Annotated in this window: 102 protein-coding genes (2 of these 102 running past the window's edge); 43 read left to right on the top strand and 59 right to left on the bottom strand. The window is 63.0% G+C overall.

Going from position 1 to position 113,288, the window contains the following annotated elements; genetic code table 11:
- Together AB7245_RS17515 and AB7245_RS17510 are read right to left on the bottom strand one after the other, a co-directional pair.
- Nucleotides 1–922: the 5' portion of an acyl-CoA dehydrogenase family protein gene (locus tag AB7245_RS17515; RefSeq protein WP_439034469.1), read on the bottom strand. It extends 257 nt beyond the left edge of the window; the window shows 922 of its 1,179 coding nt (coding positions 1–922); its start codon is at nucleotides 920–922; its stop codon lies off the left edge, out of view.
- A gap of 16 nt (nucleotides 923–938) precedes the next feature.
- Entirely contained in the window at nucleotides 939–3,257 is a 2,319-nt protein-coding gene (locus AB7245_RS17510; RefSeq protein WP_439034468.1) for a bifunctional salicylyl-CoA 5-hydroxylase/oxidoreductase, read from the bottom strand.
- A 290-nt stretch (nucleotides 3,258–3,547) separates the two neighbouring features.
- Between AB7245_RS17510 and AB7245_RS17505 the strand changes: the two genes are divergently transcribed.
- Nucleotides 3,548–4,051 (top strand): MarR family winged helix-turn-helix transcriptional regulator, encoded by a 504-nt coding sequence (locus AB7245_RS17505; protein WP_028149405.1) that lies wholly within the window; start codon nucleotides 3,548–3,550, stop codon nucleotides 4,049–4,051.
- A 12-nt stretch (nucleotides 4,052–4,063) separates the two neighbouring features.
- Here the strand turns inward: AB7245_RS17505 and AB7245_RS17500 are convergent, their stop codons facing one another.
- Genes AB7245_RS17500 through AB7245_RS17470 form a run of 7 tightly spaced genes read right to left on the bottom strand, consistent with a single transcriptional unit; the run spans nucleotide 4,064 to nucleotide 11,435 of the window.
- Nucleotides 4,064–5,725, bottom strand: coding sequence for an ATP-dependent acyl-CoA ligase (locus tag AB7245_RS17500; protein ID WP_439034467.1), 1,662 nt, complete (start codon nucleotides 5,723–5,725; stop codon nucleotides 4,064–4,066).
- A gap of 9 nt (nucleotides 5,726–5,734) precedes the next feature.
- A complete protein-coding gene (locus AB7245_RS17495; RefSeq protein WP_439034466.1) occupies nucleotides 5,735–6,892 on the bottom strand; it encodes an ABC transporter substrate-binding protein in 1,158 nt (385 codons plus the stop codon).
- 57 nt (nucleotides 6,893–6,949) lie between these two features.
- Nucleotides 6,950–7,732 (bottom strand): cyclase family protein, encoded by a 783-nt coding sequence (locus AB7245_RS17490; protein ID WP_085404198.1) that lies wholly within the window; start codon nucleotides 7,730–7,732, stop codon nucleotides 6,950–6,952.
- Nucleotides 7,733–7,766: 34 nt separating this feature from the next.
- Nucleotides 7,767–9,008 carry an SDR family NAD(P)-dependent oxidoreductase gene (locus tag AB7245_RS17485; protein ID WP_439034465.1) on the bottom strand — a complete coding sequence of 414 codons (1,242 nt, stop codon included), beginning with the start codon at nucleotides 9,006–9,008 and terminating at the stop codon, nucleotides 7,767–7,769.
- A complete protein-coding gene (locus tag AB7245_RS17480) occupies nucleotides 9,005–10,183 on the bottom strand; it encodes a thiolase family protein (protein WP_208086050.1) in 1,179 nt (392 codons plus the stop codon). The genes AB7245_RS17485 and AB7245_RS17480 overlap by 4 nt, the downstream gene beginning before the upstream one ends.
- Nucleotides 10,184–10,207: 24 nt before the next feature.
- Nucleotides 10,208–10,636, bottom strand: a complete 429-nt coding sequence (locus tag AB7245_RS17475) for an organic hydroperoxide resistance protein (protein ID WP_439035733.1) — start codon at nucleotides 10,634–10,636, stop codon at nucleotides 10,208–10,210.
- Between the two features lie 16 nt (nucleotides 10,637–10,652).
- Nucleotides 10,653–11,435 carry an aspartate/glutamate racemase family protein gene (locus AB7245_RS17470; RefSeq protein WP_439034464.1) on the bottom strand — a complete coding sequence of 261 codons (783 nt, stop codon included), beginning with the start codon at nucleotides 11,433–11,435 and terminating at the stop codon, nucleotides 10,653–10,655.
- A gap of 619 nt (nucleotides 11,436–12,054) precedes the next feature.
- Here AB7245_RS17470 and AB7245_RS17465 point away from each other — a divergent pair.
- The 5 genes from AB7245_RS17465 (at nucleotide 12,055) to AB7245_RS17445 (ending at nucleotide 20,769) form a co-directional block, all read left to right on the top strand.
- Nucleotides 12,055–13,203: an ABC transporter substrate-binding protein gene (locus tag AB7245_RS17465; protein ID WP_063984213.1), complete on the top strand. Its 1,149-nt coding sequence runs from the start codon at nucleotides 12,055–12,057 to the stop codon at nucleotides 13,201–13,203.
- A gap of 43 nt (nucleotides 13,204–13,246) precedes the next feature.
- Nucleotides 13,247–14,290: a branched-chain amino acid ABC transporter permease gene (locus AB7245_RS17460; RefSeq protein WP_439034463.1), complete on the top strand. Its 1,044-nt coding sequence runs from the start codon at nucleotides 13,247–13,249 to the stop codon at nucleotides 14,288–14,290.
- The gene (locus AB7245_RS17455) at nucleotides 14,287–16,056 is read left to right on the top strand and encodes a branched-chain amino acid ABC transporter ATP-binding protein/permease (RefSeq protein ID WP_439034462.1); all 1,770 of its coding nucleotides are present in this window, start codon (nucleotides 14,287–14,289) and stop codon (nucleotides 16,054–16,056) included. The genes AB7245_RS17460 and AB7245_RS17455 overlap by 4 nt, the downstream gene beginning before the upstream one ends.
- Complete coding sequence (locus AB7245_RS17450; RefSeq protein ID WP_014496276.1) at nucleotides 16,053–16,766, top strand: ABC transporter ATP-binding protein; 714 nt, start codon at nucleotides 16,053–16,055, stop codon at nucleotides 16,764–16,766. The genes AB7245_RS17455 and AB7245_RS17450 overlap by 4 nt, the downstream gene beginning before the upstream one ends.
- 643 nt (nucleotides 16,767–17,409) lie before the next feature.
- Nucleotides 17,410–20,769, top strand: a complete 3,360-nt coding sequence (locus tag AB7245_RS17445; RefSeq protein ID WP_439034461.1) for an adenylate/guanylate cyclase domain-containing protein — start codon at nucleotides 17,410–17,412, stop codon at nucleotides 20,767–20,769.
- Between the two features lie 63 nt (nucleotides 20,770–20,832).
- Here the strand turns inward: AB7245_RS17445 and AB7245_RS17440 are convergent, their stop codons facing one another.
- From AB7245_RS17440 to AB7245_RS17415, 6 genes are all read right to left on the bottom strand, one after another.
- On the bottom strand, nucleotides 20,833–22,110 hold the full coding sequence (locus AB7245_RS17440) for a patatin-like phospholipase family protein (RefSeq protein ID WP_439034460.1): 1,278 nt from the start codon (nucleotides 22,108–22,110) through the stop codon (nucleotides 20,833–20,835).
- Between the two features lie 431 nt (nucleotides 22,111–22,541).
- A complete protein-coding gene (locus AB7245_RS17435; RefSeq protein WP_071915261.1) occupies nucleotides 22,542–23,618 on the bottom strand; it encodes a hypothetical protein in 1,077 nt (358 codons plus the stop codon).
- A 994-nt stretch (nucleotides 23,619–24,612) separates the two neighbouring features.
- Nucleotides 24,613–24,831: a DUF1127 domain-containing protein gene (locus AB7245_RS17430; RefSeq protein WP_414643248.1), complete on the bottom strand. Its 219-nt coding sequence runs from the start codon at nucleotides 24,829–24,831 to the stop codon at nucleotides 24,613–24,615.
- A gap of 1,244 nt (nucleotides 24,832–26,075) precedes the next feature.
- Complete coding sequence (locus AB7245_RS17425; protein WP_283018593.1) at nucleotides 26,076–26,480, bottom strand: nuclear transport factor 2 family protein; 405 nt, start codon at nucleotides 26,478–26,480, stop codon at nucleotides 26,076–26,078.
- 554 nt (nucleotides 26,481–27,034) lie between these two features.
- Nucleotides 27,035–28,165 (bottom strand): L,D-transpeptidase family protein, encoded by a 1,131-nt coding sequence (locus AB7245_RS17420; RefSeq protein ID WP_439034459.1) that lies wholly within the window; start codon nucleotides 28,163–28,165, stop codon nucleotides 27,035–27,037.
- Nucleotides 28,166–28,210: 45 nt separating this feature from the next.
- On the bottom strand, nucleotides 28,211–28,516 hold the full coding sequence (locus tag AB7245_RS17415) for a hypothetical protein (protein WP_439034458.1): 306 nt from the start codon (nucleotides 28,514–28,516) through the stop codon (nucleotides 28,211–28,213).
- A gap of 337 nt (nucleotides 28,517–28,853) precedes the next feature.
- Here AB7245_RS17415 and AB7245_RS17410 point away from each other — a divergent pair, with 337 nt between their 5' ends.
- Nucleotides 28,854–30,083: a cupin domain-containing protein gene (locus tag AB7245_RS17410; protein ID WP_439034457.1), complete on the top strand. Its 1,230-nt coding sequence runs from the start codon at nucleotides 28,854–28,856 to the stop codon at nucleotides 30,081–30,083.
- Between the two features lie 187 nt (nucleotides 30,084–30,270).
- On the opposite strand, the gene AB7245_RS17405 is transcribed toward AB7245_RS17410, so the two are convergent.
- The 3 genes from AB7245_RS17405 to AB7245_RS17395 form a co-directional block, all read right to left on the bottom strand.
- Nucleotides 30,271–30,591: a DMT family transporter gene (locus tag AB7245_RS17405; RefSeq protein ID WP_085401694.1), complete on the bottom strand. Its 321-nt coding sequence runs from the start codon at nucleotides 30,589–30,591 to the stop codon at nucleotides 30,271–30,273.
- Between the two features lie 106 nt (nucleotides 30,592–30,697).
- Nucleotides 30,698–31,153 carry a carboxymuconolactone decarboxylase family protein gene (locus AB7245_RS17400; protein WP_439034456.1) on the bottom strand — a complete coding sequence of 152 codons (456 nt, stop codon included), beginning with the start codon at nucleotides 31,151–31,153 and terminating at the stop codon, nucleotides 30,698–30,700.
- Between the two features lie 127 nt (nucleotides 31,154–31,280).
- The gene (locus AB7245_RS17395; protein WP_063986506.1) at nucleotides 31,281–32,702 is read right to left on the bottom strand and encodes a PLP-dependent aminotransferase family protein; all 1,422 of its coding nucleotides are present in this window, start codon (nucleotides 32,700–32,702) and stop codon (nucleotides 31,281–31,283) included.
- Between the two features lie 203 nt (nucleotides 32,703–32,905).
- On the opposite strand from AB7245_RS17395, the gene AB7245_RS17390 reads away from it, so the two are divergent.
- Entirely contained in the window at nucleotides 32,906–33,556 is a 651-nt protein-coding gene (locus AB7245_RS17390) for an FMN-dependent NADH-azoreductase (RefSeq protein WP_439034455.1), read from the top strand.
- Between the two features lie 224 nt (nucleotides 33,557–33,780).
- Here the strand turns inward: AB7245_RS17390 and AB7245_RS17385 are convergent, their stop codons facing one another.
- Nucleotides 33,781–36,648 (bottom strand): ATP-binding protein, encoded by a 2,868-nt coding sequence (locus tag AB7245_RS17385; protein WP_439034454.1) that lies wholly within the window; start codon nucleotides 36,646–36,648, stop codon nucleotides 33,781–33,783.
- Between the two features lie 316 nt (nucleotides 36,649–36,964).
- On the opposite strand from AB7245_RS17385, the gene AB7245_RS17380 reads away from it, so the two are divergent.
- Nucleotides 36,965–37,852 (top strand): haloalkane dehalogenase, encoded by an 888-nt coding sequence (locus AB7245_RS17380; protein ID WP_439034453.1) that lies wholly within the window; start codon nucleotides 36,965–36,967, stop codon nucleotides 37,850–37,852.
- A gap of 25 nt (nucleotides 37,853–37,877) precedes the next feature.
- Here the strand turns inward: AB7245_RS17380 and AB7245_RS17375 are convergent, their stop codons facing one another.
- The gene (locus AB7245_RS17375) at nucleotides 37,878–38,636 is read right to left on the bottom strand and encodes a ThuA domain-containing protein (protein ID WP_439034452.1); all 759 of its coding nucleotides are present in this window, start codon (nucleotides 38,634–38,636) and stop codon (nucleotides 37,878–37,880) included.
- 245 nt (nucleotides 38,637–38,881) lie between these two features.
- Between AB7245_RS17375 and AB7245_RS17370 the strand changes: the two genes are divergently transcribed.
- Complete coding sequence (locus tag AB7245_RS17370) at nucleotides 38,882–39,304, top strand: DUF805 domain-containing protein (RefSeq protein ID WP_439034451.1); 423 nt, start codon at nucleotides 38,882–38,884, stop codon at nucleotides 39,302–39,304.
- Nucleotides 39,305–39,504: 200 nt separating this feature from the next.
- On the opposite strand, the gene AB7245_RS17365 is transcribed toward AB7245_RS17370, so the two are convergent.
- The 4 genes from AB7245_RS17365 to AB7245_RS17350 form a co-directional block, all read right to left on the bottom strand.
- Nucleotides 39,505–40,584 carry an NAD(P)H-dependent flavin oxidoreductase gene (locus tag AB7245_RS17365; protein WP_439035732.1) on the bottom strand — a complete coding sequence of 360 codons (1,080 nt, stop codon included), beginning with the start codon at nucleotides 40,582–40,584 and terminating at the stop codon, nucleotides 39,505–39,507.
- 10 nt (nucleotides 40,585–40,594) lie between these two features.
- On the bottom strand, nucleotides 40,595–41,308 hold the full coding sequence (locus AB7245_RS17360) for an SDR family NAD(P)-dependent oxidoreductase (protein WP_439034450.1): 714 nt from the start codon (nucleotides 41,306–41,308) through the stop codon (nucleotides 40,595–40,597).
- Nucleotides 41,309–41,445: 137 nt separating this feature from the next.
- On the bottom strand, nucleotides 41,446–42,405 hold the full coding sequence (locus AB7245_RS17355; protein ID WP_439034449.1) for a helix-turn-helix domain-containing protein: 960 nt from the start codon (nucleotides 42,403–42,405) through the stop codon (nucleotides 41,446–41,448).
- 181 nt (nucleotides 42,406–42,586) lie between these two features.
- Entirely contained in the window at nucleotides 42,587–43,396 is an 810-nt protein-coding gene (locus tag AB7245_RS17350; protein ID WP_161495844.1) for a LytTR family DNA-binding domain-containing protein, read from the bottom strand.
- Between the two features lie 120 nt (nucleotides 43,397–43,516).
- Here AB7245_RS17350 and AB7245_RS17345 point away from each other — a divergent pair, with 120 nt between their 5' ends.
- The 3 genes from AB7245_RS17345 (at nucleotide 43,517) to AB7245_RS17335 (ending at nucleotide 45,616) form a co-directional block, all read left to right on the top strand.
- The gene (locus AB7245_RS17345; RefSeq protein ID WP_439034448.1) at nucleotides 43,517–44,488 is read left to right on the top strand and encodes an alpha/beta hydrolase family protein; all 972 of its coding nucleotides are present in this window, start codon (nucleotides 43,517–43,519) and stop codon (nucleotides 44,486–44,488) included.
- Nucleotides 44,489–44,653: 165 nt separating this feature from the next.
- Nucleotides 44,654–45,022, top strand: a complete 369-nt coding sequence (locus AB7245_RS17340; protein ID WP_201266186.1) for a hypothetical protein — start codon at nucleotides 44,654–44,656, stop codon at nucleotides 45,020–45,022.
- 27 nt (nucleotides 45,023–45,049) lie between these two features.
- Nucleotides 45,050–45,616, top strand: coding sequence for a hypothetical protein (locus AB7245_RS17335; RefSeq protein WP_085401701.1), 567 nt, complete (start codon nucleotides 45,050–45,052; stop codon nucleotides 45,614–45,616).
- A gap of 415 nt (nucleotides 45,617–46,031) precedes the next feature.
- Here AB7245_RS17335 and AB7245_RS17330 read toward each other — a convergent pair whose 3' ends face one another.
- Nucleotides 46,032–46,445, bottom strand: a complete 414-nt coding sequence (locus tag AB7245_RS17330) for a hypothetical protein (protein WP_245328455.1) — start codon at nucleotides 46,443–46,445, stop codon at nucleotides 46,032–46,034.
- 579 nt (nucleotides 46,446–47,024) lie between these two features.
- On the opposite strand from AB7245_RS17330, the gene AB7245_RS17325 reads away from it, so the two are divergent.
- The gene (locus AB7245_RS17325) at nucleotides 47,025–48,167 is read left to right on the top strand and encodes a hypothetical protein (protein WP_144030759.1); all 1,143 of its coding nucleotides are present in this window, start codon (nucleotides 47,025–47,027) and stop codon (nucleotides 48,165–48,167) included.
- 116 nt (nucleotides 48,168–48,283) lie between these two features.
- Here AB7245_RS17325 and AB7245_RS17320 read toward each other — a convergent pair whose 3' ends face one another.
- From AB7245_RS17320 to AB7245_RS17285, 8 genes are all read right to left on the bottom strand, one after another.
- A complete protein-coding gene (locus tag AB7245_RS17320; protein ID WP_144030760.1) occupies nucleotides 48,284–48,616 on the bottom strand; it encodes a hypothetical protein in 333 nt (110 codons plus the stop codon).
- A gap of 34 nt (nucleotides 48,617–48,650) precedes the next feature.
- Nucleotides 48,651–50,120 carry a DUF692 domain-containing protein gene (locus AB7245_RS17315; RefSeq protein WP_085401704.1) on the bottom strand — a complete coding sequence of 490 codons (1,470 nt, stop codon included), beginning with the start codon at nucleotides 50,118–50,120 and terminating at the stop codon, nucleotides 48,651–48,653.
- A 17-nt stretch (nucleotides 50,121–50,137) separates the two neighbouring features.
- Nucleotides 50,138–50,335: a hypothetical protein gene (locus tag AB7245_RS17310; protein ID WP_135217343.1), complete on the bottom strand. Its 198-nt coding sequence runs from the start codon at nucleotides 50,333–50,335 to the stop codon at nucleotides 50,138–50,140.
- Nucleotides 50,336–50,990: 655 nt separating this feature from the next.
- Nucleotides 50,991–51,320, bottom strand: coding sequence for a GcrA family cell cycle regulator (locus AB7245_RS17305; RefSeq protein WP_085401706.1), 330 nt, complete (start codon nucleotides 51,318–51,320; stop codon nucleotides 50,991–50,993).
- A gap of 83 nt (nucleotides 51,321–51,403) precedes the next feature.
- Nucleotides 51,404–52,045 (bottom strand): glutathione S-transferase family protein, encoded by a 642-nt coding sequence (locus AB7245_RS17300; protein ID WP_085401707.1) that lies wholly within the window; start codon nucleotides 52,043–52,045, stop codon nucleotides 51,404–51,406.
- A 151-nt stretch (nucleotides 52,046–52,196) separates the two neighbouring features.
- Nucleotides 52,197–52,376, bottom strand: a complete 180-nt coding sequence (locus AB7245_RS17295; RefSeq protein ID WP_085401708.1) for a hypothetical protein — start codon at nucleotides 52,374–52,376, stop codon at nucleotides 52,197–52,199.
- A 147-nt stretch (nucleotides 52,377–52,523) separates the two neighbouring features.
- Nucleotides 52,524–52,829 (bottom strand): hypothetical protein, encoded by a 306-nt coding sequence (locus AB7245_RS17290; protein WP_085401772.1) that lies wholly within the window; start codon nucleotides 52,827–52,829, stop codon nucleotides 52,524–52,526.
- 144 nt (nucleotides 52,830–52,973) lie between these two features.
- On the bottom strand, nucleotides 52,974–53,189 hold the full coding sequence (locus AB7245_RS17285) for a dodecin family protein (protein ID WP_063986511.1): 216 nt from the start codon (nucleotides 53,187–53,189) through the stop codon (nucleotides 52,974–52,976).
- Nucleotides 53,190–53,460: 271 nt separating this feature from the next.
- Here AB7245_RS17285 and AB7245_RS17280 point away from each other — a divergent pair, with 271 nt between their 5' ends.
- Nucleotides 53,461–53,853, top strand: a complete 393-nt coding sequence (locus AB7245_RS17280) for a hypothetical protein (protein ID WP_063984238.1) — start codon at nucleotides 53,461–53,463, stop codon at nucleotides 53,851–53,853.
- Between the two features lie 887 nt (nucleotides 53,854–54,740).
- Here the strand turns inward: AB7245_RS17280 and AB7245_RS17275 are convergent.
- Genes AB7245_RS17275 through AB7245_RS17255 form a run of 5 tightly spaced genes read right to left on the bottom strand, consistent with a single transcriptional unit; the run spans nucleotide 54,741 to nucleotide 59,009 of the window.
- Nucleotides 54,741–55,448, bottom strand: a complete 708-nt coding sequence (locus tag AB7245_RS17275; protein WP_135215361.1) for a hypothetical protein — start codon at nucleotides 55,446–55,448, stop codon at nucleotides 54,741–54,743.
- Complete coding sequence (locus AB7245_RS17270) at nucleotides 55,445–55,882, bottom strand: acyl-CoA thioesterase (RefSeq protein ID WP_085401710.1); 438 nt, start codon at nucleotides 55,880–55,882, stop codon at nucleotides 55,445–55,447. Before AB7245_RS17270 ends, AB7245_RS17275 begins: the two co-directional genes overlap by 4 nt.
- Nucleotides 55,882–56,790, bottom strand: coding sequence for a fumarylacetoacetate hydrolase family protein (locus AB7245_RS17265; protein WP_085401711.1), 909 nt, complete (start codon nucleotides 56,788–56,790; stop codon nucleotides 55,882–55,884). The genes AB7245_RS17270 and AB7245_RS17265 overlap by 1 nt, the downstream gene beginning before the upstream one ends.
- Nucleotides 56,791–56,833: 43 nt before the next feature.
- On the bottom strand, nucleotides 56,834–57,940 hold the full coding sequence (locus AB7245_RS17260) for a cupin domain-containing protein (protein WP_085401712.1): 1,107 nt from the start codon (nucleotides 57,938–57,940) through the stop codon (nucleotides 56,834–56,836).
- Nucleotides 57,941–57,992: 52 nt separating this feature from the next.
- Entirely contained in the window at nucleotides 57,993–59,009 is a 1,017-nt protein-coding gene (locus AB7245_RS17255; RefSeq protein WP_085401713.1) for a carbon-nitrogen hydrolase family protein, read from the bottom strand.
- A 127-nt stretch (nucleotides 59,010–59,136) separates the two neighbouring features.
- Between AB7245_RS17255 and AB7245_RS17250 the strand changes: the two genes are divergently transcribed.
- From AB7245_RS17250 to AB7245_RS17235, 4 genes are all read left to right on the top strand, one after another.
- Complete coding sequence (locus tag AB7245_RS17250) at nucleotides 59,137–61,296, top strand: indolepyruvate ferredoxin oxidoreductase subunit alpha (protein WP_135215362.1); 2,160 nt, start codon at nucleotides 59,137–59,139, stop codon at nucleotides 61,294–61,296.
- Nucleotides 61,293–62,858 (top strand): indolepyruvate oxidoreductase subunit beta family protein, encoded by a 1,566-nt coding sequence (locus tag AB7245_RS17245; protein ID WP_085401715.1) that lies wholly within the window; start codon nucleotides 61,293–61,295, stop codon nucleotides 62,856–62,858. Before AB7245_RS17250 ends, AB7245_RS17245 begins: the two co-directional genes overlap by 4 nt.
- A gap of 155 nt (nucleotides 62,859–63,013) precedes the next feature.
- Nucleotides 63,014–63,508 (top strand): MarR family winged helix-turn-helix transcriptional regulator, encoded by a 495-nt coding sequence (locus AB7245_RS17240; RefSeq protein WP_085401716.1) that lies wholly within the window; start codon nucleotides 63,014–63,016, stop codon nucleotides 63,506–63,508.
- Nucleotides 63,508–63,990 (top strand): MarR family winged helix-turn-helix transcriptional regulator, encoded by a 483-nt coding sequence (locus tag AB7245_RS17235; protein WP_063984247.1) that lies wholly within the window; start codon nucleotides 63,508–63,510, stop codon nucleotides 63,988–63,990. The genes AB7245_RS17240 and AB7245_RS17235 overlap by 1 nt, the downstream gene beginning before the upstream one ends.
- Before the next feature lie 79 nt (nucleotides 63,991–64,069).
- Here AB7245_RS17235 and AB7245_RS17230 read toward each other — a convergent pair whose 3' ends face one another.
- The 5 genes from AB7245_RS17230 to AB7245_RS17210 are packed head-to-tail and all read right to left on the bottom strand — an operon-like array spanning nucleotide 64,070 to nucleotide 69,206.
- The gene (locus AB7245_RS17230; RefSeq protein ID WP_085401717.1) at nucleotides 64,070–64,798 is read right to left on the bottom strand and encodes an SDR family NAD(P)-dependent oxidoreductase; all 729 of its coding nucleotides are present in this window, start codon (nucleotides 64,796–64,798) and stop codon (nucleotides 64,070–64,072) included.
- Nucleotides 64,799–64,800: 2 nt separating this feature from the next.
- Nucleotides 64,801–66,417 (bottom strand): ATP-dependent acyl-CoA ligase, encoded by a 1,617-nt coding sequence (locus tag AB7245_RS17225; protein ID WP_167768111.1) that lies wholly within the window; start codon nucleotides 66,415–66,417, stop codon nucleotides 64,801–64,803.
- Between the two features lie 7 nt (nucleotides 66,418–66,424).
- Nucleotides 66,425–66,901: an aromatic-ring-hydroxylating dioxygenase subunit beta gene (locus AB7245_RS17220; RefSeq protein WP_085401719.1), complete on the bottom strand. Its 477-nt coding sequence runs from the start codon at nucleotides 66,899–66,901 to the stop codon at nucleotides 66,425–66,427.
- Nucleotides 66,898–68,238, bottom strand: coding sequence for a Rieske 2Fe-2S domain-containing protein (locus tag AB7245_RS17215; RefSeq protein ID WP_135215363.1), 1,341 nt, complete (start codon nucleotides 68,236–68,238; stop codon nucleotides 66,898–66,900). The genes AB7245_RS17220 and AB7245_RS17215 overlap by 4 nt, the downstream gene beginning before the upstream one ends.
- A gap of 17 nt (nucleotides 68,239–68,255) precedes the next feature.
- Nucleotides 68,256–69,206 carry a PDR/VanB family oxidoreductase gene (locus AB7245_RS17210; protein ID WP_085401721.1) on the bottom strand — a complete coding sequence of 317 codons (951 nt, stop codon included), beginning with the start codon at nucleotides 69,204–69,206 and terminating at the stop codon, nucleotides 68,256–68,258.
- Nucleotides 69,207–69,651: 445 nt separating this feature from the next.
- Here AB7245_RS17210 and AB7245_RS17205 point away from each other — a divergent pair, with 445 nt between their 5' ends.
- The gene (locus AB7245_RS17205) at nucleotides 69,652–70,575 is read left to right on the top strand and encodes a catalase (RefSeq protein WP_085401722.1); all 924 of its coding nucleotides are present in this window, start codon (nucleotides 69,652–69,654) and stop codon (nucleotides 70,573–70,575) included.
- 8 nt (nucleotides 70,576–70,583) lie between these two features.
- Here the strand turns inward: AB7245_RS17205 and AB7245_RS17200 are convergent, their stop codons facing one another.
- Entirely contained in the window at nucleotides 70,584–71,513 is a 930-nt protein-coding gene (locus tag AB7245_RS17200; RefSeq protein ID WP_085401723.1) for a helix-turn-helix domain-containing protein, read from the bottom strand.
- 449 nt (nucleotides 71,514–71,962) lie between these two features.
- Between AB7245_RS17200 and AB7245_RS17195 the strand changes: the two genes are divergently transcribed.
- From AB7245_RS17195 to AB7245_RS17150, 10 genes are all read left to right on the top strand, one after another.
- Complete coding sequence (locus AB7245_RS17195) at nucleotides 71,963–72,916, top strand: helix-turn-helix domain-containing protein (protein ID WP_439034447.1); 954 nt, start codon at nucleotides 71,963–71,965, stop codon at nucleotides 72,914–72,916.
- A 52-nt stretch (nucleotides 72,917–72,968) separates the two neighbouring features.
- Nucleotides 72,969–73,919 carry a helix-turn-helix transcriptional regulator gene (locus AB7245_RS17190; protein WP_244623229.1) on the top strand — a complete coding sequence of 317 codons (951 nt, stop codon included), beginning with the start codon at nucleotides 72,969–72,971 and terminating at the stop codon, nucleotides 73,917–73,919.
- Between the two features lie 101 nt (nucleotides 73,920–74,020).
- Nucleotides 74,021–74,314 carry a hypothetical protein gene (locus tag AB7245_RS17185; RefSeq protein WP_085401726.1) on the top strand — a complete coding sequence of 98 codons (294 nt, stop codon included), beginning with the start codon at nucleotides 74,021–74,023 and terminating at the stop codon, nucleotides 74,312–74,314.
- Nucleotides 74,315–74,430: 116 nt separating this feature from the next.
- Nucleotides 74,431–75,636: an NAD(P)/FAD-dependent oxidoreductase gene (locus AB7245_RS17180; protein ID WP_085401727.1), complete on the top strand. Its 1,206-nt coding sequence runs from the start codon at nucleotides 74,431–74,433 to the stop codon at nucleotides 75,634–75,636.
- A gap of 79 nt (nucleotides 75,637–75,715) precedes the next feature.
- Nucleotides 75,716–76,513, top strand: coding sequence for an acetoacetate decarboxylase (locus AB7245_RS17175; protein WP_085401773.1), 798 nt, complete (start codon nucleotides 75,716–75,718; stop codon nucleotides 76,511–76,513).
- Nucleotides 76,514–76,546: 33 nt separating this feature from the next.
- Entirely contained in the window at nucleotides 76,547–77,722 is a 1,176-nt protein-coding gene (locus AB7245_RS17170; protein WP_085401728.1) for a DUF3734 domain-containing protein, read from the top strand.
- Nucleotides 77,723–77,754: 32 nt separating this feature from the next.
- Nucleotides 77,755–78,903, top strand: coding sequence for an HlyD family secretion protein (locus AB7245_RS17165; protein ID WP_085401729.1), 1,149 nt, complete (start codon nucleotides 77,755–77,757; stop codon nucleotides 78,901–78,903).
- 83 nt (nucleotides 78,904–78,986) lie between these two features.
- Nucleotides 78,987–80,603, top strand: a complete 1,617-nt coding sequence (locus AB7245_RS17160) for an MDR family MFS transporter (protein WP_135215364.1) — start codon at nucleotides 78,987–78,989, stop codon at nucleotides 80,601–80,603.
- A 34-nt stretch (nucleotides 80,604–80,637) separates the two neighbouring features.
- Nucleotides 80,638–81,420 carry a 3-hydroxybutyrate dehydrogenase gene (locus AB7245_RS17155; protein WP_439034446.1) on the top strand — a complete coding sequence of 261 codons (783 nt, stop codon included), beginning with the start codon at nucleotides 80,638–80,640 and terminating at the stop codon, nucleotides 81,418–81,420.
- A gap of 52 nt (nucleotides 81,421–81,472) precedes the next feature.
- Nucleotides 81,473–82,204: a YoaK family protein gene (locus AB7245_RS17150; RefSeq protein WP_085401732.1), complete on the top strand. Its 732-nt coding sequence runs from the start codon at nucleotides 81,473–81,475 to the stop codon at nucleotides 82,202–82,204.
- A 63-nt stretch (nucleotides 82,205–82,267) separates the two neighbouring features.
- Here AB7245_RS17150 and AB7245_RS17145 read toward each other — a convergent pair whose 3' ends face one another.
- The 3 genes from AB7245_RS17145 to AB7245_RS17135 all read right to left on the bottom strand — a co-directional run bounded on the left by AB7245_RS17145 (nucleotide 82,268) and on the right by AB7245_RS17135 (nucleotide 84,249).
- Nucleotides 82,268–83,134 (bottom strand): PhzF family phenazine biosynthesis protein, encoded by an 867-nt coding sequence (locus AB7245_RS17145; RefSeq protein ID WP_085401733.1) that lies wholly within the window; start codon nucleotides 83,132–83,134, stop codon nucleotides 82,268–82,270.
- A gap of 69 nt (nucleotides 83,135–83,203) precedes the next feature.
- On the bottom strand, nucleotides 83,204–83,413 hold the full coding sequence (locus AB7245_RS17140) for a hypothetical protein (RefSeq protein ID WP_085401734.1): 210 nt from the start codon (nucleotides 83,411–83,413) through the stop codon (nucleotides 83,204–83,206).
- Complete coding sequence (locus AB7245_RS17135) at nucleotides 83,410–84,249, bottom strand: AraC family transcriptional regulator (RefSeq protein ID WP_085401735.1); 840 nt, start codon at nucleotides 84,247–84,249, stop codon at nucleotides 83,410–83,412. The genes AB7245_RS17140 and AB7245_RS17135 overlap by 4 nt, the downstream gene beginning before the upstream one ends.
- 452 nt (nucleotides 84,250–84,701) lie before the next feature.
- On the opposite strand from AB7245_RS17135, the gene AB7245_RS17130 reads away from it, so the two are divergent.
- The 7 genes from AB7245_RS17130 to AB7245_RS17100 all read left to right on the top strand — a co-directional run bounded on the left by AB7245_RS17130 (nucleotide 84,702) and on the right by AB7245_RS17100 (nucleotide 92,595).
- Nucleotides 84,702–86,579 (top strand): PAS domain-containing sensor histidine kinase, encoded by a 1,878-nt coding sequence (locus tag AB7245_RS17130; protein ID WP_354074959.1) that lies wholly within the window; start codon nucleotides 84,702–84,704, stop codon nucleotides 86,577–86,579.
- Nucleotides 86,576–87,247 carry a response regulator transcription factor gene (locus tag AB7245_RS17125; RefSeq protein ID WP_038944749.1) on the top strand — a complete coding sequence of 224 codons (672 nt, stop codon included), beginning with the start codon at nucleotides 86,576–86,578 and terminating at the stop codon, nucleotides 87,245–87,247. Before AB7245_RS17130 ends, AB7245_RS17125 begins: the two co-directional genes overlap by 4 nt.
- Nucleotides 87,248–87,347: 100 nt before the next feature.
- Complete coding sequence (locus tag AB7245_RS17120; RefSeq protein WP_038955794.1) at nucleotides 87,348–87,728, top strand: response regulator transcription factor; 381 nt, start codon at nucleotides 87,348–87,350, stop codon at nucleotides 87,726–87,728.
- 153 nt (nucleotides 87,729–87,881) lie between these two features.
- Nucleotides 87,882–89,783, top strand: a complete 1,902-nt coding sequence (locus AB7245_RS17115; RefSeq protein WP_135215366.1) for an FUSC family protein — start codon at nucleotides 87,882–87,884, stop codon at nucleotides 89,781–89,783.
- Nucleotides 89,780–89,983 carry a DUF1656 domain-containing protein gene (locus AB7245_RS17110; protein ID WP_028155834.1) on the top strand — a complete coding sequence of 68 codons (204 nt, stop codon included), beginning with the start codon at nucleotides 89,780–89,782 and terminating at the stop codon, nucleotides 89,981–89,983. Before AB7245_RS17115 ends, AB7245_RS17110 begins: the two co-directional genes overlap by 4 nt.
- A 10-nt stretch (nucleotides 89,984–89,993) precedes the next feature.
- Nucleotides 89,994–91,292, top strand: a complete 1,299-nt coding sequence (locus AB7245_RS17105; protein WP_085401738.1) for a biotin/lipoyl-binding protein — start codon at nucleotides 89,994–89,996, stop codon at nucleotides 91,290–91,292.
- A gap of 256 nt (nucleotides 91,293–91,548) precedes the next feature.
- Nucleotides 91,549–92,595: a helix-turn-helix domain-containing protein gene (locus AB7245_RS17100; RefSeq protein WP_063986513.1), complete on the top strand. Its 1,047-nt coding sequence runs from the start codon at nucleotides 91,549–91,551 to the stop codon at nucleotides 92,593–92,595.
- A gap of 195 nt (nucleotides 92,596–92,790) precedes the next feature.
- Here the strand turns inward: AB7245_RS17100 and AB7245_RS17095 are convergent, their stop codons facing one another.
- The 10 genes from AB7245_RS17095 to AB7245_RS17050 all read right to left on the bottom strand — a co-directional run bounded on the left by AB7245_RS17095 (nucleotide 92,791) and on the right by AB7245_RS17050 (nucleotide 101,579).
- Entirely contained in the window at nucleotides 92,791–93,729 is a 939-nt protein-coding gene (locus tag AB7245_RS17095; RefSeq protein WP_085401739.1) for a malonate decarboxylase subunit epsilon, read from the bottom strand.
- Between the two features lie 9 nt (nucleotides 93,730–93,738).
- A complete protein-coding gene (locus tag AB7245_RS17090) occupies nucleotides 93,739–94,689 on the bottom strand; it encodes an AEC family transporter (RefSeq protein WP_071915304.1) in 951 nt (316 codons plus the stop codon).
- Nucleotides 94,686–95,567 carry a triphosphoribosyl-dephospho-CoA synthase MdcB gene (gene mdcB / locus AB7245_RS17085; protein ID WP_085401740.1) on the bottom strand — a complete coding sequence of 294 codons (882 nt, stop codon included), beginning with the start codon at nucleotides 95,565–95,567 and terminating at the stop codon, nucleotides 94,686–94,688. Before mdcB ends, AB7245_RS17090 begins: the two co-directional genes overlap by 4 nt.
- Nucleotides 95,564–96,244: a malonate decarboxylase holo-[acyl-carrier-protein] synthase gene (gene mdcG / locus AB7245_RS17080; RefSeq protein ID WP_085401741.1), complete on the bottom strand. Its 681-nt coding sequence runs from the start codon at nucleotides 96,242–96,244 to the stop codon at nucleotides 95,564–95,566. The genes mdcB and mdcG overlap by 4 nt, the downstream gene beginning before the upstream one ends.
- On the bottom strand, nucleotides 96,219–96,941 hold the full coding sequence (gene mdcE, locus AB7245_RS17075; RefSeq protein ID WP_085401742.1) for a biotin-independent malonate decarboxylase subunit gamma: 723 nt from the start codon (nucleotides 96,939–96,941) through the stop codon (nucleotides 96,219–96,221). The genes mdcG and mdcE overlap by 26 nt, the downstream gene beginning before the upstream one ends.
- Nucleotides 96,928–97,866 carry a biotin-independent malonate decarboxylase subunit beta gene (locus tag AB7245_RS17070; protein WP_085401743.1) on the bottom strand — a complete coding sequence of 313 codons (939 nt, stop codon included), beginning with the start codon at nucleotides 97,864–97,866 and terminating at the stop codon, nucleotides 96,928–96,930. Before AB7245_RS17070 ends, mdcE begins: the two co-directional genes overlap by 14 nt.
- The gene (gene mdcC / locus AB7245_RS17065; protein WP_085401744.1) at nucleotides 97,863–98,180 is read right to left on the bottom strand and encodes a malonate decarboxylase acyl carrier protein; all 318 of its coding nucleotides are present in this window, start codon (nucleotides 98,178–98,180) and stop codon (nucleotides 97,863–97,865) included. Before mdcC ends, AB7245_RS17070 begins: the two co-directional genes overlap by 4 nt.
- A gap of 9 nt (nucleotides 98,181–98,189) precedes the next feature.
- A complete protein-coding gene (gene mdcA, locus AB7245_RS17060; protein ID WP_085401745.1) occupies nucleotides 98,190–99,836 on the bottom strand; it encodes a malonate decarboxylase subunit alpha in 1,647 nt (548 codons plus the stop codon).
- Entirely contained in the window at nucleotides 99,833–100,699 is an 867-nt protein-coding gene (locus AB7245_RS17055) for an MBL fold metallo-hydrolase (protein ID WP_135215368.1), read from the bottom strand. The genes mdcA and AB7245_RS17055 overlap by 4 nt, the downstream gene beginning before the upstream one ends.
- 94 nt (nucleotides 100,700–100,793) lie before the next feature.
- Complete coding sequence (locus tag AB7245_RS17050) at nucleotides 100,794–101,579, bottom strand: alpha/beta hydrolase (RefSeq protein ID WP_071915311.1); 786 nt, start codon at nucleotides 101,577–101,579, stop codon at nucleotides 100,794–100,796.
- 305 nt (nucleotides 101,580–101,884) lie between these two features.
- On the opposite strand from AB7245_RS17050, the gene AB7245_RS17045 reads away from it, so the two are divergent.
- The gene (locus tag AB7245_RS17045) at nucleotides 101,885–102,226 is read left to right on the top strand and encodes a hypothetical protein (RefSeq protein ID WP_085401747.1); all 342 of its coding nucleotides are present in this window, start codon (nucleotides 101,885–101,887) and stop codon (nucleotides 102,224–102,226) included.
- 336 nt (nucleotides 102,227–102,562) lie between these two features.
- Here the strand turns inward: AB7245_RS17045 and AB7245_RS17040 are convergent, their stop codons facing one another.
- Entirely contained in the window at nucleotides 102,563–102,967 is a 405-nt protein-coding gene (locus tag AB7245_RS17040; protein ID WP_085401748.1) for a hypothetical protein, read from the bottom strand.
- 23 nt (nucleotides 102,968–102,990) lie between these two features.
- Here AB7245_RS17040 and AB7245_RS17035 point away from each other — a divergent pair, with 23 nt between their 5' ends.
- From AB7245_RS17035 to AB7245_RS17020, 4 genes are all read left to right on the top strand, one after another.
- Nucleotides 102,991–104,163: an efflux RND transporter periplasmic adaptor subunit gene (locus tag AB7245_RS17035; protein ID WP_085401749.1), complete on the top strand. Its 1,173-nt coding sequence runs from the start codon at nucleotides 102,991–102,993 to the stop codon at nucleotides 104,161–104,163.
- Nucleotides 104,160–107,303, top strand: coding sequence for an efflux RND transporter permease subunit (locus AB7245_RS17030; protein ID WP_085401750.1), 3,144 nt, complete (start codon nucleotides 104,160–104,162; stop codon nucleotides 107,301–107,303). Before AB7245_RS17035 ends, AB7245_RS17030 begins: the two co-directional genes overlap by 4 nt.
- Nucleotides 107,290–107,706 carry a thioesterase family protein gene (locus AB7245_RS17025; RefSeq protein ID WP_085401751.1) on the top strand — a complete coding sequence of 139 codons (417 nt, stop codon included), beginning with the start codon at nucleotides 107,290–107,292 and terminating at the stop codon, nucleotides 107,704–107,706. The genes AB7245_RS17030 and AB7245_RS17025 overlap by 14 nt, the downstream gene beginning before the upstream one ends.
- 168 nt (nucleotides 107,707–107,874) lie before the next feature.
- The gene (locus tag AB7245_RS17020; protein ID WP_245344106.1) at nucleotides 107,875–109,830 is read left to right on the top strand and encodes a PAS domain-containing sensor histidine kinase; all 1,956 of its coding nucleotides are present in this window, start codon (nucleotides 107,875–107,877) and stop codon (nucleotides 109,828–109,830) included.
- 11 nt (nucleotides 109,831–109,841) lie between these two features.
- Here the strand turns inward: AB7245_RS17020 and AB7245_RS17015 are convergent, their stop codons facing one another.
- Nucleotides 109,842–112,133, bottom strand: coding sequence for an FdhF/YdeP family oxidoreductase (locus AB7245_RS17015; protein ID WP_085401752.1), 2,292 nt, complete (start codon nucleotides 112,131–112,133; stop codon nucleotides 109,842–109,844).
- A gap of 240 nt (nucleotides 112,134–112,373) precedes the next feature.
- On the opposite strand from AB7245_RS17015, the gene AB7245_RS17010 reads away from it, so the two are divergent.
- Nucleotides 112,374–113,288: the 5' portion of an oxalate decarboxylase family bicupin gene (locus tag AB7245_RS17010; RefSeq protein ID WP_085401753.1), read on the top strand. Its footprint extends 333 nt past the window's final position; the window shows 915 of its 1,248 coding nt (coding positions 1–915); the start codon lies at nucleotides 112,374–112,376; its stop codon lies beyond the right edge, outside the window.

Here is a 113,288-nt window from a genome sequence, read left to right as displayed (position 1 = left end):
GGAGCGCGGCGGCGTCAGTCTCCGTCGCCATGTCGCCGAGCGCGGCCTGGGTCAGCTGGAGATCGCCCAGCGTCGCACCGAACATGTGCCGGCTGCGCGCGTGCGACAGCGCTTCGTCCAGCGCACGCCGGGCAAAGCCGAGGGCCGCGGCTGCGACAGACGCCCGGAAGATATCGAGCGTCTGCATCGCGAGCTTGAACCCACCGCCCGGCGCGCCGAGGCGACGGCTCGCGGGGATCCGGCAATTAGTAAAGCGCAACGTCGCCAGCGGATGCGGCGCGATGACGTCGATGCGGTCGGCGATGCCGAAGCCGGGATCATCCGGGAAGACGACGAAGGCCGAGATGCCGCGGGCGCCCGGCGCCTCGCCCGTTCGCGCAAACAGCGTGTAGACATCGGCAATACCGCCGTTGGAGATCCAGGTCTTCTCTCCATCGATAACGTAGTCATTGCCGTCGGCCCGCGCCGTGCAGGACATCGCCGCGACGTCCGATCCCGCCTCCTTCTCGGACAGCGCGAAGGCCGCCAGCCATTCGCCGGCGCGAACCTTCGGCAGCACGGCCTTGCGCAGGTCAGCCGAGCCGCCGAGCGCGATCGCGCCGGAACCGAGCCCCTGCATGGCGAAGGCGAAATCGGCGAGGCCATCGGCATAGGCCAGCGACTCCCGCGACAGGCAGATCGAGCGTGAATCGATCGTCGTCGCATCGCCGTCGGGCGCCGCGACGGCGCAATCGAGCACCCCCGCCTCGCCCATCGCGCGCACGAGCTTGCGGCAGGCGCCATCGACATCATTGTGATCGATTGTGTCGAGAGCCCCCGACTGCACGAAGCGGTCGAGCGCCTCGCCGACCGCATGATGGCGCGGCTCGAAAAACGGCCAGTCGAGCCATTCGCGCCGGATCACTTTCGCCGTGGAGCTCATCTGATCCCCCCTCCGCTCATTGCCCGGCAGCAGCCGCCGCGCGCGCCAGATTGGTTTCGTATTGTCCCTTGGCGGACAGATACTGCTTCGGCCACTCGACCTTGGTGATGCCGATGCGCGCGGCTTCGTGCAGCGTCCAGGCCGGGTCGGCAAGATGCGGCCGCGCGATGGCGCAGAGATCGGCGCGGCCGGCCGCGAGAATCGAATTGGCGTGATCGGCCTCGGAGATCGCACCGACTGCGATGGTCTCAATGCCGACCTCGTTGCGGATCAGGTCGGCGAACGGCGTCTGGAACAGGCGTCCATAGATCGGCCGCTCGTCCTTCCAGACCTGCCCCGACGAACAATCGATCAGGTCCGCCCCGGCCTCCTTGAACATCGCAGCGAAGACCGCCGCATCGGCCGGAATGTTGCCGCCGTCGGTCCAATCATGGCAGGACAGGCGCACCGACATCGGCCGATCGGATGGCCACACCGCGCGCATCGCCTCGAACACCTCCAGTGGAAAGCGCGCGCGGTTTTCATGGCTGCCGCCGTATTCGTCCGTACGCCGGTTGGTCAATGGCGAGAGGAAGCTCGACAGCAAATAACCGTGCGCGCAATGGAGCTCGAGCCATTCGACGCCGGCGGCAGCGGCACGATGTGTTGCCGCGACAAAATCGTCGCGCACGCGGTCCATGTCACTGCGGTCCATCGCCCGCGGCATCTGGCTGTGCGGCAGATACGGCAAGGCCGACGCGGAGATCAGAGGCCACTCTCCGGATTCAAGGGGTTGATCGATCCCTTCCCAGGGCACCCTGGTCGCGCCCTTGCGGCCGGCGTGGCCGAGCTGAATCCCCACCTTGGCATGCCCGACGCCATGGACGAGCTCGACCAAGCGGCGCCACTGCGCCTGCTGTGCATCGTTCCAGAGCCCGAGGCAGCCCGGTGTGATCCGCGCATCGGGCGAGACGCAGGTCATCTCGGCGAAGACCAGCGCGGCGCCGCCCATGGCGCGCGCGCCGAGATGAGCGACGTGGAAGTCGTCGATGAGCCCGTCCTGCGCCGAATACATCGCCATCGGCGAGACCATGATCCGGTTCGCAAGCGTCAGTCCCCGCACACGGTGCGGCGTCAGCATCGGTGGCGGCACCCGCTCGCCGTCCTTGACTGCGATCCCTGAGCGTTCGGCGAACCAGCGCTCAAAGCCTTCCAGCCAGGTGCGATCACGCAGGCGAAGGTTTTCGTGGCTGATGCGCTGTGAGCGCGTCAGCATCGAATAGAAGAATTGCGGCGGCTCGAGCGTATCGGCATAGCGGTGGCCGACCACCTCGAACCATTCCATGGCGTTGCGCGCCGCATTCTGGATGCGCGCCACGTCGACGCGGCGCACCTCCTCGTACGCGTCCAGCACGGTTTCGATGCCGGCGCGACCGTGACCATGGCGATCGAACTGGTTGGCGAGCTCGATAGCGTCATCGAGCGCGAGCTTGGTGCCCGAGCCGATGGCGAAATGCGCGGTATGCGCGGCGTCCCCCATCAGCACGACATGAGACTTGCCGTTGAACACGCTCCATTTGCCGCAGATCAGGCGGCTGAAATTGAGCCAGGCCGAGCCGCGCAGATGGCGCGCATTGGTCAGGAGCTTCGCGCCATCGAGCGTCTCGGCGAAGATTTTTCCGCAGAACTCGATCGAGGCCTGCTGATCGAGCTCGCCAAGCCCGTGGGCGTTGTAGGCTTCTTCCGTGGTCTCGACGATGAAGGTCGAGGTCTCCGCATCAAACTTGTAGATGTGCGCCTGGAACCAGCCGTGCTCGGTCTTCTGAAAATCAAATGTAAAGGCGTCGAACGCCTTCTTGGTGCCGAGCCAGATGAAGCGGTTGGGCCGGATCACCATGTCGGGCTGGAATTGCTCGGCATAGCGAGCGCGGATCCTGGAATTGACGCCGTCACAGGCGACGATCAGATCGGCGTCGGGGTATTCGAGATCGGATTCGACCTCGCGCTCGAAGACGAGCTCGACACCCAGCGCTTCACAGCGCCGCTGAAGAATATTGAGCAGATGCTTGCGCCCGATACCGATGAAGCCATGGCCCGTCGTGCGCTGGCGCGTCCCCTTGAAGACGAGCTCGATGTCGTCCCAGTGATTGAAGGCGTCCTCGATCTCGGCCGCGCTCTCGGGGTCGGCAAGGCGCATCGCGGACATCATGGCATCCGAGAACACGACGCCCCAGCCGAACGTATCGTAGGGCTTGTTGCGCTCGACGACCGTGATGACATGCTCCGGGTACCGGCGCTTCATCAGCAGGCCCAGATAGAGACCGGCCGGGCCGCCGCCGATACAGACTATGCGCATGATCCCTCGCTTTCGCGCGTCGCGCCGTGTGCCGAGCTTTCACCCAAATTATTTTAAGCATAAAATATTTCCTCGGCGCGCGTCTTGTCAAGGCGGTTCTGCAAAGACCCGGCCCACGGGCTGGTCTCCGCGGCGTCGATCTGGGGATTCAGTGTAAATTGGACACACGGCAGCGCCGATTCCGAGCCGCTCGGGCGCAGCCTTGAATTTACTTTTGGCACGAACTATCTTGCCAATGACCACGACAGCTGCGCCGGCTTTCGTCAGGCCACCAAGCCCGGGAGATTCGATTGGCACTCGCGAAGGAGTCCACGCCTGTTTCAAAGAATGGGGCGGATCAAGACGCCGAGTACAGGGCTCAAACGCGGGTCTGGCTCCGGCTGCTCGCCTGCACGACCCTGATCGAAGGCGAGTTGCGGCGCCGGTTTCGCGAAGAGTTCGATTTCACGATGCCCCGCTTCGACGTTCTGGCCCAGCTAGACCGCGAACCGAGCGGGCTTGTGCTGGGAGAGTTGCCGAAGCGCCTGATGGTCTCGGCCGGGAACCTCACGCCGATCGTGGACCGTCTGGTCGAGGACGGATACATCACGCGCACGCCGTCGAACCTCGACCGCCGCGTGCAGATTGTCTGCATGACGGTCGAAGGCCGCAAGACCTTCAGACGGATGGCAAAGAGCCACGGCGCGTGGCTTGCCGAGCTGCTGGCGGATTTCCCGGCGGACCGGTTCGACGGATTGATCGGCGAGCTCGACGACCTCAAGGGTGCCGTCAGGGACGCCCTGCAAAAACCCTGAGCGGACCAACAGTCAGCGCTGCACCTTCACTCCGGCCGCGTCGCGATCCCAGGTATCCGTGGTGATGCCCGCCTCGCGCAGCACGCCCTTCTTGATCTTGCCGTTCTCAGTCAACGGCATCTGGCTCAGAATGCGCACATAGCGCGGGATGGCGAAATATGCGATCTGGCCTTCGCAATGCCTGACGATGTCGACGGGCTCCAGCGATTGGCCCGGTTCGAGCAGGATCGCAGCCGCGACCTCGTCCTCGCCCAGCTCCGACGGCAGTGGGTAGATCGCGCAGGCGGCGACCGCGGGATGGGACTGGATGGTCTGCTCGACCTCCCATGAGGATACGTTCTCGCCCCGCCTGCGGATGGAATCCTTCATGCGGTCGATGAAGCGATAATGTCCGTCAGCATCCCGAACGACCCGATCGCCCGAATGGAACCACAGATTCCGCCAGGCCTCGACCGTCTTCTCCGGCATGCCGAAATAGCCGGTGGCGAAAGCAAACGGTTCTCCGGCGCGAAGCACGAGTTCGCCGGCCTGCCCGTCAGGAAGCGCTGAATCGTTTTCATCGACGATCCGCGCCTCGATTCCGTCGGCCAGATAGCCCATCGTTCCCGGACGATCCGACGGGATCGGGCCTGCGAACACGAAGTTGGTCTCGGTCGACCCGTAGCCGTCGACCAGTGGCACGCCAAACCGCTGAAGGAACGGACCGTGGATTTGCGGCGGCACGCCGCCTCCAAGCGCAACGCGAAGACGATGCGCCTTGTCGTTCGCATTCTTCGGCTGCGCCAGCAGCATCGACGCCATCGCGCCCAGCAGATAGCCGACCGTCGCATTGTGCCGTTGCGCGGCGGCCCAGAATCCGGACGCGGAGAATTTCGGCTCCAGCATGTAGGTGCATCCGTTCAGGAGCGCCTGATAGAACGCATTGAGCGCGTTGGTGTGAAACAGCGGCAGTGTCGTGAACAGCACATCGCCCTCGCGGATGCCAAGCGCCCGCGCCGAATAAATGCCCCACCAGAACAGCTGCGCCTGCGGACAGCACACGCCCTTCGCTGGCCCCGTCGTGCCCGACGTGTAGAGGATCGCAACGGTGTCGCCGGGACGCACGGCACCCGCCGGGGCCGCGGCTCCCAGTGCCGGCAACGGTACCGCGGAAAGCCTGGCGTCGACTGCACCGGCGGCAGCTCCGACGATCCAGGTGCGAGGTGGCAGGTCGACACCCGCCTCGACACTCTCGATCGCGTCGACGAACTGAGCCTCGACGACGAGGAGCGCGGGACGCGAGTTGCGGAAGATGTGGGAGAGCTGGAAGCCGCGTAGCGCGGTATTGATCGGGACTGCGATGGCGCCAAGCCATGCGCAGCCGAGATAGACCTGCAGGAACTCCGGACGGTTCGAACACATCAGCGCGACCCGATCGCCCGGCCTGATCCCGGCGTCGACGAGCGCCTGGGCCGACGCGGCCGCGATCGCCGCGGTCTGCCCAAAGCTCCAGCGCGTCTCACCGGCGACAAGCAGCACGCGCTCGCCATAGCGCTCGGCCTGCCGGGTGAGGATCGTTGAGAGGATGCGGTCCGACGGCGGAAACGACGTCACTGCACACGCCCAGGCCGGCGTCACGTTCTCCTGGCCGACCGCGTCGCTGACGTTCACCGGCGCGTTCTCCGTCACGATCATGCTCCCGTCTCAGGGCAACAGCTTGTACTTGCCGTTCTCGATCTGGACCATGACGCGCGAGCGATCGTCGACGCCGTGCCGATCCGCCGGCGTATAGGTGTAGACGCCCTGCGTCCCGACGACCTCCTTGGTCGTGAACAGCGCCTGACGAAGCGCGGTGCGGAATTCCGGCGTGCCGGGCTTGGCACCGGTTGCCATCGCGCGCTTGGCGGCATCGGCGAACACGAGCCAGCCGTCGAAGGAATAGGACGAGAATGAATCCGTCGGCGCCTCGCCGTTCGCCTTCTCGAAGGCAGAGCGGAAATCCAGGGCCACCTTCTGGATCGGATTGCCGGACGGGAGCTGCTCCGCCGCGGTCACGGGTCCAGTCGGGCAGATGATGCCGTTGGCGGCCTTGCCGGCGAGACGCAGGAAATCGGCGCTGATCAGCCCATGATTGCCGTATAGCGGCCCTTTATATCCGCGCTCGGACAAGGCGATGACCGGCAGCGCGCCGGGCGTTCCAGTGCCGCCGAGCATGATGGCGTCGGGACGTGCGGCGAGTGCGCGCAGCACCTGAGCCGTCACCGAAGAATCCGATCTGGCGTAGCGTTCGTTGGCAATGATCTTGATGTCGGTCGTCTTCACACTCTGCTCGAGCGAGTTGTACATGAGGTCGCCGAACGCATCGGAGAAGCCGATGAAGGCAACGGTCTTCAGGCCCTTCGCCTTCATGTGATCGACGATGCCTTGCACCAGAAGCGGCGTCGGCTGGGGCGTCTGGACGACCCAGGGGCCGCCGTCGCCCGGCGGCACCGGCGCGATCGGAGACACCGCGATCATCGGCACTTTCATCTCGATCGCGGCGGTCGCCATCGCCAGGGTCTGCGGCGCGCCCGACGTTCCGATCAGGATATCGACCTTCTCCTGCTCGACGAGCTTGCGCGCGTTGCGCGCCGAGGCGGTGGCATCGGAAGCGTCGTCGAGTTGGATGACGCGGACCTTCTCGCCGCCGATCTCACCGACATAGGCCTCTCCCGCGGCGATGCCCTTCGCATTCGGGATGCCGATCGAGGATACCGGCCCGCTGAGACCGGTGACGAAGCCGACGAGGATCTCGGCCTGCGCAAGTTGCGGGACGGCGAGAAGCAATGCGGTGGAAGCCAGCAGGCTCTTGATCAAGTTCATGGCACCTGTCTTTCGTGAGGATGTCTTGTTCCGATTGGCGAGCGCCATGGATTGGATTCAGGTTGACGCAACCAGCGCGATAACGCGAAGCGGACTGCCTGAGCCGTTCTGGATCTTCAGCGGCGAGGCCACGATGACCGCACCGGTGGGTGGAAGCTGATCCAGGTTGCACAGGCATTGCAGGCCGTAGCGGCCCGCGCCGTGCAGGAAGTGATGCGCCGGATAAGGCGGCTCGAAATGACCGGCCTGCCCCGCATCCGTACCGATGGTCTCGGTGCCGAACCCGATGACGCCGCGCTCCTCCACCAGCCACTTCATGACGGCCGCGTTGGGGCCGGGCGTATGTGCGCCGTCATCCCTGAGATTGGAGTAGTCGCGCCAGCCCTTCTTCGACCAGTCGGTCCTGAGCAGCACCCAGTTCCGCTCGGGGATCCGGCCGTGCTTTGCTTCCCAGGCCTCGACGAGCGGGACCGTCAGCAGGAAATCGGGATCCTGCGCCGCCTGGGCGGAGCAGTCGATCACGCAGGCCGGTGCGATCATGTCCTTGGTCGGCATCGTGTCGACGGCATTGTTCGGCAGGTTCTTGCCGGTGAACCAGTGAATCGGCGCGTCGAAATGCGTGCCGGTGTGCTCACCGAACGTGACGTTGTTCCAGTACCAGGCCGGGCCGCGACCATCGTATCGCGAGATTTCCTGGATACGGACCGGCGCGGCCTGGCCGAACTCGGGCGGCAGCACGATGACCGGAAAATCCGGACTAAGCGTAAATGTCAGATCGACGACGCGCACCGCGCCGGAAGAAACCGCACCCGCCAGCTCCAGGAGATTGTTGCTCTGCATCGTCACGTCCTCCGGCTTGGTTGAAATCCCAATCTCACCTGTCGAGCTCGCGCTCGAGCGCTTTCGGATTGGCCGCGAGACGTTGCCTGATCTCTTCGGCGACATCCCCGACATACATCTCCTCGAGCCCGCCTCTCAGCCCCGACACGATCGCCTGCGCGATGGCGCGCGGCGCGACCTTCGGCGGCGGCACGGTCTGGAACCACTCGGTGTCGACGGGCCCGGTGAACAGATTCATCACCCTGACGCCGCCGGGCCTGAGCTCGGCGCGGAGGCAGTGCGAGAGCGACAGGCACGCCGCTTGCGAGGCCGAGTAGGCGCCAAAGGCAGGCCAGTTCGCCAGCGCATGGACCGAGAGAATGTTGACCCACGCGGCGCTGTTGTTGGTGCCATCGGCACCCCGCATTCGCATGGCGGGACCGAAGGCCTGTGCGAGGTTGATGAAGCCGAGATAGGCCTGGTCGATCTCGTCGCGCGCGATGCTCGTGCCCCTGCGGTCGAGCAGGCCGCCCGGCCGCACATACTCCGTCGTGTTGACGAGGATATCGACCTTGCCGCCGATGTCGGCCGCGAGATCGGCCGCAGATTTCTCGTCGGCGGCGTCAAGGGTCACGATCTCGATTCCGTCCTGGCCGCGCAGCAGCTGCTCGCCGGCGAAAGGCCGCCACGGTTCGGCAACCCCGACGAACACCGTCTTGGCGCCTGCGGCCTTCAAGGCGGCGACGGCCTCCTGACCGATCACGCTCCGACCGTTGGTCACCAGCACGCGCCGGAATTTCGGATCGGCCGTCATTTCCCGCCATTGCTTGTCGTCTGCCATGTTGGGAGTCTCCCCCTCGGGATGGGCAAAGGCCACTGCCTGGCCGCTCTTGTCGAGTTGAAACGACATGCGGACCGGTGCCCTCTCCACGCAGTCGGCATGGAGGTGCGTCACAATCGTCGGACCGCATTCCATCTTCACGAGGCCGATGCGCCAGGGCGCCCGTTCGCGGAAATAGACATCGCTCGGCACGCGCGCAGTCGTTTCGGCAAGAAGAATACCTCGTCGTGGCGCATCGACGAAGGCAAGGCCGGCCGACAGGCAAGACGGACAGGCCTCCCGCGCCGGATAAGCAAAAGAACCGCAGGCGTCACAGCATTGCAGCATGAAGCGGCCCTCGGCGGCTGCCCGCGTAAACCCATGCGACGTCCTGCTGCGCGGTCGCGGCGGCGAAGCAGGCAGCCGCGTCCGCAGCAGCGGGTTCTTGCGCCGGGGCGGCTTGATCGGCTCTATCATCGCGACGGCCCTGCAAAGATCGCGGCGCCCGAGGCGAGACCACGGTCATAGTTGATCATACCGAACCCCGAGGCCAAGGCGAGGCTCGCGTTCCCGACCTGCGTGGGGCCTGCAGTCCCCAGAACCTGTCGAAGTCCCTCGACGAGACCGAGATAGGCGCCGGCGGCGCCGGCCTGTCCGGCCGAGAGCTGTCCGCCCGACGTGTTGTGCGGAAAGTCGCCGTCGATGGTGAGATCGTGCTGACGCACGAACTCGGCCCCCTCCCCCTTGTTGCAGAAGCCGAGATCCTCGAACTGCATCATCGTGATGACGGGGTAGTCGTCATAGGTCTGCACGACATCGAGATCGTCGGGCCTCACGCCGGCCATCGCGTAGAGCTCACCGACGTCCATGGCCCAGCCGCCGCGGACCTGCATCGGATCGTCGGCAAAGGCGTTGTGCCGCTCGATCGTCGAAAGCAGCCGTGCTGCTGTCAGCCCGAGCGAAGCCGCGGTCTCGTCCCGCATCACCAGGAAGGCTTCGGCGCCGGCGCATGGCATCACGCAGTCGAAGAGATGGATGGGATCTGAGATCGGCCGGGCCGCCAGATATTGCTCCATCGTCAGCGGCGTCTTCATCAGCGCATGCGGGTTGCGCAGGGCATTGGCGCGCTGGGCGACGGCGATCCTGCCGACATCCTCACGCGTGACGCCGAAGGTCCGCATGTAGTTGCGGGCGATCAGCGCGAAGCTCGCATTGGCGCCACCGGCGCCATAGGGATAGACGGCATCCTGGTTGAAGCGCGAGAAGTTCTCCAGCGTCAGCCGGAAGGAATCGACGTGGTTGGTATCGCCGGCGATGCACGCCACGATGTCGGCGTCGCGCGCCTGAACCGCGCGCGCCGCTTTTCGCAAGCCTGCGATGGCGCTGGCGCCACCGAGCGGAATCGTATCCAGCCATCGCACGCAGAGCCCGAAATGCTGCGTCAGCCCGATCCCGCTGTCGGTGCCCATGGTGAAGCTGGAGACGCACAGACCGTCGATGTCGGAAGCCTTGATGCCGGCCTGCGCAACGAGCGTGCTCAGTGCCCGCCCGATCCACCACTGCGCACTCTCGATGGAGTAGCGCACATAGGGAATCGTGACGGGCGCCGCAATCACGACGCCGTCGTACGGTGTGCGCAAGGTATTGGTCACCAACCGCCCGCCTCGTTCATTGTCTCAGATGACCGTCAGCTTCACGGCAATATTGCCGCGAGTTGCATTCGAATAGGGACAGCGCTCGTGCGCGCCCGCGACGACCTCCTCGGCCATCGACCTCTCGACACCGGGCAGATCGACCTTCAGTTCGACGGCGAGCGCATATCCGACGGGAACCGGACCCATCGCAACCTTCGCGGTCACTGACGGCTCAGCGGATGGGACGACCTTCCGGGTACGCGCGACGAGCTTGACCGCACCGAGAAAGCACGCGGCGTAGCCGGCCGCAAAGAGCTGTTCGGGGTTGGTGCCTTCGCCCCCGGGACCGCCCAGCGATTTCGGCACGGACAGCGATACCGACAACAGGCCGTCGGCGCTGGCGGCCTTGCCGTCCCGGCCGCCGATCGCCGTCACCTCGGTCTCGTACAGGATCTTTTCGGGAGTCATCATCATTCACTCTCCAGTCCTAGCGGCTGTTGCGAGCAAGCAGTGCGCGGAAATCGTCGCGCGCCTGGGCGCTGGCCCGCTTGAAGCTCGGCCCGCGGCTGGGCTCGGTGCCATTGAGCTGCCGGAGCTGGACCCACATCTCGGCACTTTTCAGCGCCACCGCCGCGCAATTGACCACCGGCGCGTGCCCGACTTTCAGGCCATGCTCCCTTCCGATCAGAAGGCCCGGCAGTACACCGGCGGGGATCACGACGTCGGCGCCGTGCTCGACCAGCGGGCGTGCGCAGGCGACGAAGTCCTTGATCATGCGGGCTTGCGCGGCCTGATCTCCGTCAAAGGCATCGGCGAAATCCGCCGGCTTGCAGCCAAGGCCGGTCACGTGGACCACGCGATCGCCGAGGCCATAACGCTCGGCCTGCTCGTAGTGCCAGACCTCGAAGACGGGATCGAGCGTCACAAGGCCGAGCCTCCGGCCGAGCTGAGAGGCCGCCAGCAACGTCGCCTCGCCGGTCCCGATCACCGGAATGTCGAGCGTCGAACGCAATTCGTAGAGTCCGGGATCCTGGAAATGTCCCATCACGAAGGCGTCGAACCCGCCCTCCTCGGCCGTGATGCCGTTGTCGATCGCCTGGACGGCACAGCGCAATTCCGCGAGCCGTCCGAACTCCCGGTCGGGCGGCGAAATGCCCTCGACGTGAACTGTCGTGCCTGATGCAGCGATGTTGTTGAGGTATTCCGACAGCCGCGCCATGTAGGGCGCGTTCACGCTCGCATCAACGAAGCTCTGCCAGAAGATGCGCATCGTCCTTCTCCTCAGGCGGTGATCGGAGGATCGGTCGTCGACGGCCGATAAATATATTTCAATCATAAACTAATTCACGCGTCAAATGCGCTCGGCGTCGCCGCCGACGGCCACCGCCACCGCAAGGGAAGCCCGGCCATTTTGTACGCTCGATCGGCACTGAGGCGCCGCACTCTGGCGAAATTGTATGCAACAACATTTTTTCTGACGGAGCCGTGACACGTGTTGACGGCCCCACCAACAATACTTTAGGCTTTAAGTAATTCCTCACCGGCCAGGGACCGGTGGATGTTGCAGGGCACCGATTTTGAGAGACTCGATCGTGTGGACAGTCGCCGTGCTCGAACAGCCGGCAGCAACAGCATCGCCGGCCGCGCATCGCGGCCGGGCCAACAGCCTTTCGTTGCTTCAGGAAATTCCCGCCCGCATCTGCCGATGGGCCTGTCGTTCGAGCGGCAACCAGCGCCATGGCCGCTGAGATCCGGCCGAGCAAACCCTCTTCGGTCGCGCCCGGATTTCGGCGCTGCAGCAATGTTTTCAATCGGTTCATTCGTCGTTCGGGCTCCCCGCACGGCAGCTTCGAGGCATTCCTATCCAGCACCAACGGAGGAGAACGCGTATGCGCAAGACTCTGAGCCTACTCGCACTTGTCGCCGGACTCTTCGCAGCGCCGGCTGCGCAGGCCGACATCACCATCGGCTTCGTCACCTCGCTGAGCGGCAACGGCTCGTCGATCGGAATCCCCTATGGGCGCGGCATCAATGCCGCCTATGAATACAGGAAGACCATCAACGGCGAGACCATTCGCCTGATCCAGCTCGACGACGGCTCCGACCCGTCGGCCGCGACCCGCAATGCGCGCAAGCTGGTGGAAGAAGAGAAGGTGGACCTCCTGATCGGCACGGCCACGGCGCCCTCGACCATCGCCATGGCGGCGGTGGCGAGCGAGCTGAAAGTGCCGATGATCGCGGTCTCGCCGATCGGCAAGCTGCCGGATACGCCGGAGCAGTGGGTGGTGTCGGTGCCGCAGCCGGCCTCTCTCCTCGTCAAGATCGTCGCCGACCGCATGAAGCGCGACGGCATGAAGAACATCGGCTATGTCGGCTTCTCCGATGCCTGGGGCGACCTCGTCTACAACGGCGCCAAGGCCGCCGAGGCCGCCGGCGACATCAAGATTCAGACCAACGAGCGCTATGCCCGCACCGACACCTCGGTCACCGCGCAGATTCTCAAGGTGATGGCCGCACGTCCCGACGCCGTGCTGGACGGCGGCTCGGGTACGCAAGGCGCGCTGCCGCTCCTCACGCTCGCCGAGCGGGGCTTCAAGGGAAACACCTACGGCACGGTGGCACTCGTCAATCCGGACTTCGTCAACGTCGGCGGCAAGGCGGCCGACGGCATTCAGGTCTCCGCGGGTCCCGTGATCGTCGCCGAGCAGCTTCCCGACGAGCACTTTGCCAAGAAGATCGCGCTGGATTTCCGCAGCGTATACCAGAAGACGCATAACATCCCGACCACCGACGGCTTCTCCGCCTATTCCTTCGACGCCTGGCTGATCTTCGCCAACGCCGCCGAGCGCGCGTTGAAGACCGCCAAGCCCGGAACGGCGGAATTCCGCACGGCGCTGCGGGACGCGATCCTCAGCACCAAGGAGCTGCCGGGCGTGCATGCCGTCTACAATTTCAAGCCCGGTGCGGTCACCGGTGTCGACGAGCGCTCGCTCGTCGTGGTGCGCCTGACCGGCGGCGCCTGGAAGTACGCGCCATAACCGGATCAATGGCCCCGGCATCACAGGGAGCAACGACGTCTCAATGACGAGCGACATTGCAGCCATTCTCGCGATCGACGGGATCGCCACCGGGGCCGTCTATGCCCTGGTGGCGATCGGGACCGTCCTGATCTTCACGGTGACGCGAGTCATCTTCATTCCCTTCGGCGACATCGCGGCCTTCACCGCGCTGACGCTTGCCGCCCTCGACGCGAAGCGCTTTCCCGGCACGGGAGCGCTGGTTGTGATCCTGGCCTGTCTTGCGACCCTGATCGAGATCATCTCGCTGGTGCGCTCCGGCGAACTCCGGCTGCTGCCCCGCGCGCTGTCCTTCTATCTCCTGCTTCCGCTCGCCGTGGTCGGTGCAGCCTGGCTTGTCATGCGCCTGGACCCGCCGCTTGCCGTCAGGCTCGTGCTGGCGCTGATGCTGATCACGCCGATCTCCCCGCTTCTGGATCGGATCGTCTTCCGTCCCATCGCTGACGGCACCGTGCTGTTGTTGCTGACGGTGTCCGTGGCGCTGCATTTCGCGCTGGTCGGCCTTGGCCTGTTGTTCTTCGGGCCCGAAGGGGTCCGAACCGAGCCGCTGACCTCGCTCTCGACCGAGTTCGCGGGCGTGCCGATCTCGGGGCAAACCATGCTGATCGTGATCGCGGCCCTCGTTTTCAGCGGCCTCCTCTACCTCTTCTTCGACTTCACGCTGGTCGGAAAATCGCTACGCGCCACGGCCGTGAACCGGACCGGCTCCCGGCTGATGGGAATACGCCCCGCCCGCGCCGGCACGATCGCTTACCTGCTGGGATCGCTGATGGCCGGCGTATCCGGCATCCTGATCGCGCCGGTGAACACCGTCTTCTACGATTCCGGCTTCCTGATCGGCCTCAAGGCCTTCGTCGGCGCCATCGTCGGTGGCATGACCAGCTATCCCGGTGCGGCGATCGGCGCCGTCGGCGTCGGCATCCTCGAAAGCTTCGCCTCCTTCGAGAGCAGCGCACTCAAGGACGTCATCGTCTTTTCGCTGCTGATCCCGATCCTGATCTGGCGATCCCTCGCCTCGCTGCATTCCGAGGAGGAGATCGAGGAATGACGCGCCTCCACATCCAGCTTGCCGCGGTCCTCGCCGTGCTGTGTCTCGCGGTGGCTCCCTTCGTGCTCAGTCCGTTCAGCATCACGCTGATGAACTATATCGGCATCTATTCGCTGGTCGCCATTGGTCTTGCACTCCTCACCGGCGTCGGCGGTATCGTGTCGTTCGGACAGGCGGCGTTCGTCGGCGTCGCGGCCTATGCAACCGCGTGGGTCTCTGCGTTGAACGGGTACTCCCCGTGGCTCGGCCTCGTGTTCGGCGTGGCGCTGACCTGCGGCGTCGCAACCGTTCTCGGCGTCGTCACCCTGCGACTTCAGGGCCATTTCCTGTCGCTCTCGACCGTCGCCTGGGGCCTCGCTATCGGCTTCCTGTTCGGCAATGTCGAGGGGCTCGGCCGCTTCAACGGCATCTCGTCGATCCCGCCGATCAGCTTCGGTTCGATTGCGCTGGTCACGAGCGCCCAGATCTATTTCCTGATCTGGGGCATCGTCGCCGCGGTGCTTTTCCTCGGCTACAACCTGCTGGACTCCCGGCTCGGCCGCGCCATGCGCGCGCTCCGCGGCGGCAATACGCTGGTCGAGAGCCTCGGCATCAACGCTTTCCGCATCAAGCTCGTGACCTTCGTGATCGCGGCCTTCCTCGCCTCGCTCTCCGGCTGGCTCTACGCACATATGAGCCGCTTCATCAGCCCGGGTCCGTTCGACGCCGGCATGGGCATCGAATATCTGATGATGTCGATGGTCGGCGGCGCCGGCAGCCTGCTCGGCGGCGTCGTGGGGGCCGCGGTCGTCACGCTGCTCAAGAACAGCGTGCAGGATTATCTGCCGCTGATCGCCAAGGGTGCCTCCGGCCAGCTCGAGATCGTCGCCTTCTCCGCATTGTTCATCCTGTTCTTGCAATGGGCACGGCAAGGCATCGTTCCCTTCGTCGCCCGCTATCTGCCCAAGGCCAAACGCGAGCGACCTCAACCGGCGCCGCCCCTGCCCCGTCGCGCGCAACCGACGCCCGGGGAGCTGCTTCTGAAAGTGGATGGTGCCGAGCGCCGGTTCGGCGGCCTCGTCGCGGTCAACAATGTCAGCTTCGAGGTCCGCGCTGGCGAAATCCTTGCCGTCATCGGCCCCAACGGCGCCGGCAAGAGCACGATGTTCAACTGCCTGACCGGCGCGCTCCGGGTCAACAAGGGTGAGATCGTCTTTGCGGGGCGACCGATCATGCATGATGCGCAGTCCCGCATCGCCAAGGCCGGCGTCGCGCGAACCTTCCAGCATGTGAAGCTGAGGCCGCGCATGAGCCTCTTGGAAAACGTGATGCTCGGCACCTATGCCCGCACGCGCACCGGCCTGTTCGCCGGCGCCTTCCGCCTCAACGGGCCTGAGGAAGCCAGTACCCGGCACGAGGCGCTGATGCAGCTCGAACGCGTCGGGCTTGGTGACAAGCCGTTCGAGCTCGCGGGCAATCTGCCGCTAGGCAACCAGCGCATCCTTGAGATCGCGCGCGCGCTCGCCGCCGACCCTGCGCTGCTGGTGCTGGACGAGCCCGCCGCCGGCCTTCGCCGCCAGGAGAAGCTGCGGCTTGCGGAACTGCTCCGCTCGCTGCGGGCAGACCATCTGACGATCCTGATCGTCGAGCATGACATGGAGTTCGTGATGTCGCTGGTCGACCGCATCGTGGTGCTCGATTTCGGCTCAAAACTCTGCGAAGGCGCGCCAGCCGCGATCCGCAGCGACGAGCGGGTGCAAGAGGCCTATCTCGGAGGCGTCGCGTGAGCGAGATGCTGTCCATGACTGATGTGACGGTCTGCTACGACAATGTCGAAGCGGTCCGCAACGTGTCGCTGTCGGTCGAGGAAGGTCAGATCGTCACCGTCATCGGCCCGAACGGTGCCGGCAAGACCACGCTGCTGATGGCGGCCATCGGCCTGCTGGCCTCGCGCGGGCGCATGGTCTTCCAGGGTCACGACATCGGCAGGATGTCGGTCGAAGATCGCGTCGAGCGCCGGCTGTGCCTGGTGCCGGAGAAGCGCGAGCTGTTCTCCGACATGACGGTCGCGGACAACCTTCTGCTCGGCTCCTACAGCCTGCGCGACCGCTCGGGCGTCCAGAAGACATTGGACGAGGTCTATGATCGCTTCCCCCGGCTGAAGGAACGGCAGCGCCAGGCGGCAGGCACGCTCTCCGGCGGCGAGCGCCAGATGCTCGCGCTCGGCCGCGCGCTGATGGCCAAGCCGAAACTGCTCATGCTGGACGAGCCGAGCCTCGGCCTCGCGCCGCTGATCGTGCGCGAGATCTTTCGCACCATCGCGTCCCTGCGCGATCTCGGCGTGTCGATCCTGCTGGTCGAGCAGAACGCCCGCGCCGCGCTTGAGACAGCCGACTACGGCTATGTGCTCGAGACCGGCGAGGTCGTGCAGTCAGGTCCGGCCAAGGATCTCATCCACGACCCCCGGCTGATCACGGCCTATCTAGGTGGACACTAGAGCGAGCCGGGATCAGGCCCGGCGAGCCACACAACAAAAATATCGAAAAACAACCCCATGCACAGTAGCTGGCGACAGCGATATCAATGGTTTGATACCCAGTAACTGCGGATTTAACGAAATCAACTTGATCCGTCGGGCAAAACAGTGGCACAATGCCATCATCGCTGCCCATGGATAGCCGATGGCTTTCATCGCCAACTCGGACATCCCAGTTACAAGGGGATCAGCAAGCTAAAGCCCGCCCGCGACAATTGGGAACGGTGGAGCACACCATCACCCGATGAAATGGCGTCGCCTGCGCGCCCACATCTTGGGCGACAGCAAAGGCTAATCAATGATGCTCTAGTCGGCGCGATAAATCGAACATCAGTTGCGCTCCATTTTGAATCCGCATTTTGGCACAAAGTGCATATTACGTCCGGCCTCGCCGACGACCGCTATTGGCTCATGGCAGACCTATCGTGGCCGTCTGCTTGATGTCGGCTTTTGACCCAACTGCGACATCGCTTGGCAGCATCCAGTTTTCGCCGGAGCCCTTTCAATTGGGCGAGAGGTCCGGCGATCTGCGCTTCCGGCGATAGATGCGCCTTCGCTGGCTATTCCAATGTGCTATTCTTATCGCATAGGCCATAGGTATCCCATGACAGGTACTGCAGAGTGGCTCGCATCGATCGGTTTGGGGGAGTACGCCCAGCGTTTCGCCGAGAACGCCATCGATTTCTCGGTCGTTAGCGATCTCACGGAGCAGGACCTCAAGGACCTTGGCGTCCTGCTTGGGCACCGGCGCAAAATTCTGCGCGCAATTGCAGAACTCAAGAGTGAAGTCCTCGTATCAGTCCGAACGGCCGCCAAACCGGCGCCGCGGGACAGCGCCGAGCGGCGCCAACTGACGGTCATGTTTTGCGATCTGGTGGACTCGTCGGCACTTGCGGCCCGACTGGATCCAGAGGACTTGCGCTCGGTAATCGGTGCCTATCACGACTGCATCGCGGGTGTTATCGCCCGGAATGAGGGCGTCATCGCGCGGTACATGGGGGATGGCGTGCTTGCCTATTTCGGCTATCCCCAGGCCCACGAGGACGATGCCGAGCAGGCGACACGCGCGGGGCTGACACTGGTCGATGCCGTGGCCAACCTCCAGACAGATATCGGTACGAGGCTACAGGTCCGCGTTGGCATCGCCACCGGAATGGTCGTCGTGGGTGATCTGACCGGCGAAGGCGCCGCCAAGGAGCACGCGGTCATTGGTGAGACACCGAACCTGGCCGCTCGCCTGCAGCAGTTCGCCGAGCCCGGCATGGTGCTGATTTCCGAGAGCACACACCAGCTCACCGATGGACATTTCGAGTACCGCGATCTCGGCCCTGTCGCGCTCAAAGGATGGGCGGAACCAATACCTGCCTGGCAGGTGCTCGGGATCAGTGGAGCGGAAAGCCGCTTCGAGGCGCAGCACAAGACGCGGTTGACATCGCTAATCGGGCGTGACGAGGAGATCGAACTGCTGTTGCGGCGCTGGCGGCATGCCGCGTCAGGCGAAGGCTGCGTCGTGGTTCTAACTGGAGAGCCGGGTATCGGTAAGTCGCATATCGCGCTGGCGCTTCAAGAGCGGCTCCAGGCCGAACCACACATTACGGTACGGCACTTCTGCTCGGCGCACCACGCCAACAGTGCGCTGTATCCATTCATCGTCAACCTCGAACGTGCCGCCCGGTTCGAGCGAGGCGAGACGCCGACGGAGAAGTTTGCCAAGCTTGAAGCTCTGCTCTTGCGGTTTGGCGCCGATGCAGACCGCGTGGTGCCGGCCCTGGCCAATCTTCTGTCGCTTCCGCTCTGCGACCGCTATCGCCTTCCCGAAATGACTCCGCAGACCCGCAAGGACATGACGCTGGCGGCGTTCCTGGCCCAGCTCGAAGCATTGGCGGCGCGTCAGCCGGTGTTCGTGATATTCGAGGATGCCCATTGGGCGGATCCGACGTCGCTGGAACTGCTCGCGGTTACACTGGAAAAGCTGCCGCGGCTTCGCGTACTGCTGCTGATCACGGCGAGACCGGAGTTCGCCCCGCCCTGGCCTGGTCATGCCCATGTGACGACGATCTCGCTCACGCGGCTCAGCCGGCGCAACGGGGCGGCATTGGTCGAGCGCGTCACCGCCGGCAAGACGCTCCCCGAGGAGGTCATGCACCAAATCCTCGCCCGTACCGATGGCGTACCCTTGTTCGTCGAGGAACTGACGAAGGCCGTGCTCGAAACCGGGCTGTTGCAGGAGCGGGACGACCATTACACGCTCAGCCGTCCGCTACCATCGATGGCGATTCCGACGACGTTGAGCGCATCGCTGATGGCCAGGCTCGACCGATTGGCTCCGGTGAAATACGTGGCTCAGATCGGCGCCGTCGTGGGGCGCGAGTTCTCCTACGAACTGCTGAGCGCCGTTGCCGAGTTGCCAAGGCAGACGCTGGAGGAGGCGCTTGCCCAGCTTGTCAGGGCGGAGCTGATATTCTGCCGGGGCGAGATACCCCGGGCGGTCTATACTTTCAAGCATGCGCTGGTACGCGACGCTGCCGAATCCGGGCTTCTGAAGAGCCGACGCGCTACGCTGCACGCCACCATCGCGGACGTGTTCGAGCAACAGTTCCCGGAAATCGTGGAGGCTCAACCCGAGACTCTCGCGCTCCACCTCACGGAGGCGGGACTGTTCGAAAAGGCAGGAGAATATTGGCTTCAGGCGGGAAGGAAGGCGGCCATGCGCTCCGCCAACCTCGAAGCTATCGCACACCTGCGGAAGGGCATCGAGGTGTTGGCCCATTTGGCCGACGGTGCTCGGAAGGACAGACGAGAGCTTGATTTCCAGTTCGCGCTGGGACCATGCCTGATCGCTACCCAGGGACCGGCATCGCCACATGCGGTGGCGATCTTCGCTCGCGCGCGCGAGCTGTGCCAGCGCCTCGAAGACCCCCCCGAGCAACTACAAATCATGTTCTGGTTGACCACCGCGAGCGTCATTCGTGGTGAGTTGCCGGTCGCCGAGGAAATGATCTCGGCGCTACTCGAACTCGCGGAGGCGCGCGGCGATCGACCAACGTTGCTCAACGCGATGCGTGGACAAGGCATGATTCGACTTTTCATGGGACATCTCGAAGGAGCCCACGAAGTGATCGTACGGGCCTTCGAAGCGTTCGAGGCAAGCAACGAGCAGGACAGATTGGCGGCGCGTGCCGCCGGCCAGGATGCGGGCGTGGCCGACCTTGCCCTGATGTCATGGGTGCTCTGGCTGCTGGGCCGCCCCGATACCGCGCTCGCACGACTGGATACCGCCATTCGGCGTGCCGACGCCATTGGTCATCCGCATTCGCAGGCCTATGGATGTTACTATGCGTCCATTCTCCACGCTCTTCGGGGCGAGTTCCTGACTGCGCACGGCTATGCGGAACGCTGTCTTGCCTTGTCGGAGGAGCACGGATTCCGGCAATGGAGAGGATTGGCGCGCGCCGTTCGGGGGATAAGTGCCACCTTTCTTGATCCTTCGTCCGCCGCGCTCGCGGAAATCCAGGGTGCGATGAACGAATATCGCAACGCGGGCTATCAGCTCGGCATCACGGCCCTATACGTGCTCCTGAGCCCGGCCCTATTGTCGAGCCGTCAGCGCGAAGCCACGCTCGAGCTGATCGAACAGGGTCTTGCCACAACCAGCCGCAATAGCGAGCGGATATTTGAGGCCGAACTGTACCGACTGAAGGCGCGCGCGCTGCTCTTCGATGAAGTACCGGGAGCCGGCACCGAGGCGCAATCACTGTTCGAGCGCGCACTGACAACGGCGAGAAGCCAATACGCCAAGGCCCTTGAACTTCGAGTTGCAGTGGACCTCGGCGCCTTGTGGGTCGATCAGGGCAGACGCAAGGAAGCGCTCGACCTGCTTGCTCCCGTCTACGCCGGGTTCGCCGAGGGTTTTGAAACGCAGGATCTAAAGCAAGCGAAGGCACTGCTCGATCGACTGCAGTAATTCTGCCCGGATCACAGATATTGGAGTCTGGTTCAGCGGTCGCGGAGCTACTTGCCTTTGGCACTAGGCATCCGCTCGCTCTTGGCATTTACGATACGTATCTTTCACCTCTTGCCATCCCTCCTTGTCGTTCTTCTCTGGATGCTCATTTATGAAGTGTGGCCCATCATGCGGGTCGAGGTCTGCATGTGCGTGATACCTCTTGATTGCTTGTTCCGCAGCGGCTCTTCCCAACACTCGCCCGTTATAGAGGTTGCTGTGATTCCATTTGAAATTGATGTGCCCCGGCACCTGGATCTCGACGATTATGCCTTCCCATTTGGGTTCGTCGTACTGCACGTGATATTTGAAGATCCTGACGTCATCTTCGCCAACGGTCGCTGCGAATAACTGGCAAAGATTCGCCAGGGCATCATGAAGGTCTTTCGGTTTGCGGACCTGCTTTGAATCAACGATCCTGCTGACCCATACTTCGTCCAGCGTATCGTCCGGTGGGTTATGGTGCTCCTGGAGCAAGCTCTCGAAGTTGACCGTGTCGACCAGCGCTCCTTCGCAGTATGTAACCTCGTCGATCTCTACCGTTTCTTCGATAAAGGGAAGAGCTGAGCACGCACATAGGCTGGACGCGCTGATTGGCCCTTTGTACTCTTTCTTGTCGGCTTGCTGGATCATTGGTCGGTTGGAAAACAACGCGAGCTTATGGTCATCAAGATTCCAGGCGTTGTGAAATATGACGGGCTTTCCAGGCTCTTTGAGCGCTTCGAACTTTATGCTCTTCATGAACTGGCTATTCGGATAGTTGATCTTGGAGAGGCCAGTGACATGGGACAAGTACATCATTGACGTGAGATAGCGAACGAAGGGATTGGGTGCCAGGACCTGATTAAGGATCCATCTGTTGATGTCTCCGTCGTCCGGGATAGTGAACTTCTGTTGAGGGAACCAGAGCGACATAGAATCCCTGAAGGCATTCACCATGGTCGATGGGTCCCATAAATGCAGATAGTTCTTGGGATCCATGACGAAGCTGGTCAGAGCCCTGCTCATGCTTCCTGCCCAATCTGGACCAAACACGGTGTTTATGGGGAAGCGCTTATAGCCTTCGTCGTCTCGAAACACGCCATTCTTGAAGAATTGATAGGTCTTTTCCGCCCTGGCTTTGTTTTCAACTCCATCAAACTGATTGTAGACGATCCCAACCCAGGCGCCGATGCAGGACAAAGCCCACACCTCAAACTCTATATCTGCGTTGGCAAGGGCTTCCAGAACCCCGATGTGCAATCCTGCTGCCGGACCGCCTCCGCCGAGCGCAATCGCTCTCTTTACCATCGGATCCTCCATCTGATTTATCGTGTGGCTTATTCTCCAATCAACTTTCTGAATTGCGTAACGCGATTGCTCGTTCTTGGGCTCTCGGCCGCACAGAATGCCATCGAACCAAATTTGACAGTTCATAGAGCCAGCATTGCGAAATACGATACGTGCGACGGAGCGGTCGACGTCGATGTTCGATCTCGAATCTGCTGATGCCACTGGCGCACGACGGCCAAGAGCCCGCTCAGCTTATCGCGGTCTGGCCCGTCCATTTGTGAACCACTTCACGTACGATATTTATTGCCGACCATGGCAGCGGACCTGTTATCCAATCGCGACTTCCGTTATTGGCCCAAAGCGGACGCTTTGTAGTCTTTGCTCAGATGTCGGCTTGTGACCCGGAACGGACATATCGAAATCAAAATAGACCGAAACGGACGAGAAGCACCGCGACTCAACTACGGGAGTCCTTTTGTCACCGTAAAGGGATTGAACCCACGTTCCGCGAGGGCAGCCCACGAAGCTGCGCCAAGATGTGACAATCGGAAATAGAGCCGCGGTTTGGTCGGATCGGTGTCCAACACGAACCCGGTCGGCAACTCGCGGGCAGTTGTGGCATAGAACCCACCATCCGGCGACCTCTGGGATTCGACTACAGCGATCAACGAGTCTGCTCTCCCAGTCCTGCCGAGCAATTTCATCAAGAGAGCCATTTGGCCCGTTCCTTCGGTCCACACACCGTCTCGGTCTTCACCGTAAGAAAAGCCCTCATCGACACTCATTCGCTGTTCGGCGGTCGTAATTGCCGATGCAAATTTCTCGACCGCTCCGTGGAGCGCTATTAAAGGCCAGACCTGAGCATCGAGAGCCAAAATCGGATTGTGCGTGACACCGTCTTCAGCGGTACCTGCGGCGAAACAGGCGCATGCCGGATCCCACATCGTATTTACGAAGTACTCAGCGACCGTTGCCTTATCGCGCCAGCGCGAATCCCCTGTACGGATCGCAAGAAGGCCAAACGCGGCGGCGAGGTCAGTATTATGTTCAGTCGATTTCCACGTCCGCACTTCCGGCGTCGGTTCGTGCCCAAACGTACCACCCGTGAAACCGCCAGTACCGCGCGTATCGGCCCATTGCGCGACCCAGGCGCCAAGCCGTGCTGCACCATCGCGGAACCGAGAGCCGGCGTTCACATCATCAAGCGACAGCAACGCCAACATGGCCCATGCCATGTTACCAACATCGCTGCCCACCTGATATCGATCCTCTAACCATTTGTTCTGAGTATTGTCCCACCACCCCGGAAGTTTGACGGGGCCATTCCCCACCACGCCCGCGGCGTAAGCGTTCCGGAGCCGTCCATCATGCCAGGTGCGGTCGTTGTCGATGGCCCAGAGAAGCGCCGAGCCAATCCGATACGCTTTGTCTTGCTCACCGCAACCGACCAACGCGATGGCGGCTACCGCATTGTCATAGAGGTAGGCGGCGCCATGCAGAGGCCCCGATTCGACGGTCGGATAGCTGGGCAGGAACAACGGCCCTGATGGCGGTGCCTTATCAATTAGACCAGCGAGGTATCCGCACGCTGACGTTTTTGGTGCTGTTGAGGCTTGCAGTGGAGCGGAGGCCATCATGATTGCGAAAGTCGCGACGATCCAGGTCTGAAGGCAGAGTCCGCGACAACGGTAGAAGCAACAAGTGATTGGTGCCGGTAGCATTTCGCTGCCTCTCGTGTCTTTTCAACCAAGATAGACTTTAGGACATCGGGAAGAATCCGGTCAGGATCGAGAAAAAAAAGTGCCTTCGTCTTCAATGGCAGCTTATGGCACTTTTCGGACCTGCGGCGGCAGTGTTCCGATGTCCGCTGTTGAGGGTTGAACGGACCTAAATCAGCCGCGCCCGAAGGTCGCCTTTTGACCCAGACCGGACCACCCGTTCGCCGCGCAGGCATTGGGCTTAGGCTCGACCGGTCCTCGCGCTAGTTTGAAGGACCTCCTGTTGCCAGACAGAGCGGTCGTCCCCATCGTATAGTGATCAGAAATCGCCAGCCACGAAAAGACCAGACTACTGGCGATTGCCGCGCTTGCGCCGCCTGCTTGGGCGGAAGGGCGCGGGTACGGGTGCCAGGGCGAGCCCCTGGTACGGTATGGCAATCATCCCTCGACCATGGCCGACGAGTGCCGGTCATGCCAGTCCCGTGGATTATCGAAGAGCTGATCTATGGCCAAAAGCATTCTTGTCATCGTTGCTATTCTCGCAATTTCTACTTCTGGCGCTTTGGCCGCACAGAGGACCCATCATGGCCGCGCGTCGCCTGCGCCGTCGCCGAGCGAGGGGTCGAGGGGGCTGAGCCCATATGCTGTGGGCCCAGGTAATTCCAACGACCGCGAGATGTACATCAAGAACCTGCGCGACTCCGGGTATAATCCGGAGAACAACTTCAACAGGTTCGGGAACGTGCAGGCAGCACCTTATGGGGGCGGCTAAACCTCGAATCCCGTTAACCCGGTACCGGCGCGGCTGCCGTCGCTAGGCCCGCCAAAACGGCTTTTCGAGTTCGTGCGCGATGTCGCTCCGGGAGACGCCGATATCGTGCAGGTCGGGCTCGGTCCAGCGCGCGAGCTCCCGGCGATCGCGATAACGCTGCCGCCAGAGATGAAGGGTCGCGCCAACGCTGGCCCAAACCTCGTAGAGGTTGACGAGAGCCTTGATATCAGCGGAGATCAGGCGTGTTGAAGACAACTTCACAGCTTTATCTCCCCCTATAAGTTCGGGAGGACTGTATCGCTGTGCTACTGACAGCATACTGTCAGCAGCAGGTAGCATCTCTGGCCCAAGGAACGGAGATGCCCCGGCTTCGGCTGACAATCACTTTGCGTCATGTATTCTTGGGAAGTCCGATGTTGGCCCATCAGCGAAGTGACGACACCGCTCAAGGAGGTCCGCTTAGCGAGGCATGCGGACTGGATTTGCTCGCTCTGAGTTCTTCGCATTTTGCCCCGAAGTCGACCTTAAACTCGTAACCAGCGAGAGGCTGATCGCAGCTTAGCAGAGTCCTTGGTGGGACTTAGCACAAGCGGCACGCTCCCCAGGATCCGCAGCAACCCGCGCAACCACCGAACCCCCAGCCACCATACCCCCAGTCATCGAACCCGATGTCGTCATAGAATCCGATGCTGAACCCGCAGCCGCCGCAACCGCAACCACGGAAGCCACGGCAACCACGGAAGCCACCGCAACCTCGGATGCCAACGAACCCGCTACCACCGCAACCTCGAATGCCAACGAGCCCGCCACCACCGCAACCTCGGATGCCAACAAACCCACCACCACCGCAACCTCGGCCGCCAACAAACCCGCCGCCACCGCAACCTCGGCCGCCAACAAACCCGCCGCCGCCGCAACCTCGGCCGCCGCCGCACCCCCCGCCACCATGGCCGCACCCGCAACCACCGCACCCCCGCGCTAGCTGCACGCCGCCGCCAAAGTTTTCTCTATCGAAAAGATGGAACGTGGCCAGACTGACGTCGGCCATTTCCTCTTCGCCAAGAAAGAAGCGCTGATTTGGCGAGGTGTTGGATTGCGGGATACCGGTAGCGGGCATCGTGGATGCGGATGCGCTACTCGCCAGCGAAAGACCCAGTCCGGCCGCACCTAGCACCTTCACGGTGGCGGCTTTGGCTGTGCGCTTCTGCTTCGAAGCTTGCTTGACCCGTGGCATGATCGCACCCTCCGTAGTTCTTGTGAAAGCGCTCTGCAAGAGTGCGCTCGGCGAAACCGGCGCGCAAGGGTTACCTGTGCCATAAAATGCGAAACATCTCATCGAGCTCCATTCATCTTCAGAACCGAGATCGACACATGACCGCTTTTGGTTGAGCAGAATCACGCCAGCTGACCAGCGCAAGAGGCGTCGCGATGTCGGCTGTCTACGGGAAAGCGGAAGTCACACGATGGTTGGGCTGACCGCAGCTTTTGACCCAAAGCGGAAATCACTAGCTCGGTACCCCGCTTAGGTGAAATGTCGTAGCAAGGATGCGCCAGCCGTCGGGGGAGCGAACAAGGTTGTACGACTGCCGCCATTGCCTTGTGACGCTTCCATCCGGTCGGAGGTTTTTCCACGTTACAGTTCCGAGAGCACTGCGTTCGCCTATAGGAACAGCCACTACATCGTGCAGAGTTCCACTTTCGGCCCCTTCGCGTCGGTAGGTGTCGGCCACTCCTTGGAAAAACCGCGCAATCTCGTCACGTGACTGAAAACTATGTATCGACCCGTCACCCCGCATGGTGATGCAGGGAGCGCAGTAGAGTTTGGCGATTTGATCACCATCCCAGGTGGTGAATGTCTGCATGTATTTATTGAAGAAGGCAGATATCTCGACTTCAAGCGCTTCCGGCATGATTTGTCTCCAGAGCTTTCATGTTCTGCGACGAGCAAGCCAACCCGAATTGTCTTGGGTTGCGATACAGCGCACGCGGAATTCGGATGGCGACATGCCGTTCAGCCGATCCGCTGCTGGGTCCAACTCCGCGCAACTGGCCTGCTCTACAGTTACGATCTGATCCGCGGCCAACCAAGCTACGATTGGAACTGAAGGGCCAATGATTACGAGATAGGCCAAGCCGAGAGCGGGAGACCAACGTTCAATACCAAGCCCCGTCCGGAAGACCACGGCCATTCCTAAGCCGAAGCACGCGATCCAAACGGCAAGCCAACAAGCAGAGATCATTCGTCTCTCCCCGCTCCAACAGTGTGCGCAATGTTACCGTTGACGCCCATCTCTCGCCAGAAGACAGTTTGCACCGAAGGGGCAATGCACTTGACCGATTCTGGATGGTTAAGCTCACCTGCCCGTCAGGTGTTGATGGAAACGACGAGGTCATTGAATGCAAAAGGCTGATCGGCGATCTCGCCTATTGGCCCCAAGCAGCGGTTGGTGGATGTGCGGGCGCTCTAGCACCCGTCGTCTCCTTCCACGACGGTCGACAGGAAGCTGGAACGGGCCAGATCACATGCAATCGGTTTCGAGAACGAGGTGCCAAACCATCTACTCGTCAACGAACCATCGTTGGTGACCCAGGGGATTGGCGGCAGTTGCGGCAGATAAGATGCATACGGCATCACTTTCGCAAGCGTCACTCTGACCAGATACTTTGCTAGAAAAGCCTCGTTCATTCCGCCGTCCAGTCCGCTATAGATCGGGGCTGCCGGGACGTTGTCATTGAGCAATCGCGCGAATTCGAGTTCGTCGGTACGTTGCTTCTCAAGCGCCCGCCGCGCAATTTTGGAATCCACAACAAACGCGGGGCATTTATCGGTGGGACTGAACACGAGAGGATACGGCGAATTTGGTGGAGCTTGCGCATCGAACACATAGCGTCGATTGCACACGTCCACCTTAGGTTCGAGATGCGTCGTCTCGAAGTGATCGTTGCCGACTTTGAGCATTTTCCAGAAGGAGAGGTTCGGGCTATTTCGATGCTGCGCCAGGTTTGCCGACGTCAGGCGGAATGGATAAGCCTGGACCTGAAAGGACGGTCGGCCGCCGAGGGAGTCCCGCGCTAGCGAATAGATCTCGCTTATCTGTTCGTCGGTCATGGCATAGCAACCGCTCGATGAGCAGTCGCCATGGATCATGAGTAAGCTGCCGTCGCGATTGTTTGCCTTGTCGAAGCTGTTGGGAAAGCCGACGTTGATCGCGAGATGGTAATCGGAGTTGGGATTCATCAGCTCGGGAGTAATCGTATAGAACCCCTCTGGAGCCTGACGGTCACCCTCCTTCAGTTTCGGCCCGAGATCCCCCGACCACCGACAGATCGGGTACACCTTGAGGATTTTGAAGAGGCCGGTGGTGTCCTGTTTCCAGACTTCGAGCTCCGCCTCTTGCTTGAAGACGCGCACAAGGATAGGCGAGTATTTTGGCATCTTCTTTTGTCGGAGCAGCGAGAGCAACTCGGGTGGTAGCTCCTTTGTAGCCTTGGCCGGCAAGCGGTTGCTGTTTTCGCCAAGGCAGGTGGCCGGCGACAACGCCGCGAAAAAAGCTGCAGTCAGCACAAGCGCACGGAGTGCCGTGGCGCCGATCATGACCTTACCTCGGGCGTGGAATCTGCTCATTTGGGTAGCGTGTAGTCAGTGGGTTCGTAAGGCAAGCCCAGATGGACGCAGCCACCGGAGAAGTTCGAGCTTATCGTTGGCCTTGGGGATGCCAAGACGCTCGGTCTCGTCGTCCGCTTCTGGCCCATAGCTGACCTGCCCGATCGGTTCAGCCGAGGACTGCTTATAACCCAAAGCTGACCTCAAGCAGTTCCGGAGACAATTAGGCAAAAAGCCCGCATTGGTTATGACAGCATTCTTGGCGACGCTCGCGACATCGGCCAAGTCGGAGTTCATCGATGTGCCGACGGAGTGATCGCCACCGATAGCCAAGACCGGCATCGGCAATTTTCCGGTCTTTGCGAACAGCGTTTTGTTGTCCTCGCCGTCCTTAGTGAAGGCAGCAAACTGTCCGCCAAAGGCATCGTGGATGGCATCCGTACGAGCATAGAGCTCCGCATCGTGATCCCGGGTCTTTCGTCGATCGCAGCGGGGGTATGGGTCAACGGCCTGGTTCGAAAACCGATACGGTTATCGAAGCATCGAGGCGGACAGTGCCAATGTTGGCGCTCGCCCTGCCCGAAGCCGCTGGAACTCGTGCTAACGAGAAATATCGAAGTGTACTGCTTTGATAGCGTGCGCAGAAGCATTGTAGCCTGGAATCATGGGAGAACCGCGCATGGATTCCATTTCTCGTCGCTATATGTTGGCAGCGACTGCTACCGGAGGTCTTCTAACGAGCGTTGGGCTGGCGCACGCGCAAACCGCGGACGGCGCGATTCCTCAGCCACAGCGACCGGGTCACGGCGGCACCGATCCCGGTCCGCGCAATCTCATGCGGGATCGGCAGAACCCGGATCTGCTGGTACCGCCGTCGACCGATCATGGCACCTTGCCGAACCTGCGCTTCTCGTTCTCGGATGCCCATATGCGGCTTGAGCCGGGCGGCTGGACCCGCCAGGTCACGCAGCGTGAGCTAGGCATTGCCAAGTCCATGGCCGGCGTAAATATGCGCCTGAACGCGGGCGGTGTGCGTGAGCTGCATTGGCATAAGGCGTCAGAATGGGCCTACATGCTCTATGGCACGGCTCGCGTGACGGCCGTCGATTCCGAGGGACGCTATTTCGTCGATGACGTCGGCGTCGGAGATCTCTGGTTCTTCCCGGGCGGAACCCCGCACTCGATCCAGGGCCTCGGCCCCGACGGCTGCGAATTTCTTCTCGTGTTCGACGATGGCGATTTCGACGAAGACAACACCTTCCTGCTCAACGACTGGTTCAAGCGCATACCGACCGATGTGCTGGGCAAGAATTTCGGAGTGCCTGCCTCGTTGTTCGGCCACACTCCCGATGAAAGCGAGCGCTATATTTTCCTGGCCCCGTTGCCGGGGCCGCTCGGATCGGAAGCCATATCGGGCGCAAAGGCGTCGGAGACGAGCTACACGTGGCGGATGATGGAGCAGGTGCCCATCAAGACGAAGGGCGGAACGGTGCGGATCACCGATTCCCGTTTGTTTCCAATCAGCACAACGACCGCAGCGGCCCTGGTTGAACTCGAACCTGGCGGATTGCGCGAGGTGCACTGGCACCCTAACGGAGACGAGTGGCTCTACGTCATCGAGGGACAGGCGCGCATGGGTGTGTTTGCCGGCCAGGGGCAGGCGCGCACATTTGATCTGCAGGCCGGCGACGTTGGTTACGTCCCGGTGGCGATGGGCCACTATCTCGAGAATACCGGCTCGACCAACTTTCGATTTCTCGAGACGTTCAAGAGTGACCGCTTTATCGATTTCTCGCTCGATACCTGGATGGCGGCAACACCGCCGGGACTGGTGCAAGCCCATCTCAAACTCGATCCGAAGGTGATGAGCGCGCTGCGCACGAACAAGGCTCTGGTCGTGCCGGAATAACCGCCCAAGTCGGAGTGAATCGCGGCGCATTCGTCCGGCGCCCGCCGGCAAGATTGCGCCATCTCCGGCTGCAGAAGGAGAACGCCATGAATGTTCTGACCTGGGCCGCCCTGCGTTGGTGGTCGCCGGATCCGCCTTAGCATCAAACGGTCAGGCCGAAACGGGCACCCGAGCGTCAGTGGCATCCTCAGTTTGCAGAGACAAGCTTTAGTCCAATCACGCCGGCCACAATCAAAGCAATGCAAAGTATCCGCGCCGGCGACGCAGAGTCGCCCAGCACTGCGATACCCAGAACGGCGGTACCCGCGGCACCGATACCGGTCCAGACCGCGTACCCCGTTCCTACGGGAAGTGTGCGGAGCGCCAGCGAGAGAAGAAAGATACTCGACAAACCGGTGGCAGCCGTAAACAGCGCGGGTATCAGCAGCGTGAAGCCTGCGGACCACTTCATACCGAAGGCGAATCCGATCTCGAGAAGGCCGGCGGAGGCCAATATCATCCATGCCATGTGGGTCAATCCATTCGCTGGTCACCGGGCGTTACCGCCGGGCCGCTTGTGAGGGGCTGGACGCGCATGGAGGATTCCATGCGCGACATGCTTGCTGATGGGCGCCTCAAGCCTTACTGGCGGCAGCGGGGATCGAGCGGAACGAAATTCCCAATCGATTGAACGCGCTCATCAGGCCGATGGCATAGGTGAGGTCAGCGAGTTCCTTGTCGCTGAATTCGCCGGCGGCGGCCTCGTAGTCGGCATCGGGAACGCCGGTTTCGGCCACCCTCGTCACGGTTTCGGTCCAGGCCAGCGCAGAGCGTTCGCGCTCATTAAAGACTTCCCCCGCGTCTCGCCACACAGGCACCAGCACGAGCTTGTCCGCGGCGACACCAGACTTGAGCAGGTCGCGGGAGTGCATATCGATGCAGTAGGCACAGCCGTTGATCTGCGAAACCCGCAGATAGACGAGATCGACAAGTTGCTTTGAAAGGCCGCTTTTTTGAAGATAGACGTAGACCCCTCCAAAAGCCTTGAAGCCTTCCGGTGAAGCCTTGGCGTAATCGATGCGCTTGTTCATGATTGAATCCTCATCTGGTTGAAGGATTCCATCGTCTCGCATCTTGGCCTATTCAAGAAGGTCCATGATAGGCGTTTGTAGCTGGACCATGATTTCCATAATCCGGCAGATCACGCTCGAACTTCAGTCACATCAATCCCAAAATGCGCCGTCCGAAATTTTCGGCCGTGCGCCGCGAGGCGATATTCGTGAAGTTCAAAAGAAGGGCGGAAGCCCCATCATTGCGCCTCGTCCAATCCGTAAGTGCCTCCGCGTACAGGCCTTGTTCCCGCATGCTCGCAGCGAGCCGGCGATCTGAACGGTTGCCTCGCAGACGCAAGATCAGGTGCATGCCCCCCGGCTGTAAATCTATTCGCACATTTTTTCCCAGCACGCTTTCCAGCCCCGCCGCGGTTGCCGCGCGGCGCTCGGCATAGAGCCTCCGCATCCGCTGGATATGGCGCGCAAAATGTCCTTCGGCGATGAATGAAGTGACGATGGTTTGCGTAAGCCCCGGAGAGCCAGTTGAAAGGCTTTCGGTGACCTCCTCAAACCGCTCGACCTGCGCTTCCGGCACGACGAGATAGGCCAGCCGCATGCCTGGAAAAAGTACCTTGCTGAAGGTACCCGCATAGAGCACCCGCCCGTCACGATCGAGGCTTTTCAATGCAGGGAGGGGGCGGCTGACATAGCGGTATTCGCCATCGTAGTCGTCTTCGATGATCCATGCCTTGTTTCGCGCGGCCCAGTCCAACAGCGCCAGACGCCGAGGTAACGACAGGGACATGCAGAGCGGGCTCTGATGCGCAGGCGTGACCACCGCTGCGCGCGCCCGGGACGCGAGCTTGATGGCATCAGAAACGACCATGCCTTCCGCATCGACCGGCACCGAGATGCCTTCGATATGCATATATTCGAAAATTTCTCGCGTGGGCGGATATCCCGGGTCTTCGAGCCAGACGCGATCACCCGCCTTCAGCAGGGCATGACCGATCAGCTCCACGGTTTGGCGGTATCCCGAGGTCACGAACACCTGAGACGGGGAGCAGTTGATCCCACGCGAAACCTGGAGATATCTCGCGATTTCAGCACGCAGCGAAGGCAAGCCGGACACAGGGGGATGGATCATATCGGAAGGCTGCATGGCCCGCGCACTGCGCGCGCCAAGGCGTGCCCAGATCTTCCGGGGAAACGCATCCAGGGCGGGCAAACCCATCTGGAACGGCAGGATGGAATCCGGACGAAAACTGACTGCATCCATCCGGGGATCCGCTCGCGGCGTCGGGTTCGCAATGGATATTCGCGGCGTAAGGTCTGGGCTTACAATGGTTCCTGCCTGCCCGCGCGCCTCGACATACCCTTCAGCGGCCAGCAAGGAATAAGCCGTGTCGATGGTACCTCTCGCCAGCCCCAATTCCTTGGTCAACGCCCGTGCCGACGGAATGCGGTCACCAGGCTTCAACATTCCAGTGGCGATAGCGTCGCGAAACCGATCGTAAATCTGCCGGTAGAACGGTGCTGCAGCCTTCGGATCAAGCGGCGGGAGCTTTCGGGGATTCGCGGCAGGCATGGCCCGATCCGATCTTTCGATGAACGAAAAACCCACTCTGCCATAACGGTTCGGATTGGTCTCCACTCCTCGCACGCGACAGCGGTCAAGCCTGCGCCGGCAAATCATGGACCAGTCGCAAAGCTCATTCATGGTCCTTGGATGCAGGCCGAAATTGCTCTTTGCTGATGATCAGAGTTCGGACAACAGCGATTGGAAAGCAGATGACGAAAATACTGCATTTGACTTGCAGCCCCCGCGGGCAGGCCTCGGAGAGTTACAGGCTATCTCAGAAAATCGTCGGCCACCTGCTGGATGGCGAGCCGACGGCAACCGTCATAATTCGGCCGATCAGCGGCGTCGCCGACATCGACGAAAGCTACGCAACTGCTCTTGGCGCGACCGAGCGATCCTGCCTGGAAATGTTTGTCGAGGGTTCCATGTCCCGGTCCGAAGAACTGATCCAGGAACTGGAGAGCGCGGACTTCGTCGTCATCGCAACTCCGATGCATAACTTCACCGTGCCTGCCGCTCTCAAAGCTTGGATAGATCACGTCGTTCGAGTCCGTCGAACGTTCGACGTGACTGCCCAGGGAAAACTGGGGGCGTTGCGCGACCGCCCGGTTTTTGTCGCAGTGTCCTCGGGCGGACGATTTTCCGGCGATCGCGCGCATCAGCCCGATTTTCTCACGCCGTATCTAAAAGCTATCCTCGGCACCATCGGGCTGCATGATTTGACGTTCTTCTCCGTTGAAGGATCGGCCCTTGGTCCCGATGCATTGGTCGCAGCCCGAACCAAGGCGGATCAGGCAATGCAGAGGTTCTTCCTCTGTTTCGCGCGCCATTTAACGGGGGCGTTTCAGCAAGCTGTATGAACGGGCAACGGCCTTCCCGCGCTCAGTTCGGCCACCGATACGTCCGTTCCTGGCCCCGAGCAGACGCTACCGTTTCGCGCGGAAGCTGGGGGACGCCTGCACCTCGCGGGATTCCCTACCAGCGAGACCAGTACAGCGCCCGGGAAGCTGAGGTACTTGCCTCCTCCATTGAGCAAGCAAAACTTCCCCCAAACATCAGAGCCTCGCTAAGAACGGAGACTGACTTAACCGAGATCACGCAAAAGACCTCTTGCTCGCTTAAGGTCGGCGGTGTTGAGACCTTCGGTAAACCGGTCGTAAATCGGTTGTAGCAGCGCCTTCGCTTCAGCCGGTCGGGCCTGATCGCGAAACAACTGTCCCAAGCTTGTGGCGGCGCGTAGTTCCCAGGACAGAGCGCCCTGCAGGCTCGCCCACTTCATCGCCTGGTAAAACTGATCCTCGGCCGTTGCCGCAGCGCCGGGCGCACCTTGCAACAGCAGCAGTTCGCCCTTGATGCGCAGCAGCTCGGCGATGCTCAAGCGTTCTTCGGTCTCCTCTGCGCGCGCGATCGCATCGTGTACCACCGAAAGTCCTTCGCCCACTTGCCCGACACGCCCCAAGCCTTCCGCCATCTCACCAACGAACAGGAAATAGCGATGCGATGCGTTGACTTCGTCGCCGAGTTCGTCGATGCCTGACCGCAGCAGCGGCAATCCGCCGGCGGTATCTCCGCGCTTGATCGCAAGCAGTCCTTGATGGCTGCGGGCAAAGGCAACATAGCGCATCAACGAATGCCTGGTCGAAAGGTCGATCAGCCTTGCCACGTAATGGTCTGCGACATCCATATGGCCGCTCCACAGCGCGATCGGGCATGCTGCGTTGGCGACGATGTAGCACACCGAGTTGACGTGTCTGCTGGCAGATGCCTCATGCAGGTATGTTTCGGTGACGTGCATTGCGCGATCCGGAAATCCCTGCAGCCATAGGGTCCGGCCCAGAAAGGCGCCGGCGGTCACCCGCTGGTTGCTCCGGAAACGGCTGATCCGCGACTTTTGGACTGGAGGAACATAGTGCGCGAGCATGCGTTCGAGGTGATACCGCGCGCTCGCTTGATCGCCGAGGCATTGCTGCGAGATGCCGATCAATCGCTCACCGATCAGCCGATCGTTGGAATTTGACCGGCTTGCCGCAAGGGCGCTGAATCGTTGCGCGGCGGTCAAGGAGGCGCGAAGGCGGCCGGCAACCCGGTGAAAGAACCACAGGCCTAGCAGCGACCGCAATTGGTGCTCGACATCGTCAAGCCTCTCTGCAAGCTCCAGCGCCTTTGTCCAGGCTTCGCCGAGCGCGGGAATTTTCGCGTCGGTGACAAATATCAGGGTCGTACCGAGCGCGGTATGCAGCTTCATCTCGAGGCGCGCGTCGCCATTGACGGCAGCCCCAAGGGCGGCGATCGCCCGCTCCACGCGGCCGCGGCATTCCTCCAGCAACGACGAATGGACGCATAGGGGCACTGCGGCCGCGGTCAGCCCCGCGCCAATCTGCACGTCACCGCTGGGTGAAAAGGCCCAACCCAGCGCCGCGCGCAGGTTGTCGATGTGCCGTCCGTAGTCGCCCATCCAGTCGACCGTGGGGCGCATCTCCAGCTCCGCTTCAGCCCGCTCGAACAAGTCCCGGTAATATTCGGCATGGCGGCGCGCGAGCCGTTCCCGTTCCCCGCTCTCGCCGAGCTTTTCGAGGGCATACGTATGGGTCGTATCCAATAAGCGGTAGCGCGCCGTGGTGGCATCGATTTCCGCCACAACCAGCGACTTCGAAACCAGGCTGGAAATTCCATCGACCACGTCCGGCAAAGCGATCCCGGCGCCCGTTACCACCGCGCAGATCGCCTCCAGGTCGATGGCGCCGGCGAAGACCGCGAGCCGGCGGAGGAGCACCAGCTCAGGCTCAGTCAGTAGCTCGTAGCTCCAATCGAAGGTCGCCCGCAGAGTTTGGTGCCGCGGCAGCGCCGTCCGCCCTCCGGTCAGCAGCTGAAAGCGATCGTCAAGGTGAGCGGCGAGTTCTTCGACACCGAGTGCCGTGACACGTGCCGCCGCCATTTCAATCGCGAGCGGTATGCCATCAAGACGCCGGCAGATCGCCGCGATCGTCTTTGCCTGATAGCCATCCAGAACCGCCCCTGCCTCGGTTGCTCGTGCACGTTCGATGAATAGTCTGACGGCGCCGTATTCCAGGAGATCGTCCGCGTCCTCCGTCGGAATCGAGAGCGGCTGCACCCAGTAGACCTGCTCCCCCTCGGCCCGGAGCGGCTCGCGGCTGGTTGCGATGATCTGAGCCGAGGATCCGGCTCGCAGCACGCCCTCAGCCATCCTCGCCGCGGCGTCGATCACATGCTCGCAGGTGTCCAACACCACCAACAAGCGCCGCGCTGCCAGTGCCAGCGCCACGCGCTGCGTCGAAATTTCACCGCCGCCGAACTTGAGTCCGATCGCGGCAGCGAGCGCTATGGGAACCAGACTGGGATCAGCGAGCGGCGAGAACTCGGCCAGCCACACCCCCTCTGGAAAATGCGGCAGCAGTTCACGGGCGACCGCGAGCGCGAGCCGTGTCTTGCCGATGCCCCCCGCCCCGGTCAGGGTGACGAGCCGGCCGGCACGGACAAGCTTCGAGATTTCCTCGACCTCGGCGGTGCGGCCGATCAACGCTGAAACGGGCTGCGGCAGGTTGGTCGACGCTAATGGCTGCGCCGACGCACTTTCCTTTAGGTAGAGTGGATGTCCCGGTCCGGTTGCTGGCCGCATGGTCCAGATGCCGCGCAGGTGATAGCCGCGGCCGGACACCGTCTGCAACAACTCGCGATCGGCGCCGAGCGCCTTGCGAATGGCGGATATATGAATCTGGAGCGTGTTTTCTTCGACCGTCGCAACCGGCCACACCCGATCTATAAGATCGCGCTTGGTGACAAGCTCGCCGCCCGACTGAACCAGAATCTCCAGAATTTCGAATGCGCGGTTCCCGATCGGAACGGAAACACCTCGGAACCGCAGCTCACGCTGGGTAAGATCGATCTCCCACCCGTTCGACTCATAGACGGCTCGTAGGCCTTGCTCGGCCATCACGGCCTGCCCCGTCGGTTGAGTAATCCTAAGAAAATCTCAGCATCAGATCAGGGAACCGCTCCAGGAAAGCAGCTTAAACGTTGATCTGGGCAGTGGGCAAGCGCCGTCGAACTATCCGCTTAACGCGCGGCATATCAATGGCTTGATACCCAGCATCTGCTTGGGTGATCTTCTGAGCAAGATTAGCATAATAGCATCAATGGCGGGCAAGCGATTGATGCAGGGCCTTAGTAAGATCACTCTCGAGCCCAGCGGCGCGCTGTTGCGCAGGCTTCGCGGTGTCGCTGTGCCCAATGTAAACGGGAGAGCGAACATGATCTCTGCGGCATTTCCCTATAAGAAGCAGCGGCGGCGGGTTCTCGGCCGCGAGATGGCGTATGTGGAGGTGGGAAAGGGCGACCCCATCGTACTGCTGCACGGCAATCCCACTTCGTCGTATCTCTGGCGCAATGTGTTGCCGCACCTGAAGCCGCTGGGTCGCTGCATCGCCCCCGACCTGATCGGCATGGGCGATTCCGACAAGCTGCCTGACAGCGGTCCCAACTCGTATCGCTTCGTGGAGCACCGCCGCTATCTCGACGCCCTGCTCGAGTCCCTGGACGTGCGCGAACGGGTCACCCTCGTCGTCCATGACTGGGGTTCGGCGCTCGGCTTCGACTGGGCCAACCGCCACCGCGAGGCCGTGAAGGGTATCGCGTACATGGAGGCGATCATGGGGCCGCAGTACTGGGACCACTGGGACAAGTTCGAAATGCGTCACGCCTTGCAAGGGCTACGTTCCGAGAAAGGCGAGGAAATGGTCTTGCGAGACAATTTCTTCATCGAGAAGATCCTGCCGGGAGCCATCCTTCGCAAGATGTCCGACGAGGATATGGCGGAGTACCGACGGCCGTTCGCCGAGCCCGGCGAGGGCCGGCGTCCGACGCTGACGTGGCCCAGGCAAATCCCCATCGAGGGCGAGCCCGCCGACGTGACTGCGATCGTGACCGCCTACGCCGACTGGCTTAAGACGAGTCATATACCCAAGTTGTTCCTGAGGGCGGAGCCCGGTGGGATCCTCGCCCATGGCCCGGTTCTCGATTTGGCCCGCAGCCTCCCGGCACAGACCGAGGTGACAATCTCGGGACTCCATTTTGTCCAGGAAGACTCGCCGGACGAGATCGGACGGGCCGTCGCCGGCTGGATGGAGGCGTTGGGCTGACCGCAAATGCGAAGTGCCGCGGCGTCTACCAGGGCGACCTTCGCATAGACCACAGGATAGCGTTCGTGAGAATTCGCTGGTAGCGGGCGTCCCGCCAAACTGACGGCTCGTGGCCTAACGCCGAATAAAATACTCGTCCCTCGCCATAGAATCGGGTCCAGGTGAGAGGCCAGCCATAGAATCGTTGATGTACGCCGGTCTTGCCAAGGTCCACCGAGCTTGGGTCGAGGCGCAGGAGCACGCGTGAACCACGATAGTCGAAGTCGCCGATTTGGTAGATCTCGTCCTCGACTTGCAACGAATTCCCGAGAAAAGCCACCAGGGGATCGCCGGGATCAACCACCTCGATCTTCACGGCCTGATGCCAAGGATGACCATTAAAGTAGCCGCCGACCAGATCGAGATAGTCCGGCCAAGTGTAGAATGTGTCCGTCGCCGAATGAACGCCGAGGAACCCGCGGCCCGAGCGCACAAAGTCGAGAAGAGCTCTCTTTTGCGCGTCGCTCATCGGAAGTTCTCCTGACGTATAGAACATCACCGCTGCGTAGCGCTCGAGGTTTTCGGTAGAAAATTCAGACGTGTCTTCCGTTGCAGTGACTTCAAAAACACCCGAATGGCTTCCGATCTGGGTCAGGATAACCTTAGAAAGCGGTATGACATCGTGCCGGTAGCCGGCGGAGTATGTGAAATAGAGGATGCGCTCTCGCGGACGCTCCGCATGCGCGCCGAGTGGTCGGATTGCCGCCGCGCCGCCGAGGAGCGCGATGAACTCACGTCGCCTCACAACCGCCTCCGCCAAAACCAACCATGTGTTGACGAAGCCTAGCACAGATCAGCCCAGCGCCGACCGGGGGGCATCGCCCTCTGGCGTCCTATGCGACGCTGCTGGCCTGATCCTATTGTGACCGTCGGCGATTGTCCGCCCGTGCGCACAATTTTAGGTTATCTATTCGGATAGTGTTGGGCTGAATAGCCTATGCTGCTTAAGCGTTGCACGACAGCTATCGGACAGGATGATCTCGGAGGCGCATGCATTCAGCTTTCAGTTGGTATTTCTTATCCATGAAAGGCCGCATCGGTCCGCAGGAATTTCGATTGGGACTTTTGGGACTTGTGCTAGTCGATATGCTCGTCGTGCGCGTCGCGAGGAAGCTCACTGATTCAGGACCCCAATACTATAGCGTCAACCCTCCGCTCGACTGGCCCATCGTCCAGGCTGTCCTCTTTATCTCGCTCTGGCCGCTCGCTGCAATCCTTGTGAAGCGACTACATGACTTCAACATCTCGGGTTGGTGGGCGCTCACAATCCTCGCAATTCCTCTCCTCGTCGACGCGCTCAGCATTCCGTATTGGCTTCCTTATCTTTTATTGGCGGCAATCCTGAGTGTATTTCCCGGACGGCCTGGCGACAATCGGTTCGGCTCGACCTCGCTACCGCGCAGGCGCGTCTAGCGCGCCCCCAAAGCAGACCGGCCGGGCGTTCGAACGGTGGCGCGAAAGTCAGCCGCAATGTCCGCTGCTGGCCCATCCCTGCCGCCAGCGCTCCTCAACGTCAGGTCGGTTTCGCAGGGTAAACCCGGCGCGCCGATCCGCCGCGAACGACGCCGGACTTCGACCCAATTCGGACTTTGGTTGGTATCCCAAGCCGGACATCAGCTGCCTCCAGACTTGGTGGCTTCCCGCACGAGGATATCCATCAACATTCTGGCGGGCATCTCGCGGGCAAGCGCGGCCGCCTGACCTGACCAGAGTGGCGTGAAATCGGAGCTTCCATTCTGCTCAGCCGCAGCACGCAGCGGCGACAGTTCGCCCATGGGCAGCGGAAAGTCCGGCGCCGCGTCCGACCAGGGACCAATCTCGGCGGCAAGGCGATTGACCAGAACCCTCGCCGGTCGCCCGGAGAACACGTTGGTCACGACAGTCTGGTTCAACCGCGCATTTCGCAGAGCCTCGCGATGGAGCGGGGGCGTTGCCGACTCGGCACACAGCAGAAAGGCGGTTCCAACCTGCACGCCGGCGGCCCCGAGTGCGAATGCCGCTGCGATCCCTCGCCCATCCCCGATCCCGCCGGCTGCGATCACGGGCACGCTGACGGCGTCAGCGACTTGTGGCACAAGGGCGAACGTGCCGGCCTGTGAGGCGATCGCGCGCTCGCTGTCAGAATCGAGGAATAAGCCTCGATGTCCTCCGGCTTCGTACCCCTGAGCGATGATCGCATCGGCACCATGCTTTTCGAGCCAGCATGCTTCGTCGACTGTCGTCGCCGATGAGATCACCTTGCAGCCAGCTGCCTTGACCCGATCGACCAATCCGGGCTCGGGCAAACCGAAATGAAAGCTTACCACTTCCGGCCGAACCTGTTCGACTACGGCGGACGCGGCATCGCCGAACGGAGCGAGATCGAGGCGCGGTGCAGCCGTTGCGGGGGCGATGCCCAGTTCGCGATAATACGACGAAAGCTTCTCATGCCAGGCACGCTCGCGAGCGGCGTCCGCCTTTGCCGCATCGTGGCAGAAGAAGTTGAGATTGATTGGTTTCTTCGTCAGTCGCCGTAGCTCGGCAACGGTCTTTGCAATGAGCTCAGGCGTCAAGACAGCGCAGCCGATCGAGCCAATGCCGCCGGCATTCGAGACCGCGGCTGCAAGGTCTACCGTGCCCAATCCGGCCATTGGTGCCAGCACAATCGGATGCTCGATCTTGAACAATTCAACAAGACGTCGGTTAGACCACATCGCACACTTCCTACCAGTGGCCGGCGGACGCGCCGCCGTCGACATGCATGATCTCGCCTGTGACGAAAGCCGCTCGCTCAAGATACATCACGGCGTCGACGACCTCCTGTATCTCGCCCATGCGGCCCATCGGCTGCAAGCTTGCGAGGAAGCCATGCGCCTCCGGCGCATGCATAGGGGTCGCGATCGCACCAGGCGATATGGCATTCACGCGGATATTCCGGCTTGCGTACTCGATCGCGAGCGAGCGGGTGATCGCGTTGAGCCCGCCTTTGGTTAGCGCCGCGAGCGCCGCCGCCAGTGACGCCATCGGCTGCTCGGCGATCGTGGCCGTGATATTGACGATGTGACCCGAGCCCGCGAGCAGCATCCTCGCCGCCACCCGCTGCGTCAGATTGAAAAAGCCCGCGAGATTGACCCCGACCATCTTGGCGAAGTCGGCCTCAGAATACTCGGTAAAGGGCTTCGCAATGAACAGGCCGGCATTGTTGATGAGCGTATCGATCCGTCCGAAGCGCTCGATGGCCAGTTCCACGATGCGATCGGCCGTCTTTGCGCTGGCGATATCGCCATCGACCGTGAGCATCGACGGATCGTCGCTCCTGCCGATCGAACGAGAACTGGCGACGACGTGGTAGCCGATATCCCGGTAGGCCTCGAGCAATCCTGCGCCAATGCCGCGCGATGCTCCGGTGATGATGGCAACCTTCCGTTCGGAAGTCATATTCGCTTCTCCTTCACGCAAAGTGCATGGATGGGCGAACAGTTACCCTGATCGAGGCAATGCCGCTTTGCATCGCCTGCTCAGCTATTGTCATTTCCTGCCGTCGGTGGATGCAGATCGTTACATCGGTAACAAAGTCAAGCCAGCCGGTTTCGCCGATATTGCGCCGGTGTCTGGCCCGTGGCTCGCCGGAATGCGCGGGTGAAATTGGCCTGGCACGAAAACCTGAGCCCGAGGGCAATATCGACCAAGGCCCGGTCCGCATCGCAGAGCAGGTCCTTGGCGCGTTCGAGGCGCCTTGCACTGACATGCCGATGCGGCGATTTGCCGATGGCGGCCTTGAACGCGCGCGCGAAATAAAACTCGCTCAGGCAGGCAACCGAGGCTAGCCGCGCTACCGTCAGATCGCCCTCCAAATTGGCTTCGATATAGTCGAGCACGCGCGCCAATCTGCGTCGGTCGAGCCCTTCCCCTGCGGCCGGCGTGACCAGGCCGGACCGCGGCGCAGTATGGTTCTGGATCAATCTTGCCACCAGACTGAATGCCAGGGTTTCGGCGAGCAGCCTGCCCGCGGACGTCTCGTGTTCCAGTTCGAGCATGATGGCAAAGGCAATCTCGGCAAGCAGTGGATCGCGGAAGCCGCCCTTGTGGCGGAGTGTATCGATCGCCGTCGCGCCGAACCCTTCACCCAGATCATGCGACAAGAACAAGCCGGTCGGTAGGTAAAGATGCAAGATCGCGGGCACCGGCTCGGACATGTCGATCAGGCCTTCGTGCACGCCGGCCGGACGAAACCAGATGGTTCCACGTTCGGAGATGGTCGTGTCGATGGCCCCGTCCAGCCGACGCGTGACAACGGACCGACTACCGCGCACATCAACGCAGATCTCGGCATCAGGCTGGGGGGTGTTCCAGGCAACCGTACCGCGGTGGCTGCGAAGCTCTGCCGTGAGATTTGACCAACCTCGCGCGGCGGATGAGGCCAGCAGCCCCGAGACGCCGTATTTATTGGAGCTGCGCTCGCCCGACGGCGTCGGCCGAGATGTCACTTCCTGATTTCGGCTAAATAAATTCACGCCGGCGTGACCTTTGGACATGCTGCGGGCTCGACGGCGTTAATGTGGTCGGACTCGTGGCTGACCGCAACTCTCGCCTCCGCCCTATCTCGCGTCTGCGATCAAAGCAGTGTAGCCGCTCACTTCCGTTATTGGCCCCCAACCGACGTTGCCACGCTGCTGCCGACCGCCAGCTTTTGACCCACAACGGACATGGCCTCCGTCATAGGGGCAATATTTCTGTTTCGGGGCTGCGGCCCCCCGTCGAGCTCTCGTTCGTCAACCAGCCCGCCTCCCGCACGATGGCGACGGCTGACCGGGCGACCGGGGCCGTGATTCCATTGACGAGTTGCAGTCGCAGATTGCGACCCTCGGTAACGGCCCGCACGACCGCCTTCCTCGCGACCCACCAGGAGCGATGTACCTGCAGGCCATCGGCATTTTCGAGCGCCATCATCGCCTGGTTGAGCGTTGCCAGTACAAGGCGAGAGTTGCCGGCGGTATGGACGCGCACATAGTGGTCCTCCATCTGCAGGCAAAGCACCGCGGAAGGTGGCGCACCGAGTAGCCCGAAAGCGGTTGGCGGCGCTTCGCCGGCTTCCTTGGCCTGTTGCCGGCGATGTAACCGGGCCTGCATAAGAAGGGTGAAACCGAGCACAATCGGCAAGGCGGTGATCAGCCCCTGCAAGTACCAATCGAGCGGTCGCAAGATTTTCAGGAAGGGCCATATCGATACGGCGATCGACGCGACCCAGATCTGGAATGGCGCGTTCAGGATGACGACGCCGAGAAAGATCGACATCCAGGTCATTGCCGGGTTCAGGCGGAGCCGCAGCACCACCCGGATGAGCGATCCGAAAAGCAGGATTCCGGGTAAGAAGCAGGCGAGTTGAAACACCACGCGCTGCCAGGTCGGTCCGTTCAGATAGCTACCAAACGGTCCGATCAGGCCGAAAAAGATGGCGCAGACGCTCGCGATCGCGAGGTCAACGGCCCAATCCCGCAGAAAGTCACTCCGACGCGCTTCGCTCATAAGGCCATTATAGTGGCGGTTTGCCCGCCGGCGAACCCATTCGCCCGTTGGCGAACAAGTGCTGGCGCAGGCCTGTGCCGTTTGCTGGATCCTTGGCGTCCCACTCGCCGAGAGGTTCCCATGCGCTACACGATTGCATATTTTTTCGCCGTACTCATCGCAGTCACCGCCGGCCAGGCCGACGCCGCGGTCGGGTTCCGGCATTTCAGCATCGACGATCCGCAAGGCCCACCTATCGAGGTGGGCGTCTGGTATCCGACCACGATGACCCCGAAGCCGGAGGCGGTCGAGTCCGATCAACAGATGGTCGCCCGCGACGCGCCGGTTGAGGGCACCGGTCTTCCGCTGGTGGTCATATCGCACGGTCACGGAGGCTCCTATGCCGGGCACCTCGACACCGCCACGGCCCTGGCCAATGCAGGGTTCGTCGTCGCCGCTCTTACGCACAATGGCGATAGCTGGCGCGACCAAAGCCGTCCTACCGCAATCTGGGAACGGCCACGGCAATTGAAGCTGCTCACGGATTACATGCTGGGCGCGTGGAGCGACCACGCCCGCCTCGATGCCAATCGCGTTGGCGCGTTCGGCTTCTCGGCTGGCGGCTTGACGGTGCTGGCGGCCGCCGGCGGCGAGCCGGACCTTCGGACCCTTCCGAGTCACTGCAAGGCGCATCCCGCCTTCGAAGACTGTCAGATCATGGAAGAGCCCCCGTTGCTGCCGGATAGCGATATCGTCTGGACCCACGATCCGCGAATCAAGGCGGTGGTCTCCGCCGCGCCCGCTCTCGGTTTTGCCTTCGGGACCAACGGTCTGGCGGCGGTCCTCCAGCCGGTACAGCTCTGGCGGGCCGAGGATGATCAAGTGCTACCACACCCCTATTATGCGGAAGCCGTTCGGCTCGCGTTGCCGACACCACCCGAGACGCACGTCGTGGCTGACGCCGGGCACTACGACTTTCTGAAGCCGTGCTCTGCGGACCTGGCAACCCGCATGCCGGCAATCTGCACAAGCAAGCCGGGCTTCGACCGCGCTGCGTTTCATGAGCGCTTCGATCACGACATCGTCGCCTTCTTCAAGCGGACGCTGCAGTAGCAGGTTTTGAAGTGGGATGTCCGTTCTTGGCCGTTAGTTGATATTCCCGCGCTCAGAGCGAACGTCCCCTTGTGACCCGAAGCGGACATTACGGATATTGGTGGCTGTGGAAATCGACGTGACTCAATGCTCACCTCCTGAGTTGCAAGCGGAACGACGCAAAGCATGAAGAGCGGCACAGAGTCGCTGCACCCATGCGCCCCGTGCTTCATCCGAACAACAGGAGAATTGCATTTTTCGCAGCGCATTCGGTCAGGACAGCTGACGGTGCGCGCTGCGTATTCCGGGCATGACGCTGACGTTCGCCGCGTTCCATGCTATTATGCTAATATTCCAGGTCGTTCGGTCGAGCCTTGTATTGAGGTCAAAACCGATGATTGGAGCCACCATCCCCACATACTTCGTCAGTCCAAGGCGAAGCATCAAGAAAGCATGATCACGTTGACGCTCGGCGCCGGCGTGCAAACTCGATTTGACAGGAGAAAGCATACGCAGGTCGATTTCAACTCGCGGCAGTTCACGGCGGAGACCTGAACCGCCGCTTGATCTAAGGAGGCACTCATGAACTCCATCAACGTGCGCATAGTCCCCACAGTCACCGCAGCGATGAGACTCACCAAAGCAGCGGCTTTTGCTGCTGCGCTCGTGTCCTTTGCCCCCGCGGCTGTCGCGGGAGAGCCGATTGAAAAGAAGGGGACTACTCCTTATGTGACGCACTTTATTTTTCGGCCCTTGATGAGCATTGACACCGCCGAACTCGGCAAGGCCACTACGCTGGAGGCGGTCGGGACCACTCAAAACATGAAGGGAGAGAAGATGCTGGACAAGATGTCAGCACGCTGCGTGGCGCTGAACGTCGCGTCCGGAGACAAGAAATACATTGACGGCGCTTGCGTGCTCGCCGACAGCGACGGCGACAAGATTTTCTCGACCTTCGATACTCGAGACCTCGACAAGGCCCAGCCGAAGATGGATTGTGGAACGCATATCATCACCGGCGGCACCGGTAAGTATAAGGGCATCACCGGAAGCGAACCATTTGCGTGCATAGCTATGCCTGCGCTGGCTGGCTCTGGCGATTATTTTGCGATGGACATCCCGCACAACACGTCCTGGGAAATCAAATGATCCTGAACCCGATGTCGCCGTAAAGATGGTTGTTGAGGCGGCCATCAATCGCTGAACGAGAGCCCAGCCCACCACAGCTGGGCTCTTCTTCTGTTCGTAATTTGGGTCAGATGGTCCGCTTGTGGCCCCAAGCGGTCGACCCGGCATGTCCGCTAGATGTCCGCTAGATGTCCGCTCCTTGGGGGTGAAGCAGACTTGATATGCTCAGCCCGAGTTCTTCCGGGTGTGCCCCGAAGGCGAAGTCGCCGCTGTCCGTATGCATGTCCGTTAATGGGGGGCTGAGCCGACTCGTTCTGCTCGCGGCGAGTCTTTCCGTTGATGAGTCGGCCCATCGCCTAGGTTGCTGCATCCAATATGTCGCTGAGCGACGCGACCGATCATACGTCCGACGGCAGTGGATAGCATTGTTGCCTGATCAGTCATTCGCGCCGACGTCCGTAAAAAGGAACCCCGCCGGCGTCTTGGTAAAGACGAAGATGAGCTCGCCGCAGAAGACGAAGTAATTGTCATTGTTCTCTTGATCGCGATCGTAGACGGCCTTGCCGCGCTGGACACACGCGCGATTTTTCGGCGTGAACGAGGTCGGATAGGTCTTGGCGCGAAATTGCGCGGCGTCGCGAATTGCGCTGTCGTTCATGAACGGCAATCGTGTCATACCGGCGACGGCGGCGGAATCGTTTGTCCTCAGCGCCGCGCGAAACTTCTCGATGAAGCCATCGAATTCCTTCTGCAAGGCAGGAGAAGCGACGGCTTTCTTCGGCGCCTGGGCGACGGCTGGAGCAAGGTTCACGAGAGCGGTTACGAGCATAATTCTCAGCAAAAATCCCACGGGTCGGCTCCGTCCATCGTCCAATCAAGGTCTTCCGACCGATCCAAATCCGTGGTGTTCTGTTGCGTCAAGGACTTTCTGGCTCGCCGGCGCAGCGTTAACCCCGCCCAGGCATGGACCAATAGCATTTGCCGGAGCATGCGCTGGCATGTTTTGCCGCGCTCGCTTATGGCCCTCAGCCGAAGGTCAATTGAGCGCGTGTCATGTCGGCTGTCAGGGGCAAACCGGACGCCGATACAGCTTGGCGCCCACTGCTGCTTTTGACCCACAACGGACATTGGCGCCATGGTTTGTACTTGCGTCATTTTATGTCCTGGACGTTTTGATCCGGGCCCACTTGGGATATTCAGACGGCAAGAATCGCTTTCGCGTTATGTGAACTAGTTCACCAGCGTAGAGTTCGGCGCGTGGTAACGGTCTCTACAGCGGAGACTAGTCATGCCTGACAAGAAGCCCGCCCACCCTCGACGCGCACCGCGCCAGACGAATCGGGGATCCCGTTAAATTTCCAATACATTTCCGAAAGACGTGAGCGGACGGCATGTCGGCCTCCAAGGCCCCCCACCGATGGAGATGCAAATGGATGAAATCCTCGTCACCACCAAGCACGGGAGCGGCCGGCCGGCCGTAGTGGGGCTCGGGTCGGAGTTCGTCGTCGTATGGACCGAACCTGGCGACCAGAACCTGCGTGGAGCAAGGTTCGACCTCGCGGGCAACAAGCGGGCCGAATTTCAGGTTAACACGACGCCGGGAATCTTCGGCTTGATCACGGTCGAGCGGATACGGAGCGGCTTTGTCGTCGCATGGGTCGCGTTCCCACCTGCAAAGCTGGTGTTCCAGAGGTTTGGTCTCGACGGAAGAAAAGCCGGCCCTGAAAGTGTCGTCAGCAACAACCATGTTGCCGCCGATCTCACGCGGATGCGAGCGCCTGCGGTCGCGTCCACTCTGGATGGGAATTTCGTCATCAGTTGGGTGGCGGCACTGCCCGATCCTCAAGTGCGCGCGGCTATTTTCAACAGCGAGGACGGTGGAAGGGTCGGCCCCGAGATTGCCGTCAACAGTTCCTCGGGATCCCATTTCGCTCCCTCCGTCGTGGCGTTTGCCGGGGCCGGGCTAGACGACGTCACCTTCGCAATCGCGTGGAAGGGTGGCGAGAATGGAATCTTCCGCAGCCGCTTTCAGCTGTTCAACTTTGACGGAAAGAAGTCGGGGCCGGAGATCGCACCGAGGGGCCCTGGCGTCGGCGAAATCGCGCCAGCCACCTTCGGGGGGAACATCGAAGATCCGAGGGAGTTCATAAGCGTTCTAGGTGGTATCAACAGTATTGAGGGGCAAAAGCTCACGGCAGAGCTGTTCGTTCGGGACGGTACTTCCCTCGGTGTGACCGTTAGCGGTGACGACATGGTCAATTTCGAACCGCTCGTGAAGGCTTTGCCCCACGGCGGCTCTGTCGTGACGTGGACCCAAAAGCCGGTGGCTACGACGGGCAAGTTCGGCACCAGGGTGATGGCCGCCATCGTCGTGGTGGCGGGCGGTCCACCGGACTTCCTGGCCCTAAGTGGCGTCAGGCAGGTCGGCACCACCGATGTCGGCGGCCAGATGTCTGCCTCGCCGATGGTGGACAACTCCGGCGGCTCCCATATCGCCTTTACCTGGGTGGAGCAACCACACGGATCACCCGACTCGATCAAGGCAAAAGTCCTGTCGGAAACATTGAACTGAGCGGACGCCAGATTGAGCTGACCGCAATTCGACCGATGTCGACTATTGGCCCATCAGCGAAGTGGCGACACCTTTCATTGAGGTCCGCTTGGTGGGGTAGAGCGGACTGACTTTGCTCACTCTGAGTTCTTCGCATTTTGACCCATAGCCGTCATTTGCGTCCATCGATCGACAAGGCTCTTCCCAGGAACGTAGGATCGCGCCGGCCGCAGGCTGCTACCTTGACGCAAGATATCGCATTTCCAACGCCGCGAACGTTCCGTCACCGTAAACAGCTTTGCTACCAATGGCTGTTCAGCACCTGCTCGAATGGCGTGGCATCGCAGCATCGGCGCGGAGATCGGCACCATGGGCCAAATCGTGAAGCGAAGGCGTTCGGCGAAATGTCCCGCTGGTTTCAATTCGGCGTTGCGCAATAATTCCTGCATGGTCGCCCAGGCCTTGACCACCAGGTGGAGTTCATCAATCGCGACGACCTTCTCCTTAGTGAATCATTCGCACGACCGGCACCGGGTCCACCGCGATTTCGAGCACCGTGCCGGGACGGTCCGTCGAGGGCCCCGGCAATCTTCCCATTGCGATTTCGTCGAGCATCGCATCGATATCCTTCGAGAGTTCCACCTGCATCGACCCACCGTCCGCCGCAGCAGCAATCAGTGTCGATTCGAATTTCGAGAGGTCTTCAAGCCCCGGAATTGCGAGCGGGTTTTCTTCAAGGAACCGCCGGAAACTCAGAGCTTCATCGGTCGGGAAAGCCACCGGCGGGGTCGCTGCGACATATCGGTCCATAAGCCAACGAAGCTCCGACTCTCCCATCCCGAGCAGAAGTAATCGTGTCGTATTCTCCATCAGTTCTGCAACGGCGCCTCTGCGGAACGAAGCAACGAGTTGCAGGTAAAGCGAAAACGCCCGCTCATCCGATCTTCTCAGTTCCAGTTGTTCCGTACTCACAGGCAACGGGCCTCCCGATTGCAGCATCCGGTTCGCGAGCATCCGTTCCCAATCTTCCGGCGAGAGCGTGGCGGGCTCCGCAAGCGCCTGCCGAGCCGATACTTTCGTGTTTGACGTGCATCGGGCCGCACCTCGAGCCCTGTCCCAGAGAAGATGCACCTTTTCCATCTCCAGAAGCAGATTTCTCTCGCCGAATCGGTCAATCCGGTCGGGCGCGATTTCGAAGATGATCGCGCCGAGGTTAGGCAAGTCAGCAACAACGTCAGATGCAATATCGACTAACTCATCGTCGATTCCATTCGAATGCGCGTCCAGCCAGTGGCCGTGTGCAAACTCCAAGCCCGCGAGATGCACCTCCCACACGCGTTCAAAAGGCAAGCGCACCAGCACGTCGTGTATCTCAGCACGACCGTTCTTATGGTTCGCCCATAGGTTGGTCAGGTCGAGCAGGATCCCGCAGTCCGCAGCTTCGGCCACTGCCCTGAAGAACTCCCCGTCCGGCATCTCGCACGATCGCGGAGCGAAGTAATTGACGCCGGTCTCAAATGCAAACGGCTTTCCCAATGCGGCCGCGCGGCGCGTGATGTTCCTGGCGGCAAGGCTCACTCCCGCCTCAGTCTGCAGCGGAGGCATGAGGAAGCCGCAGGGCTGTTCTCCGCTTGGGCCACGCACATGAAAAATGCTGAGATGTTCGCTTGTCCACGGAGCATTCAGCGCTTCGGTCCAAGCGCGAAACTGCGGCACTTGGCGTGCTTGATCACAGATCGTTCCGCCGATCGGGCAACCGACTCCGTGCGTCAAAATGGTTTGCGGCAGCGCTTGAAGATGGCGCAGCTCTCCCGGGCTGCCTCGCGGCAGCGAGCCGGGCGCAGTACCTTTCGTCCACAGACTCTGTGGCTCGATCTCCGCTACCTTGATCAGATCGGCGTGTGACCGGAACAAGCCATCAAGCGAACGCAAATAGATCGCGCCTGGGCCGAGCCGGGGTGGTTCAAATGTCATGGGAGGGATCTATGGCCCTAGCCAACCTCAATAACTTTTTGGCTGCCCTTCTCCACAATCATGATGGTGTCAGCCGGATTTACGGCATTCTCAAAACTGATGTTGATACCCGAGTAGCACGTGGGATGCCCGGCCCTTCCCAGCACCGACGCCAAGACTTTCTGACTTTGTTCCAGGTTGAGGTGCTCGTGGACACGTACTGTAATTCTCTTCATGTGTTCCTCCATGAATGATCTAGTCGAGGCTAACGCTAACCAGCCAAGGTAGAGCTGCTAGTCCGGTTAACCATTAACGAGCGTACGCCATTTCCGACATTGGAATGTGAAGTAGCTCATAGGGCCTGAAATAAGTCGTTGATCCGGCCACGGGTGGATTCGACGTCCTTTCTCGCGTTCTCCCGATCTATGTCGGCTCTTGGCCGTGCGCCCCGAAGGCGCGAACATCAGTAGAGGAGGATTCTACCCGGAAAGTTGTCGATTGGTCCGGTAGCTGCGAGCAGCTTGGTCGGGTAACCGGCTGGGTTGGAGCCTCGCGACAAAGGTCCAATCTCGTCTCCTCCGCTCGCTCGACGCCGATCGAGCCCCGACGATGGGCGTATCGTCAATGCCCTGAGACGGCGAAAAGAGAGACCGGATATTCAACTTTTTTGCGGGAGCCGGAGTGGGAGGTCCGCTTCTGGCCCGTTTGAGACCTGGCGAGGGGTACTAAAGATGTCCGCTGACTGGGGCTGACCGGAAGTCGTCACGGGAGAACCAAACCGACGCGATTGACCCGAAGCAGACCAAGGCTTGGGGAATGGTCACGACAGCCGAACCGTTCGAGTTGGACCAGGACACGGACGCGGAGCGTAACGCCCGTCGTGGTTAGCGCTTAGCCAGTGTTCCTGACCGCCTCAGCTAGAATGGCGTACAGCTGCTGCTTGCTGAATTCCTTGGGCTGCTGCCTCTCTGCGGTGCTTCGCGACACCTTCTTCTCTACTCGACGTACCAGGGCGGCCGACGACGCCGGCCTTGGCTTCGGGGGCGGCCTTATCTTGGGTCTTGCTGTTGGCGGCTTGTGGCCACGCTTCAAGCCCGAACGGGTTAGCATCCCGCAGACCGCGTTACGGCTACACCCGAGACGGCGCGCAATCTGTGCCGCGCTCTGTCCTGCGGCCCAGAGCCTTTTGAGCAGCGCTACGTCTTTCGCATCCCAGCCCATGGAGAGATTATAGCGCGGACTGACCGACACTGGCTAGTCCAGGCCGCTCGCGGGAATCCCTTCTATGGATTCACGACCTGGCTCTACAACGCCGGTGATCTCTCCGCCCAAGCCTTGGTGGCTTGGCAGATTTCCATCGCCCGGGCGTAGGCGGGGCGTGTCGTCGTACGGGCGAGATAGGCACGCTCGACTGAACCCGGGGTATAGTTGCTGGTTCGCAGACCAAGCAGGAGTGCGTAGCTCACTGAAATGTCAGCAGCAGTGAACCGGTCACCGGCGAGAAATGGACGATTTGCGAGACGCTGGATGACCAATCCCAGCCGGCTATGAAAGGTCTCCAGTGCCCAGATTGTGACCCGGGCGTTTCGCTCTTCTGCGGGGGCGAATGCGCGACCGACGATGACGGCGTTCATTGGTCCAGCGAGCCCGGCCTCTCCCAAATGGAGGAATTGCAGATAGGCGGCGAAAGCCGGATCATCCGGGGCGACGGCGAGCGGGCTCGGGCCGTGGCGGGCGAGCAGGTATTCGAGGATCGCGATCGACTCGACCATGATCATCTCGCCGTCCAGCAGCGCCGGGATAAAGCCGGCGGGGTTGATCGCAAGAAAATCGGGATCATTCTCGATAGCGAACAGATCGACCGGGCGTAGCCGATAAGCCACCCCCAATTCCTCGAGCAGCCAAACGACACGGAACCCACGACCTTCGCCATAGACGGTGAGCATACTTGAGCGTCCTTACGTTGGCTTAAGTGCCTTAATTCGCAGGAGCGAGATTTCCACACCTGCTGCTATCGCTCTGACACGATATGCACAAGGTTCGTCGAATACTCGGCATCATGCAGCGCCGGTCCTCCTCGCTTTATGGGTTCACGGCCTAGTCTTCATCCGGCTCGCGGACGACTGCCGGCTCGTCGGCTTCATCCTCGTCGTCGTCGCCCTCTTCGTCCTCCTCGTCTTCATCAGGATCTCGGGGCGGCATCGCGGTGCCCATAGCTACGAGCGGCGTCCAGACGGTCGCTGTGATGAAAAATGCTTCGAAATCGTGTTGCCTCATGTTGTTACTCCTCGAAAACCATGTCGAATATTCCTGACCGACGACATCCGGATGTCCAGGACGCGATCGCCCCTGCGCGACGGCGATCAGATCCACAGCAGTGGCAGGGGCCGGCACCCCACGCAACTGGCGACGTTTACGAGTACTTCATGCCGAGGACGCATCAGGTTCTATATTTACCAGCACTTCGCCGGCAGTGATTTCGGGATCCCCAAGATCGAGGTCATGCAGACTTGCTTGAATAAACTCCATTATCCTGGCGTTCGCTGCATTGGCGCTTTCGCGGTCCTCGAATATCATCACGGCGACACCAACGCCGTCGCCCCCATCCAGCACGTAGTAAGATCTGAATCCGGGCGATTGCTTCAGGATCTGACCGACGCCGCTCTTGGCGCGACGAGCAGCGTCCGCGACCGAACGAACCTTGGTGTACTTGCGAATGACGATGTACATGAGGTCACCGCGCGTTACAGTTCCCGCCCCACGCATCAAAGCATACCGGGTCCCGGTTGGACCAGAGCGCTGCTTCCCGAACGGCCGCGCGCCTTTCTCCAGCGAGCCAACCTCGCCCCGCAAGCGGGGGCGAGGTGCCGAGGCTCAGGACCCCTCGAACTTGAACGAGACGTTGAGCTTGGCGCGATAGGACTCGACGTTTCCCTTCTCATCCAGTTGCATATCGAGCTTGACGACCTCTGCAATGCGAAGATCACGGAGAGTTTTTGCAGCTTGCCCGACCGCATTGGCGGCCGCCTTCTCCCATGAGTCACTGCTGGTACCGATCAGTTCAATGACCTTGTAGACGCTATCAGGCATATCGTCCTCCTGTTCGGTCTGAAGCAGGAAGCAGCTGCTCCCCGCCGTTGTGAAATCTAGCATCAGGATGTCGGCGCTGATACGACGCGATACGGTCTCGGACGCCGCCCGGGGGCCCGATAAGGACAAACCGCATTTGGCGGGGATGGCGGCTTTTGGCCCGAAGCAGGCCGTCGCCCGTAGCGGACCATCCCATCAGAGCCGTGATCACCCTCGCCGCGGTCATGGTAGGGTGGTCTTGTTCTTGCTGGCGAGCCAAAGGTGACAGCCGATGAAGTGTCTTCGGATATACGCAACGCCGGACGGTGAATCTCACTTCGGTGAGGTGGAAATCCCCATGACGGCAAAGCTGACCGTCGCTCCCGGTGCCAAGCCGTTTCAGGTGTCCCAGCGCTACCCCGCGTCAAGCATGGAGGTTACTCAAATTCCTGCCGGTATGCGACAGGTCGATTGGCACACCGTTCCCGCGCGGGTATTGACTGTGAGACTGACTGGCGCGGTCGAATACGAGACGAGCGACGGCGAGGTGCGGCACGTCTCTGCGGGCGAGTTCGTGTTGGTGGAGGACACACACGGAAAGGGCCATCTGTCTCGTCATTCCCCAGACGAGCAAACCGTTCTTTGGATCAGGCTACCCAACGGCCTCGATTTGCCGTCCCCATAGTTCGCAGGGATCGCCATCGCCCACGACGCCGAAAATCTGCAAATGGGCTCATCGCCGACAAGGCGGGCCGCGGCTGTTGTCAGCATCTGCCCCAAAGCGGACGTCAACCGTCGATGCCGGCAAACCCGCTCGGTGACCACGGTCGCTATGCCTCTGTTGGTGACGGCTGCAATCCTAAGAGCTCGCGTGGCGCTGAGCGGGAGGCGATGGCAAGACTCGGAATCGCGCCCCATCGTGTCGAATAGAGGGCCGTGCCGAAACCGGCGTCGCTTGCGCCAAGATGCAGGATGGGTAGAGCTCTTGCGAAACCCATCGCCCCCGGCACGCCGATGCAGCGCCCGTGTCATTCTTTAGCTCGATGCCGTTGCGAGGATCAGGTTTGATGGGTTTCGCTTCGCTCTACCCATCCTACGAACTACGTCAGTGTCAGCACGCCTTAAAGGTGGGACGGCACCCCTGCCGCCATGAATAGCGGCCGTCACAACGGTTGCACTTCCATAGAAAGCCGTTGTTACACTTGATCCTGGTGATGCAGTAGTTCTTGTATGCTGCAGGCGATTGCGCTGAGGCAGAGGCGATGCTGAGCGCAAGTGCTCCGACACTCATGGTCGCAACCAGGGCGACGAGAGCAAATGGTTTCGCTATCGTAGTCATGGTCGGTCCCTCCCTGGAGGCATGACAATCCCCGCATCAGAGTCGCCCCACGTTGCGATGATAGCAGAATTCACACGAACAGGCGCTAAGATTGCTGGGTAATTTCGTCGCAACCTTGGGGTGTTTACAAAGGCTACCGGCATAGCGAGTCCGGCGCGATCTGACGGCCAAAGCGGACATCTGGCGATCCATCTCAATTCACGGCTCACGCCATCGTTTTCACGCTCTCGGCTCTAGCGCTTCGGCCGCACCACCCGCGTCAGCATCGGAAAATGCTTGTTGCCGCCTGCGAATGGCGGGAACTGGACGAAGTCTGCGCGCATGCGCTGGATCACGTCGGAGCCGAGCGCGTGCGCGAGGGCTTGCGGGCTGTCGAACACTAGCTTGTTGCGCTGCATGTGCTCGACGCGCTGCGACGGCAGCCGGTCGACCCAATCGATCCGGGTGTAGATCTCGATCTGGCGAACATCAGGGAAGGTTCGCATGATCGATGGATGATGCTCGAGATAGTGCAGGTTCCAGGCGTTCATGTCCTCCGCCGGGCCGGGATAGTGCACGAGGTAGCTGCACGGAGTGGTCGTGCCTGCCAGATGTTCGGCGACATCGACGGGAAACGCGCGCGTCAGCATGACCTGATGCGTGACGTCCAAGCCGGTGAGGCTCGCCAGTCCGGCCCCCGTCGCGAGACCGGCAAGGATGCCACCGCGGTCCATTGCCGCCTCGCAGGCGAGCAGGTCCGGAAACCGGAGTTGAAGCGCAAACACCGGGCCGGAGCCATCGGCCTTGTAGGGATGATCGACCGACTGTTCGAGCGGCGTGAACAGCAAGCCCTCGGTCATATCGGGGATCGATCCGACCAGCTCCGCTGCGGCGACGACCTCGTCGGGATGAATTCGCCGTTCGCCTGCCGGATCGGAGAATGTCATGAACAGCGAGATCATGCGGGCGTTGCCTCAGCGCCCTCGCCCGCGCTCACATGCGCCATCAGCACGGCGCGAATGTCATCCGGCCACGGGATCGCATGGTGATCCACCAGCGACGTCGCGGCCAGGATCTGGCGGGCGCGCCAGCGCATGCCGTTCGCGCCGGAGACGACATGCTCCAAATGGAGCGACGATCCGCCGACCCGGCTGATATGCAAGTTGAACGTCAGGCGATCGCCGAACATCGACGGCCGGGAAAAGTCGCAGGACAGATGCACCGTGGGTGTCCCGATCTTCCGGACCGTGATCAGCTCCGGCCATGGAAATCCAATTCTCGCCCAGAAGTCTTCGACGACCCCATTGAGGATGTTCAGGTAAGACGGGAAGTACGCGATCCCAGAAGGATCGCAGTCTCCGAATCTGAGCTCGCGATCGAACGAGAACGTCGTCATCAGATCGCGACGACCGGATGCCTGATGACACCGACCCCGTCGACCCCCGCTTCCACCACGTCACCCGGCCACAGCCATTCCTGGGGAGTCCTGCCGGCGCCGACGCCTTCCGGCGTTCCGGTCGCGATGATGTCGCCCGGCTCGAGTGTCATGCCCGACGAAATGTCGGAAATTAAAACCGGGATGTCGAAGATCATGTATTTGGTATTGGAGTCCTGCTTCATGACCCCGTTCTTCGTCAGCCACAGCCGGAGGTCATGCGGGTCGGGGATCTCGTCCGCGGTCACGATGCAGGGGCCGAACGGCGCATAGGTGTCCATGCCCTTGGAGAAGATCCACTGGCCGGCGCGGCGATTGTCGCGCGCGGAGATGTCGATCATGACCGAATAGCCGAAGACGTGGTCCATCGCCTTGTCGGTCGCGATGCGGGTTGCGGTCTTGCCGATGATGACGGCGAGCTCGACTTCCCAGTCGAGCTGCTGCGTCATCTTCGCATTGTGCTGGATAGCGCCGCCCGGGCCGATCACCGACGTCGGCGGCTTGGAGAAGACGACCGGCTGCTTCGGCAGGTCCTTGTCGGTATCCAGGCTCTTGGCGGACTCCGCCACATGCGCACGGTAGTTCAGCCCGATGCCGAAAATGTTCTTGCGGGGCCGCGGGATGGGCGCCTGTAGCTTCACGTCCTCGAGCGGAACGGCGGAGCCGGCCGGCAAGCGTCCATCGGCATCGTCCAGACGCTCCTTCAGCGCCGGCAGCAGCGTCACGCTGTTGTCGATGAACGACAGCATGTCGCTCGGCCATCCAAAGCCATGCGACGCACCGAGGTGCTCGACGTCCACGACCAATCCGTCAACGAGGACCCCGAGGCGGGCACCGCTGGAGCCCAAGGTGTAGGTAACAAGGCGCATGAAGCTTTATCCGGCTCTTTCGGTTGAATTCTGTGCGGGGACGTCAGGCGGCGACCGGCTGGTGGCCGGCATTGTCGCCATAGGCCTCTTCCCGATAGAAGCCGAGGCTCTCGATGACGGGCAGATCGTTGAAGCAGAACAGGCAGGCGTCCTCGCTGCCCGAGGCATTGCCGTGCTCATGCCAGGCCCAGGAGGGAACGCAGAAGATGTCGCGCTCCTGCCACTCGAAGCGCTTGCCGGCGATGATCGAATAGCCGCGCCCCTTGGCGACCTGGTAAATGAAGCTGCCGGTGTGCCGGTGCGACTTCGTCTTCTCGCCCGGCCGCAGCAACTGCATGCTCGCGCCGATCGTCTGCATCACGTGCCCGCCGGTGATCGGATTGACGTAGTTCATGAGAATGCCGTCATAGGGCGAACCGTCGGTCGCGGCGGCATATTTGCGCAAGGACTCGTAGGTCGGCTCCCACTCGTACTTGAACATGGGGGAATAGTCCTTCGACCATTTCGAATCCGCCGGCCGAAGCCCGGGATTGCCCCAGGTCTTGGTCATGTCGTCCACGGGATAGCCGGACTCTTCCTGCTGCACCTTGGGATGGACCGCGAAAAAATTCGCCTCCAGCGCGTTGACCAGCGGGATGTCCAGGCCGTCCTGCCAGATGCACACCGAGCCGTTGGCTTCGACGCCATGCTCGTGCCAGGTGCCGTTCGGCGTGAGCACGAAATCCCGCGCCCCCAGCGTCATCTTGTGCCCGTCGACGATGGTGTAGGCGCCCGACCCCTCCATGATGAAGCGCAGGGCTGAAGCCGAGTGCGCGTGCGCTGTTGCGACCTCGCCGGGATGCATCACCTGCAATCCCGAATAGAGCCAACCGACCGCGGCCGACACGTCGCGGCGGCCTGGATTGTTGAGATAGATCACCCGCCGCCCCGCCTTCTCCGGCGAGACGAGTTCGACCGAGCGCAGCACGTGCTCGCGCAGATCGTCGTAGCGCCAGAGCACGGGAACCGACGCCGATTGCGGCGCCCATGGCTCGATCTTGTTGGCGACCGTCCACAGCGCGCCGGCTTCGTACTTTTCGAGGTCCTTGTAATAGGCCTTGAGCTCGGGGGTATCTTCGACATTGGCCCGGCCGACGACGTTCTCGCGCATCCTATCCTCCAAGTCCTGTCTCGTGGCGCCGCTTTATCGACGCGCCCAACCACTATTCCGATCTCAGCGGGATCGGCGTGAAGCCCTGCCCCGCGTCATCGCCCTCACTGTCTGCGAGGCCGAGCGGTGCCAGCGGACGTCGGTTGACGCGCAAATCGAAAATATCGAACCGGTTGTAGTGCCCGACGATGTCATGCATCTGCTTCGGCTGGATGCAGCGGTCGAGATCGATGTCGGCGTAGACGATGCCTTCATCGTCGATCAGGGGATCGCCGACCACGCGGCCGTCAGGTCCGATGATTCCGGAGAACGCGCTCGACTTCCGCTGCAGGCGCGCACGCGCGTCGGGGACGACCGTTTCCATCGCCGTGATGATCTCCTCCGACACGGTCGAGCAGGAGACGACCGTAAAAATCTTGCCTTCAAAGGAATGGGCGATCGCACGCAACTTGATCGCCTCCGCCATGTCGTAGTCGGGCGGCGCGACCGGAAGCGAGATGTAGCTGGCGACATGCACGAGCTCACCCTGACCCAACAGCGCAAAGCGCGCGAGCGTGTTGGTGTTCTCGCCGCAGGCGAGGCCGCCGAGACGCCCGATCTCGGTATCATAGACGCGCAGGCTCGATCCGTCACCGCCGGTCCAGGTCAGCTTCTCCGCCCAGGTCGGCACCAGCTTGCGGTGCTTGCCAAGCACCGCGCCGTCCGGCCCGATGAAAACCAAGGTATTGTAGATCGCACCCAGCGACACAGGGCTGCGCTCGTTCACGCCGAGCACGACGTAACAGCCGGTATCGCGCGCGGCTTTCCTGACGACATCGACCTCCGGACCCGGCACCAGCACCGATGCCTTGGCGAGCTTCTCGAACCATGCGCTGCCCGTGACGGGGTCGGTGATCCAGTTCCAGTAGGGATAGCCGGGAACGAACACTTCGGGGAACGCGACGAGCTTCGCGCCATTGGCTGCGGCTTCACGGACCAGTGAAGCTGCCTTGTCGGCTGTCGCGCCCGGGTTGAGATAGACAGGTGAAGCCTGGACGGCGGCGGCTCTAAAGCGAGGCAGCTTCAGCATTGGCCCTACCCTGTCGCTGGCTCATGATCGCCTTGCAGGAGCAGAGGTCCGCAAGCGTGATAGCATGGCGCGGCGTTGACTTACTTCACATGTAAACGTATGCTATCGCATATTTCTGGAGGGTGCAATGGCTGAACGGTCTTTTGCTCGCGAAGTCGAGGATCTCCGGCTCGGCGATGGCGATACGTTCCGCGGCGAAGGCATCCTCGCCATCACCAAGGCGCTGCTGCAATCGGGCGTCGCCTATGTCGGCGGCTACCAGGGCTCGCCGATCTCGCACCTGATGGACGTGCTCGCCGACGCCAAGGACGTGCTCGACGATCTCGGCGTCGTGTTCCAGAGCTCAGCCAACGAAGCGGCCGCGGCGGCGATGCTGTCGGCCTCGGTGATGTATCCCCTGCGCGGCGCGGTGGCGTGGAAGTCGACGGTCGGCACCAATGTCGCCTCCGACGCGCTCGCCAATCTCGCCTCGGGCGGCGTCACCGGCGGCACCATGATCATCGTCGGCGAGGACTATGGCGAAGGCTCCTCCATCATGCAGGAGCGGACCCACGCCTTCGCGATGAAATCGCAGATGTGGCTGCTCGATCCCCGCCCCGATCATGAATGCATCGTCAATCTGATCGAGAAGGGTTTTGAGCTCTCCGAATTCTCGAACACGCCCGTGATGCTCGAGGTTCGTGTCCGCGCCTGTCACATGCACGGCAGCTTCGCCTGCAAGGACAACGTCAAGCCCGCGCATACCATCAAGGATGCGCTCAACAACCCCAGGCGCGACGTCAACCGCATCGTGCTGCCGCCGGCGGCCTATGAGCACGAGCAGGAGAAGATCAAGACGCGGATGCCCGCGGCGATCGGCTTCATCCGGGACAACAAGCTGAATGAATGGATGGGGCCGAAGCAGGGCAAGGTCGGCATCATCATGCAGGGCGGCATGTACAACAACGTGATCCGCGCGCTGCAATATCTCGGGCTGTCGGATGCCTACGGCAACACGCAGGTTCCGCTCTACGTCATGAACGTCACCTACCCCGTGATCGACACCGAGGTCGCTGAGTTCTGCGTCGACAAGGACGCCGTCCTGATCGTCGAGGAGGGCCAGCCGGAATATCTGGAGCAGGCGATCAACACCGTGCTGCGCCGCAGGGACATCCAGGCGCGCATCCATGGCAAGGACGTGCTGCCGATGGGCGGCGACTACACCGCGCAGGTTCTGCTCGGCGGCGTCAGGGACTTCCTGGAGAAGACCGAGCCGCGGCTGCTCGGCAACCGGCCGCCGGCGCCGGACGCCGTTCCCGTGCTCAATCACCCCGCGGTCGAGAAGCTGAAGCAGGTTGTGCCGGCGCGCCCTCCCGGGCTCTGCACCGGCTGCCCGGAGCGGCCGATCTTCGCCGCCATGAAGCTCGTCGAGGAAGAGCTCGGCCAGCATCATGTCTCGGCCGACATCGGCTGCCATCTGTTCTCGATCCTGCCGCCCTTCAATATCGGCGCGACCACCATGGGCTTCGGCCTTGGCCCGGCCTCGACCTCGGCCTTCAACGTCAAGGCCGACAAGCGCTCGATCGCGGTGATGGGCGACGGCGGCTTCTGGCACAACGGACTGACCAGCGGCATCGGCAATGCCGTGTTCAACAAGCACGACGGCGTGTTTGTCATCGTCGACAATTTCTACACCTCGGCGACCGGCGGTCAGGACATCCTGTCGTCGCGCGCGACCAACAAGCGGCGCGACACCAACAATTCGATCGTCAAGGCCGTGAAGGGCATCGGCGGCCAGTGGGTGCGCCAGCTCGACCGCACCTATGACGTCGGCAAGATGCGCGACACGCTGAAGGAAGCGCTGACGACCAAGGAGGAAGGCCCCAAGGTCATCGTCGCGTCCTCCGAATGCATGCTGAACAAGCAGCGCCGCGTGAAGCCGCAGATCAACAAGGCCATCAAGGACGGGTTACGCACCGTCAAGGAGCGCTTCGGTGTCGACGAGGACGTCTGCACGGGCGACCACGCCTGCATCCGGCTCTCGGGTTGCCCGTCGCTGTCGGTGAAGCAGCTGGACGACCCCTTGCGCGACGATCCCGTTGCGGCGATCGACAATTCCTGCGTCGGCTGCGGCAATTGCGGCGAGGTCTCCGAGGCCGCCGTGCTCTGCCCCTCGTTCTATCGCGCGGACGTCATTCACAATCCGACCGGCTGGGACAGGTTCAAATCCAAGGTCGCGATGGCCGTGATCAGCTGGTTGCAACGGCGGCGTGATCGCCGGCGTCCGGCGCTCGAGGCGTTGGCATGAGAGACGAGACGGTCCGGCTGGCCCTCCCCGCCGCCGGCGAGGCGACCGAGCGGCCGATCTCCATCGCGATCGTCGCGATGGGTGGCCAGGGTGGCGGCGTGTTGACCGACTGGATCGTTCAGTTGGCCGAGAACCATGGCTGGGTCGCGCAATCGACCTCGGTACCCGGCGTCGCCCAGCGCACCGGCGCCACGATCTATTATATCGAGGCGATGCCGCCGCTCGACGGCCGCAAGCCGATCCTGTCGTTGATGCCGACGCCCGGCGACGTCGACGTGGTGATGGCGGCGGAGTTCATGGAGGCCGGCCGGTCGATCCTGCGCGGCCTCGTGACGCCGGATCGCACCACGTTGATCGCATCCAACCACCGGTCGTTTGCAATCGGCGAGAAGATCGCACCGGGCAACGGCATCGCCGACGGCGGCGCCGTCACCGGCGCCATCGGGGTTGCTGCCAAGACCGAGATCATCTTCGATCTGAACGCGCTGGCGATCGCGCATGGCAGCGTCATCTCGGCCGCGATGTTCGGTGCGCTCGCGGCGGCCGCTGTGCTGCCGTTCAGCCGTGACAGCTATCTCGACGTCATCCGTGCCGGCGGCAGAGGTGCGAAGGCCAGCGTCGAGACGTTTGAGGCCGCCTTTGACCGGGTCAAGACCGGCGCACCCGAGGTCGCGGCATCAGCGCCATCAAAGCAGGCCGATCACGTCCCCTCTCCCGCAACGCCCGATCCAGATCTTGCCGGGCTCATCGCAAGACTGAAGCAGGAGCTGCCCGAGCCCCCGCTCGCCATGGCTCGCGCCGGCCTGAAAAAGGTGGTCGACTTCCAGGACGTCGCCTATGGCGCCGAGTATCTCGACATTCTCAGGACGTTGCACACGGCCGACCGAAACGCTGGCGGTGGTGCGCGCGCCTATGCCTTCACTGAGGCCGCGGCAAAGTATCTCGCCAACGCCATGACCTATGACGACGTCATCCGCGTGGCCGACCTGAAGACGCGCGCCGGTCGCCGCGCGCGCATCGAGAGCGAGCTCGAGATGTCCGAGGGACAGGTGCTCCAGACCACCGAGTTCATGCATCCGCGCATGGAGGAGGTCATGGGCGTGCTGCCCGCGGGCTTCAGCCGCTGGCTCGGCGCGCGGCCGCGCCTGCTCGGCTGGCTCGATCGCCGCGTCAACCGGGGGCGCCGGGTGCGGACCTACTCGCTACCCTGGTTCCTGACCCTCTACGTCGTGGCCGGACTACGCGGCCTGCGACGCCGCTCGCTGCGTCACGCGGTCGAGACCGCGCATCGGGACGGATGGCTCAAGGCCGCAACCGATGCGGTCGCCGCCAACTACCAGCTCGGTGTCGAGATCCTGCAATGCCGACGCCTCGTGAAAGGCTATTCCGATACCCACAGCCGCGGGCTGTCGAAATTCGACAAGACGCTGGCGGCGATCAAGCTGGTCGAACGACGCGAGGATGCGGCCGATTGGGCGCGCCGCCTGCGCGAGGCCGCGCTGAAGGACAGCGCCGGCAAGGAGCTCGACGGCGTGATCCAGACCATCAAGACTTTTGCATGATTCCATCGGAGGGGAACGCGGGAGTGGATTGCCGTTCGCCCCCCAAGACGTCAGGATCAGGCGACTTGACTACGATTCTCAAATTGTTAATCGGAGCGAAAGACCCGCGATAATCCCTCCAATCGACGAGACATCTTGTACTCGATGGTCATGCAATGCCGGCAGCACTCAAAGAGAACATTGTTCCCGTCCCTGGGCAGATCGAAACCCGGCTCTGGCTTCAATTGCTGTCGCTGCATGGCGAGCTGTTCGCGTCGCTGAATTCGATGCTGAACTCCGAGTTCGGCCTGTCGCTCGCAAAATTCGACGTGCTGGCCCAGCTCGATCGCTACCGGGATGGCCTCGCGCTCGGGCAGTTGTCGCAAAATCTGAAAGTCACCGGCGGCAACGTCTCGGGGCTGGTGCAGCGTCTTCTCGCCGACGACCTCATCAGCAGGGAAATGTCGAGCGAGGACCGGCGCTCCTTCATCGTGCGCCTGACGCCAAAGGGCGAAGCGTTGTTCAGGAAGGCAGCCGACGTCCACAAGAAGCATCTCGGCAAACGGCTCGAGAATGTTTCGGCCCGGGAGCTGGACGGTGCGCTGTCCGTACTGAAATCCCTTTCTTCAAAACTTCATACCGAGAGCAAGAAGCAAAGTCGCAAGAGATAATGGCCAGAGAATCCAAGAGCAGATGGAAGTCGGGTCCGCCGAGGACGCGGGACCAGCTGCAAACCTACATCCCGTATCTGTTCAACCGGCTCGCCAATCGCTGGAATCTCGATCAGAACCGCGACCTGAGCGACCACGGCATCAACAATGTCGTGTTCCGGACGCTGTCGGTCCTGTTCATCTACAAGACCCTGACGGTCAACGAGGTCGCCGTTCTCGCGGTGACCGAGCAGTCGACGGCGAGCCGAATGGTCGAGTCCATGGTGTCATCGGGCCTCGTCAAGCGCGAGATCGCGGAGGAAGACCAGCGCCGCCGCGTCGTGGGTCTGACCCCGGACGGCGAAGCGCTGCTGCGCAAGATCTGGCCAATCATGGCGAGCAACTACGACAAGCTGATCGAAGGCATCGAGCCCGACGACATCGAGGTCTGTGCGCGCGTGCTGGCCAAGATGGTCGAGAATATCCGCCAGAACCAGATCTGATCTTGTTTATTGGAGCATGATCTTTTCGGAAAACCGCTTCACTTTGCGCTAACGCGGCCCTCCGGGTCCGGATCATGCTCTACGGGCCAAGGCCGACGAGGCTGGTGCCGCCGCAGACATAGAGCACCTGGCCAGTGACGAAGTCCGAACGTTCGTCGAGGAAGAAACTGATGGCGTGCGCGACATCCTCGCGCGAGCCGAGCCGCCCGACCGGCACGTTGCGCGCCATCCGCTCCTGCTGCTCGGAGCCCTTGGGAATGATGCCCCAGAAATTGTCGGTCAGGATCGGCCCTGGCGCCACGACGTTCACGGTGATGCCGCTCGCGGCGAGCTCCAGCGCCCAGGTCCGCGCCATGCCGTGCACGCCGGCCTTGGTCGCCGAATAGGCCGACCGCGTCGCCGCGCCCATCGCGGCTCGCGAGCTGACGAACACGATGCGGCCGAAGCGGCGCGCACGCATCCCCTCCAGCGCCGCCTGGGTCAGCAGCATCGGCGCGCCCAGGTGCAGCTGCGCCAGCATCAAAATGTCTTCCGGCTTCGCATCGGGCAGCAGGTTCGGCAGGATCACGCCCGCATTGTGCACGAGGCGATCAACGGCGTGATCGCGGCAGATCTCCTGCGCGATCGCGCGCGTCTCCTCGATATCGGAGAGATCAGCGCGATAGGCCGCGAGCAGATCATGCGTCCAGTCCGGCTTCTCCAGCCCGACCGAGATCACGCGCTGCCCGCTCTCGACGAGCCTTTTCGCCAGCGCCTCGCCGATCCCCGAATTGCCGCCGGTGATGAGTGTGGTGCGGATCTCGCTCATGATCAAACCTGCCGCCGCTTGAGGTCGCGAAGGTCGAAGAACGCACCGTCAGACATCAGCCTGGCGACGAAATCCTTCAGGCCGCCGCGCTGGATCTTCTCGGTCGCGGTCAACGGCAGGCTGTCGACGAAACAGATCCAGCCCGGCGCCTTGTAATAGGCCATCTGCTCCAGGCTCCAGCGCACGATCTCCTCGGCGCGCGCGCGGTCGGCACCGGCCTCCTCGGCGATGATGACCGCCGCAACCTCGTCGCCGCGCACCTGATCGGGCGTCGCGGCAACCGCGGCCTGCCTGATTGCGGGATGGCGGTTGAGGACGGACTCGACCTCGACTGCGGCAATGTTCTCGCCGGAACGCCGGATCACGTTCTTCTTGCGGTCGACGAAATGAAGGTCGCCGTCCGCATCGCGCGACACGATATCGCCGGTGTGCAGCCACCCGCCGGCCCACGCCTCGGCGGTGGCGGCCTCGTTCTTCAGGTACTCGCGGAAGAAACCGTAACGCGGGTCCGCACCCGCGCGCCGCACCAGGAGCTCGCCCGGCGTCCCGACCGGCGCGTCGTTGCCGCTGTCGTCGACGATACGAATGTCGACCTCGGGGCCCGGGCGTCCGAAACAGCTCGTGCCGATCTTGCGCGGCTCGATATTGGCGGCGATGACGCCGCCGCTTCCCGTCTCGGTCATCGCCCAGGCCTCCAGCAGCGGAAAGCCGAAGCGCTCCTCGAACGGCGCATGCAGGAGCTTGTCGACGCCGGCGCCGAAGCCGAAGCGCACGGTGTGGGCGCGGTCCTGCTCCGATTGCGGCGCGCTCATCAGCATCGAGGGCATCACGCCGAGATAATGCAGACAGGTCGCGCGGCTGTCGCGGACGGACGCCCACCAGGTACGCGGATGGAAGCGATCGAGCATGGTGAGGCTGCCGCCGACCGACAACATCGCCATCAGCGACACCGCCATCGCGTTCATGTGAAACAGCGGCAGCGGCGTGATCATGCGCTCACAGTCGGGCTTGAGATCGATCAGCCCGCCGACATCGCGATACCAGTTTCCGGAATGCAGGAAATATGTGTTGGTGAGCACGCAGCCCTTGGGCTGACCCGTGGTCCCAGACGTATAAAGCAGCGCGCATTCGCTCGCCTCGTTTCCGGCGGTCGAAGGCCGCGCACCTCCGAGGGGTACGGGAACGTCGTCCTGATCAGTCACGACCGGGATCGGCCGGCCGGCCTGGCGCGCCGCGGTCTCGACCTCGTCGCGCCGCTCGGCGAGGACGAACGCCGCATTCATCTCGGAATGCGCAATGATGTACTCGAGCTCGCTGAGCCGCAAATCGGGATTGATCGGCACGACGGACACGCCGAGCGCGTTGAGCGCGAACCACAGCTCGACGAACACCGGCCTGTTCTGGAGCAGCAGCCCGACCCTGTGGCTTTCGCCATAGCCCCGGCTTGCAAAAGCCGAGCGCCAGCGCTCGACCCGGTCGAGCATGGCGCGGTAGGAAATCTCGCCTGCCGCGATGCCATAGATATCGGCGGTCTCCGGCAGCACGTTGAGGAAGCCCGCCTCCTCCCGGCGAAGGGCGGTCTCGCGAAAGCGGGCGTAGACTGTGGTCGCAGCGGTCAAGGCGTACTCACATGAAAAGCTGGATGTTGCCGAACGGCGCGTCGAAATTGACGAGATCGACTCGCTTGAGCTTGATCTTCAGGGCATCGCCGACCTCTACGAATTCGTGCGACGCCCATCCCGAATACCGCTCCAGCAGATCACCGCGGGTCTCGGTGTAGATATAGGACGTCCGCGCCTTGTAGACGCCCGCAGCCGGGTCGCACGCCACGATCCGCGGTGCCTGGAGAAGATGATGGCAACGGCTCTTCGGCTTCTGGCTGAAGGTCCGCTCGCCGGAGAGCCGCTCGACGCGGACCTTCAGAAGCAGCAGATCCTCGTACATCAACGAGGGCTGGAGCACCGGATCCTGCTGCTGCCATTCGAGCGGCATCCAGTAGCGCCCTTCGGGGTGAAACAGATCGAGCCAGGCCTGCCATTGCATCGTGTCGAGCAGCTCGGCTTCCAGATAGATGAAGTCCGTGATGGCCTTCTCGTCGATCATTCCGCGGCCTCGGCACGCTTGTCCATGTCCATGGTCATGAATTTCGACCAGGCATGGAACTGGTTTCGCATCTGTCGCTCCGACGTGCCGTTGATCACGGCCGTGACGTCCTGCTCTTCATGGCTCTCGTAGAGGCGCCGCAGATTGACCCATTGGTTGCCGTTCGACTTCAGTCCTTCCTGCGCCCGCTCGTACATTTCGAGATCGTCGTGCCCGACGATCGAGGTCGGCGCGTTGATGAAGCGGTTGTACATCAGAGCCCGCTCGTAGAGCTTGTCCGGCGCGCCGACCAGGCGATAGACCCAGCTCTCAACCAGCGTCCTGTCGACCGCGATCGGGATGAAATTGCGCAGGATCTGCACGGCGCCCTTGACCATGATGTTCGGGAAATACACGGTGTTGTGCCTGACCTCGCCGAGGATCTCGTGCGCCCGCTCCTCGCCATAGGCCGCGACCATCTGGCCGACATAGCCTTCGATGTCCGAATAGTTGGAATGGATGGAGTTGGCGACGCCGGTATGGCCGTGGCCGTTCGGCCAGATCCTGATGCCGCTCTGCTCGTAGAACTCGTACGGGCTCATGAAGGGACCGTAGAGCTGCACCGCCATCGGCGTCTCCGTGGAATCGCCCTGCTCGCGCTTCCAGACCTTGACCGCGGTACCGGCCGAGCTCTCATGCGCCACCATCGGATGGCAGGTGTCGGTCTGGTTCTCGACCAGCATCTTCCAATTGCAGGTGTGCATGTAGCGGATCGGCGTCGCCTGGACAGCGAGCTTCCCCTCCGGCGAGCGGTCGACCATGTTGTCGATGGTCGAAAGGCTTTCGCCGAAATAATCCTCGAAGGACACGCCGTCGTCGCTCAGGCGGGCGAAGATGAAATCGCGATAGATCACGACGTTCCTGACCTTCGACAATCCCTCATTCGCTTGCGTGTCGCCAAAGCCGGTGCCCTCGTAGCCCTTTTTCAGAGGGATCGCGAGCAGCGAGCCGTCGGTCTTGAAAGACCAGGCGTGATAGGGGCAGCGGAAGAACTTTCCGGTGTTGCCGCAGGGCTCGGAGGCGATCTTCACGCCCTTGTGCGGACAGCGGTTGTAGAAGACGTGAATGGAGCCGTCGGTGTGGCGGCTCGCCAGCACCGGCTGACGGCCGATATTGGCTGTGATGAAATCGCCGGGCTTTCCCAACTGGCTCGCGTGCCCGACATAGATCCAGCTGTTCGGGAACAGGTGCTCCATCTCGAGCTCGAAGATCTCGGGGTCGACATAGACGTCGCGATGCACCTCGGCCTCGCGCACCAGCGCCGCGATCGCGTCGGCATTCTGTCCGTATTTCGCCATGACGTCCCTCGCCTCCCCTAGAGATCCAGCACCAGACGTTCCGACTTCGCGCGTGATACGCAGATCTGCATGACCTTGTTGGACGCCTTCTCGTCGTCGCTGAGGATGACGTCGCGATGGTCGGGCACCCCTTCGATCACGCCGCACTGGCAGATGCCGCAATCGCCGCGCTGGCAGTCGTAGAGCACGTCGAGACCCGCGGCCTCCAGCGCCTGGATGATGGTCTGACCGGCCGCCACGCTGACGACCTGCCCGGTCGATTTGAGCTCGACCTCGAACGGCAAGTCGGCCGAGGACGATTGCTCGGCCTTGAAGAGCTCGTAGTGGATACGGTCTGCCGGAATGTCCCTGCCGAGCGCAACCGCCTTCACCGCTTCGATCATGCCGGCCGGACCGCAGGCGTAAATGTGGGCGTTTGCAGCGGCATCGCCGAGCGCCGCTGCGATGTCCAGGCGGGACTCGTCGCTGTCGTAGTGGATGGACAGGCCCTTGGCGCATATCTCCTGCAGGTGCGGCAGGAACGCGAGCAGGCCTTGCGTGCGGCCCGCATAGTGCAAGCGATACGGGCTTCCTCGGGCCGCGAGTTTCGCCGCCATCGACAGGATCGGCGTGACACCGATGCCGCCGGCGAACAGCAGCGCGGGCGCCGCTCCCTCATGCAGATGAAAATTGTTGACCGGCGCCGTTGCCTTCACGACATCGCCGATCTTCAGCGCGTGCATGAACTGCGAGCCGCCGGTCGATGCCTCCTCGCGCAGCACCCCAAGCGCCAGCATACCTTCGGGAAGGCCCGGCAAAGCCATCAGCGAGTACGGCCGGTCGCCTCCATTCGGGAGCGCCACGCGGATATGTGCACCCGCCTGCCATCGCGGCGCGACGCCGTCCTCCACGCCAAACACAAGGCTCCGTATGAACGGCGTCTCCGCGGCATACGATCTGACCTTGAGCTTGAGCGGATGCGTGTCCATTCAGGCATCTCACGAATTATATGAATTTGCATATTTTTAGACATGTAATAATTAGCTGTCAATCGCCGGCGCGGGCTCAGGCTCGGATTGCAGTCCCAGGCACGTCTCGTTGGTGCAGGACGGTTGGCACGGCCCCTCCGAGGTTGCCCACGCCTCAGCAGATCACTCCGAAGAACGGCCGGCCGTGCTTTCAATGGACTTTGCTGCCCGTGCACACGCCGCCTTTGAGCGCCCGCCCCGATCCATCATGGGCCGTGGGAAGATTTCAACTCAAGCCATTCATTTTGCTGAGATATTCCATCGCCGACGACCTGCCGACGCCGCATTCAGTGCCCTGGTGACCGCGCAAGAAGACAGCAATCGCGCTGCAAGCACAGCAATCGCTCTGGAGCGGGGAAGCATCCACGCCGCTAACGGTTGAGGGGAGCAAATCCAAGACCAAGCCATGTCCCTGTCCCCGAGCGGCACCGCCACACCCGCCTCCATTGTCGAGGCTCAGAAAGCCGTTCTGGGCAATCCACCCAAGGCACGCGCGAGCTTTGCCAAAGGCCGCTGCGTCAGGGGGACCTACATCCCTTCGGATCGGGCCGACGAGGTCACGAAGTCGCGGAGCTTCACAACACCATCGCGCGTGCTGGCGCGCTTCTCGGTGGACGGCGGTCCCCGCGAATCCGAGACCAGGGATCTCACGCTGCGCGGCTTCAGCTTCAGGCTCGGCAACGACGAGCATCGCTCCGACATCCTCACACAGAGCGCTCCGGTTCATTATGCGAGGACGCTCGATCAAATGCTGGCATTCCTCACCTCGCGCATGCCCGGTCGCGACGGAAGGCCGGACCTGGAGAAGATCAAGGCCTTCTCCACCGCCAATCCCGAAACGCTGCGTCAGGCGAACTACATCGCCGCGCATCCGCCTCCCCCGAGCTTTGCCGGCACGACCTACTGGGCCGTCCACGCCTTCCCCGCAACGAATTCGAAGGGCGAGACGCAGTTCATCAAATTCAAGGTCGTCCCGGTCGGTGGCGAACTTGCGATGATCGAGGGCAAGGCCAGGACGACGTCCGCCGACGTCCTGCACAACGATCTCAAAGGAAGGATCGCGACACGCGATATCCGGTTCAGCCTGATGGCGCTGCTCGGCCGTCCCGATGACCCGACGCAGGATGTCACGATCCGGTGGCCGGATGAGGACAGCCGGGAAGCCGTACGGCTCGGAACGATCGTGATCACCGCGATCGAAGCGGACGAGACGTGCGATACTTCCGGCTTCGATCCGGCAAATCTTGCGGAGGGCATCGGTTATCCGCCGGACGAGATCTTCGCGGCGCGCCGCGCCGCCTACGCCGGTTCACTGGCGCAGCGCCGCTGATCGGACGATCACGTCTCGCTGTCCCTGATGCCAAGCGCTTCGCGGCGCCATGCCGCCGGGCTGACGCCCACCTGCGCCGAGAACACCTTCGTCAAATGGCTTTGATTGGCGAACCCGACCGAGATCGCAATCTCGGACAGCGGCAGGTCGCGCAGGGTCATCAACTGCTTTGCCGCCTTTACACGCTGGCGGAGCAGCCACTGGTGAGGCGGAAGGCCGGTCGAGATTCGAAACGCGCGGGAAAAATGGCTAACCGAGAGACCAAACTCGGCCGCGATCTGTTGCAGTGAAAGCGTCCCGCCGAGATCCGAGTCGAGCCTTTCGCAGGCTCGCCTCACCTGCCATGGGGAAAGACCGCCCCGGGCCGCATCCGCGACGCGCTGCCATCCGCCATAGGTCTGGGCAATGTGGGCCGTGAACGCGAGCATCATGTGGTCGATGAAGAGCTGGTTGGCCTCTGCCGGACGACGCAGTCCTTCCAACATCAAGGCGCCGATATGGCGCATGATCTCGTCGTCATGGCCGAAACCATACCGGCACGCGAGGTCGCCAATGGGCGGCGTGCGGGCTTCTCGCGCGATTCCGTCGAGCGTCAGACGAGGAAGATAGAAATGGACGGAATGGAACGGCTTGTCGATGACGAAGCGCGGATCGTGCCGGAGATCGTACAGATAGGTCGTACCGGCTCTGACATTCGTCTTCGCAAAGCACTTGCCGTGCTCCCAGAGCTCGCAGTCAGGATAATCCTGCAGCTTCAGGCTGACGAGATAGGCGTCGTCGGCAAGCGAGCCGGAAAGACCCTCGACCGGCTCACTGTTCAGGGTTTCGGTGACCGCAACGTCGACGCCTCGCCGCGACCGCGTGATCAGCGAAGGCGGCGCATCCGCCAGGCTCAACTGCCGCTTGACCCTCTGTCCGAAGGTGCCCGCCAGTGCCATTCGATCGACCCATCCGTGGAATTCTGACCAGGCAACCCATCTGACTGCCGTCGCCCTGGAGGTCGGTAGCATTATCCGCTTCGGAGTACGGGGGTCCAGTCGCGTCGCGGCGTGATTTGCGATTGCGACGGGGCGCCGCGGCCGATTGTGGCAAAGCCATTTTCAGAAGCGATTTCAACATCTAATGCGTAAATCGTGAGCTTGATTCTCCGCAGTCGTCCAGGGATCGCCGATCACAAGATCTCGCGTCCGAGCGCTTTGAGCAGAATCAGGACAAGCACCGCGGTTTCAGGAAAGACCCCGTAGTCCCACGTGCCTAGAAAACCACACCGAGCGCTCGCGGCGCGCTGCGGCACCCGTACGGGCGCAAAAGAAGCGATGGCTTCACGCCGGGCGCGCAAATCGCGCTCAGCGCCGCGAGTGCAAGGCCCCTGAGACGAGCACGTCCAATGAGCAAACCGATCTCGCACAATTCTGCGCGTGAAAATCCTCCGGCCGCATCCGAGCCAAGCCAAGGCCAGTCGTCGGCGACCGGGCGGCTTGCCGCTGACGCCGAGATGGCGCGTGTGCTCCACACCGAACCATTTCGCGTGGCATTGGACTCCTCCGGTGCCGGGATCGCCCACTGGAAACACGAACCCTTGCACGACGTCGTCGAGCCCATGAGCCATCACGTCATCATGGCCTATAACGGAGCGGTGCAGCACATGGAGCGGCGCTCAGGACGGTCCGTTGCGATTGGAACGTTTCGTCGCGGGGCTGTGATCATCATTCCCGAAGGATCGAGCTCCCGATGGGATATTCCGAAGCCTGTCGACGTCGTTCAGCTCTATCTCCCCCACGCAACGCTGAAACGCGTCGCCGACGAAGCCGCGAGCGGCACATCGAGCGAACTCCTGGAGCGAACGGCGCATCCTGATCCCATTACGTCCCGATTGATCCTGAGCGCGGTCAACACGCTGGAGAGCAATGCGGCCCTGGACACGCTGTTCAGGCATCAGTTGATCGACCTCCTGGCGATGCGTCTCCTGGTTGCCCATACCGGCTCGCAAGCCCCATTCCAGCCGACCATCGGTGGGCTTTCGCCCAAGGTCCTGGCCCGTGCCATCGAACGCTTGCGCTCGGACAGCGATACCGACGTCTCCCTCGATGCCCTCGCCTCCGATGCCGGTCTGTCGCGCTTCCACTTCTGCCGCGCATTCAAGGAAAGCACCGGGCTCTCGCCTCACGCCTGGCTGCGCCAATACCGGCTCGAGCAAGCCATGAACCTGCTCCGCGATACCGACACATCGATCGCCCTGGTTGCGGCAGAGCTTGGTTATGCCTCGCAAACGGCCTTCGCCGCGGCGTTCAAGCGATTGAACGGCGAAACGCCGAGCGATTGGCGACGACGCGTGCGTTAGCAGCAATCGCTCCGCGGGTCCCGAAGTGCCTTCCGAACGCGAGACTAACTCCATGGACAAGCCAATCCTGCACGATCCTTTGGGGGCTCTGCTTGCCGCACCCGTTGCGCGCCACAGCGACTCGCCGAACGTCGAGCGGCGGCGTGCCGATGTGGAGATGGCGCGCATCCTGAAGACCGCGCCGCTCCAGATGGCCTCGGACCCCTCCAATGGCGGCATCGCGCATTGGAAGCACGGCGCTCTGCACGACGTCGTCGAGCCCATGACCGACCACGTCATCATGACGTACCCCACAGGCGTTCAGCGCCTGGAGCGACGCGCCGGAAAATCGGTTGCGATTGGAACGGCCCGTTCCGGAGTCGTGACGATCATCCCGGCTGGTTCGAGCGCCAGATGGGATATTCCCGGTCCTGTCGATGTCGTCCAGCTGTATCTTCCGCACGCAACGCTCGAACGCGTCGCCCGCGAAGCCGACGCGCCCATTCCCGGTGATCTTCTGGAGCGAACCGGGCATCTCGACCCTGTCACATCCGGACTGCTGATGAGCGGGGCGGATGTGTTGGAGGGCAACGCGGTTCTGGATGCACTCTTCAGGCAGCGACTGACCGATATCATCGCCACGCGCATCCTGGCCGCGCACATCGGCGAGCCGACCGCCATCGAGCCGATCATAGGCGGGCTGGCTCCCCAAGCTCTGCGACGCGCGATCGAACGCTTGCGTTCGGACAGCGATTCCGACGTCTCTCTTGCGGCGCTCGCTTCGGACGCCGGCCTGTCGCGCTTCCACTTCTGTCGTGCTTTCAAGGAAAGCACCGGTCTTTCGCCGCATAGCTGGCTGCGCCAGCACCGGCTCGAGCAGGCCATGAACACGCTGCGCGACACCGAAATCCCGATCGCCACGGTGGCGGCTGAGCTTGGCTATGCCTCTCAAACCGCCTTTGCCGCCGCGTTCAGAAGATTGACGGGAGAAACGCCGAGCGATTGGCGACGTCGCATGCGCTAAGCAGCAATCACTCTGCAGGCAGAGCAATCGCTCTGGCGCAACTGCAGGTCCGCTCCGCTAAATGATCAGGGTGCCCTCGATCCAATAGACGGAGACGAACAATGACCTGGAAGAACTTCGTTAGTCCGGTCAAACTCGTGCCGCGACGAAGGATGGCCGCAAGCGCCATCATGTACGGACTTTCATTGGCCGTTCGCTTCACCTCGGCAACCGGCGAGGAAGTGGAAATACCGGCGCAGTCCGTACACGACGCAAGTCCGGTGATGCCCATCATCGACAGGGATGGCGGCCAGCTCCCGTACGCCGATTGGCGTCCGAACGCCATCGAGCCAATTTTCTTTCGGCACCGCTGGCCGCCGCCGATGGCTTCGATGCCAGGCTGCCCCTCTCCCTGAGAATTCGCGATCTCGCGTCACGTCTTCGCGTCATCGGTCTCGACGATCCGCCACGAGAGTGGCGGCGGCGATGACGCGCCCATGCCCGGAAAGCTCAATCCACAGGAGATCATCAAATGCGACTCGTCATTATCGGCGCCGGCTTTGCCGGCATGTACGCCGCACTTTCCGCCGCGCGCCTGCGGGACATTCAGGGCGCTTCGCCCGAACAACTCGAGATCGCGCTTGTTGCACCGGAGCCGACGCTCGTGGTTCGGCCCCGCCTCTACGAAAGCAAGCCCGAGACCCTGACGGCACCTCTGCAAGACGTGTTGAAGGCCATCGACGTCGTCTACGTGCAAGGCAGCGCCGGGACCATCGATACCAAGTCTCGTGCGATCGAGCTCGTCACGGCCGAAGGCACGAAGCAGACTCTCTCCTACGATCGGCTGGTCGTTGCCACCGGCAGCCGGCTTTTCCGACCGAACATCCCCGGCATCGCCGAGCACGCCTTCAGCGTCGACAAGCTCGACGATGCGATTGCGCTCGAGCGGCATCTCCATGATCTGGCCGATCGGCCTGCAAGGAACGGACGCGATACGGTCGTCGTGGCCGGCGGCGGGTTCACCGGTATCGAGACGGCGACGGAGATGCCGGCGCGGCTGCGTGCGGTCCTCGGCAAGAACTCCAAGGCACGCGTCGTCATCGTCGATCGCAACAGTACGATCGCTCACGATATGGGCACAGATTCCCGCCCCGTCATTGAGGATGCGCTGCGCAAGCTTGGCGTGGAGACCCGTCTCGGCACCGGTGTCGCGTCGCTCGACAAGTCTGGCGTCACGCTTTCCAGCGGCGAACACATCGAGGCGGAGACCGTGATCTGGGCCGCGGGCATGCGCGCCGCTCCTTTGACCGCGCAGATCCCGGCCGAGCGCGACAATCTGGGCCGCCTCCTTGTCGACCGCGACTTGCGAGTGCCGGGCGTGGCCGGCGTCTTTGCCACCGGCGATGCCGCCAAAGCAGCGTGTGACGACGTCGGCAACCACGCGCTGATGTCGTGCCAGCATGCCACGCGAATGGGCGCGTTTGCCGGCAACAATGCCGCTGCCGAACTTTTGGGTGTCGCGACCAGGCCTTATCACCAGAAGGCCTACGCCACCTGCCTCGATCTGGGAGAAGCCGGCGCGATCTTCACGCGAGGCTGGGATCGGAAGCTCGAGCTCGTCGGCGACGAGGCGAAGCGGACCAAGCAGCAGATCAATACTGTCTGGATCTATCCGCCCCGACCGGAACGTGCGGCCGCGCTGGCCTCGGCCGATCCGGAGCACGTCGGCGAGGTGTAGCTGCCTCGCGCGAAACCGGGCCGCGTCGACCGTGCGCGAGCCCGGCCCGATCACCCCATACCAACCGGAGCCGACCATGATGAAACACGAAACCGTGCGCGCGAGCGCGTTCGCCATGCCACTGACCAGCCCGGCTTTCCCGCCCGGCCCCTATCGCTTCATCAATCGCGAATACTTCATCATCCAGTACCGGACAGATCCCGAGGCACTGCGCCGGATCGTGCCCGCACCACTCGAAATCACCGAACCGGTGGTGAACTATGAGTTCATCCGAATGCCGGACTCGACCGGATTTGGCGACTACACCGAAAGTGGGCAGGTCGTTCCGGTGTCCTATCAGGGCAAGGCCGGCAGCTTCGTCCACCAGATGTTCCTCAACGATCATCCGCCAATTGCGGGCGGGCGCGAGCTCTGGGGCTTTCCCAAGAAGCTGGCGCAGCCGAAGCTTGAGGTCGAGACCGACACCCTGGTCGGCACCTTGAACTACGGCTCGGTCCGCATCGCGACCGGCACGATGGGCTACAAGCACCGGGCCCTGGACGCCGCGGCCGAAGCAAAAAAGCTCGCCGCACCGAATTTCCTGCTCAAGATCATTCCGCATGTCGACGGCACGCCGCGCATCTGCGAGCTGGTGCGCTTCCATCTCGAAGACATCACCGTGAAGGGCGCCTGGACTGGGCCGGCAGCGCTCGACCTGTACTCGCACGCCCTTGCCCCCGTCGCCGAACTGCCGGTGCTCCAGGTGCTCTCGGCCAAGCATATCGTCGCCGACCTGACGCTCGGGCTCGGCACCGTGGTCCACGACTATCTGGCCTCGAGCGAAATCGTGCGGCGGCGCGGATCCTCCGAAACCCTGGTCGACGCGAATGCCGGCTGATCGACATCATCCGTACCATCGGGAGTCCTCAAAATGCTGAACGTGATGCGCGAGCAAACCAATCCTGTGCCGCAGCGGAGCAATTCGCTGCCCTACGATGTCGTCGCCCTGGTGTTGCAAGGCGGCGGCGCACTCGGCGCCTATCAGGCCGGAGTCTATGAAGGCCTGCACGAGGCCGGCATCCGGCCGAACTGGCTGGCCGGCATCTCGATCGGCGCGCTCAACGCCGCGATCATCGCGGGCTCGCCCGAAGGCGAGCGTGTTGCACGGTTGCGCGAGTTCTGGGAAACCATCTGCGCGTTTTCGATCGAGTGGCCCGCCGGCGAAGGGCTCGCCAACGCCCTGCCGTTTGCGTTCGACATCAACTCGGTACGCAACGCGATGGCGGCGGCGCGGGCCTTGATCCATGGCCAGCCTGGCTTCTTCAAGCCACGCTTCCCCTCGCCGCTCTGGTCACCGTTCTCGGGCGACGCCGCGACCAGCTTTTACGATACGGCCCCCCTGCACCGGACGCTGGAAAGGCTCGTCGACTTCGACCGGCTGAACTCGGGCGACGTGCGCGTCAGCGTCGGCGCGGTCAACGTCCGCACCGGCAACCTGACCTATTTCGACACCGCCGAGCGCCGGCTGGGACCGAAGCATTTCATGGCATCGGGCGCGCTGCCGCCGGGCTTCCCCGCCGTCGAGATCGAAGGCGAGCACTATTGGGATGGCGGCGTGGTTTCGAACACGCCTTTATCCCGCGTGCTGTCCGGCGAGCCGTGTGACACGCTGACGTTCCAGATCGATCTCTGGTCGGCCAAGGGCCACGTTCCCCACGACATGATGGAAGTGTCGAGCCGGCAGAAGGACATCCAGTATTCGAGCCGCACACGCGCCGTGACCGACCAGGTGCTGCGGATGCAGAAGATGCGTCAGGCCTTGCAGCGCACGATCGCGAAATTGCCGGACGCCGCCAGGCACGATCCCGAGATCCGCGCGATTGCGGAGATGGCGCGCCATCGTTGCTACAACATCGTGCACCTGATCTATCAGACCAAGATCCACGAGGGCCATTCGAGGGATTACGAGTTCGGGTTGAGCGCGATGCGCGCTCACTGGCAGAGCGGACTGGACGATATCCGCCGCACGCTGGCCGATCCGCGACGCCTGGACCCGCCGGCTCCCGAGCTCGGCATCGTCACCCACGACGTCCATCGCCGCGACTGAATCTCACCGCCCACCTCGTTTCGGAGAATACCATGTCTTCCATTCCCTATGCTCCCGAGCAGGACGCCAAAGCCAGCCTTCGGCCGTCCGGGCAGGCGATCAGGCGGGCCGCCCTCGCCTTGGCACTGGCCCTGGGCGTCGTCGCCGCAGCCGAGTTCGGCCACCACTATCTCACCATCGGCCGCTATCTGGAGACCACGGACGACGCCTACGTGAAGGCGGATTCCACGATCATCTCGCCGAAAGTGTCGGGCTATATCGCGCAGGTCCTGGTCGGCGACAACGAAATGGTGAAGGCCGGCCAGTTGCTGGCAAAGATCGACGATCGCGATTTCCGCGCCGCGCTCGATCAGGCCGGCGCTGACGTCGCCGCATCCGACGCCGCTGTCCGCAATCTCGATGCACAGCTTGCCCTGCAGCAGCCGATCATCGAGCAAGGCACGGCCGATGTCGCGGCCGCCACGGCCAATCTGAACTTCGCGCAGGAAGAGCAGGCCCGATACGACGGGCTGATGAAGACGGGCTCCGGTACGGTGCAGCGCGCGCAGCAGACCGACGCGGCACTGCGCGCCGCCGCCGCGCAATTGCAGCACGCCAAGTCGGGCCTGCTCGCGGCCGAGCGCAAGGTCGACGTGCTCTCCACCGAACGCGCCAGGGCAGTCGCGCAGCGCGACCGCGCCCGCGCGGTCGAGCAGCAGGCGGCATTGAACCTCTCCTACACCGGCATCATCGCGCCGGTCGACGGCACCGTCGGTGCGCGCTCGCTCCGGGTCGGGCAATTCGTCCAGGCCGGTACGCAGTTGATGGCCGTCGTCCCGCTCGATGCCGTGTACATCGTCGCCAATTTCAAGGAAACCCAGCTCACCCATGTGCGCGGTGGCCAGCCCGTCGAGCTGACCATCGACAGCTTCCGCGGCACCAGACTGCAGGGCCATGTCGACAGCCTGTCCCCGGCAAGCGGCCTGGAGTTCGCGCTGCTGCCGCCCGACAACGCGACCGGCAACTTCACCAAGATCGTCCAGCGCATGCCGGTGAAAATCGTCCTCGACGACCGCAGCCTGACCGGCCTGCTCCGTCCCGGCATGTCGGCCGAGCCGACCATCAACACCAGATCGGCGGCGATCGCCGAACGCGAAAGCAAAAAGCGTCTCGCATCGCAGCGCCCCGAGCCTCGCAGTTGAATGAACACGCGTCCCTGGCGGTTGTCTCCTCCCGGACAGTCCGCTCAGGCAATGCTTCTCTCGCAAGCGACGAGCAGACAACCATGACCACACTGCAACCGGCCATCGATGCCGTGCCCGCCGGCGAAGACGAGCGGTCCGTCATCACACCGACTCCGGCGGTCTCCGCCAAGACCTGGATCGCCATCGCCGGCGCCACGCTCGGCGCCTTCATGGCGGTGCTCAACATCCAGATCGTCAACGCTTCGCTGGCTGACATCCAGGGCGCGATCGGAGCCGGTATCGATGATGGCGGCTGGATCTCGACCTCCTACCTGATCGCCGAGATTGTGGTGATCCCGCTGTCCGGCTGGCTCGCGCAGGCGTTCTCGATCCGCATCTATCTCCTGACCAATGCGACGTTGTTCCTGGTGTTCTCGGCGGCCTGCGCGCTGGCGCAAAACCTGTCGCAGATGATCGTGTTGCGCGCCGTTCAGGGCTTTACCGGTGGCGTGCTGATCCCGATGGCGTTCACGCTCATCATCACGCTGCTGCCAAAGGCGAAGCAGCCGATCGGGCTGGCGCTGTTTGCGATCTCCGCGACCTTTGCGCCCGCGATTGGGCCGACCATCGGCGGCTATCTCACCGAGAACTGGGGCTGGCAGTACATCTTCTACGTCAACCTGGTGCCGGGCGCGGTCATGATCGGCTTGCTGTTCGTCTCGCTCGAGTCGCAACCGATGAAGCTGTCGCTGCTGCGCGAGGGCGATTGGGCCGGGATCGCCACCATGGCGATCGGTCTCGCCGCGCTGCAGACCGTGCTCGAGGAAGGCAACAAGGACGACTGGTTCGGCTCGCCGTTCATCGTCAAGCTGTCGATTGTCGCGGCGATCGCGCTGTCGGCCTTCCTGTGGATCGAGCTGGCGGCCAGGAAGCCGCTGCTGAACCTCCGCCTCCTGGCGCGTCGCAATTTCGGCTTCGGTATCCTCGCCAATTTCCTGCTCGGCATCGCGCTCTACGGCTCGGTCTTCATCCTGCCGGTCTATCTATCGCGCATCCAGGGCTACAACGCCGAGCAGATCGGCATGGTGCTGGCGTGGACCGGGCTGCCGCAGCTGTTGCTGATCCCGCTGGTGCCGCAACTGTTACGGCGCTTCGACGCGCGGCTCATCATCGGTGTCGGCTTTGCGCTGTTCGCAGCCTCCAACTTCATGAACATCTCGATGACCAACGACTACGCCACCGACCAGCTCTTCTGGCCGAACGTCGTCCGCGCCTTCGGTCAGGCACTGGTGTTCGCCCCGCTGTCCGCTGTCGCGACATCGGGCATCGAGGCGGAGAACGCGGGTTCGGCCTCGGGCCTGTTCAACATGATGCGTAACCTCGGCGGCGCCGTCGGCATCGCGCTGCTGCAGACGCTGCTCACCAAGCGCGAGCAATATCACTCCAACGTGCTGACGCAGTCGGTCTCGCTGCTGGAGCAGGCCACACAAGCCAGGCTCGAGAAGCTGACGCAGTATTTCATGAACCACGGCGTGACCGATCGCATCGACGCCGCTCACCGCGCCTATGTCGCGATCGGCAAGATCGTGCAGAAGCAGGCTTTCATCCTGGCTTTCGGCGACATGTTCTACCTGCTCGGTGTCGCGCTGATCGTCGCACTCGCCGCCTCCATGATGCTGAAGAAGCCCGGCCAGATCGAGGCCGGCGGGACCCACTAGTCCCCCACCCCACCTGACGTCGAAAGGAACTCCCATGTTGAAGGATAAGGTCGCTATCGTCACCGGATCGACCAGCGGTATCGGGCTCGGAATCGCCAGAGAGTTGGCTAGGCTCCGCGTCAACCTCGTGTTGAACGGCTTCGGCGACCCCGGCGAGATCGAAGCCATCCGCAGCGGGATCGAGCGCGAGCACGGCGTGCGCGTAGTCTACGATGGCGCTGATATGTCGAAGGGCGATGCCGTGCGCCGATTGATCGCCGCGACAATCGAGACGTTCGGACGCCTCGACATCCTCGTGAACAATGCCGGCATCCAGTTCACCGCGCCGGTGGAAGAATTTCCGTCGGCCAAGTGGCATGCGATCCTGGACATCAACCTGTCGGCCGCGTTTCACGGCATCGCGGCGGCAGTGCCCCAGATGAAGAAGCAGCACTGGGGCCGGATCGTCAACATCGCCTCAACCCACGGCCTCGTCGCTTCGACGCACAAGGCGGCCTACGTCGCCGCCAAGCACGGGTTGATCGGCCTGACCAAGGTGGTTGGCCTGGAGACCGCCGGCAGCGGCGTGACCTGCAACGCAGTCTGTCCCGGCTGGGTGCGGACGCCCTTGGTCGAAAAGCAGATCAGCGACATCGCCGCAGAGAAAAACATCAGTCAAAAGGACGCCGCCAAGGCACTCCTGGGCGAGAAACAACCGTCATCCGAGTTCGTCTCTCCGGAGCAGCTTGGAGGCACCGTGGCCTTCCTGTGCTCGCCTGCGGCGAACCAGATCACGGGCACCGCGATCGCGGTCGATGGCGGATGGACGGCACAGTAGCCGGCGGTCAGTGAGCGGCCCATGCGAACGGCCAGCATCGGAGTAGCCAAAGATGTCCCTGCTCGCCAGAGACCTCATCGTGCTGCAAAGGTCCGCGGATTCAGCGGATGACGCAGCGGAGCTGTCGCGCCTGGAGGCGCGGCTGCCACCGCTGCTCAGCATCATCGCCGGAATGGTCGACTTCACCGGCTTCTTCACGCTGGGTCATATCTTCACGGCTCACGTGACCGGCAATATCGTGCTGGCCGCCGTCGTTGCCATCGATGGCGGCTCGTTTCATTGGGCACAGTTGTTGGCGATTCCCGTCTTCATGCTGACCCTGGCGACCGTCTGGCTGATCGCCCAAGCTTCCGGCCGGCACGGTTCGAGCCTGGCGCGACTGTTGCTTCGGGTTCAGTTCCTCGTGCTGGCCGCGTTGTTGATCTTCAGCGTCATCACAAGGCCGTCTGCCGATGCGGCTGGATCCCGGGCCGGCGCGGCCGCGATGATCGCCGTGTCGGCCATGGCCTGCCAGTACGCGCTCCTTCGCCTCGCTCTGCCGGGCGCGATCTCGACGGCGGTGATGACCGGCAATCTGGCCAATGCCGTCTTGTCGGCGATGGACCTGCTCGCTCCACGCACCCCTCTGCTGCCGCATGATTCAACGCCGCTGGGTCGCTCGCTCCATCGCTTGCTCGGCTTCATCTTCGGCTGTGTCGCCGCCGCGGCGGCTGTTTCAGTACTGGGAGACTGGGCCTGGTCCCTTCCGGCAGCCTTGTCTGCCGTCGCGGTCGCGGTGCGTTAGCGGGTCTGACTCAATATGCATACCGCAGCCGAAGCGCGGCATGATCGACCATCGACCTGTGGCTTAATCGGCAATCCTGCCATCCACGCACGTAACGCAAGCGCCGCCAACGCTGATCTCGCCGTCCGCTTCGATCGCCAAGGCGATGCGGCCATCGCGCCCGACGCAGCGCCCCTGCGCCGCCGTGTAGCTCGTCCCGGCCTTGAGGAGACCGCGGTCGCGATGGAACACGGCGATGGCGCCGTTTCCACTGCCGCATACCGGGTCCTCCTCGACGCCGCATGATGGTGCAAAAGAACGCACCTCGATAGCCGCCTCGCCATCAGCGTGACGGCCAAAAAGCGAGAGCCCGGTCACACCGAGCCGCTTCTCGAAGGCAGCCGAGCGCCGGAAGTCTGGGGTCAGCGCGAGCACACTGTCCGCGTCGGCAAGTTGCGCGACGACCCAGACGGCCCCGACATCCACGATCGCTGGAGCCACCTCGCGAACGATCCGATGCCCGATGACTGCCTCCAATTCGTCGACGTCTGCGGCTGAAAGAGCCGTGACCTTCGCCGGCGGCAACGCAAGCGTCAGACGCCTCTCCGCGCCGTCGCCCTCCACGGCAATCCGCACCAGCCCGACACCGCATTCCTGGACGAGACGACCGCCCCGGGGCATCACGCGGCCTGCCTCCAACACGGCATGGGCGCTGCCGAGCGTCGGATGCCCGGCAAACGGCAGTTCGCTGCGGGGGGTAAAAATGCGCAGGCGGTAGTCCGCCTCGGAACTCGTGGGCGGCAAGAGAAATGTCGTTTCCGACAGGTTCGTCCAGCGGGCAATTGCCTGCATTTCGGCCGTCGCCAGCCCCTCGGCATCACGGACGACTGCGACGGGGTTTCCCAGGAAGGGTTTGGAGGAGAAAGCGTCGACGACTTTGTAGGCTCTCATGACTCTCGCTCTGCGGTTTGCCATCGCAGTGTTAACGCTTGACCTGCCCCGCTTGTAAAGGGCTCGAGGCTATCGCGCGAGCACCGTGACGATGGTTCGGCAGAAATCGAAAATGAACCGGCCATAGAGAGCGCCGGATCCCGGATCTGAAGATGCCAGGCGATAGGAGTTACCGAGAGCACGGGCGATCTCCAGCACGCCCGTGACTTCATGGTGCGTCATAGCCAGGTGAATGCCGGCCAGCGGCAGCATCAGGGCCTCAATGCCAACACTGCTCATGACGGCCCAACTTCGGCGCGAGGCAGCGGCAGGAATTGCGCAAGGTAGGCGCTCCTCCATTGATAAGGCGTATCGCCGGCGAAACGCTTGAATACCGTCGTGAAATGCGCCTGGGTCTGGAATCCGACGGTCAAGGCAACGTCGACCAGCGAGACGTCGGCGCGCCTCAGCAGTTCCTGGGCGCGTTCGATCCGCCGCTTCAGCAGAAAGTCGTGAGGCCGCATGCCGACGGCCGCGCGGAACTGCGCGGCAAAGTGCATGCGGCTGAGGCCGGCGACCGCCGCCAGATGCTGCAAGGTGATCTTGCCAGCCAAATTCTCGTCGACATATTGCAGCACGCGCTTCAGGCGCCATTTTTGCAATGACCGCACAGACCGGCACCGCTCGTCGGCCTGATGGGTCTCGTTGCGCGCGACGGCCGTCGGCCGGCTGGCTCTGCGGGTCAGGATGGCAAGACGCAAGGCGTCCGCAAGGATGGCGGAGTGAGGATGATGGGCCGCTTCGGTTGCCGCGAGCGCATCGGAGAGGCTTCGCATCACCGGGTCCGGGAACTCGCCTGCACCGGCCTCCCGATCGGTCTCGACGGAAATGCGCGCGAGGCGTTTCGCCGATACCCTGAAGCTGGGCCCGTCGCCGGCGCATCTCCGCACGCCCGGCGGGGGCGTCTCGATGGCCAGGGCCACATCGAGGTGAACGAGGGACAGCGTCATCGCCTTTTCGCCGGCGCGATCGGGACGTTCCGCAAGCCCGGACTGGCAACCATCGATGGCCGAGACGCCGATCGAGCCGACGACATGATCCTTCGCGCCTAGCGGGTGTGACATCTGTAGCGACATCGTCGAACTCCTTGTCCCATTTTCGATCCGGCGAGACCCAATGGCTCGTCCGAATGTGGGAGCAGAGTAGTTCGGCGGTCCCCGCGCTCCATTCTACGCGCGGGTGCACCGGATAGGTTCTCGGGTTGATCGCGTCATACCTAGGTATGACCGTGGCGTCGCCGGCCGCGCGGACGTCCCGTTCGCCGCGATGGCGGAACTGGTCTCGCCCTGCGGTATGTTGACGCGCTCGCCAATGGTCGGAAACTCACGCAAAACCCCGTTTTTGCCGGGGAATGTGCCTCATCGGCACGCGCGCGGGATCGAACCGCGGCAACGTCTTTCAAGAGAGCACGAAAATCATGTTGCCGCATGTTGTCGGCCCGATCAAATCGCGGCATCAACGTGACCGAAAATGAGCAGAGCGACCACCAGCGACGATGACCAGTCTTGATCGGGCCACGGGTTCATCGATGAGCCGCGCCGGCTTGCGGTTCTGGTCTGCCGTCCTCGCTTTCGCGGTTTTCCTGGTCGATGTGCTGACGCCGCTCGAGGGCGCGGTCGCAGTTCTCTACGTCGTTGCGATCCTGCTCGCGGCGAGGACGCACCGGCGTAACGACATCATCGCCGCCGCTGTCGGCTGCAGCGTCCTGACCATAACCGCCTATCTACTGTCGCACGATCTGGAGGCGATCGCCTCGCCTGCCCTTCGTGCGCTGGTGAGCCTCGCAGCCATCGGAATCACGACCTTGCTGGCGCTCCAGAATCAGGCGGCGACGAAGCGCCTCGCGGCGCAGGCGCGCCTGCTCAATCTCTCGCATGACATGATCTTCGTCAGGGATCGCGGCGGCGTGATCAGTTTCTGGAACAGGGCCGCGGAACAGGCCTACGGCTGGTCGGCCGACGAGGCGGTCGGGCAACTCGCCGACGCGCTGCTGAGAACCAAATATCCCGACCGGCGAGAGGCCATCGAGGCCGGCCTGCTCGACATCGGCCGATGGGAAGGCAGGCTGGAGCAGCGGACGAAGGCCGGCGGCGCACTCACCGTCGATGCAAGATGGGCGCTCCAGCACGACCATCTCGGCAAACCCGTTGGAGTCCTTGAAACCCACACCGACGTCACGGACCGCGTCGCGGCACATAACGCGCTGGTGCAGAGCGAGCAGCGATACCGCCGGATGTTCGACGCAAGCCGGGTCGGCATCGTCGAGGAGGATTGGAGCGCAGTGCGGACCGCGCTGAATTCGCTGGAGACCGGAGGCGCCACGTTGCGGGACTACCTTGCACGAAATCCTGAATTCGTGCGGCATGTCCGCCGGCTCGCCAGAATTACCGACGTCAATCCGGCCCTCCAGAAGATGGCGGGAGCAAGCGACTCTGCGGCCTTCATCGCGAACGTGGACAGGCTTCTGGACGAGAACCACCGCCGTTTCCTCGGCGCGCTGATCGCATTCGCGGAAGGAGAGCGGTTCCACGAAGGCGAGACCGATTTCGTGAGTCTCGACGGACGCAAGGTTCCCGTCATGTTTACGATCACCTTTCCGGCCGAGCCCGACGGAGATCGCAACGTGCTCGCCTTCGTCATCGACATCACCGAGCGCAAGCAGGCACAGGATGCGCTGCTCGCGGCGCAGGCGGAGCTGGCGCATGCCGCGCGCGTCGCCACCCTCGGCGAGCTCAGCGCGTCCATTGCCCACGAGGTGAATCAGCCTCTGGCAGCGATCGTCACCAGCGGCGAGGCTGGCTTGCGGTGGCTGCGCCGCGACGTGCCCGATCTCAAGGAGGTTGCGGCGACGATCGGTCACGTCGTTGCTCAGGGCCGCCGCGCCAGCGAGATCGTGACCCGCATCCGGACTTTCCTGAAGAAGGCCCCTACCCAGCAGGATCTGCTGCAGATCGACGAGATCATCGAGGAAGCGACCCTCCTGGTCGCGCGCGAGCTCGTCAAGGACGACGTCACCCTCATCGTCGAGACGGAGCATGGCCTGCCGCCGGTTCGCGGCGACCGGATCCAGCTTCAGCAGGTCCTGGTCAATCTTCTGATCAATGCCGGCCAGGCCATGTCAGGCCGGCCTGGTTCCCGCACCGTTACGCTGCGCGCCGGAACCGTGGACGGCGAAAACCTCGCCATCACGGTCGAGGACAGCGGCCCGGGCATCCAGCCGGACGACCTGCCGCGCCTGTTTGATCCGTTCTTCACCACCAAGGGCGGCGGCATGGGCATGGGACTTGCGATCTGCCGAACGACGGTGGAAGCTCACGGCGGCCGATTGTCCGTGGAGAGCTCTCCGGGCTCGGGCGCGACATTCCACCTGACACTGCCATTTAGCCAAGAACACGCCTTGCCATGACACGACCAAACCAAGTGCAACCGCCGGCCCAATCCTCCAGTTCAGTCGTCATCATCGTTGATGACGACGCGAGCATTCGTGCCTCGCTCGACAGCCTGTTCCGATCCGTCGGCCTCGAGACACGCCTGTTCGGCTCACCGGCCGAGCTGCTTGGCGGCGTCATGCCCGACAAACCGGCCTGCATCGTGCTGGACGTCCGGCTCCCGGGCGTGAGCGGCCTCGATCTCCAGGGGCAACTGACCCGCCAGGGCATCAGATATCCAATCATCTTCATGACCGGTCATGGGGACATTCCAATGTCGGTGCGCGCCATGAAGGCTGGCGCCGTGGATTTCCTGTCCAAGCCGTTTCGCGATCAGGACATGCTCGATGCAGTGACGGCAGCGCTCGAGCGCGATGCGCAGCGCCGTGCGGAAGCCGCGACGAAGGAGGATATCCGGATCCAGTATGAGAGCCTGACGGCGCGCGAGCGCGAGGTGATGGGCCATGTGACCGCCGGCTTGATGAACAAGCAGGTGGCAGGCCTGATCGGCCTCAGCGAGATCACCGTCAAGATCCACCGCGGCAACGTCATGCGCAAGATGGAGGTCCGGTCGCTGGCCGACCTCGTTCGCAAGGCCGAAGCGCTCGGGATTTCCCAGAACCGAAAGACTACGGACCAAACCTGAGTATAATTCCGGCGGGACTGCCGCACGGTGCATAAGGCCCCATCGGCCGCCCAATGGGAGATATCCTCCCTGCGGAACACAGCGGTCAGGATGTGTGCCAATGGCCAAAACCCCGGTGATTGCGATCGTGGACGACGACGAAGGCGTGCGCGCGTCGCTGGCGAGCCTCGTGCGTTCGCTCGGCTATGAAGCCCACGCCTACGAGTCCGGCGTCGCCTTCCTGCGGGAACCGGCGGGAGAAGATCCGGCCTGCATGATCGCCGACGTTCAGATGCCGGTCATTACCGGCGATGAATTGCAGGCTCGCCTGGTTGCCTCCGGCCGCCATTTCCCGATCATTTTCATGACCGCTTTCCCGAGCGAACCCGTGCGCCAGCGCGTCATGGCGGCTGGCGCGCATTGCTATCTCGGCAAGCCATCCAGCGGCGACGAGATCATCCGCCGCCTCGAAGAGGCCCTGGCGGGCCACGCGCCGCAATAGTCGGGCCCCGGCTCGGGCAAACTGCGCCTTCCCGGCGTGCGTTCCCGAAAGCAGGTTGATGGACCGAAAATACCGGCCGGCACAGCTCATGCTCCCCTTTGATTTCGCGACGCCGGCAGGCCGCATGCTTTGCCGCGCATGGAGGGAGCATAATTGCCAGGTGACGCCACCAGCGCTGCCGATGACATCCGCCCGCGGGTCTTCGCCGGCTTCCCGGTGAGTTCCTGGGCGTTCGCGCTGCGCGTCCTGCTGGCAATGCTCCTCGCACTCTATGTGAGCTTCTGGCTCGAACTCGAATCCCCCTCGTCGGCAGCCGTCACCGTGGCAATCCTGGCGCTGCCCACGCGCGCGCAGGGCATGGAAAAGGCGGGCTATCGGCTGCTCGCAACCGCCATCGGCGTGATCGCATCGATCGCCATCGCCGGCACCTTTTCCCAAACCGGCGCGCTGCTGCCCGCAGTGTTGGGGATCTGGGTCGGACTTTGCGTCTACGTCGCCGGGATGCTGGACGGCAATCGCGCTTATGCGGCGGCTCTCAGCTGCATCACCGTTGCCCTGATTGCCATCCAACAGATCGACAGCCCGTTGCAAGTGTTTCCGACCGGCGTCGCCCGGGGCGCCGCCATCGCCATCGGCGTCCTCGCGGTCGCTCTGGTCAACGAGGTGCTCGCCGCGCCGGACTATCATCCGGTTCTGGCGAACCGCCTCGAAACACTGCATCACCGGGTCACGGAGTTCGCGCAACGCGCCGTCCGCGGTGAAGCCTCATCCGCGACGGCTGCTGCGGACATGTTGCGCGATGTCGCGGCCCTGCATCCGGAGATCGCGAGCCTCGTCACGGAGTCGATCAGCGGCCCGGCCAGAACCGCAGCCGCACGCTCCGCGATGGTGGGCCTCGTGAGCGAGCTCGCGCTCGCCCGCACGCTTGCCGCGCTGCCGGCCGCATCCGCGACGTCCCGGGACGACCGAGACCCCGGCGCCTCCGGCCTGATCGCGATCTGCCGGACCAATCTGCGCGACGAGATCATCCGCAGGAATGCAGACGTGCGCGAAAGTCTCGAGGCACTGCGGGCCGGGAACTATCCACTCCGGCAATGGCGCGCGCCGCTTTACCGCTCGCCTCGCATTGCGGCGGAAGCCGGCGTCAGGGCCGCGATCCACTTCATCCTCATTGCAATCATCTTCGTGATGGCGGGATGGCCGACCACCGCGCTCTGCCTCTCGCTTGCCGCAGTGATCATCGGCCTGAGTGCGACGGCTCCGGATCCGCGCGCCTTCACGACACTGGCGGTCTTTGCCATGCCGATCGCATGCCTGCTCGCCGGCATCCTGAAATACCTCGTCTTCAACGGCGTATCCGAGTTTCAACTGCTGGCGATCGGCCTTGCGCCTCTCGTGATCGGCGCAGCGCTGCTGATCACGCTGCCGAGCGGCATCCTGCCGCCGCTCGGCCGGCTCTCCCTCGTATTCACGCTTGTCATTCTCGCACCGAGCAATCCGCAGAGCTACGACCCCGACGTATTCCTTGTGACGTGTCTATTTGCCCAGCTTTCCTCGGTTCTGGTCTTCGCAGCGCAGCTCCTGCTGCCGTCCTTGTCCGGCGAACGGAGGATCCGGCTGCTGCTGGACGAGGCCCATCGCGAGCTGAGCCGCCTCGATTCCGGGCGAGCCCGGCATCTCGCGCCGGAGGAAGCCGCGTTTCGCGATGCCGCCCGGATCGAGCAGATCCTGACGACGAACGGCGCCACGGCACCTCCCCCGCGGGTCGTCGCGGAAGCGCTGCGCTGCTTCGACGAGGCCGTGGTGCTGCGACGGTGCCATGCCGAACTGGACCGCCTGGCCGAGACCTCACTCGGCGACGCGGCGCGCGCCGCGCGAGCCGCGCTCACCCTACGCGATGGAGGCGCAATCCTGACTGCCGCCGAGGCGCTGCGCCAGACGGCTGCCCGAAGCAACCTGTCTGTCGATCCGGTGCTCGCCGCGCTCGTTCCGGCCAGCATCGTCCTCGAACCATGGCAGGGTTTCGCCGGTTCCGGCCAGGGGACGCATCCGTGACGAATACTTATCGTGAACTCGTCGTGGGCGGCGTGCTGATCGCCCCGATCGTGTCCTATGCGGCCACGGCGCTGCTCGCATTCCTGCTGCTCCGCCCGGTGCTGCGCTTCGTGGGATTTACAAGAATCTTCAGCAACCCGTCGCTGGCCGAGCTCTGCCTCTACGTGTCGATCTTCGGCCTGCTCGCGCTCTTTTGCTAGGGAGAAAGTCATGGACGCGGCTCTGCCTCGAGATGCGGCCTTTCCGCCCCACCCCGAATCTTCAGCCGAAGCACGGGCGGACGCAGCCGACGCCGTCGCGTGTTCCAGCCCGACGGAGGCCGCGGCGCGCGCGACCAGCGACCGCGCCGCGAACGATGGCGAAGCTTCCCGGCAGGCGACGTCATTGACGCGGTCGCTGCGCAAGGCCGCCGGGCGTTTCATGGCTGGCGTCGGCAAGCATTTTGCCACCCTTGCCATCGCCCTGGTCGCTATTCTGATATCGGTTGCAACCTGGCAGCACTATGTCACCGCGCCCTGGACGCGCAATGGCAGCGTGCGCGTGCAGGTCGCCAATGTCGCGCCGCAGATCGCAGGCAAAATCGTGGAGCTGCGGGTGGCCGACAACCAGTTCGTCCACAAGGGTGACGTGCTCTACGTCATCGATCCCTTCGACTTCGACGTAGCCGTCCGCATCGGCAAGGCCCTCGTCGACCAGCGAGCGGCGGACCTCGAGGTGAAGCAGGCCGAGTCCGACCGGCGCCGGCGTCTGTCCGACCTCGCGACGACGCCAGAGGAGCAGCAGATCTTCGCCGGCAATGCCTCGCAGGCGAAGGCCGCCTACGCAGCGGCCGCTCACCAGCTTGCACAGGCGGAATTGAACTTGAAGCGCACCAATGTGCTCAGCCCCGTCGACGGCTATGTCACCAATCTCCTGCTACGTGTCGGCGACTATGCGCTGACCGGCGTCACCAACGTCTCCATCATCGATTCCAACAGCTTCTGGATCGACGGTTATTTCGAGGAAACCAAGATGGCGCATGTCTGCGTCGGCGATCGCGTCGAGGCACAGCTCATCGGTTACTCCAAGCCGATCCTGGGACATGTGAAAACCGTGACCCGCGGCATCAGCCCGTCAAACGCCGCGGCGGGCACGCAAGGTCTGCCCAACGTGGACCCGATCTACACCTGGGTGCGGCTTGCACAGCGCATACCGGTTCGTGTCGCCATCGACACGGTGCCGCCGGGCGTGCCGTTGGTCTCCGGCATGACGGCCACGGTGACGATCCGGCAGCCCGATGCGGTCGATCGCCAGACCTGGCCTCATCGGCTCCGCACGACCTTCGTGGACCCAATGTTCGATGTGTTCGGCGCAGGAGATCCGCCGCGACCCAACTGCCTCCAATCCCCATCCCAGCAGCCTCCCGAGGTGACGGCGCTTCCCTACGCGCGGGTGCCCGCAATTCCGCCGGCGGAGAAGATCGCGCCCGGACTCACCCCCGGCATCGATGCCTCGCCACGCCTTCCCTGAATCCGGTCAGATCGCCCGACCTGAAGAGAGCTGCATCGCGCCGCAACATCGGAGCTCACAGCGCAGGCCTTTGATTCTTCTTGCTTAATTCGGAGTTTCGCGACGTTCCGACGCACCTGCAGCTTTCGCAAAATCTAACACGATTTCAGCAACGCTAACGGGCCTTGTGGCGGCATCAGACATATCGTTCGAGCGTCAACCAATGGCATTCAGCAGCCGTCACCGCGGCAGCGGAATCCAAAAGACGGGACGAACGATGCTCACCGATATGCAAGCGGCCGGCGCCCGATTGACACATCAACCCGGCGCCCGCGAACCGGATTTCTCTCAGGGGGCACGCGCATTCCCCCACGAACGAAAATGGCGCCAGCCCGAGCAACGCGCGGGCGTCGCGCGCGAGGACATCACGATCTCGCGCTTTACCTATGCGCAGACGGCCGTCAGGCGCGAGGATGCAACGACGCCTCCCGACCGGTACTTCTTCTCGATCGCCCTGAAGAGCACACGTCTCAAGCTGACCAGAGGCAGTCAGACCATTTTCGACGGCGCCATGCCGGCAGGCACACTCTATGTCGGCGCGCCGTCGAAGCCGCTCCGCGCGCAGTTTCTTGCGCCGTGCGATTTCCTGCACTTCCACATCTCGGCCAATTGCTTTCCATCTCCACAGCAGGGAACGGAGCCGCTCGCGCCCGAATGCCTGAACGATCTCCTTCTGTTGCGCGACCCGTTCGCCGAGCAGCTCGCAAAGGCGCTGACCGAACAAGGCCATTCGGCCGATCGCGAATTTGCGTGCTGCATCGCCCAGACGCTGGTGATGCACGTCGCTCGGCGCGAGCCCCCGCGTACGAAAGTCAACGCCTTGCCGAAATGGCGGCTCCGACGCGTCGAGGAGTATGTCAGGGCGCGCTTCGACCACTCCATCAGCCTGTCCGACCTCGCCGGCGTCGCGGGATTGTCCCGGATGCACTTCGCAGCGCAGTTTCGCGCCGCGACTGGATACCGGCCGCGCGAGTATCTCCTGCAACAGCGCATCGAGCATGCAAAATCTCTCCTGTCGAATACCGAGACGCCGCTGGTCGAGGCGGCGCTGGCCGTCGGTTTCTGCACGCAGGCGCATTTCTCGACCGTCTTCAAACGTCTGACAGGCGACACGCCGGCACGTTGGCGGTGCACCAGCCGGAACGCATTGGCGTCACCCAGGCTCGCTGAATGCGACCCGGTTCCGTCACGCGAGCCGGTGTCTCATGTCCTGCCGGCGGACCTCCGTGAATCATGCGAAATGAGAAACAGCGTGGGGACGTGAAATACTTTGCACGCGGGATCGGCGATGTTGGCAATGTTAGTGACTGAGACCCCCAAGTCACGGCTCGAGCCTTCTCCTCCCAGGCATGCGAGCATTGGGCCGTCCTCCCCACAAGGACGGCCCCTTTTTTTGCCGCGCCGCACGTCGATCCGGAGCGCGCCGTCCGTCCGATTCCGGAACGAAGCTGTTGCCATTTCAGTCGCTGAGATGCCGCGCAAGCCAGTTGCGCACGCCCTGAAGACTCCTGAAATCATCCAGCGACCGCACCGGAAGGCCGGGCTCGATGCTCGCAACCATCCGGCTCAGTGCATGTCCAGGTCCAAATTCGAGAAATGCCGTGGCACCCGCTTCGAGACAGCTTTGCAGGCAATTTCCCCACTGCACGGTTTGCGAGATCTGCGCGGCGAGCTTGTCGTGGCCCGTCTCGGCGGAGACGACCGAACCGCCATCGATGCCGCTCAGGATGCGCGCACCGGCGGCCGACGGGAACGCCACCGGCGCCGACCGCAAGACTTCGCGAAACACGACCGACGCCTCGGCGAGCCGTCCGGTGTGGGAGGCAACCCGAACCGGCAGATCGACGATCCTTGTGGCGCGCATCGCCCTCGCCTCTCCGGCAATCCCGTTCAATGCCTCCCGGCCACCGCCGACCACGAAGGCATCGCCTGGATTGACGATGGCGATCGCCGCGCCGTGGCGCTCGCAAAGGCGGGTCATATCGTCATGTGAAAGACCACGGACAAAGATCAGCCCGTCACCGGCGCAGGTGGCGGCGTCCATCGCTTCCGCGCGGCGCACCGCGAGGTCAAGCGTGAGGACCGGTTCGAACAAATCTCCCACGCCCCATGCCGCCACCTCACCGACGCTGTAGCCTGCGATGATGGCGCCATGTGGAATGATGTCCCTGAGCCCGGCAGCGGCGGCCAGTGCCTGCAACGTGCATAGAATCTGGCCGGACCGGTTGCGATGCAGAGCCTCGTCAGATTCGCTGCGCACGAAATCGCGCGGATCCCTGCCGCCCAGCAACGTTGCCGCGTGTGCAAACAGGTGCGTCGCTTCCGGCGCATCGCCCGTCAGGGCGAACATGTCCCGATGCTGTCCGCCTTGTCCCGAGCACAGGATCGCAAGTGTCATGATCGCCGCCTAGTGCGGAAAGAGCACGGCGATCGCAACCGCCATGGTCGCGACGCTGAATCCGGTGCTCGAAATGACCATCGATCCGACCGCTGCCGAGTCCAGCCGGTAGTTGACCGCAAACAGGATGCCGAAAAAGCCGGAAGGCACCGCGGCGAGCAGAATGGCCGTCCTCGCTGTGTCGGGAGCGATTGGAAAGACGTGAGTGATTGCAACGGCTGCGAGCGGCCGAACCACGTCCGCGGCCACGGTTGCGGCCGCGATCTTCCAGTTCAGGCGGAACGACTGTGCCGACAGGATGGCTCCGGTGAGAAACAGCGCGACGCCGGCGGCCGAACTCCCGATCAGCGCGAGGCACGCATGAGCGAGCGCGTTGAGGCTCAGATCCGACACCGAAAACAGGATGCCGAACACGGGCGCGAGCACGACCGGCTTGGTGATCGCACGCCCCACTGCCGTCAGCATCTGCCGCGCCGCCATTTCCTCGCCACGGGACCTGGCGGCGTCCATTTCCGCCATGATCAGGGTCACCGGGCTGATGAGGACCGAACCGGTTGCCAATGCGACGGCGACCGGAACGGCGCCCGCCTGTCCCGCGACGGATGTCAGGATTGGAAGACCGACGCCGGCAAGATTTGGAAAGCCGACCGTGAGTGCCTGAATCGACGCATCGGGCCGCGACACCTTGAACAACCTGCGCGCGGCAAGATACCAGGCGGCATAGAGCAACGACATCGTTATGCCGAGCACCAGAAACAGCGGAACCTGCTCGATCATCTCACTGCGCGACGCTGAGGCGGTCGCGGCGAACAGGGACGCCGGCACGGCGAAATCCATCACGAGTGCGTTGAGAGCATCGACATGAAGATTGTCGACGACATGAAACCTTCCGGCGGCGTATCCAAGCAGCAAGACAAAGAACACCGGCACCAGCGCCATCAGGATTGCATTGGACATCATGGCCCCGGCGCGTCGTGGGCATCGACGAAGAGCGACATCGCAAGCAGGTCAGCCGAGCCACCGGGACTGAGACGACGGGCGACGAAGCTCTCATGGATCCATTGCGCGCTGACGCGCCAGCCGGGAGCGCGCACGCCGCCGGCGTCGATGAAGCGACGTGCCGCGCGACGCGCAAAACGAAGCCCCTCGAGCCCGCCACGATGCAGCAGATTCGTGTCTTCCACCGACGCAATCAGGGCAAAGCACGCTTCGACCCGAGCCGCTTCCGCATCCTCGGGCGTGGCAGGCATTGTTCTCCGCAGGGCCGGCAAGCCGATCCGGTAGACGCTGGGAAACCCGCTCGCCGCCTCGATACGGGCTCCGCCTGCGCGAAAGCGGCGGCGAGCAGCGCTGCCATGGCTGTGCAGCAACACCGGACCGTCGAGTATGCTGGCGCCCCAGAGGCGTGCCACGACGTCGCCGAGCGGACGTGCCGGATCGACCAGCCCGCCGGCCCTCGCACCGGCCGCCGCGCACAACAGGCCAAGACCGAAGATCGCGCCGCGATGCGTATTGACGCCCGCGGTCGCCTCGAGCATCGCCCGTTCGGCCTCCAGGCCGATGACCCGCAGCACTCCCATGCCGCAACCGAGCGCGCCCGCTTCGGCAAGACTTTGAAGGTAAGGCCTGATGGCCGCAGCGCTGCGACGAAACGTGCCGGCATCCATGTCGACGTGACTACCATTGTCGACATGGCTCACGAGCCCCGGCTTGGGCCAGGTTTCCAGCTCCATGGCAAGGCAATCGGCAGCGAAGCCGCCGATGGCCCAGATACCGGACGGCATCTGCCTCCGGCTGGAAACAAGCGGTTCGATGCTTCGTGCGGCCGCTGTGGTCATGATCCCATCGCTCCCGAAATGAATCGATCCCTGTCGAGCAGGGCTACGCACCCGATGGTCTTGACCAGAAGCTGGTCCGTGCCGGCATGGAATTCGCGCCAGTTCACCGCTGCACCATCCGCGCGCATCAATTCGCCATCGAGCCGCATCGGCGCATCGGTCTCGATCGCAGCCACGTCGGCGGCGAGACGATCCAGATCGGCTTCGCGGGGGAACGCGAACAGGACATCGAGGTCGGAACGAGCGGTCACGTAATCGAGCCCGGTCAGCGATTGCCATGCGAGGCTGCCGAACACGCGCACGTCCACCGAATGACGAAGCGCGAGCCCGTCGAGCCGATCGAGCGTCGGCCACCAGTTGCGCGGCGCCGAGGCGCGCACCTGCCGCAGCGCGGGCGGCCTCGCGACCGATGTGACGTGGTCGATATCCGCGAGAAACGACAGCCGCTTCTTGCCGGCGGAGGGCGGCAACGGCAGGCCGAGTGCAAGGCCGGTCGCTTCGCTAGGTAGAGCGCGCCGCCTGATGGTCGGCCATCCCATTTCGGACCAACGCGAAACCAGCGGGTCGGCTGCGAGATCGCCGCGCATCCCGATCATCGCGCGCCAACCCTGCGGGCTGACAAAGACGAGGTCGTGGCGACCGGCCGGCGGTTCACCGGATTTGCAGGGCAAGGTCACGAACGCGCTCCGCGATATCGGCGGCCTTCGGCCGGCCACCGCGCTCCTTGCCGAGCGCATCTCTTCGATCCCGCGCAGCCGGCATGTCGGCGAGCAGCGCCTCCAGCTGGTCTGCGAGCGAGGTGGCGTCGCTCCATGTCATATGAACGGCACCCATCTGCTCGAGATTGGAGAGCCCCGGCGCAAAAACCGGCGTCGATTTGGCTTTCTCCTCAAGAGCGGCCATCGACAATTTGGTGACCTTCGCCATCGACGGCAGATCCATCACCGCGGGAGAGGCGCCGGGCAATCCGACCAGCACGCGCGTCGCAAGGCCCGTCGCAAGCAGGGCCCCCGCAGCCGAGTGGCCGTAAAGAAGACCGATGGTCGGGCGACCGTGCATATCCGCGTGGATCAGCACTTTCGCCAGATGCGCGAGGAATTCGTTGAGCCCGAGCAGCTCGTCACGCTTGCTCATGCGCTGGCTGTCGCTGTCGACGAGCACCAGGATCGGTCCGCTCCCCCGGTCGATCGACTCCAGGACATGCGCGGAAAGTCTGATCGCCTCGTCGACGCCGAGCGCAGTCCGATCCGCAACACCAATCACGAGTATCCTGCCACCGGATCGCAGCGTCGCGGCGCCAGCAATGACGCCATTGTCGTTCCTGACCTCATGGCCATCGGGAAACAGCGAGGCGAGAATGTCATCGAGCGTCACGGCTGCTCCTCCCGATCCTGCTAGCAAGCGCAATGAACTGGTCGGCCGGCAATTCCGGAACTGTTTCCGCATGCGCAACACCTTCCGCGGTCCAGATATCGACGGCGTCCTGGCAAGCGCCGAAGCGGCGCAACCTGTCGGCCAGACGCCCCTGCTCCGCCCTGAGCCGGTCGAGGCCGAAGGGGCCAATCAACCCGATCAGCTCGAGTGCGGCCTCGCGAAAATCCTGCACAGTGTCACCGGCGAAGACGTCGGCTGCGCCGAGCAGCCGCCGGTGCTTGCCGCCCATGGTGCGCCAGACCAGGGCACGGTCACGGGAGTCGAATTCCTCGACGCCGCGGTTGGTCTCGATCACCTCGGGGCCCGACACCGCGATGCGTCCCGCCTCCGAAACGGCGAGCGCGGAGCAACAGCCCGCGATCAGACCGCCGCCGCCATAGCAGCCGGAGCGCCCGCCGATCAGGCCGATGACCTTCACGCCGGCACTGCGCGCCTCAATCACCGCGCGCATGATCTCGGCGATGGCGAGTTCACCGGCATTGGCCTCCTGCAGACGGACGCCGCCGGTATCGAGCAGGATCAGAACGGGGATCGATCCGATCTCGCGCGCCGCGCGGAGCAGACCCAGCAGTTTGGCGCCGTGCACCTCGCCGAAGGCGCCGCCCATGAAACGTCCTTCCTGTGCGGCGACGAATACCGGCGCGCCGCCGAGCCGGCCATGGCCGACGACGATGCCGTCATCGAACTGCTCGGGAAGGCCGAATATCTCCAGATGCGGACTGACCTCGCGCTGTTCCGGCCCGATGAACTCGACCAGGCTGCCGGCATCAAGCAGCAGATCAAGCCTCGTCCGCGCCGATGCCTCGTTGAAGCTTGTGCTGCGGGCCCGTTCGGCCGGGGCGATGTGCGGGAGCGGCGCAGTCATTGCTCGCTCCCCTCGATCAATCGCACCGCCTGCGCCAGCCGAAGCGATACCGTGTCGGGCCGCGCGCCGCCGTCATTGATGGAAAATTTCAGCCCGCCGGGCGAATAGCGCTCGACGAAATCGCCAATGACGGCGCTCCAGACTTCGCCGAAGCCCATCGCCGCGGTTTTGATCTCGACCGCGCATTCGGCATCCGGCAGGACGCGCTCGACCAGGACTTCCAGATTGCCCGAGGCGACCACGCCCACGATCGCGCTCCGCCTGATGCCGCCCGCGCGCTCGCGAACCGGGTGATGAAAGCTGAGATCTTCCATGGCCTGTCCTCACCAGTTCCTGAATTTCGACGGCGGTGCGTAGAGCCCGCCCGACCAGCGCACGAGATCCTTGATCGAGCGCGCCGCCAGCATGTTGCGATCCGCATCGAGCGGGTTGATGCCGATATCTTCGGGCCGCCGGATCACGCCGCGCTCGCGCAGCTGCGCGACCATGCTGCGATCCCGCCCGCGACCGACATCGGTGTATCCGGCGACGCCGCGGATCGCCTGCTCGCGCTCTTGCGCCGTACGGCACAACAGGAGGTTCGCCACGCCCTCCTCGGTGACGATGTGCGTGACGTCGTCGCCGTAGATCATCACCGGCGCGAGTTCGAGGTTCAGCTTCTCGGCGAGCTCGATCGCATCGAGCTTCTCGACGAACAGCGGGACATTCTTGTCGCCGAAGGTCTCGCCAATCTGCACCACCAGCTTGCGGCCCCGGCGCAACGGAGCCGGGCTGTCCGGATCGGCCTCCGCGCCGGCCTTCAGCCAGGGCTCGCTCGGATGCCTGCGCCCGCGTGCGTCCGCGCCCATGTTCGGCGCGCCGCCGAACCCGGCGATGCGCGAGGTGGTGATGGTCGAAGAATTTCCCTGGAGATCGATCTGCAGCGTGGAGCCGATGAACATGTCGCAGGCATAGAGCCCGGCGGTCTGGCAAAAGGCGCGGTTGGAACGCAGCGAACCGTCGGGGCCGGTGAAATAGATGTCGGATCGCGCCCGGATGTACTCGTCCATCCCGACCTCCGAGCCGAACGAGTGGATTTGCCGGACCCAACCAGATTCGATCGCGGGAATGAGCGCGGGATGCGGATTCAAGGCGAAGTGGGTTGCGATCCTGCCCTTCAGGCCCAGCCTCTCGCCGAACGTCGGCAGCAGGAGCTCGATCGCGGCCGTGCTGAAGCCGATCCCGTGATTGATCCGCTGCACGCCATAGGGCGCGTAGATGCCCTTGATCGCGAGCATCGCGGTCAGGATCTGCCCCTCGGTGATCGCCGCCGGATCGCGCGTGAACAGTGGCTCGACGAAGAACGGCTTGTCGGACTTGACGACGAAATGGACGCGGTCCGCCGGGATATCGACCCGCGGAACCGTCTCGACGATCTCGTTGACCTGGGCGATCACGACGCCGTCCTTGAACGCCGTTGCCTCCACCACGGTGGGCGTGTCCTCGGTGTTCGGGCCGGTGTAGAGGTTGCCGTCACGGTCGGCGCTGACGGCGGCGATCAGGGCGACGTGCGGGGTGAGATCGATGAAGTAGCGCGCGAACAGTTCGAGATAGGTGTGAATTGCTCCCAGCTCGATCTTGCCGCCGAACAGCATGCGCGCGATGCGCGCCGATTGCGGCCCGGAATAGGCATAGTCGAGCCGCTTCGCGACCCCGCGGTCGAACAGGTCCAGATGTTCGGGCAGAACGACGCCCGACTGCACCATGTGCAGATCGTTGACCTTGGACAGATCGACCGCCAGCAGCGCGCGGCTCAAGAGATCCGCCTGCTTCTGGTTATCGCCTTCGAGGCAAACCCGGTCGCCCGGCCGGATCACGGCCTCCAGCAGACGCGTAGCGTCGGACGCTTCCACGACCTTGCCGTGGGCAAGTCCGGCACCGGCCGCGATGCGGGCATCGCGCGCGGCGCGGTTGTTCTGCCAGCTCGTCATGACCTTGGCCCCTTTGCGGCGTTGGCTCCGCTCCAGAGCGATCCCGGATTGGCACGGTCGGGATGAAGCGCAAGCATCGCGTCGTAGAGCTCGCGCGGAGAAATCGTCGCCTGGTCGAGGCGGTTGAAATCGAGCAGATATTGCCGGGTGTCCGCGATGCTGCGCGGATTGTCATCGTTCTCCGGCTTCTTGTGTCCGGCCACCACGAAGCGCGGCTTCAACGCTTCGAGCCGATCGAGCGCGGCGATCCATTCCAGCCGGCTCTGCGTGTCGGTTTCGGCGAGATAAGGATGAATGCCGTTGTATGTGGTGTCGCCGGCGACGATCAGATCGAGAGACGGGACATGAACGGCGGTGGAGCGCGCCGTGTCGGTTCGTCCCATGTCGATGACGACGAGCTTGTGTCCCTCGAGCGCGAGCTCGCCTTCGAGAGGCTCTGCAGCGACCAGGCGCTGCGCGATCTCGCCCGGAAAGCGCTTGCGCCAGAAACCGTCGAGCGATGCCGGCGAAAGCTGCGTCTTCATCTCGTCGACAACCTCGGGAACGGCCACGGCCCGTGCCCGCGGAAAGCGATCGAGCAGCGGCGCGAGACCGAAGAAATGATCACCGTGGCCATGCGTGACGTAGATCGTGGTCAGATTTCGCTCCCGCGACACGACCCAATCCAGCAACGTCTTCGACTGCCCGGCGGTGAGGAACGTGTCGACGAGGATGGCATCCCGCTCGCCGTAGATCAAAGTCGACGAATTCGCGACCCACATCAGGTCCGGATTGCCGGACGGCAGATCGCGGCTCAGTCCAGCCCGCTTCACCGTCGTCACGACCCAGTCCAGGATCGTGCCGGTCGTCTCGATCATGCTCATGGAATTCTCCGGAGGGGCAGTCGGGCCGGCGGGAGTGCTGTCTCTCCCGCGGTCCTTCCTTCTGCCGGCCGTGCGTCAGGACCGGCAAAACGCGTCAGCGGGTGGCCGGTTGATCGATGCTGCGAGCGGCACGGGTGATGATCTCCGCCACTTCCTTCGGATGCGACTCGTAGACCGAGTGGCTTGCACCCGGGATCACGGTGGTGTGGCTCTTGGCGCGCTCGTAATACCAGCGCTCGAGATCCGGATTGATGATCTGGTCGTTGCCGGCAACGATGCCCCAGCTCGGCTTGGTCTTCCACGCAGCCGCCGTCAGCGGCGTGCTGAACACCTGCGTCGCGGCCAGAACCTGGGAGCGTGATTCGAACTCCGCCTGCTCGCGCGGCAGATCGGGGGCGAACAGCTTGGGGAATTGCACGGGATCGAGATAGGTGAATTTGTCGGGCGTGACCTTGATGGCGCCTTCGGTCTTTCCAAGTACGCTCGGCGTCTTCTTGCCCAGCGCCGCTTCGTCCTCTCCGACGTCGGGCGCATGCGCAGCGACGTAGACCAGGCCGACGACATTGGGATGAACACCCGCCTCGGTGATGATCGAGCCGCCATAGCTGTGGCCGACCAGAAGCGTCGGGCCATTCTGGAGATCGAGCAGCCGCTTCGCCGCCGTGACATCATCGCCAAACGACGTCTCGGGCTCCTGCAGCATGCTGACGCGGAAGCCTTCCTTGACCAGGATCTCGTAGACCGGCTTCCAGCCGGACGCATCGACCCAGGCGCCGTGCACCAGGACGATGTTCTTCGGGGGTTCAGCGCGCGCCGGGGCGACGGTCGCGAACAGGGAGAGAGCGGCAGCGAAGGCGAGGCCAGCGTTGAGGTGTTTCATGTCGGGATCACTCCAGGTTGGAATGGTGCGACAGTAGTGTCGACACTCGCCGGCGTATTTCGGCAAACAACGGCCCTTGCCACTTCGCACGTCGGGACATGCCGATCGCGACAACGGCTGCTCGTGCATCCTCGGGACACTGCCTAGCTAGGGCGCGCACTTCAAAGCGCAGCGCATATGTCAGGCGTACAGACCTCTCATTACTGTGAACGGCCGGCGTTCATACGCGAAAGACGAACGATCCGCTTTGGCATTCAAGAGGTCGCATCTGATGCTGATTAAACTCCATGCATGGGATCGGACACATGACATCCACAGCAAATCTCCAGATCGCGCTTCTCATCCTGTTGTGCGCAGCTTCGCCTGCGCGTGCAGGCACTTGTGCGGACGACATCGCGAAAACCCAGATCCAGCTGGATCAGGCCATAGAAAAAGACGCGGGCGCCCACGGCTGGCAGCGGGAGAGCCTCAGCGCGCTGCGCAGTCATCAACCGACGCCTCGCTCGATTGCAGAGGCCGAAGGCGGCCGCGGAGCGGTTTTCGCGGATGCGCTGGATTCGCTTGATCGCGCACGTACCGCCGAACAAAACGGCGACACAAGCACATGCAGCCGGGAACTCGCGCATGTGCGGGCCATTCTGAAATAGCGAAAGCGAGCCGAAGCCAAAGCCGGCCAACGGCGCTGTCATCGGCGAGGCAACTCGGCGACGCGGCCGAACGAAGACGAATGCCCGCTTACGATGCGTCGAATGCCCGTTGTCGTCGTGCTGCCGGGTAGCGGGACGTGCGTTCTGGAAATACCCCACCGTTCCGCACCTCTCTAGTGCTCGACAGCATTCAGCCGGAGCATTTTTCATGCGAGAGCAGCACCCATCGAACGACGTCGGCTCGGGAAGATCCAGCTCGCACCGGTTCACCCTGATACCGCTCGCCGTGGCACTCACGGCCGGCATGCTGTGGCTCGTCCCGGCTGCGACGTCCGCTCAAACGACCATGCCGGGAATGCAGCCTTCCACCGGCATGCTGGCGACGTCGCCGCTCAACCCGCAATCCACGCGGCCCGTCGGCGTTCCGCTGGGATCGACCGAGATCGCAACACCCGGCATTTCGCCGCTCAATCCGGCGCAAAGCACGGCGGGTTGTGCCGGATCCGGCAATACCGCCTCGTCCGGAGCCTTGTTCGACGGCGGCGGACTGTCCGGGGGCTCATCCGTCACCTGCAACGGCAGCATCACGGCGGCGCCTCCGCTGCCTTCAGCATCGACGGTCGGACGCGTCGGGATACCGCTCGGAGCCACCGAGCTCGGCGGCGCCGGAATCAGTCCGTCCGTCCCGGTGCAAGGCCCTGCCGCAACGGGCAGCACGACTTCGATCAGCGGCTCAAGCAATCCCTGACATCCAGGACGGTCTCATGAAACGAAATCTCGCCATCGCGCTTGTCGCTCTCGCCGCGATTCTCGTCGGAGCCGGCCTCTGGTTCTTCGCCGCGGACCGGAAGCCGGTCGTCGCCGCCGCGCCGGTGCCCGCGGCCGTACCGGTGGTCACCGCCGCGGTCACCGGCAAGGACGTTCCGATCTATCTGCGCGGCATCGGCACCGTGATCGCCTACAACACCGATGTCGTGCGCAGCCAGATTCAGGGACAGATCGTCAAGATCGCCTTCACCGAGGGACAGACCGTCAAGGCCGGAGATCTGCTCGCCCAGATCGACCCGCGTCCCTACGAGGCCCAGATCGAGCAGCTGACGGCCAATCGCGACCGAGATCAGGCCCAACTCACCAATGCCGAAGCCAATCTCTCCCGATACAGTAAACTCGGTGACAAGGGTTATGCGACCCCGCAGCTGATCGAGACGCAGACCGCGCAGGTGGCCCAACTCAAGGCCGCCGTGAAAGCGGACCAGGCGCAGATCGACGAGGCCAACGTCCAGCTCAGCTACACACGCCTGACATCGGCCATTCCCGGCATCACCGGCGTCCGCCAGATCGATGTCGGCAACGTGATTCATCCGACCGACCCGAACGGTCTCGTCGTCGTCACCCAGATCGAGCCGATTTCGCTGCTGTTCACCCTTCCGCAGACGGATCTGCCCGTGATCCAGGAACACGAAGCAAAAGGCCAGTTGAAGGTCATCGCCTACAGCCAGGACAACAAGATTAAGCTCGGCGAAGGCACGCTGCTGCTCGTCAACAACGAGATCGCAGGGACGACCGGCACCGTCCAGCTCAAGGCCACATTCGCCAATCACGAGCACCGGCTGTGGCCGGGACAGCTGGTGAATGCCCGGCTGCTGCTGAAGATTCAGAAGGATGCGCTGACGGTCGCCGGCTCCGCAGTCCAGCAGGGCCCGAACGGCAGCTATGTCTATGTCGTCTCTCCGAACCAGACCGCTTCCTTGCGTCCTGTTCACGTCGCGCAGATCAGCGAGGGGCAGGCCCTGATCGACCAGGGACTGAAATCAGGCGATACCGTCGTCGTCGACGGTCAGTATCGGCTGACGGAAGGAAGCCAGGTTCGGGAACTGCACGGCAAGGCCGCGCGCGAAGCCGACCTGCAAAGCTCCGTGCAGGACGCGCTCCCATGAACCTGTCCGCGCCCTTCATCCTGCGGCCGATTGCAACCGCTCTGCTGATGGCGGGCCTGCTGCTGTGCGGCCTCGCGGCCTATCCCCTGCTGCCGGTCGGCGCGCTGCCGAACGTCAACTACCCGACGATCCAGATTTCGGCGCAACTGCCCGGCGCCGACCCCGGAACCATCGCCTCGTCGGTCGCGACGCCACTCGAACAGCAGCTCAGCCAGATCCCCGGCGTCACGCAGCTCACCTCGTCCAGCGCACTCGGCGTCGCCCAGCTCACGGTGCAGTTCGAGCTGTCGCGCACGGTGGACAGCGCGGCGGTCGACGTGCTCTCCGCGATCAATGCCGCGAGCCCGTTCCTGCCGCAGAACATCCCCTACCCGCCGACGATCAGGAAGGTGAATCCGGCGGAAACGCCGATCATGCTGATCGCGCTGACGTCGGACTCGCTGCCGATGACCACGGTGGATGCCTACGCGGAAAACATCCTGCTGCCCAAGATTTCCCAAGTGCCAGGCGTCGGCCTGGTCGGAATCGGCGGCCAGCAGAAGCCCGCGATCCGCATCCGCGTCAATCCGCAGGCGCTGGCCGCCCGCGGCATCGGCCTCGAAGACGTCCGCACCGTGATCGCCGGCGCCAATGTCGACCTGCCCAAGGGCACGCTCAACAGCCCGCGCGTCACTTATACGCTCAATACCAACGACCAGTTGCTGAAGCCCGCCGCCTATGAAGCCCTCATCATCGCCTATCGCAACGGCTCGCCGGTGCGGCTGCGCGACATCGGCTCGGCGATCGAGGCGCCCGAAAACGACCTGCTGGCCGGCTGGTACGGCAAGGACCCCGCCGTCATCCTCGCCGTCCAGCGCGTCCCCGGCGCCAACGTCATCGAAACCGTCGATCGCATCAAGAAACTGCTGCCGCAGCTGCAGGCCTCCGTTCCGCCGGCGATCAAGGTGACGATCGCCGCCGACCGCACCGCCACGATTCGCGCCGCGGTTACCGATGTGCAATTCACGCTACTGCTGACGGTCGCATTGGTGGTGATGGTCATATTCCTGTTCCTGAGGAATTTCTGGGCCACCATCATCCCGGCGATCACGGTTCCGCTGGCGCTGATCGGCACCTTCGCAGTCCTCTACGTGCTCGGCTACAGTCTCGACAACCTCTCGCTGATGGCGCTGTCGATCGCGGTCGGATTCGTGGTCGACGATGCCGTGGTGGTGATCGAGAACATCGTGCGCCATCTCGAGCAGGGCATGACGCCCATGGAGGCTGCGCTCAAAGGCTCCAGCGAAATCGGCTTCACGATCGTCTCCATCACCCTGTCGCTGATCGCGGTGTTCATCCCGCTGTTCCTGATGGGCGGCTACGTCGGAAAGCTGTTCCAGGAGTTCGCCGTCACGATCACCGCCTCGCTGCTGCTGTCGCTGGTGATCTCGCTCACTTTGACCCCGATGATGTGCGCGCGCCTCCTGAAGGATGAATCGCGGAGAAAGCACGGCCGGCTCTATCTCCTGTTCGAGCGCGGCTTCGATGGCCTGCTTGCGCTGTACGCGCGCGGCCTGCGAATCGTGCTGCGCCATCGTTTCGTGACGCTGCTCGTGATGCTCTCGACGATCGCGCTGACCGGCTATCTCTATGTGATCATCCCGAAAGGCTTCTTCCCGCAACAGGATACCGGACAGATCGTCGGCATCACCGAGGCTGCCCAGGACATCTCCTTCCCCGCCATGTCCGAACGCCAGCAGGCGGTCGTCGACATCCTGTCAAAGGATCCGGCGATCCAATCGGTGGCCAGCTATATCGGTCCAGGCGGGCCGACGGCGACCCTCAACCAGGGACGCATCTTCATCGTCCTGAAGCCGAAGCCCGAACGCAAGGCCAGCGCCGACCAGGTGATCGCGCGGCTAGAACCCCGGCTCGCCCATATCCAGGGCATCAAGCTTTACATGCAGTCGGCCCAGGACATCACGATCGGCGCGCGCCTGTCGAAGACGCAGTATCAGTTCACGCTGACGGACGCCGATTCCAACGAACTCAACCACTGGTCGGCGATCTTCCTGGAGAAGATCCGCGCGCTCGACCTCGTCACCGACGTCGCGAGCGACCAGGCCAATGCCGGCCCGAGGCTTCAGGTCACCGTCAATCGCGAAGTCGCCTCGAGCTTCGGCATCCTGCCCACGACGATCGACAACACCCTCGACGACGCGTACGGTCAGCGCATCGTCTCCACCATGTTCACCTCGCTGAACCAATACCACGTGGTCATGGAGGTCGATCCAGCCTTCCAGTATGGGCCCGACGCGCTCAAGGACATCTATCTCAACTCGGCGACCGGCCAACAGGTCCCCTTAAGCACGCTGGTCCACAGCGTGATCATGCCGGCGCCGATTCTGATCAATCACCAGGGCCTGTTTCCCTCGGTGACGATCTCGTTCAACCTGCGGCCCGGCGTAGCGCTGGGCGATGCGGTGACGGCGATCCAGAAGATCGAGAAGGACACCGGCAAGCCCGCCTCGCTGTCGACCTCGTTCCAGGGCAACGCGCAAGCCTTCCAGTCTTCGCTGTCCGGCACACCGTTGCTGATCGGGGCGGCGCTGATCGTGATCTACATCATCCTCGGCGTCCTCTATGAGAGCCTGATCCATCCGATCACGATCCTGTCGACGCTGCCTTCCGCCGGCATCGGCGCGCTGCTGTTGCTGCTGGCAGTCCACATGGATCTCAGCGTCATCGCCATCATCGGCATCATCCTGCTGATCGGCATCGTCAAGAAGAATGGCATCATGCTGGTCGACTTCGCCCTCGAGGTGGAGCGCAATCAAGGGCTGAGTCCTGAGGAAGCGATCTACCAGGCCTGCACGCTCCGCTTTCGCCCGATCCTGATGACGACCATGGCCGCGCTGCTCGGCGGTGTGCCTCTGATGCTCGGCAACGGCACCGGCGCCGAACTGCGCCAGCCGCTCGGCTACACGATCGTCGGCGGCTTGATGCTCTCGCAGATCCTGACGCTCTACACCACGCCCGTGGTCTATCTCTATCTCGACCGGCTCGGCAATTGGTTCACCAACCGCAAGCCGCATGCGGTCGAGACACCCGCCCCCTCCACGAGCGAAGCAGATGCGGGATTGGGCCATGAGTCCGCTTGATCAGGTGAGCGTCGGCATGACGGCGGAAAAGCTGGTGACCGTCACGGCCGAGATGACGGTCGGCCACGTGGTGCCGGGAATGCCTGAAGTCTACGGCACGCCGATGATGATCCTGCACATGGAGATGGCGGCGGGATCGGCGATCCAGCCGTCCCTGCCGACCGGCTATGTCAGCGTCGGGATGATGGTCAACGTCCGTCATCTGGCGGCGACGCCGGTCGGCCGCACCGTGCGCGCGGTCGCACGGGTCGTCGCCGTCGAAGCCAGGAGCGTCCTGTTCGAAGTCGAGGCCTGGGACGGCGGCCGCAAGATCGGTGACGGGACCCATCGGCGCGGCGTCGTCGATGTCGCCGAGTTCGAAAGGCGTTTCGGCGTGACGAGGCCCACCGCGGCGTTGGCCTAAGGTCGCGGAATCCTTCCCGCGGCAACATCCCGGATCTGGGCGCAGGCTCGCATGGTGCCGCCGTGCGTTTTGACAAAGGGTCCGCGAAAAAGCAAAAGACCGGTTTTCCACGCTGCGGTACATCGCTTGCATCCCGCGTCCGGACATCCGGGCTCGGGAATTGGTCTCATGCCCGGCGAGTATCTCTTGGACCTCTTCAATCTGCTGGCCCAGTCCGGACTCGCTCACGAAGGCAAGGAACCCGCGACGGTCCGTCACACGGGGATGGTCTGTCGCGCATCGTGGCCCGACCATTCGCGCTACGCCCATCCCGCCCTTTGGGTCCTGGGAGGCGTCGCGCTCGGCGTGTTGTCATTCACTTGCTTCCTGCTCGGGATCGACCTCACCACCAGCGCCCTCGCCCTGCTGGCCGTCATTCTCGTGTTGTCGTTGCTTGCGATCGCCGGCTTGGTCAGGCGGCAGCACCGGCTCGAGCGAGAGGACGTCTTGCGGCGGCGTCAGGTCGCCTATCTCGCCGAGGCCCAGAAGCTCAGCCACACCGGCAGCTTTGTCTGGAACGTCGCCAGCGGCGAGCTGTTCTGGTCCGAAGAGACGTTCAGGATCTTCGATCTCGAGCCGACCTTGCCGCCGTCGCTCGACACCATCCTGAAGCGTACGCATCCCGACGATCTCAATGCCGTACGCGAGGCGCTCGATCGCGCCGCGAACGACAGGAACGACTTTTCCCTGGAACATCGGCTGATCCTGAACAATGGCTCGATCAGGCACATTCGCGTGGTCGCCCGTGGAACGTCAGAAGATCGCGGACAATTTCGGTTCATCGGCGCGGTCATGGATATCACCGCCCAGAAGAAGGACCACACCGAGCTGGAGCGGAGCGAGCAGCGCTACCGCCACCTGTTCGGCCGCATGCCGATCGCCCTCCGTCAGCTCGACGCCAGCAGACTGGTGGTGTTGTTCCGAAAACTGCGGGCCGAGGGCATCAAGGACCTCGGCAGCTATTTCGACAGCCATCCCGACTTTCTCCGGACCTGCATGGACGCGCTCTCGTTTCAGGAAGCCAACGAACGGGCCATCCAGATGTTCGGAGGAGGCGTCGACGGCTATGTCGGGCGTTCCATGTCCGACACCTGGAAGGCACGCCCGGATACGTTTCGGCGGGCCATGGAGTCCCGCTTTCGCGGTGAAACGAACTTCGAGGAAGAAACCAAGATGGTGACGTGGGACGGCCGCGTCGTCGACGTTCTCTTCACAACGGCCCGCGTCGGCCCAATCAATGATCTCGAAATAAGCCTGGTCGCCACGATCGACATCTCGCAACGCGTCCGCGCCCAGGAGAGGCTTCGGCAGGTGCAGGCGGAGTTCGCGCATGCGGCACGCGTCTCGATGCTCGGCGAGCTCACCGCCTCCATCGCGCACGAAGTCAACCAGCCTTTGGCCGCCATCGCGACCAACGCCGCTGCCGGTCTGCGCTGGTTGAACAGGCCGATTCCCGACATGGCCGAGGTCCGCAGTACAATCGAAAATATGGCCACGGATACGAGGCGGGCCGCGGACATCGTGGCGCGTGTTCACGGGATGGCTTCGCGCAAGGCGCCGGAGCGCGCCGTTCTGTCGCTTGACGATGTCATTCGCGAGGCGCTTCTGTTCCTGCGCCACGAGATGGAATCCCGCGGCGTAACGATCCTGCACCGGCCCGACGCGGAAGCTGCACTCGTGCTCGGCGACCGCACCCAGCTCCAGCAGGTGATCGTCAATCTGGCCATCAACGCCGTGCAAGCGATGGCGCAGGCGGGACGCGACCATGGCAAGATCGTCATCACCACCGCCGCGCAGGACGTGACGACCCTGTGCTGCTCCGTGGAGGACAACGGTCCCGGCATCTCCGCCGAACATGCCGGCCGGGTGTTCGAAAGCTTTTTCACGACCAAGGAGTCCGGCATGGGCATGGGACTGCCGATCTGCCGGTCCATCGTCGAAGCGCATGGCGGCCGCATCGACGCCGAAGGCCTTAGCACCGAAGCCGAAGGCCTTGGCGCCGATCGCGGCGCCCGGTTCTGGTTTACGCTGCCGATCGCGACGCCGGCGTCATCGCCGCCATCCGGTCGGGACGCCGACGCCTGACCCCGCCCGCTCTATTGCGCCGGGGCGGTCGAGCGCACCAGGCGGATCGGGATGCCCTTGAATGACGGCGTGAAGCTGAGGGGATCACGGGCATAGAGCGGCACCAGCGGATTGGTCTCCGGATAGTACGCGGCACAGCAGCCGGTCGGAAACGAATACGCAACCACGCGGAAGTTGCGCACGATCCGCTCGGCGCCATCGGTCGACTCCGTGATCAGGTCGACGCGATCGCCGTCCGCGAGCCCGCGCTTCTTCAGTTCATATTCGTTGAGGAAGACCACGTCGCGCTGGCCGAAGACGCCGCGATAGCGGTCCGACAGCGAGTAGAGCGTCGTGTTGTACTGGTCGTGGCTGCGTATCGTGCTGAGCCACAGGAAATCCGGATCGGCCTGCGGCGGGTCCTCGCCACACCCCTCAAACACCAGGAAATTGGCCTTGCCGGACGGCGTTGCCCAGATGCGCTCCCGCGCGGTCGAGGTCAGATGGAAGCCGCCGGGAATGCGGATACGGGCATTGTAGCTCTCGAAGATAGGGAAGACGGCCTCGATCGCATCCCGGATGCGATCGTAGTCGCCCACAAAGCCGTCCCAATCGACCACCGTGCGCTCGCCGAGCGTCGCCTTGGCGAGGCCTGCGATGATCGCGACCTCGCTGAGAAGATGCTCCGATGCCGGCTTGTTGCGACCGCCCGAGGCGTGGACCATCGACATCGAATCCTCGACCGTGATCGACTGCGGCCCCGAATCCTGAATGTCGATCTCGGTTCGCCCGAGGCACGGCAGGATCAGGGCAGCGCGGCCATGGATCAGATGGCTGCGGTTGAGCTTCGTGGAGACGTGGACGGTCAGATCGAGCTTGCGCAGCGCGGCCTGCGTCGCCTGCCAGTCGGGTATGGCCGCGGCAAAGTTGCCGCCCATCGCGAAAAAGACCTTCACCTCGCCGCGGATCATTGCCTCCAATGCCGTCACGACGTTGTGTCCCGGCGCGCTCGGCGGCTTGAAGCCGAAGCGGTGCTCGAGGCGCTCGAGGAAATCCGCCTTGGGGATCTCCGTGATCCCCACGGTTCGGTCGCCCTGCACGTTGGAATGACCGCGAACCGGACAAACGCCGGCGCCGTCGCGTCCCACATTGCCGCGCAAGAGCGCAAGATTGGCGATCTGCTGCACGTTGTGCGCACCACGCTGGTGCTGGGTAATGCCCATGCCGTAGACAAGGATGGCGCGCTCCGCCTTCATATAGGCGCCGGCGGCATATTCCAGGTCCTCGCGCGTCAGGCCGGACTGGCGTTCGATGTCGGGCCATTGCGTTCGCTTGAGATCGCCGATCAGCGCTTCGATGCCGGCGGTGTGCCCGCGAATGAAATCCCAGTCCAGGATCTCCGGCTGCTCGGCCGCACGGGCGGCCTCGTCCGTTTCGACGAGGATCTTCATGATCCCCTTGAGGACGGCGACGTCGCCACCGACACGCACCTGGAAAAGCTTCGAGCTGATCGTCGTCGACGACAGCGTGATCATCTCAACCGGGCTCTGCGGCGCCTGGAAGCGCTCCAGCGCGCGCTCGCGGAACGGATTGAACGAGATGATCGAGGCCCCTCGGCGGGCCGCGTTGCGCAGGCTGGTCATCATCCGCGGGCTGTTGGTGCCCGGATTCTGGCCGAAGATGAAGATGCAATCGGCCTTGTCGAAATCCTCCAGCAGCACGGTGCCCTTGCCGACGCCGAGCGATTCCGGCAGGCCGACGCTGGTCGCCTCGTGGCACATGTTCGAGCAGTCGGGAAAGTTGTTGGTGCCGTACTCGCGCACGAACAGCTGATAGAGGAAGGCGGCTTCGTTCGAGGTTCGCCCGGACGTATAGAACTCCGCCATGTTCGGATCCGGCAGCGCATTCAGCTCGCGGCCGATCATGGCGAACGCATCGCTCCACTGCACCGGGAGATAGCGATCGGATGCGGCGTCATAGGCCATCGGATGGGCGAGCCGACCGACCATTTCGAGATCGTAATCGTTCCAGCTCGCGAGCTCCGTGACGGTGTGCTCGGCAAAGAATTCGGGCGTGCAGCGCTTCGATGTCGTCTCCCAGGCGACCGCCTTGCCGCCGTTCTCGCAGAATTCGAATGACGAGGTGTGCTTCGGATCGGGCCAGGCGCAGCCGGGGCAATCAAAGCCCTCCGGCTGATTCATCCTGCTGAGCGTCGCTGCACCCTTCAGCGGCGCCCGCTGCACCAGAAGCGCCTCGCTGAGCGCCTTGAGTGCGCCCCAGCCGCCGGCGGGTTCACGGTAGGGACGAACCGATTTCGTTGTCATCTCGATATCTCGCGATATGGCAATTCTCCGGGCCAGTTAAGGATCGTGCGGGCAGAGCCGTCTTTTCAAAACGAAGCCGAATTTCGCAATTGCACATGTTCGGAGCCGGGCGCAGCAGCCAGTGCATTCCGGCAAAAAGAGCGCGTTCACGGAAGCTGAAACGGCGACCGGAAACTAGGTTTGTGAGTTGGAGCCCCGTCGCTACGGAGGGCTTTCGACATTTTTCAGGAGCGAGCCAAGATGTTCTCAAGACGTGATTTGCTGGCCATGTCCGCGGCAGGCGCCGCCATGGTCGGCTCCAGCGCGCAGGCCGCAACTTTCGGCAATCCGGACGAGCCGCCGCAAGGCGCCGTGAACGCCAAGAGCCCGGGAAGCCTGTCCGATCCCGGTCCTCAAGATCCAGACCTTGCCAAGCACTTCCCCTCAGCCCAAACCCCGCCCCCGACGGACGTCGGCGGCCTGCCGATGGATTGGGCCTCGTTCAACAATGCGCCGAGGCGCATCCAGAATGGCGGCTGGGCCCGTCAGGTCACGGTCGAGGATTTCGCCATCTCGAAAGAGATCTCCGGCGTCAATATGCGGCTGGCTGCCGGCGGAATCCGCGAGCTGCATTGGCACCAGGCTGCCGAATGGGCGATCCTGACCTACGGCTCCTGCCGCGTCACCGTGCTCGACACGCAGGGGCGTCCCTATGTCGGCGACCTCAAAGTCGGCGACCTCTGGTATTTTCCGCCGGGCGCGCCGCATTCGCTGCAGGGCTTGGGCCCCGATGGTTGCGAGTTCGTGATCTGTTTCGACGACGGCCACGCCAATGAATTCAACACGCTGCTGGTGACCGACTGGTTCGCCCACACGCCGCCCGAGGTGCTGGCGAAGAACTTCGGTGTTCCGGCCGATGCGTTCGCAAAGATCCCGCTGCACAACCGCTGGATCTTCCAGGGGACCGTGCCCGGCGATCTCGCCGCCGATCGCGCAGCCGTTGCGAAGCACGCCGAAGCGCCGCCCTACCCCTTCGTCCACTCGCTCGGCGGCTCGGCCCCGGTCAAGGAGAGCTCCGCCGGCAGCATCCGCGTCGCCGACAGCACGACCTTCAAGGTTGCCACCACCGTCGCTGCGGCGCTGGTGTCGATGCCGCCGGGCGCTGTCAGGGAGATG

This window comes from Bradyrhizobium sp. 604_D8_N2_3 (assembly GCF_051810765.1).
GTDB lineage: Bacteria > Pseudomonadota > Alphaproteobacteria > Rhizobiales > Xanthobacteraceae > Bradyrhizobium > Bradyrhizobium barranii.
The sequence above is the reverse complement of the archived record's forward strand: the minus strand, read 5'-3'. Positions and strand labels throughout refer to the sequence as shown.

What these genes read in the sequence shown, in the direction of transcription:
- AB7245_RS17215 (WP_135215363.1), bottom strand. Translation starts at nt 68,238, where the DNA reads ATGGCGAAATACGGACAGAATGCCGACGCGATCGCGGCGCTGGTGCGC.
- AB7245_RS17350 (WP_161495844.1), bottom strand. Translation starts at nt 43,396, where the DNA reads ATGAGCGAAGCGCGTCGGAGTGACTTTCTGCGGGATTGGGCCGTTGAC.
- AB7245_RS17355 (WP_439034449.1), bottom strand. Translation starts at nt 42,405, where the DNA reads ATGTCCAAAGGTCACGCCGGCGTGAATTTATTTAGCCGAAATCAGGAA.
- AB7245_RS17325 (WP_144030759.1), top strand. Translation starts at nt 47,025, where the DNA reads ATGGATGAAATCCTCGTCACCACCAAGCACGGGAGCGGCCGGCCGGCC.
- AB7245_RS17230 (WP_085401717.1), bottom strand. Translation starts at nt 64,798, where the DNA reads ATGAGCGAGATCCGCACCACACTCATCACCGGCGGCAATTCGGGGATC.
- AB7245_RS17500 (WP_439034467.1), bottom strand. Translation starts at nt 5,725, where the DNA reads ATGATCGTGACGGAGAACGCGCCGGTGAACGTCAGCGACGCGGTCGGC.
- AB7245_RS17370 (WP_439034451.1), top strand. Translation starts at nt 38,882, where the DNA reads ATGCATTCAGCTTTCAGTTGGTATTTCTTATCCATGAAAGGCCGCATC.
- AB7245_RS17195 (WP_439034447.1), top strand. Translation starts at nt 71,963, where the DNA reads ATGAGCAAACCGATCTCGCACAATTCTGCGCGTGAAAATCCTCCGGCC.
- AB7245_RS17235 (WP_063984247.1), top strand. Translation starts at nt 63,508, where the DNA reads ATGGCCAGAGAATCCAAGAGCAGATGGAAGTCGGGTCCGCCGAGGACG.
- AB7245_RS17365 (WP_439035732.1), bottom strand. Translation starts at nt 40,584, where the DNA reads ATGTGGTCTAACCGACGTCTTGTTGAATTGTTCAAGATCGAGCATCCG.
- AB7245_RS17315 (WP_085401704.1), bottom strand. Translation starts at nt 50,120, where the DNA reads ATGACATTTGAACCACCCCGGCTCGGCCCAGGCGCGATCTATTTGCGT.
- AB7245_RS17200 (WP_085401723.1), bottom strand. Translation starts at nt 71,513, where the DNA reads ATGGCACTGGCGGGCACCTTCGGACAGAGGGTCAAGCGGCAGTTGAGC.
- AB7245_RS17090 (WP_071915304.1), bottom strand. Translation starts at nt 94,689, where the DNA reads ATGATGTCCAATGCAATCCTGATGGCGCTGGTGCCGGTGTTCTTTGTC.
- AB7245_RS17510 (WP_439034468.1), bottom strand. Translation starts at nt 3,257, where the DNA reads ATGCGCATAGTCTGTATCGGCGGCGGCCCGGCCGGTCTCTATCTGGGC.
- AB7245_RS17465 (WP_063984213.1), top strand. Translation starts at nt 12,055, where the DNA reads ATGCGCAAGACTCTGAGCCTACTCGCACTTGTCGCCGGACTCTTCGCA.
- AB7245_RS17445 (WP_439034461.1), top strand. Translation starts at nt 17,410, where the DNA reads ATGACAGGTACTGCAGAGTGGCTCGCATCGATCGGTTTGGGGGAGTAC.
- AB7245_RS17165 (WP_085401729.1), top strand. Translation starts at nt 77,755, where the DNA reads ATGTCTTCCATTCCCTATGCTCCCGAGCAGGACGCCAAAGCCAGCCTT.
- AB7245_RS17360 (WP_439034450.1), bottom strand. Translation starts at nt 41,308, where the DNA reads ATGACTTCCGAACGGAAGGTTGCCATCATCACCGGAGCATCGCGCGGC.
- AB7245_RS17455 (WP_439034462.1), top strand. Translation starts at nt 14,287, where the DNA reads ATGACGCGCCTCCACATCCAGCTTGCCGCGGTCCTCGCCGTGCTGTGT.
- AB7245_RS17245 (WP_085401715.1), top strand. Translation starts at nt 61,293, where the DNA reads ATGAGAGACGAGACGGTCCGGCTGGCCCTCCCCGCCGCCGGCGAGGCG.
- AB7245_RS17175 (WP_085401773.1), top strand. Translation starts at nt 75,716, where the DNA reads ATGAAACACGAAACCGTGCGCGCGAGCGCGTTCGCCATGCCACTGACC.
- AB7245_RS17260 (WP_085401712.1), bottom strand. Translation starts at nt 57,940, where the DNA reads ATGCGCGAGAACGTCGTCGGCCGGGCCAATGTCGAAGATACCCCCGAG.
- AB7245_RS17035 (WP_085401749.1), top strand. Translation starts at nt 102,991, where the DNA reads ATGAAACGAAATCTCGCCATCGCGCTTGTCGCTCTCGCCGCGATTCTC.
- AB7245_RS17120 (WP_038955794.1), top strand. Translation starts at nt 87,348, where the DNA reads ATGGCCAAAACCCCGGTGATTGCGATCGTGGACGACGACGAAGGCGTG.
- AB7245_RS17460 (WP_439034463.1), top strand. Translation starts at nt 13,247, where the DNA reads ATGACGAGCGACATTGCAGCCATTCTCGCGATCGACGGGATCGCCACC.
- AB7245_RS17305 (WP_085401706.1), bottom strand. Translation starts at nt 51,320, where the DNA reads ATGGGCTGGGATGCGAAAGACGTAGCGCTGCTCAAAAGGCTCTGGGCC.
- AB7245_RS17280 (WP_063984238.1), top strand. Translation starts at nt 53,461, where the DNA reads ATGAAGTGTCTTCGGATATACGCAACGCCGGACGGTGAATCTCACTTC.
- AB7245_RS17170 (WP_085401728.1), top strand. Translation starts at nt 76,547, where the DNA reads ATGCTGAACGTGATGCGCGAGCAAACCAATCCTGTGCCGCAGCGGAGC.
- AB7245_RS17095 (WP_085401739.1), bottom strand. Translation starts at nt 93,729, where the DNA reads ATGACACTTGCGATCCTGTGCTCGGGACAAGGCGGACAGCATCGGGAC.
- AB7245_RS17015 (WP_085401752.1), bottom strand. Translation starts at nt 112,133, where the DNA reads ATGACAACGAAATCGGTTCGTCCCTACCGTGAACCCGCCGGCGGCTGG.
- AB7245_RS17020 (WP_245344106.1), top strand. Translation starts at nt 107,875, where the DNA reads ATGCCCGGCGAGTATCTCTTGGACCTCTTCAATCTGCTGGCCCAGTCC.
- AB7245_RS17420 (WP_439034459.1), bottom strand. Translation starts at nt 28,165, where the DNA reads ATGATCGGCGCCACGGCACTCCGTGCGCTTGTGCTGACTGCAGCTTTT.
- AB7245_RS17050 (WP_071915311.1), bottom strand. Translation starts at nt 101,579, where the DNA reads ATGAAACACCTCAACGCTGGCCTCGCCTTCGCTGCCGCTCTCTCCCTG.
- AB7245_RS17340 (WP_201266186.1), top strand. Translation starts at nt 44,654, where the DNA reads ATGAAGAGCGGCACAGAGTCGCTGCACCCATGCGCCCCGTGCTTCATC.
- AB7245_RS17250 (WP_135215362.1), top strand. Translation starts at nt 59,137, where the DNA reads ATGGCTGAACGGTCTTTTGCTCGCGAAGTCGAGGATCTCCGGCTCGGC.
- AB7245_RS17485 (WP_439034465.1), bottom strand. Translation starts at nt 9,008, where the DNA reads ATGATAGAGCCGATCAAGCCGCCCCGGCGCAAGAACCCGCTGCTGCGG.
- AB7245_RS17335 (WP_085401701.1), top strand. Translation starts at nt 45,050, where the DNA reads ATGAACTCCATCAACGTGCGCATAGTCCCCACAGTCACCGCAGCGATG.
- AB7245_RS17220 (WP_085401719.1), bottom strand. Translation starts at nt 66,901, where the DNA reads ATGATCGACGAGAAGGCCATCACGGACTTCATCTATCTGGAAGCCGAG.
- AB7245_RS17190 (WP_244623229.1), top strand. Translation starts at nt 72,969, where the DNA reads ATGGACAAGCCAATCCTGCACGATCCTTTGGGGGCTCTGCTTGCCGCA.
- AB7245_RS17105 (WP_085401738.1), top strand. Translation starts at nt 89,994, where the DNA reads ATGGACGCGGCTCTGCCTCGAGATGCGGCCTTTCCGCCCCACCCCGAA.
- AB7245_RS17475 (WP_439035733.1), bottom strand. Translation starts at nt 10,636, where the DNA reads ATGATGACTCCCGAAAAGATCCTGTACGAGACCGAGGTGACGGCGATC.
- AB7245_RS17400 (WP_439034456.1), bottom strand. Translation starts at nt 31,153, where the DNA reads ATGAACAAGCGCATCGATTACGCCAAGGCTTCACCGGAAGGCTTCAAG.
- AB7245_RS17495 (WP_439034466.1), bottom strand. Translation starts at nt 6,892, where the DNA reads ATGAACTTGATCAAGAGCCTGCTGGCTTCCACCGCATTGCTTCTCGCC.
- AB7245_RS17055 (WP_135215368.1), bottom strand. Translation starts at nt 100,699, where the DNA reads ATGAGCATGATCGAGACGACCGGCACGATCCTGGACTGGGTCGTGACG.
- AB7245_RS17155 (WP_439034446.1), top strand. Translation starts at nt 80,638, where the DNA reads ATGTTGAAGGATAAGGTCGCTATCGTCACCGGATCGACCAGCGGTATC.
- AB7245_RS17185 (WP_085401726.1), top strand. Translation starts at nt 74,021, where the DNA reads ATGACCTGGAAGAACTTCGTTAGTCCGGTCAAACTCGTGCCGCGACGA.
- AB7245_RS17275 (WP_135215361.1), bottom strand. Translation starts at nt 55,448, where the DNA reads ATGATCTCGCTGTTCATGACATTCTCCGATCCGGCAGGCGAACGGCGA.
- AB7245_RS17045 (WP_085401747.1), top strand. Translation starts at nt 101,885, where the DNA reads ATGACATCCACAGCAAATCTCCAGATCGCGCTTCTCATCCTGTTGTGC.
- AB7245_RS17025 (WP_085401751.1), top strand. Translation starts at nt 107,290, where the DNA reads ATGAGTCCGCTTGATCAGGTGAGCGTCGGCATGACGGCGGAAAAGCTG.
- AB7245_RS17440 (WP_439034460.1), bottom strand. Translation starts at nt 22,110, where the DNA reads ATGGAGGATCCGATGGTAAAGAGAGCGATTGCGCTCGGCGGAGGCGGT.
- AB7245_RS17240 (WP_085401716.1), top strand. Translation starts at nt 63,014, where the DNA reads ATGCCGGCAGCACTCAAAGAGAACATTGTTCCCGTCCCTGGGCAGATC.
- AB7245_RS17135 (WP_085401735.1), bottom strand. Translation starts at nt 84,249, where the DNA reads ATGTCGCTACAGATGTCACACCCGCTAGGCGCGAAGGATCATGTCGTC.
- AB7245_RS17205 (WP_085401722.1), top strand. Translation starts at nt 69,652, where the DNA reads ATGTCCCTGTCCCCGAGCGGCACCGCCACACCCGCCTCCATTGTCGAG.
- AB7245_RS17345 (WP_439034448.1), top strand. Translation starts at nt 43,517, where the DNA reads ATGCGCTACACGATTGCATATTTTTTCGCCGTACTCATCGCAGTCACC.
- AB7245_RS17100 (WP_063986513.1), top strand. Translation starts at nt 91,549, where the DNA reads ATGCTCACCGATATGCAAGCGGCCGGCGCCCGATTGACACATCAACCC.
- AB7245_RS17130 (WP_354074959.1), top strand. Translation starts at nt 84,702, where the DNA reads ATGAGCCGCGCCGGCTTGCGGTTCTGGTCTGCCGTCCTCGCTTTCGCG.
- AB7245_RS17490 (WP_085404198.1), bottom strand. Translation starts at nt 7,732, where the DNA reads ATGCAGAGCAACAATCTCCTGGAGCTGGCGGGTGCGGTTTCTTCCGGC.
- AB7245_RS17380 (WP_439034453.1), top strand. Translation starts at nt 36,965, where the DNA reads ATGATCTCTGCGGCATTTCCCTATAAGAAGCAGCGGCGGCGGGTTCTC.
- AB7245_RS17295 (WP_085401708.1), bottom strand. Translation starts at nt 52,376, where the DNA reads ATGAGGCAACACGATTTCGAAGCATTTTTCATCACAGCGACCGTCTGG.
- AB7245_RS17180 (WP_085401727.1), top strand. Translation starts at nt 74,431, where the DNA reads ATGCGACTCGTCATTATCGGCGCCGGCTTTGCCGGCATGTACGCCGCA.
- AB7245_RS17470 (WP_439034464.1), bottom strand. Translation starts at nt 11,435, where the DNA reads ATGCGCATCTTCTGGCAGAGCTTCGTTGATGCGAGCGTGAACGCGCCC.
- AB7245_RS17415 (WP_439034458.1), bottom strand. Translation starts at nt 28,516, where the DNA reads ATGCCGGTCTTGGCTATCGGTGGCGATCACTCCGTCGGCACATCGATG.
- AB7245_RS17210 (WP_085401721.1), bottom strand. Translation starts at nt 69,206, where the DNA reads ATGGACACGCATCCGCTCAAGCTCAAGGTCAGATCGTATGCCGCGGAG.
- AB7245_RS17310 (WP_135217343.1), bottom strand. Translation starts at nt 50,335, where the DNA reads ATGAAGAGAATTACAGTACGTGTCCACGAGCACCTCAACCTGGAACAA.
- AB7245_RS17390 (WP_439034455.1), top strand. Translation starts at nt 32,906, where the DNA reads ATGACGAAAATACTGCATTTGACTTGCAGCCCCCGCGGGCAGGCCTCG.
- AB7245_RS17425 (WP_283018593.1), bottom strand. Translation starts at nt 26,480, where the DNA reads ATGCCGGAAGCGCTTGAAGTCGAGATATCTGCCTTCTTCAATAAATAC.
- AB7245_RS17405 (WP_085401694.1), bottom strand. Translation starts at nt 30,591, where the DNA reads ATGGCATGGATGATATTGGCCTCCGCCGGCCTTCTCGAGATCGGATTC.
- AB7245_RS17300 (WP_085401707.1), bottom strand. Translation starts at nt 52,045, where the DNA reads ATGCTCACCGTCTATGGCGAAGGTCGTGGGTTCCGTGTCGTTTGGCTG.
- AB7245_RS17030 (WP_085401750.1), top strand. Translation starts at nt 104,160, where the DNA reads ATGAACCTGTCCGCGCCCTTCATCCTGCGGCCGATTGCAACCGCTCTG.
- AB7245_RS17265 (WP_085401711.1), bottom strand. Translation starts at nt 56,790, where the DNA reads ATGCGCCTTGTTACCTACACCTTGGGCTCCAGCGGTGCCCGCCTCGGG.
- AB7245_RS17150 (WP_085401732.1), top strand. Translation starts at nt 81,473, where the DNA reads ATGTCCCTGCTCGCCAGAGACCTCATCGTGCTGCAAAGGTCCGCGGAT.
- mdcC (WP_085401744.1), bottom strand. Translation starts at nt 98,180, where the DNA reads ATGGAAGATCTCAGCTTTCATCACCCGGTTCGCGAGCGCGCGGGCGGC.
- mdcA (WP_085401745.1), bottom strand. Translation starts at nt 99,836, where the DNA reads ATGACGAGCTGGCAGAACAACCGCGCCGCGCGCGATGCCCGCATCGCG.
- AB7245_RS17410 (WP_439034457.1), top strand. Translation starts at nt 28,854, where the DNA reads ATGGATTCCATTTCTCGTCGCTATATGTTGGCAGCGACTGCTACCGGA.
- AB7245_RS17270 (WP_085401710.1), bottom strand. Translation starts at nt 55,882, where the DNA reads ATGACGACGTTCTCGTTCGATCGCGAGCTCAGATTCGGAGACTGCGAT.
- mdcB (WP_085401740.1), bottom strand. Translation starts at nt 95,567, where the DNA reads ATGACCACAGCGGCCGCACGAAGCATCGAACCGCTTGTTTCCAGCCGG.
- AB7245_RS17290 (WP_085401772.1), bottom strand. Translation starts at nt 52,829, where the DNA reads ATGTACATCGTCATTCGCAAGTACACCAAGGTTCGTTCGGTCGCGGAC.
- AB7245_RS17255 (WP_085401713.1), bottom strand. Translation starts at nt 59,009, where the DNA reads ATGCTGAAGCTGCCTCGCTTTAGAGCCGCCGCCGTCCAGGCTTCACCT.
- AB7245_RS17285 (WP_063986511.1), bottom strand. Translation starts at nt 53,189, where the DNA reads ATGCCTGATAGCGTCTACAAGGTCATTGAACTGATCGGTACCAGCAGT.
- AB7245_RS17070 (WP_085401743.1), bottom strand. Translation starts at nt 97,866, where the DNA reads ATGACTGCGCCGCTCCCGCACATCGCCCCGGCCGAACGGGCCCGCAGC.
- AB7245_RS17395 (WP_063986506.1), bottom strand. Translation starts at nt 32,702, where the DNA reads ATGCCTGCCGCGAATCCCCGAAAGCTCCCGCCGCTTGATCCGAAGGCT.
- AB7245_RS17385 (WP_439034454.1), bottom strand. Translation starts at nt 36,648, where the DNA reads ATGGCCGAGCAAGGCCTACGAGCCGTCTATGAGTCGAACGGGTGGGAG.
- AB7245_RS17145 (WP_085401733.1), bottom strand. Translation starts at nt 83,134, where the DNA reads ATGAGAGCCTACAAAGTCGTCGACGCTTTCTCCTCCAAACCCTTCCTG.
- AB7245_RS17125 (WP_038944749.1), top strand. Translation starts at nt 86,576, where the DNA reads ATGACACGACCAAACCAAGTGCAACCGCCGGCCCAATCCTCCAGTTCA.
- AB7245_RS17160 (WP_135215364.1), top strand. Translation starts at nt 78,987, where the DNA reads ATGACCACACTGCAACCGGCCATCGATGCCGTGCCCGCCGGCGAAGAC.
- AB7245_RS17140 (WP_085401734.1), bottom strand. Translation starts at nt 83,413, where the DNA reads ATGAGCAGTGTTGGCATTGAGGCCCTGATGCTGCCGCTGGCCGGCATT.